Source organism: Pseudomonas sp. AC083, from assembly GCF_979253165.1.
The window spans coordinates 232,030-347,372 of the sequence record NZ_CEEDDH010000002.1; the positions used below are offsets into that span (position 1 = coordinate 232,030).

Consider the following 115,343-nt stretch of genomic DNA (forward strand, 5'->3'; position numbering starts at 1 on the left):
CACGGGATTGTGACTCCCGTTGTCGTGGGTTCGATCCCCATCGTCCACCCCATATTTCGAAAGGCGCCAGATTTAACGGTCTGGCGCCTTTGCTTTAAAAGCTTCATCCGCGGATGTGGTGGAATTGGTAGACACACTGGATTTAGGTTCCAGCGCCGCGAGGCGTAAGAGTTCGAGTCTCTTCATCCGCACCAAATAAAGCTTTATCTGCGCCTCGGGCCTGATGAAGTTTCGACAAAGAAGTTGTTTGGCTTTTTTGTTACGCAATATGGTGGGCGTAGCTCAGTTGGTAGAGCACGGGATTGTGACTCCCGTTGTCGTGGGTTCGATCCCCATCGTCCACCCCATATTTCGAAAGGCGCCAGATTTAACAGTCTGGCGCCTTTTTTGTTTTAGCGGTTTCGAAATCCGGCCATGGCCGATTTCGAAGCGCAGGGCAGGGCACTTCATCGCTTTCAAAGGATCGGATGACGCTGAACTGCTCGTCGTTCCGGTTTTGCCGGAACGTCTGTCGGGGCGGATTTGATAGTTGCTTCTATATATAGAAGCGTTGCTGCAGAGCCCTGACGTGATCGCTTGTATTCGCCAGTGGAGTGCACGGCATTCGTGCGGCGCTCCCTATAAATTGCCTGCTGTTTTTTTACCCGTTTCCAGTAGGGTGACTTCTTGAGTTTGACCCACTAGAATGCATGCCCTTGATTCTGGGGTCGGAAACGGCCGGCTAACGTCTGTGCAACGAGGAATATCCATGCAAGTTTCTGTTGAAAATACTACTGCTCTCGAGCGCCGCATGAGCGTCACCGTGCCGGCAGAGCGCATCGAGACTCAGGTCAACAAGCGTCTGCAGCAGACTGCCCAAAAGGCCAAAATTGCTGGCTTCCGTCCAGGCAAAGTGCCAATGAGCGAAATCAAGCGCCGTTTCGGTGCTGATGCGCGTCAGGAAGCGGTAGGCGACGTCATCCAGTCTTCCTTCTACGAAGCTGTGGTCGAGCAGAAGCTCAACCCTGCCGGTTCGCCTTCGATCGAGCCAAAGTCGCTCGAAGCGGGCAAGGATCTGGAATACGTTGCTGTATTCGAAGTCTTCCCTGAGTTCACCGTTGCTGGCTTCGAAGGCATCACCGTTGAGCGTCTGAGCGCTGAAGTGGCTGACGCTGACCTGGACAAGATGCTCGACATCCTGCGCAAGCAGAACACCCGTTTCGAAGTGGCCGACCGTTCTGCGCAGAACGAAGACCAGCTGAACATCGATTTCGTTGGCAAGGTTGACGGCGAAGTGTTCGCTGGCGGCTCCGCCAAGGGCACTCAGCTGGTACTGGGTTCCGGCCGTATGATCCCGGGCTTCGAAGAAGGCCTGGTTGGCGCTAAGGCTGGCGAAGAGCGCGTTCTGAACCTGACCTTCCCTGAGGACTATCAGAACCTGGACCTGGCTGGCAAAACCGCCGAGTTCACCGTGACCGTCAACACTGTGTCCGAGCCTAAGCTGCCTGAGCTGAACGAAGAGTTCTTCGCTCAATTCGGCATCAAGGAAAGCGGTATCGACGGTTTCCGCACCGAAGTTCGCAAGAACATGGAGCGTGAACTGCGTCAGGCGATCAAATCCAAGGTCAAGAATCAGGTAATGGACGGTCTGCTGGCCACCAACCCGATCGAAGTGCCAAAGGCTCTGCTGTCCAACGAAGTTGACCGTCTGCGCGTGCAGGCTGTTCAGCAGTTCGGCGGCAACATCAAGCCAGACCAACTGCCGGCCGAGCTGTTCGAAGAGCAAGCCAAGCGCCGCGTCGTGCTGGGCCTGATCGTTGCTGAAGTGGTCAAGCAGTTCGACCTCAAGCCTGACGAAGCTCGTGTTCGCGAAATGATTCAGGAAATGGCTTCCGCTTACCAGGAGCCAGAGCAGGTCGTGTCGTGGTACTACAAAAACGAGCAGCAGCTGAACGAAGTGCGTTCGGTTGTGCTGGAAGAACAAGTTGTGGATACTGTTCTGCAGAAAGCTAGTGTGACCGACAAATCGGTCTCCTACGAAGAAGCAGTCAAGCCGGTAGAAGCTCCAGCAGCCGACTGATTGATTTTGCGTTAGAAGTGCACACCATAAGCCAGCTCTCGAGCTGGCTTATGCGTATTCAAGACATAACTATTTGGGAGCGACTGCAGAGCATGTTCCGTAATTCTTATATTCAGCAGAACTCTGATATCCAGGCCGCCGGCGGCCTGGTCCCGATGGTTGTCGAGCAGTCCGCTCGTGGCGAACGCGCCTACGACATCTACTCGCGCCTGCTCAAGGAGCGAGTGATCTTTCTGGTGGGCCCGGTAGAGGACTACATGGCCAACCTGATCTGTGCGCAACTGCTGTTCCTTGAAGCGGAAAACCCGGACAAGGACATCCATCTGTACATCAACTCGCCGGGCGGTTCGGTGACTGCCGGCATGTCAATCTACGACACCATGCAGTTCATCAAGCCGAACGTATCTACCACCTGCATCGGTCAGGCCTGCAGCATGGGCGCATTCCTGCTCACCGCAGGTGCACCGGGCAAGCGTTTCTGCCTGCCGAACTCGCGCGTGATGATTCACCAGCCACTGGGCGGTTTCCAGGGCCAGGCGTCGGACATCGAAATCCACGCCAAGGAAATCCTCTTCATCCGCGAGCGTCTGAACATGCTGATGGCCAAGCACAGCGGCCGTACTCTGGAAGAAATCGAGCGCGATACCAATCGCGACAACTTCATGAGTGCCGAAGCTGCGAAGGAATACGGCCTGATCGACGAAGTGATCAACCAGCGTCCAGCTTAATATAAGCAGCGCAAAACAGGCCTGATCGGCATGTCCGATCAGCGGCGGGCTTGAAAAAGCCCGCAATAGCCTTCATCTTGTGTTGCAAGCCTATCGGATTTGGATCGAACGAATGACTGACACCCGCAACGGCGAGGACAACGGCAAGCTGCTCTATTGCTCCTTCTGTGGCAAAAGCCAGCATGAAGTGCGCAAATTGATTGCCGGCCCCTCGGTCTTTATCTGCGACGAGTGCGTCGACCTGTGCAATGACATCATCCGCGAGGAGGTGCAGGAAGCACAGGCCGAAAGCAGCGCGCATAAATTGCCTTCGCCTAAAGAAATCAGCGGCATCCTTGACCAGTACGTCATTGGTCAGGAGCGTGCGAAAAAGGTTTTGGCCGTAGCGGTGTACAACCACTACAAGCGCCTGAATCAGCGTGACAAAAAGGCTGACGACGTCGAACTCGGCAAGAGCAACATCCTGCTGATCGGCCCGACAGGCTCCGGTAAAACCCTGCTGGCCGAAACACTGGCCCGCTTGCTGAACGTTCCGTTCACCATCGCTGACGCGACTACCCTCACCGAGGCAGGTTACGTGGGTGAAGATGTCGAGAACATCATTCAGAAGCTGCTGCAGAAGTGCGATTACGACGTAGAGAAAGCCCAGATGGGCATTGTCTACATCGACGAAATCGACAAGATTTCCCGCAAGTCCGACAACCCGTCGATCACCCGTGATGTTTCCGGTGAAGGCGTGCAGCAGGCCTTGCTCAAGTTGATCGAAGGCACGGTCGCTTCGGTACCGCCGCAAGGTGGCCGCAAGCATCCGCAGCAGGAGTTCCTGCAGGTCGACACCCGTAACATCCTGTTCATCTGCGGTGGTGCGTTCTCCGGCCTGGAAAAGGTCATTCAGAACCGTTCCACCAAAGGCGGCATCGGCTTCAACGCCGAAGTGCGCAGCAAGGAAGAGGGCAAGAAGGTCGGTGAATCCCTGCGTGAAGTCGAGCCTGACGATCTGGTCAAGTTCGGTCTGATCCCGGAATTCGTCGGTCGTCTGCCGGTCCTGGCGACACTGGATGAGCTCGACGAGGCTGCGCTGATGCAAATCCTCACCGAGCCGAAAAATGCTCTGACCAAACAGTATGCCAAGCTGTTCGAGATGGAAGGCGTGGATCTGGAATTCCGTTCCGACGCGCTGAAATCGGTCGCCAAGCGTGCTCTGGAACGTAAAACCGGTGCCCGTGGCCTGCGTTCGATTCTCGAAGGTGTATTGCTCGACACGATGTATGAGATCCCCTCGCAGTCCGAGGTGAGCAAAGTCGTGATCGATGAAAGCGTGATCGAAGGCAAGTCCAAGCCACTGTATATCTACGAAAACAGTGAGCCGACGGCCAAGGCAGCGCCGGACGCGTAAGCGTTCACAGCGCCGCAACAAAGAAGGGGCCTTCGGGCCTCTTTTTTTTTAAGTCGTTTTTTACCTCCGCTTTGCGCTTGTTTTTTTTCGAGGCAGCCCCCATCTTGGTTTCAAGCTTAATTCCATCTGATTACGGCCATACGGCCGCCGTAGAGGCGAAATCATGAAGACAACCATCGAATTGCCTCTCCTGCCATTGCGTGATGTCGTGGTTTATCCGCACATGGTTATCCCGCTGTTCGTGGGGCGCGAGAAATCCATCGAAGCCCTCGAGGCAGCGATGACGGGTGACAAGCAGATTCTGCTGCTGGCCCAGCGAAACCCGGCTGACGATGATCCCGGTGAAGACGCTCTCTATCGCGTAGGTACGATTGCCACGGTTCTGCAACTGCTGAAGCTGCCTGACGGCACCGTCAAGGTTCTGGTCGAAGGCGAGCAGCGTGGCACTGTCGAGCGCTTCAGCGAAGTCGATGGCCATTGCCGCGCCGAAGTGTCTCTGATCGAAGAAGTCGACGCCGCCGAGCGTGAGTCGGAAGTCTTCGTGCGCACGCTGCTTTCGCAGTTCGAACAATACGTTCAGCTGGGCAAGAAGGTTCCGGCTGAAGTCCTGTCGTCGCTCAACAGCATCGATGAGCCGGGTCGTCTGGTCGACACCATGGCCGCGCACATGGCGCTGAAAATCGAGCAGAAGCAGGAAATCCTCGAGATCATCGATCTGTCGGCCCGTGTCGAACACGTGCTGGCGCTGCTGGATGCCGAAATCGACCTGCTCCAGGTTGAAAAACGCATTCGCGGTCGCGTCAAAAAGCAAATGGAGCGCAGTCAGCGCGAGTACTACCTGAATGAGCAGATGAAGGCCATTCAGAAAGAACTCGGTGACGGCGACGAAGGCCACAACGAAATCGAAGAGCTGAAAAAGCGCATCGATGCTGCCGGCCTGCCGAAAGACGCGCTGGCCAAGGCGACTGCCGAGCTGAACAAGCTCAAGCAGATGTCGCCGATGTCGGCTGAAGCCACCGTGGTGCGCTCCTACATTGACTGGCTGGTGCAGGTGCCGTGGAAGGCGCAAAGCAAAGTGCGTCTCGACCTGGCTCGTGCAGAAGACATTCTCGACGCCGATCACTACGGCCTCGAAGAGGTCAAGGAGCGCATCCTTGAATACCTCGCCGTGCAGAAGCGTGTGAAGAAAATCCGTGGCCCGGTGTTGTGCCTGGTCGGTCCTCCAGGCGTGGGTAAAACCTCGCTGGCGGAATCGATTGCCCATGCCACCAACCGTAAATTCGTACGTATGGCCTTGGGCGGCGTGCGTGACGAAGCGGAAATTCGTGGTCACCGCCGGACTTACATCGGTTCGATGCCGGGTAGATTGATTCAAAAGATGACAAAAGTGGGCGTACGCAACCCGCTGTTCCTGCTCGATGAAATCGACAAGATGGGCAGCGATATGCGTGGCGATCCGGCTTCGGCGTTGCTGGAAGTGCTTGATCCTGAGCAAAACCACAACTTCAACGATCACTATCTGGAAGTCGATTACGACCTTTCCGATGTGATGTTCCTGTGCACCTCGAACTCGATGAACATCCCGCCAGCGCTGCTGGACCGGATGGAAGTGATTCGTCTGCCGGGTTACACCGAAGACGAGAAGATCAACATCGCCGTGAAATACCTCTCGCCGAAACAGATCGCCGCCAATGGTCTGAAGAAGGGCGAGCTGGAGTTCGACGAGGAAGCGATCCGCGACATCATCCGTTATTACACCCGTGAAGCGGGTGTGCGGGGCCTCGAGCGGCAAATCGCCAAGGTCTGCCGCAAGGCAGTCAAAGAGCATGCGCTGGAAAAACGCTTCTCGGTAAAAGTGACAGCTGAGTTGCTTGAGCATTTCCTTGGCGTGCGCAAGTTCCGCTACGGCCTGGCCGAGCAGCAGGATCAGGTGGGGCAGGTGACTGGCCTGGCGTGGACTCAGGTTGGCGGCGAATTGCTGACCATCGAAGCCGCAGTGATTCCGGGTAAAGGGCAACTGATCAAGACCGGTTCGCTCGGTGATGTGATGGTCGAATCGATCACTGCCGCACAGACCGTTGTTCGCAGCCGCGCCAAGAGCCTGGGCATCCCGCTGGACTTCCACGAGAAGCGCGACACCCATATTCACATGCCGGAAGGTGCTACGCCGAAAGACGGCCCTAGCGCTGGCGTGGGCATGTGCACCGCGTTGGTCTCGGCATTGACCGGCATTCCGGTGCGCGCCGATGTCGCCATGACCGGTGAGATCACTTTGCGTGGTCAGGTGTTGGCAATTGGCGGTTTGAAAGAAAAACTGCTGGCGGCCCATCGCGGCGGAATCAAGATTGTGATTATTCCGGAAGAAAACGTCCGCGATCTGAAGGAGATTCCTGACAATATCAAGCAGGATCTGCAGATCAAACCGGTTAAATGGATTGACGAGGTCCTGCAAATTGCGCTGCAATACGCGCCGGAGCCCTTGCCGGATGTGGCTCCGGAGATAGTTGCCAAGGACGAAAAACGCGAGTCTGATGCCAAGGAAAGAATTAGCACGCATTAATACGTTTTAGCCTGGGGGGCTTTCCTTGACAGCATTTTAGAGCCCTTGTTATAAAGCGGCTCTTAAGTGTCTGTAGGCCATTCAGCACTCGTTTTTGCTTTCACCAAAAAACTTAGAAACATCTCAAAATAGATATAAGGGGACTTAGAGTGAACAAGTCGGAACTGATTGATGCTATCGCTGCATCCGCTGATATCCCGAAAGCTGCTGCTGGCCGTGCGCTGGACGCTGTAATCGAATCCGTCACTGGCGCTCTGAAGGCTGGCGACTCCGTTGTTCTGGTTGGTTTCGGTACTTTCTCCGTGACTGACCGTCCGGCTCGTACCGGTCGCAACCCGCAAACCGGCAAGTCTCTGGAAATCCCGGCTGCCAAGAAGCCAGGTTTCAAAGCCGGTAAAGCGCTGAAAGAAGCTGTTAACTGAGTTTCCAGGTTTTTACCCATCCGGGTCGGGGTCAAGCCTGACTTGGCAGCGGAGCGGTAGAGCAGGCGGCTGAAAGAGCCACCTGTAACGCCGGGATCGAGGGTTCGAGCCCTGTCCGCTCCGCCAGTTACGAGAAGGCGCATCCTCGGATGCGCCTTTCTTCTATCCGGATTCTACCCACGCTCCACGGTTGCCTAAATTGAAGTTCAACCGTTTCTGGGGGACGCATGCTGCAGAATATCAGGGACAATTCACAAGGCTGGATTGCCAAGACCATTATCGGGGTCATCGTTGCATTGATGGCCCTGACCGGTTTCGATGCCATTTTCCAGGCCACGACTCACAAGAACGAGGCGGCCAAGGTCAACGGTGACGAAATCAGCCAGAACGAGCTGAGCCAGGCCGTTGATATGCAACGCCGTCAGCTGATGCAACAGTTGGGCAAGGACTTCGATGCTTCCTTGCTCGACGAAAAAATGCTGCGCGAATCGGCGCTCAAAGGCCTGATCGACCGCAAGTTGCTGCTGCAAGGCGCCGAACAGGCGAAGTTCTCATTCTCCGAAGCCGCGCTGGATCAAGTGATCCTGCAGACGCCTGAATTCCAGGTCGACGGCAAGTTCAGCTCGGAGCGTTTCGACCAGGTGATCCGTCAACTGGGCTACAGCCGCATGCAGTTCCGCCAGATGCTGGCTCAGGAAATGCTCATCGGCCAATTGCGCGCTGGCGTTGCCGGCAGCGGTTTCGTCACCGACGCCGAAGTGCTGGCATTCGCCCGTCTGGAAAAACAGACCCGTGATTTCGCCACTCTGAACGTGAAGGCCGACCCGGCTGCGGTCAAGCTGACCGATGACGAGGTCAAGGCTTACTACGACGAGCACGCCAAGGAATTCATGACGCCGGACCAGGTGATCATTGATTACGTCGAGCTGAAGAAGTCGTCGTTCTTTGATCAGGTCGCAGTCAAGGATGAAGATCTTGAGGCGGCGTATCAGAAAGAGATCGCCAACCTGTCGGAACAGCGTCGTGCCGCGCACATCCTTATCGAAGTGAACGACAAGACCACCGAAGCGCAGGCCAAGGCGAAGATCGACGAAGTCCAGGCGCGTCTGGCCAAGGGCGAGAAATTCGAAGCGCTGGCCAAGGAGTTCTCGCAGGATCCGGGTTCCGCCAACAATGGCGGTGACCTCGGTTACGCCGGTCCTGGCGTTTACGACCCGGCCTTCGAAAAGGCTCTGTACTCGCTGTCGAAAGACCAGGTGTCCGAGCCGATTCGTACCGACTTCGGTTATCACCTGATCAAGCTGTTGGGCGTGGAAGCGCCTGAAGTGCCGACCCTGGCCAGCCTGAAAGACAAGCTGACCCGTGAGCTGAAAGCCGCTCAGGTCGAGCAGCGTTTTGTTGAGGCGACCAAGCAACTGGAAGACTCGGCGTTCGAAGCCTCTGACCTGGCGCAGCCAGCAGCGGATCTGAAACTGACCGTGCACACTTCCAAACCGTTCGGCCGTGAAGGTGGCGAAGGTGTTGCCGCCAACCGTGCCGTGGTCACTGCCGCGTTCAGCCCGGAAGTGATTGACGAAGGTGCCAACAGCACCGCCATCGAGCTGGACCCGGAAACCGTGATCGTGCTGCGTTCCAAGGAGCACCTGAAGCCTGCGCAACTGCCGCTGGAAAGTGTGAGCGCGGCAATCCGTACTCAACTGACCAAGGAGCACGCCAGTGCCGAGGCCAAGACCCGTGCCGAGAAGCTGATCGCTGATCTGCGCGATGGCAAGGCGCCGCTGGACAAGGCCATTGACGGTCAGAACTGGAAGATCACCGAAGCGGCCACCCGTGGTCAGGAAGGGGTTGATCCGGCTCTGCTGCAGGCACTGTTCCGTATGCCGAAGCCGGCTGCCAAGGACAAGCCGACGTTCTCCAGCGTTACGTTGCCGGATGGCAGCCTGATGGTTGTGCGACTCAACGGTGTTAACGAAGCTGCCGCGCCTACTGATGAAGAGAAGGCGCAATATCGTCGCTTCCTGGCTTCCCGTGAAGGGCAGCAGGACTTTGCGGCGTATCGCAAGCAGTTGGAAGCTGAGGCGAAGATCGAGCGGTTCTGATCTTTTGACTGACGTTTGAAGGAGCCCCGGCCTGGTTGGTCGGGGCTTTTTTGTTTTTTGGGCGTGGCGGCCTTTGGGCCGGCCATGCTGTTGGGTTTTGGGTGAATATCCGTTTTTTGCGGTGTTGCGGCTGGCGGTTTCGCCCTTACGGCGACTCACTTTTTTTACAAACGCCTAAAAAAAGTAAGCAAAAAAACGCTTGCTCCTACGTTCGGCCCTCGCAGGCTCGGGTTCCTTCGCTGCGGGATCGATCCGGGAGCAGCGGCTCCGGTTTGCTTCGCTGCACCTCCTTCCGCTGTGTCTGGCTGCGCCAGACGGTCGCTACGCTCCCACACCCGGATCAATCCCTCCGCTCAGCCTTCCGACGTCGCCGATGGATCAAAAGCAAGATCAGAAGCACTCGAGCTTGCGCTCATTGTTGAGTGGGGCGGCTTTGCCGCGGGCAGCTGCGCTGCTTTGCTTTTCTGTGGGAGCGAGCCTGCTCGCGAAGGCGGCCTGACAGCCGACCTGATCTTGAATTTTTACCTTTCTTTTGCATTTAGAACACGCCGGTCAGTTCTGGGGCGTTATGGCCGTCGAGCCGACAAGCCACGGCGAAATTGCGCGCGTTGATCGATCATTTGTCCACGCGGCTTTTTCCTGATGGCCATGACCGGTAAAGTTGTAATCGATTCTTGACACTATTCCATACGCCATGGGGCAACGATCTGTTGCACAATACGCCCCGGACTGTTTTCCCTCAGGATGTTCAATGTTGATTTCCACTCCCATGCGTGTTGTCGGGCTGGCGCTGTTGTTGACTGCGGTGGCCGGTTGTTCGAAGGACAAGCCGATCTATGAGCATGAGAACTTCGATGACTCCGGCACCTTTTCGCGCAATTACCCGGTGACCGACACCGCCAGTTGCGAAGCGGCCCGGCGCGCGTTGCTTAGTCAGGGCTACATCATTACCAGCAGTGATCCGAAACTGGTCAGCGGGCACAAGAGCTTCCAGCAGACCGGCGAGACCCATCTCGAGATCAGCTTCAACGTGGTCTGCGCCGAAGACGGCAGCGCCGGGCATCATGCGACGGTGTTCGCCAACGCCTTGCAGGATCGTTATGCGTTGAAGAAGACCAACAATTCCGCCAGCCTCGGTGTGGGTGTGTTGGGCTCGGTGTCGATGCCGATCGGCTCTTCGGACGATTCGATGGTCAAGGTCGCCAGCGAGACGGTTACTGCGCAGAAGTTCTACGAGCGCTTCTTCACGCTGGTGGAGCAGTTTTTGCCCGCCGATGCGAAGAAAGCGGCGCATATCGAAGAAAAACCGAAAACCGACCTCGGCGTGCCTGAGCCGAAGGTGACGCCCGCTCCGGCGCCTGCGCCACTGGTGCCGACACCGGCAGCGGAAACGGCCCCAGCGCCGGCTGCAGAACCTGCACCGGCCCCGGTTGAAGCCGCGCCGGTGAATTCCGAGCCGGTGGTACCGCCAGCGGAGTCGACGCCGATTACGCCTGCGCCAGCGCCCGTGGAAGAGCCCGCGCCGGCCAGCGAAACCATCACGCCACCGACCAACCCGGATATTCCTCCACCGTCCGAGCCGATTCCGGCGATGCCTGCGTCGGGCCAATAAGAGACCAAGCGAAACCCTGTGGGAGCGAGCCTGCTCGCGAATGCGGAGTGTCAGTCGACAGATGATCAGACTGACACACCGCCTTCGCGAGCAGGCTCGCTCCCACAGTGGTTTTCGGGTTGGCTTAAGATCTGGTTACACACCTGCGACACCATCGCCGCGATAAATCCCCAGCCACCTGCTACGTTTTATTCATGAAGGTCGCGTTTCACTTTTCCTTCATACGGGCACTTTATGCTCGGGGCACAGGTCGATTGATCAGGCCATTTTCATTGCGAGCAGTTGGGGGATTTATACGATGGATGAGTATCAGGAAGAACTGCTCGAATACCAGGCCTTTGAACTGGATCAACCAGAGCCGGCTGACGACGCAACCGAACTATAAGCTTCAAGCTTCAAGCGTTCGGCTGTGCTTGGCTCTCGCTTGCAGCTTGCAGCTTGCAGCTTGCAGCTTGCAGCTTGCAACTTGCAACTCACGCTCCCGAACGATGACTGCGCCGGAACTCGCCGGGCGTCTGCCCGCTCCAGCGCTTGAATGCACGCTGGAAGGCTTCAGCTGAGGCAAAGCCCAGCAGGTAAGCGATTTCGCCGAACGCCAGTTCGGTGTCGCGGATGTAGGTCATTGCCAGGTCGCGGCGTGTGTCATTGAGGATCGCGCGAAATTGCGTGCCTTCCTCTGCTAGTTTGCGCCGCAGGGTCCAGGTCGGCAATTTCAGGCGTGCCGCGACTTCCTCGAGATCCGGCTCGCGGCCGCCGTTGAGCAGCGGGCCGAGCAACTGAGTGATGCGCTCGCGCAGGCTGCGGGTGCGGGTCAGTTGTTCCAGCTCCCGCTCGCACAATTGCAGCAGATGTCGCCAGGTGCTCGGGCAATGTTCAGGGTTGCGCAGGGCAAGGCTGTTCAGGCTCAGGCGCAGCTGATTGCGTTCGGCGCTGAACTGGATCGGGCAGTCGCCGAGCATTGTGTAGGCGTCGCGGTAATCCGGCGCTTCGAATTCGATTTCGATTCGCTCGGCGCGCAACGTTTCGCCGCACAGGCTCGACAACTGATGCAGCCAGCCGGCGAGGATCGAGTCGACCACGAAGCGGTTATAGGCGTTGTACGGGCTGATCGAGTAGAAGCGCAGCCACGCACCGTTGGCGTCTTCGTGGAAACTGGACTGCCCGCGATAGTTGGAACCGTACAGCGGCTCGAAGCGCGTCAGGCAACGGGCCGCCTCGCGCACGGTCGGCGCTTGCGCGGCGGTGATGCCGGCCAGCCCAGCCTGATTCAAGCGGATCATCCGGCCCATGCGTAGGCCCAGGGCCGGATCGCCGGTGAGTTGAATCGCCGCATGACCCAGGCGCATGTAACGCGGGATCGACAAGCGTGCCCCGGCCTCGGCCAGTCGCGCGGCATCGAGGCCGTATTGCTCGAGCAGAGGCAGCGGGTCGGTGCCGTGGCTGCGCACGGCATCGGCCAGACTGTGGACGAAGCCCACCGACAGATCCCCGAGGCGCATCGGCTGCGGCTTCATGGTTTACAGCCAGACGTTCAGCAAACGCGCACCACGGGCCTCGCCATCGGCGAACTGCTGGCCGTTGCTGCTGAGGAAGCTTGTGCCGGTACTCGGCTTGTCCCAGAACTGCCCGCGCATGAATACACTGACGCCGGCAATCGCGTGGCTGCTTGGCGGTTGCGCGGTGAGGGTCAGTCGATGCCAGGCTTGGCCTTCACTGAGGTCGCCGGGCTTGAGGCTGACCGAGCCCGGCGTGCTCGAACCCTTGTAGCCACGCCATGGCTTGTCCCATGCGCCTTGGCCGATAACCTGCGCCGGCACGGCCACCAGTTGCGCGCCTTGTTCATCGAGGGTGCGGTAGTTGCCGGGATACCAGCTGTCACTGCCGATCAGGATGCCCAAGCGTCCGGCCGGTGTGTCGACGACCTGGATGGCATGTTTGTCTTCGGCCTGAATCACACCTTGCTGATCAAAGATCGGATGCATCTGCCGCTGCGGCTGGCCCAACGGTACGCCGTCGCGACCAAACACCACGCTGCTGTTGAACAGGGCGCCGCTGCCGGGCTTGAGCCGGCCGTCGCGGATGCTTGGCTCCGGCAGCACGATGGAGCCGGCTACAAGGGTGACCTGAAACTCCTTGGCCAGACCGCCGAACAGCGCCTGGTAATCCTTGGCCATGGCCTTCGCTTTCATCCGCAGATAAGCATCGTTCAGCCGTTGCTCGCCCTTGGCCCGCAGCCACGCTCGGGCAAACAACAGCGGATTGCTCGCCGCCAGCCAGTTCAGTGCCTCCGCCAGGGTCGGCGCCTGATAAAGCTCGTCTTTCTCGCCGCTGATCATCAGCCAGGTGCCGACGTGCTCGGGCAACACCACCACGGTTTTTTCGTTGAGCAAGCCTTGATCGCGGGCCTGCTGAAGGTACGCCGCGAGCTTGCGGTGCAGGCGTGCGGAGCTTTGGTAATCGGTGGGGAACAGTTCGGGCTGAATGCCGAGCAGATTGCCACGGTCGGCGGGCGTGCCCTGATTGACGGCGAGCTTGATGCGCAGGTCCGACAGGTAATGTCCCGCCGGCCGGTCTGCCGCCCACATGGCGTAGGTGGTCAGGGCGGCAACGAGGGCCATGGAGAAAAACAGATACAGAAGTTTGCGCATGAAAACCAACAACAGCCGGGTACAGGATGTGCCGACTAGGGTAGGGCCCATGGCTCGGGTTGCCAAGGGGCGCTGCGCATTTGGATCAATAACTTGTCAGTTACGGTCATTGAGTGACAGCGGTGCGACTCTTAGTCTGTCGAACATGACTGACGGGGGACGCAGAGCTCCCGCAACTTTCCGTGATCGCTCGTTGTGGAGTTACTGATGACCACCGCCCAATACCCGCACCTGCTGGCCCCGCTGGACCTGGGATTCACCACGCTGCGCAACCGTACCCTGATGGGCTCGATGCACACCGGCCTGGAAGAAAAGCCGGGTGGGTTCGAGCGCATGGCGGCGTACTTCGCCGAACGTGCCCGTGGCGGTGTCGGCCTGATGGTCACCGGCGGCATCGGCCCGAATGACGAGGGCGGCGTGTATTCCGGCGCGGCCAAGCTCACTACCGAGGAAGAGGCGCTCAAGCACCGCATCGTCACTCGCGCGGTGCACGAGGCGGGCGGCAAGATCTGCATGCAGATTCTCCACGCCGGCCGCTATGCCTACAGCCCGAAACAGGTAGCACCGAGCGCGATTCAAGCGCCGATCAACCCGTTCAAGCCCAAAGAGCTGGACGAAGAGGGCATCGAAAAGCAGATCAGCGATTTCGTCACCTGCTCGGTATTGGCGCAAACCGCCGAATACGACGGCGTCGAAATCATGGGCTCGGAAGGTTACTTCATTAACCAGTTCCTCGCCGCGCACACCAACCACCGCACCGACCGCTGGGGTGGCAGCTACGAAAACCGCATGCGCCTGCCGGTAGAAATTGTCCGTCGTGTGCGCGAAGCGGTCGGGCCGAATTTCATCATCATCTTCCGCCTGTCGATGCTCGATCTGGTCGAAGGTGGCAGCACCTGGGATGAAATCGTCATGCTGGCCAAAGCCATCGAACAGGCGGGCGCGACCATCATCAACACCGGTATCGGCTGGCACGAAGCGCGGATTCCGACCATCGCCACCAAGGTTCCGCGTGCAGCGTTCAGCAAGGTCACGGCCAAGTTGCGCGGCTCTGTGAGTATTCCGCTGATCACCACCAACCGCATCAATACCCCGGAAATTGCCGAGCAGATTCTTGCTGAAGGCGATGCCGACATGGTCTCCATGGCCCGACCATTCCTCGCCGATCCGGACTTCGTCAACAAGGCCGCCGCAGGCCGTGCCGACGAAATCAACACCTGCATCGGCTGCAACCAGGCGTGCCTCGACCACACCTTTGGCGGCAAGCTCACCAGTTGCCTGGTCAACCCGCGTGCCTGCCACGAGACCGAACTCAATTACCTGCCGGTGCAGCAGATCAAGAAAATCGCCGTGGTCGGTGCCGGCCCTGCCGGTTTGTCCGCCGCCACCGTGGCCGCCGAGCGCGGTCATCAGGTGACGCTGTTCGATTCGGCCAGCGAGATCGGTGGCCAGTTCAACATCGCCAAGCGCGTACCGGGCAAGGAAGAGTTTTTCGAAACCCTGCGCTACTTCAACCGCAAGCTGCAAACGACGAATGTCGAGGTGTGCCTGAACACCCGTGTCGACGTGGCCAAGTTGGTTGAGGGCGGTTACGACGAGATCATCCTAGCCACCGGTATCGCCCCGCGCGTGCCGGCGATTCCGGGCGTCGAGAATGCCAAGGTCCTGAGTTATCTGGATGTGATCCTCGAGCGCAAGCCGGTCGGCAAGCGTGTCGCGGTGATCGGTGCGGGCGGGATCGGTTTCGATGTCTCGGAATTTCTCGTTCATCAAGGCGTGGCCACCAGTCTGGATCGCGCGGCGTTCTGGAAGGAATGGGGCATCGACACGCAACTGGAGGCCCGTGGTGGTGTGGCGGGAATCAAATCGGCGCCGCATGCGCCGGCCCGCGAGGTGTTCCTGTTGCAGCGCAAGAAAACCAAGGTCGGCGACGGTCTGGGCAAAACCACCGGCTGGATTCATCGCACCGGTCTGAAGAACAAGCAGGTGCAGATGCTCAACAGCGTCGAATACCTGAGCATCGATGACCAAGGCTTGCACATTCGCATCGGCGAAAGCGGTGAGCCGCAACTGCTGGCGGTGGACAACATCGTGATCTGCGCGGGGCAGGATCCGTTGCGTGAGTTGCACGATGGTCTGGTTGAAGCCGGGCAGAACGTGCACTTGATCGGCGGCGCGGATGTCGCGGCGGAGCTGGACGCCAAGCGCGCGATCAATCAGGGTTCGCGGCTGGCGGCTGAGTTGTAAACACATTCTGTAGGAGCTGCCGAAGGCTGCGATCTGTTGATCCTGATTTCAAAAGCAAGATCAAAAGATCGCAGCCTGCGGCAGCTCCTACTAGTATGTGGTCTTTTCCAGATTGTGCATGTCCATGCTTTTGCCTCCCCCCGACTGGCTAGCCCAAGCCCCCCTCGAACCGCTCCGTCTAGGCTGGCTGGCAGACGCCGGCATCGAGGTCGCGATCCTGCGCCTGGACCGCATCGACCCGCTGATCAGCGGCAACAAGTGGTTCAAACTCGTTGAACATCTCAAAGCCGCCGAGCGTGCCGGCGCCGAGGGCATCATCAGCCTTGGCGGTGCGCATTCCAATCACCTGCACGCGCTGGCGGCGGCGGGCAAGCGGTTGGGATTCAAAACCGTGGGGCTGCTGCGCGGGCACCCGCAGGACACGCCGACAGTGCTGGATCTGCAAACGTTCGGCATGCAGTTGCATTGGCTCGGTTACGCCGGCTACCGCGCGCGGCACGAAGCGGGATTCTGGGTGCCATGGCAAGCGCAATTTCCGACGCTGCATGCGGTGCCCGAGGGCGGTGGTGGACTGGCCGGCGCCTTGGGTTGCGCAGCGATCAGGCAGCAGGCCGAAGAGCAATTAGCCAAGCTGGGCTGGAATGATTTCGACGCCTGGTGGCTGGCCTGTGGCACCGGCACGACACTGGCCGGACTGGCGCTCGCCGAGCAAGGCAAGCGCGTGGTGTACGGTGCTCTGGCAGTGCCGGATGATCACGGCGTAGCGCCGAACATCGAGTCGATCCTCGCGCACGCCACCGAGCCTGCGGCGGACTATCAACTGATCGATGCCAGCCGTGGTGGTTTCGCCAAAGTTGACCAGGCGTTGCTGACCTTCATCGATCAGACCGAGCAAACCAGCGGCATCCCTTTGGAACCGCTGTACACCGGCAAGGCCTTGCTGGCGCTCAAGCAGCATGTCGAGTCAGGCGAATTCGCGGTCGGCACGCGTCTGGTCTTTGCCCACACGGGTGGCCTGCAGGGACGGCGCGGATTTGCAGCGATGTAGCCGATGGTCGCGATCAATACATGCCAACCTTCGGCGTGATGATATTTGCAATCAATCGAAGTGCAAGTTTTACGGTTTATGACTTATATTTATTGAAAGTTATTGTTGTACGTTGGTCTGCGCAGCGTAACTCTATGTTGTTTATATCTTGTGGTTTCTTTTGGTTTGAATAGTTTGTTGTGCGTGATTATTGTCGGCTCGGCTCTTTAGTTTGTTATTAAAGATCAAAACTATATTTATCAATTTGAGTGTGAATATGAAAAGTCCGATCTCGAAGCCTCGCCCTATTACCACTACGTCAAAGCCGGTAACAACAACAAAGCCAGTTGCGCCAACCAAACCAGTTGCGCCAACCAAACCAGTTGCGCCAACCAAGCAACTAATTCCAACCAAACCAGTGGCGCCGACCAAGCCGGTAGCGCCGACCAAGCCAGTTGCGCCAACCAAGCCAGTGGCCCCGACCAAGCCGGTAGCGCCGACCAAGCCAGTGGCGCCAACCAAGCCGGTAGCGCCGACCAAGCCAGTGGCGCCGACCAAGCCGGTAGCGCCGACCAAACCAGTGGCGCCGACCAAGCCGGTAGCGCCAACCAAGCCAGTAGCGCCAACCAAACCAGTGGCGCCGGTTGACACCAAGCGTCCGCCAATGCCATGGCCGACCCTTAACATCAACATCGATCCTGTGGCCTTGATAACGCTGATTCAAACAATTGGTGCGAAAGTCAATGTCGATGGCTCCACCACACTGCCTGACGGCAGCGTAGTTGCTGTAGATAAAACTTCGATCAAGCGTCCCGACGGCATCATTCAATATGAAGACGGCCGGGTAGAGTATCCGGACGGGCGAATCGTCTGGCCGGATAATACCGTTGAATATCCGGATGGCCGTATTGTCTGGGAAGATGGAACTGAACAATTGCCGGACGGAAGTGTTAAACATCCCGATGGTCTTGCGTACGATGCGCAAGGTAACCTTATTTCCGAATAAGTCATAACAAGCGATGTCTTTACTCAAGACAGTGCAAAAAAACACCGCTGATTGCCATCAGCGGTGTTTTAGTTTTCCAGCCTCAAGCGTTTTGCGGCATCTCCCCGTTGGCCAGACGCTTGTTGATGTCGGCGATCACTTCCGGCAGATCGCTGATGGTGTCGATCATGTAATGCGGCCGCGAATCTGCGAACAGCGCGTGGATGCGCTTGCGCTCGCTGGCCAGTTCATCGCTGCCCAGCGCGCGGAAACCCTCATAATCCAGACCCAGCGCGTTGCCCGAGCAAATCAGCGCAACCGTCCACATGCCGGCCCGGCGACCTTCGAGAATGCCCGGCACGGTGTCGTCGATCTTCACGCACGCTGCAACATCGTCGATGCCCAGAGCGATCACGTTGGCCAACGCTTGCGCCGGCCATGGACGACCGTTTGGCACTTCATCGGTGGCGACCACGTGGTCGGCGACGTAGCCGTTGCTGGCGGCGAGTTCGACAACTTTGTCCATCACCGCTTTCGGGTAGCCGGAGCAGGAACCGATCTTGATGCCTTGTGTGCGCAGTTGGGCGATGGCGTCCAGCGCGCCGGGAATCAGTGCCGAGTGCTCGGCGATTTTCTCGATCTGCAACGGCATGAAGCGGTTGTAGATAGCGGTGACGTCATCGTCGGTCGGCGTGCGACCGAACACCTTGCGATAACGCTCGGCCACTTGCGGCTGATCACAGAGGGTGCGGATGTGATCCCACTTGCCCATGCCCATCGGCCCACGGGCTTCTTCGATCGATACCTGAACATCGAATTCGGCGAAGGCTTCGACGAAGATCTGCGTCGGCGCGAACGAGCCGAAATCGACCACGGTACCGGCCCAGTCGAGGATCGCGGCTTGCAGCTTGCTTGGATTGGTGTAGTTCATGGCAATTAGTTCCTGATTTGAAAATGAGATCAAAATGTGGGAGCGAGCCTGCTCGCGAAAGCGGTCTGACATCAGCTTATGTGTCGCCTGGGACGACGCTTTCGCGAGCAGGCTCGCTCCCACAGGGGATTTGAGGTGAGGCTCAAATGTCGAGCACTTCCATTTCGCGCAGCACTTCACCCACTGCTGCTACGGCCTGGCGCATTTCGTCCGGGGTGACGTGGCCGATGCAGCCGACGCGGAAGGTTTCGACCTGGGTCAGCTTGCCGGGGTAGAGGATGTAACCCTTGGCCTTGACCCGCTCATAGAATTCCTTGAACTGGTAACGCGGATCATGCGGGGCATGGAACGTGGCGATGATCGGCGCCTGAATCGCCGCCGGCAGGAAGCTGCGCAAACCGAGCTTGTTCATCTCTTCCATCAGCGTCTGACAGTTGGCGGCATAACGCGCGTGCCGCGCCGGCAGGCCGCCTTCTTCGCTGTATTGCAGCAGCGCTTCGTGCAGCGCCGCGACCACATGGGTGGGCGGGGTGAAGCGCCATTGCCCGGTTTTCATCATGTAGGCGTGCTGGTCGTACAGGTCCATCGCCAGCGAGTGCGAGTTGCCAGCCGCGGCGGCCAGCGACTCCTTGCGGGCGAAGACAAAACCCATCCCCGGTACACCCTCCAGGCATTTGCCGGAGGCGGCAATGAGCGCGTCGAACGGTACTTTCTGCGCATCCACGGGCAATGCGCCGAATGAGCTCATTGCGTCGATGATCAGACGTTTGCCATGTTGCGCAACGACCTCGGCGATCTCGGCCAGCGGATTGAGAATGCCGGTGCTGGTTTCGCAGTGGATCAGCGCCACGTGGGTGATGTCAGCGTCGGCGCGCAGCAAGCGGTCGACGTCGGCGGCGGTGGTCGGTTCGTCTTCGGCGGTTTCGAAGGTGCTGAACGAGCGGCCGAGCACTTCGCAGATCTTCGCCAGACGCTTGCCGTACGCGCCGTTGATCAGCACGAGGATTTTGCCGTCGCGCGGTACCAGCGTGCCGATCGCCGCTTCGACGGCGAAGGTGCCGCTGCCCTGTAACGGTACGCAATGGTGGCTGGCGGCGCCGTTGAGGATGGCCAGCAATTGCTCGCACAGGCTGGCGGTCAGCTGGTTGAAGCGGTCATCCCACGAACCCCAGTCGACCATCATGGCCTGACGGGTGCGGGCCGAAGTGGTCAACGGGCCGGGAGTGAGCAGAATCGGTGCGGCGGTACTCATTCGTGTGTCCTCGCGAAAACGCTGTGGGATGAAGCTACGGGGCCTACGTTGCAATTCGCCGTTGCATCAATCAAATTGTTTGTTGTTATGCCAGCCATCAGTGAGGGTTATCCATGAATCTGTTTCAGCTGCGCGCCTTCGATGCCGTGGCCCGCGAAGGCAGCTTCACCCGCGCGGCTGCGCGGTTGTTCATCAGCCAGCCGGCAGTCACCGGACACATCAAGGCACTGGAAGAGCATTACCAGATCACTTTGCTGCGGCGTACCGCGCGACGGGTGGAACTGACCGAGGAGGGCACCAAACTGGCGGCGATCACTCGCGCCATGTTCGGCCTGGCGGAAGAAGCGCAGACGCTGCTCGAGGCCAATCGGCAGTTACTGACCGGGCGTCTGGAGGTGGCGGCGGACGGGCCGCACATGGTCATGCCGATGCTGGCAAGCCTGCGCGCACGCTATCCGGGGATCACCGTGAACCTGCGTCTGGGCAACGCGCAGGAAACTTTGGCGGCGCTGTTGTCGGAACACGCCGATGTCGCGGTGCTGACCGAGGTCGAGCCGCGCAAGGGCCTGCATCTGCAAGCGCTGAGCGAATCGCGGATCTGCGCGCTGGTGCCGGCGGGGCATCGCTGGGCGAATCGCTCCGGGGAAATGAAACTCAAGGAGCTGGACCAAGTGATCATGGTCCTGCGCGAGCCGACTTCGATCACCCGGCGCACGTTTGACCAGGCGTGTGCGCAGGCCTCGATTCAGCCGCGGGTGTTGCTGGAGCTGGACAGTCGCGAGGCGGTGACCGAAGCGGTCGCGGCCGAGTTGGGGGTCGGTGTGGTGTCATCGGTGGAGGTCAGTCATGACCCGCGCGTGGTGGCGATCCCGATTGCCGGGGAAGGGCTGGTGAACCGGCACATGATTGGCTGTATGGAGCGCCGGCGCGAGTTGCGCTTGATTCAGGCGTTTTTTGATCTGGCGCCAGACTGAAAACCGAGGCGACTCCTTCGCGAGCAGGCTCGCTCCCACACTACTGAGCGCGGTCCCATGTGGGAGCGAGCCTGCTCGCGAAGGGGCCAGTGCTGCTTACACAAGGCTCTCGCGAACCATATCGAGAAACGTCGCCACCACCCGCCGCGAACTCTGTTCGCGCAAGCACACCAGGGTTTCGGTCAGGCGCCTCGTGCAGTCGGTGATCGGCAACGCGCAGACCCGTGAGTCGGCGCCGAACTCCGCCGCTGAAACCACACCAACCCCGATCCCCACCACCACGGCTTCGCGCGCCGCTTCCCGACCTTCAACCTGAATTGCCGGGCGAATGCGCAAGCCCGCTCGGGCCATTTCCTCTTCCAGGGTCTGCCGGGTTACTGAACCGATCTCACGCAGCACCAGTGGCGTGTCATCCAGATCGGCCAGACAGATCGATTCGCGTTCGGCCCACGGATGATTGCGCGAAACGAACGCCACCATCGGATCGTTGCGCAACGGCACGCACAGCAAGCGTTCATCGGTTACGTCGCGGCCGAGCAGCGCCAGATCGGCCTGATAGTTGAACAGGCGAAACAGCGATTCATCGGTATTGCCGGTTTCGATTTTCACGCTGATCCCCGGGTAGCGCTCGCAGAACCGCGCGATCTGCGGCAACACGTGGATCGGCGCGTCCACGGCGAGAATCAGGCTGCCGGTCTGCAGGGCCTGGGATTCCTGCAGCAATTCCTGCGCTTCGGCTTCGATCACGAACAGGCGCTGGGTGATCGCCAGCAGGCGCTCGCCCAGGTCGGTCAGGCGCACGGAACGTTTATTGCGGTGAAACAGCAGCACGCCGAAGCGTTCTTCGAGTTTGCGTACCTGGTCGGAAATCGCCGGTTGCGTCAGATAAAGCCGCTCGGCGGCGCGGGTGAAGCTGCCATGGACGGCCACCGCATGGAACGCTTTGAGTTGGGCATGAGAGACGGACATGGTGGCTCCAGTAACAAGCTCAGCTTATGTGTGAAATACGATAAATCGATTTTATTTATTAAACAGTAATTGCTTTGATCGGCTCACGCCATCGCTGACTGTTCGGTCGAACAGCAGCGCCGGCCCATGAGCCTGTGCGTGCAACAGCAGACTCATCTGACCGTTATCGCCGAAGGGAAGGGGCGGTAACGCAGTGCTCAACAATAAAAAACACAGGCGTTTTTCTTAATCGATTCTGCCGGCACACTCACACCCTGAGGTCAGAACCACCATGAACAAGCACATCGGCACCCTGGCGCGTTGGCGCGTGCAGATCTTCGCTATTACCTGGCTCGCGTACGCCGCGTTCTACTTCACCCGCAAAGCATTTTCGGTGGCCAAACTGGGCATCGCCGAAGACCCTGATTTCACCCTCGACAAAATGGCCATGGCCAACCTCGACGCAATCTATCTGGCGGCGTATGCCCTCGGACAGTTCACTTGGGGCATGCTCGCCGATCGCTTCGGTCCACGAGTGGTGGTGCTTGGCGGTTTGCTGATATCCGCCGCTGCGGCGCTGGTGATGGGCAGTTTCGCTACATTGCCGATCTTCGCCACGTGCATGTTGATTCAAGGTTTGGCGCAGTCCACTGGCTGGTCGGGGCTGTGTAAAAACCTTGGCAGCTTCTTCCCGTCAGAGCAGCGCGGGCGCGTGCTCGGTTTGTGGAGTTCCTGTTACGCGTTTGGTGGTCTGGTCGCCTCACCGTTCGCCGGCTGGTGGGCCTACACGCTGGTCGGCACCTGGCACGCGGCATTCATTTCCAGCGCGGCGGTGGTCGCGGTGGTCGCCGTGCTGTTCTTTATCTTCCAGCGCAACAAACCGGAAGACGTCGGCTTGCCGGCGGTGGAGCCCGAGCCGGAACTGACCGCCGAAGAAACCGCAGCCAACAGCAAACTCAGCGTCTGGGAGCCACTGAAGGAAATCCTGCGCAACCGCACGGTGCTGGTGCTGGGCCTGGCGTATTTCCTGCTGAAACCGGCGCGCTACGCGATTCTGTTGTGGGGCCCTGTGATTGTTTTCGAACAGATGCCCAGTGTCGGCAAGGTCGGCGCGGCGATCATTCCCACCGCGTTTGAACTGGCCGGATTGCTCGGGCCGATCATGATCGGCCTGGCCTCGGACAAACTCTTCGGCGCCCGACGCATGCCGGCCTGCGTGCTGAGTCTGCTGGCGCTGACCGTGACGCTGGCGTTGTTCATGGCTGCGCTGAACACCGGCAGCGTGTTGTTGGTCGTCGCGTTGCTGTTCGTCATGGGCCTGACGTTGTATGGCCCGGACTCGATGATCAGCGGTGCGGCCGCCATCGATTTCGGCAAGGCCAAGGCCGGCGCCACCGCCGCCGGTTTCGTCAACGGCTGCGGCTCCGTTGGCGCGGTGCTCGGCGGTTTGCTGCCGGGCTACTTCGACTCGGTGACGGTGTTTATCGTCTTCGCCGGATGCGCGCTGTTCTCGGCGCTGGTGCTGTTTCCGCACTGGAACAGTCGGCCGGTCGGCGTGATGGAGCCGCGCGCGGCGATCCCCAACTGCCCGCTGAGCGTCAAACCGCTGCGTTCCTGAAACCCTTCGCCCCGTGGCCTGCTGCGCGGTGCGCGGCAGGCTGCGTCGTGGCTATCTGACTGGAGATTTCCCATGCGACCGTTCTGGCTCGAGCAAGCCTTGCAGGCCGACCCATCCGAGCAGTGTCCACCGCTGCAAGGCGAGGTGCGCACGGATGTGTGCATTGTTGGCGGTGGTTACACCGGATTGTGGACGGCGATCATGCTCAAGCAGCAAAACCCGGAGCTGGATGTGCTGCTGATCGAAGCAGACATCTGCGGTGCCGGCGCCAGTGGCCGTAACGGTGGTTGCGCACTGTCATGGTCGGCCAAGTATTTCACCCTGGAGCGCTTGTTCGGCGTCGAAGAAGCAGTGCGTCTGGTCAGGGAATCGGAGCGCAGCATCCATGCGATCGGCGAGTTCTGCGAGCAGTACGGCGTCGATGCCGACTACCGCCTCGACGGCACGCTGTACACCGCGACCAATCGCGCCCAGGTCGGCGCAACTGATGCGGTGATCGCGGCGCTGGAGCGGAACGGCATCAACTCGTTCAGCCAGCGCCCGCTCGCCGATGTGCAGCGCATGGCTGGCTCAGCGAAACACCTGGAAGGCTGGTTTTCCCCGGCGGCCGCCAGCGTGCAACCGGGCAAACTGGTGCGCGGTCTGCGCCGGGTGGCGCTGCAATTGGGCGTGAAGATCCATGAGGGTACGGCGATGATCGGACTGGAAGAGGGCCGCCCGGCACGTGTTCACACGCCCGGCGGCAAGGTCATCGCCGACCGCGTGGTGCTGGCGATGAACGCGTGGATGGCCCGCGCGTTTCCTCAGTTCGAGCGCAGTGTGGCGATCGTTTCCAGTGACATGCTGATCACCGAACCGCGTCCGGAACTGCTGCAGCAAATCGGTTTGACCAGCGGCGTCAGCGTCCTCGATTCGCGGATTTTCGTGCATTACTACCACAACACCCCGGACGGCCGGATCATGCTCGGCAAGGGCGGCAACACCTTCGCCTATGGCGGGCGGATGCTGCCGGTGTTCGATCAGCCGTCGCCTTACGCCGGATTGCTCAAGCGCAGTCTCGCGGATTTTTTCCCGGCGTTCGCCGAGGTCAAAATCGACGCGACGTGGAACGGCCCGTCGGATCGTTCGGTGACCGGTTTGCCGTTTTTCGGCCAGATGAGCTCGGCGGGCAATGTGTTTTACGGCTTCGGTTATTCCGGCAGCGGCGTCGGCCCGTGTCACATGGGCGGGCAGATTCTCGCCGCGCTGGTGCAGGGCCTGGATAACCCGTGGACCCGTTCGCCGCTGGTCAACGGGCCGCTGGGTTATTTCCCGCCGGAACCGATTCGCTACCTCGGCTCGCTGATGGTGCGCAACGCCATCCGCCGCAAGGAGCGCGCCGAAGATCACGGGCGCCGGCCTCGGCATCTGGACGTGCGCTTGGCCAAGTTCGCGGCGGCGGCGGGCAAGGCGGACAAAGGCTGAGGCGCCAATCAATGCTCGGCGCGGTGGCTCAGCCAGTCGAGCAACAGGCTGTCGCGCGCGGGTTCTGATTCGCGCTCCGGCGGCTTGCGTGCGTGGCTGAGGCACAGGATCGGTCGGTCCGGATCACTGTCGAGGAAACTCACCCACACTTCACTGCCGGCACGCGGTAATTGATCGATGGCGACGGGGCCGCTGAGCCGACTCATGGCGATCGGCAGCCACAGGGCGTCGCTGGCGGATTTATCCTCAGCCGGCCAGAGGCTTACAGCGAGGCAGCCGTTTTCGTCCACTTGCGCAGGTTGCCCTGGCGCACCCGCCACTTTCGCCAAGTGATAACCGGCAATATTCGGGCGAGCTTGTTTGAGCGGCGGACGGAAGTCGGTCGACCAGGGCTGCGCAGTGAAGTCGTTGTGATAACGCTGAACGCTTGGCGCCGGATCAAGGATCGAAGGGTGCTGCCCTTGGTGGCGCACGGCGCATATCAGCCATTGTTCGTTGAAATGATGGATCGGGTGGTCGGCCACAAGCAGCAGTCGGCCACTGAGCAAATCGCTGCAATCACTGCGCCCGTGAATGGAACGCAACTGGCAGCGCTGGCGTTGCAGATGACGGCGGCTGCGCTGTTCGGCGTGCAGACGTTCCGGCGATCGCGCGGGCATCGGCAACTCGGTGGAGACTTCGTTGGCGGCTTCGGCGTTGCCGGTTGGCTGACCGCGATTGCGCACTGCATGCAGCATCGGCACGGGCGCCGCGCGATGCTGTTGATAGAGTGCGCTAACGCAGGGCGATGGTGGTTGCTCATCAGCATTGAAAGGGATTTCGACCGGTTGCTGGGGCAGGCTCAGGCTGTCGTCGGCGAACACCACGACGTGTCCGTCCGGCCCATGTTCGAAGTGATAGTGGATGCCTTCTTCTTCGCATAGCCGCTGCAGCAGGGCCAGATCGCTTTCTTCGTACTGAATGCAAAACGCCCTTGCCGGGTAGTGACCGACGCTCATTTCAATGCGGTAGCTGTGCGCTGGCAGGGCATGTTCTTCGAGCAGTTGTTGAATGATCTGCGGCACACTCAGGTGAGTAAACACGCGGCGCTTATGCGTTTGCGCCAGTTGTTGCAGATGCGGCACCAGAATCAGTCGATAGCCGACCCGATGGGTCCCGCGATGTTCGCAGCTGGCGCTGGAAATGACGCCGTGGAACCCGTGCTGCTCACTGAGCCGCAGAAAGGCCGGCCGGTGCAGGAAGGATCCCGGAACGATGGCCGGGGCCAGTCCGAGCAGTTCGATGTCGAAACGGTAAGGCTGGTTCAGCGCTTCCTCGCCGCGAAAACGCACCACCGGCAGGCGCAATCCGCTGTCGGTCAGCGTAAGGGTGAAGGGACTTTCCTTGTCATTGAGCATTCGAGCAGGCCCTGTCAGGCGATACGGGGTTTCAAGGGTACGAAACCGTCGGGCTGAATAGTCATGTCGAAGGCGCTTTTCAGAATCCCCCTACATGCTTTGGTGAAGATGTCGATTCCGTCGGCTGTTTTTTTGGTCGATTGCCGACTTTAGGCCGTATAAACTTGCCGCCACGCGTCGGCCAATAGATGTCTCGGCGCCACAGATCAAGAGAGTGAGTAATGGGCGCACAGTGGAAGGTTAAACACAAAGAAGCGGCAGCCAACGCCAAAGGGAAGATCTTCGGCAAACTGGTGAAGGAAATCACCATTGCTGCACGCAACGGTGCCGATACCGCCACCAACGCACACCTGCGTCTGGTGGTCGAACAGGCGAAGAAAGCCTCGATGCCAAAAGAAACCCTCGATCGCGCGATCAAGAAAGGCGCCGGTCTGCTGGGTGAAACCGTGCAATACCATCGCGTGACCTACGAAGGCTTCGCGCCGCATCAGGTGCCGCTGATCGTCGAATGCGTCACCGACAACATCAACCGCACCGTCGCGGAAATCCGCGTGGCGTTCCGTAAGGGCCAGTTGGGCGCTTCCGGTTCGGTGGCGTGGATGTTCAACCACGTCGGCATGATCGAAGCCGCGCCCGACAGCCCGGATGCCGATCCGGAAATGGCTGCGATCGAAGCCGGTGCCCAGGATTTCGAGCCGGGTGAAGAGGGCGCGACGCTGTTCCTCACCGACCCGACCGACCTCGACGCCGTGCAGAAAGCCCTGCCGGAACAAGGCTTCACCGTGCTCTCGGCCAAGCTCGGCTACCAGCCGAAGAACCCGGTCAGCGGCCTGAGCGACGAGCAGATGGCTGAAGTCGAAGCGTTCCTCGAAGGCCTCGACAACCATGATGACGTGCAGGACATGTTCGTCGGTCTGGCTGGCTGATCTGTCGCGCCAGTAATGACCTCTTCGCGAGCAGGCTGGCTCCCACACTGGAATGTATTGCGACTGTGGGATTGAGCCTGCTGGCGATTGACCGTGCAGCGGTCACAGATTCTTCAGCACCTCAATGACTTCGCTGAACCCCGGCCGCCCCAGCACATCGGCCTGACAGCAACGTCGTTCCAGCGCCTGCAGTTGCGCGCGCCGCTCCGTACTCAATCCTGAGTCGACACGCTCCAGCAATTCCCCCAACAACACACCGAACGCACGGACTTCCAGGCGCTGCAATGCGCGCGTCTGCACATCATCGCCGGTGGCATGAAACGACGCCGCGCCGAAATCCCCCAGCAGACAATCGCCGCGATCGTTCAACAGAATGTTGTGGCCATACAGATCGCCGTGGGTAATGCCTTGGCGGTGCAGGTGCTCGGCCGCTGAGGCGATGCCTTGGGCGACGCGCAGGGCGACCTCGGCGGGGAACCGGCAACCTTCGGCATAAACATCCCGCGAGCACGAGTCCAGGCTGGGCAAACCGGCGAGATTGCCGAAGCTCGGATCAATCAGTTGCATCACCAGCCCCTGCTGTTGATCGGGATGGCCGCTGATGCGCCCTTCGACGCGGATCAGGTTCGGGTGCAGGCCTGCGGTGATGCAGGCGTTCATCTCATGCAACGGCGAGCCGTCGCTGGTCATCTCGCCTTTGTAGAGCTTCACCGCAACCGCCTGCGCCGTGCCGTCGTCGCGCTGCCAGACTGCCTTGGAAATCACCCCGGAAGCGCCTTCGCCCAGTTGCTGCTCCAGGCGCAGCGCCGACCAGTCGATCAGCGGCGTGGCCTCAAGGGCAGCGGCATCGGCTTCGGTCTCCAGCGGATTGCCGGCGTAGGCCAGCCAGGTCAGGCTCGGCAAGGTCAGCAACCACTGCGGCAGTTCGCTGAGTTGGTTGGCAGCGATGCGCAGCAATTCCAGCCGATGGCAGTGGCGCAGGGAGTCTGGCAGCGTTTGCAGCCGATTGCCGGCGAGCATGAGCTTCTGCAGAGCGGGGCGTTCACCGAGTTCGCTGGGCAGGCTTTCGATGCGGTTATCGGTGAGGATCAGCCAGCGCAGCTGCGGCGGCAGGGCGGCACCGGGCACATTGACGATGCGGTTGGCCTTGAAGCCGACCATGGTCAGCGCGGGGCACTGGCCGAGGCAGGCCGGCAGTTCGCTGAACTGGTTGTCGGAGCAGAACAGCACGCGCAGGCGGGTCAGGCGATGCAGGTCCTCCGGCAGGCTGCTCAGCGCGTTGCCGCTGAGGTTGAGCACTTCCAGCGTGTCGGCCAGTTGGAAAATTTCGTTGGGGAATTCGGTCAGCCCGCAAGACAGGTCGAGGCGGGTAATGCCGGACAGCTCGCCGGCGCGCAGTTGAGCAAGGGTGTGCATGTCTGGTTTCGCTATTGATCGGTGGAGCGACGCGTGGGCGCTGGAATGGGCGACATGATAGCGGTAAAGCGGATGCTGAACGGATTTTGAGTTGTCCCGGGACCTTGTGGGAGCGAGCCTGCTCGCGAAAGCGGTGTATCAGTTAAATGAACTCTGACTGACATACCGCTTTCGCGAGCAGGCTCGCTCTCACAGGGTAGGGTGTCAGTTGGGTTCGTGGATTTCCTGCAACTGCCCCAACCGGCTGCGCGTGCGCGCCAGGTCAATGGCGTGACCTTCCAGGCTCTGGCCCAGCGGCAGTTGGCCGAGCAGGGTCAGGTGTTTGTCCTGATCGTAAAGCACGTCGATCAGATTGATGAAGCGCTGCTGCACGGCGATCGGACACTCGCCGAGCTGCGGCAGGTCATCGATGATCCACTGGTCGAAACGCTGGCACAGTTGCAGATAATCCATCACTGCCGTTGGCTGTTCACACAGATCGTTGAAGGTGAACGCGACTCGCCGGCCTTGGCAAAAACGGGCCTGAAGCTGGCGCTTGCCAACTTCGAGGGCAAGGGCAGGCGCGTCGGCTGGTGGCAGGTCCAGAGTCTGACGTTGAGCTGCCGTCGCCGGCCAAACGTAATGTCCTTGGGTAAACACTTGATGCGTGTGTTGGCGGTTGAGCGTGCGGTAGTCGTGGGCGCCGCCGACTTCCATCACCTGCATGCGCGTGTTGATCAGCTCGATCACCGGTTTGAAGCGCGCGTGATACAGCGGATTGGGCAGCAAGCCCTCGGGTGCATAGTTGGAGGTCACCAGCAGCATGATCTGCCGTTTGAACAGCGCCTTAAACAGCCGCGTGATCAGCATCGCATCGCCGATGTCATGCACGTGAAACTCGTCGAAACACAGCACCTGGCAATCTTCCAGCAACTCATCCAAGGTGATTTCCAGCGCGTCTTCCTCCAAGCGATGACGGAACATGCCGTCGTGCAACCGAGCGAAGAACTGATGGAAATGCAGGCGGCGTTTGCGCGTGATCGGCAGTGCCTGGAAAAAACCGTCGAGCAACCAGCTTTTACCGCGCCCGACGGCGCCGTACAGGTACAGACTCGGCGGTGTGTGGCCGCTGTCGCCGAGCAGCACGCTGGCTTGCTGCGCCATGCAGTCGATGACTTGCTGCTGACTGCGGCTGAGGGTGTAGCCCCGGCTTTTGGCCTTGTCGCGGAAATAATCGCGGATGGTCGCGGCATGAGCATCGTGCCCGGCGCTGGCGGGCAGGCTTTTGCCGAACAGGCGGCGCAGCAACGGCCAGCGTTGGCTCAGTCGTGATCGTTTCGGCGTTCGGGCGGGCACGCGGGACAGGCTCCTGGTTTCTCAGACCGGCTCCACAGCGAGCGCGGTGGCCCCAGTGTAACCAGAGCCCGGGCGTCGGCTCCATGAAATATCACCATCAGAACGGTGGCGATTGCTTGAGCAACTCTGCCGCCGGCGAGTCGGTCGGGCTGACCACCGCATAGTTGTAGCCCGGCCCTGACCAGTAATCGGCCTGCAGATCGCCATCGCTGCGCGAGCCACGCGGCAGCAGGGTGTTTTTCGGCCCCGGTGGACGCAGGTAAAAGCTCACTTTGTGACCGCTGCCATCCTCATACATCACCATCGCCGCCGCGCCTTCATCGGTGCTGAGCAAGCGCCCGCTGACCGGCTCGAATCCGGCAGCTTTCAAGTCCGGCAAGCGCCCGGCACCGCTGAAGTAGCGGTCGAGCCAACGCTGCATGTCGCCGTCGCTGTCGACCTTGTAATCGGCGGGCAGTACGCCTTGCTGGGCGATCAGGCGATAGGCTTGCAACGCGTCAGTCATCGGCAATGGCGCAGGGCGCGCCAGGGTCATTTCTCGCGCCTGCCAGCCACTGAAACCGCCGATGCTCACGGCAATCAGCAACACCGCCGCGCTGGCCAGGTGGCGACGGGACTGCTGGCGGCGGCGCTGGCGAATCATCATCGGGTCGAGCGCCGGATTGGCCGGTTGCTGCAAGGCGCCACTCAGCGCTGCGCGCAACTGCTGGGCGTCGCGTTGCCAGGCGCGCACCTGCGCCGCTTCTTCAGGGTGGCTGGCCAGCCAGGTCTCGAGCACGCGCCGATCGGCGTCGCTGAGCTGGTGGTCGACGTAGGCGTGCAAATCACGTTCGCTGGGAGGCAGGCTGATCATTTGAGTATCCGCAAGGAAGGGCTGCTGATTTCGCCGTCGCTGAGTTGGCGCAAGGCCTGCCGGGCGCGGGACAGGCGCGACATCACGGTGCCGATCGGGGCGCCGAGGATCTCGGCGACCTCTTTATAGGACAGGCCTTCCACCGAGACCATCAGCAGCAAAGCGCGCTGTTCGGTGGGCAGGCGTTCGAAGGCTTGCAGGGTCGACTGGGCGATTACCGTGCGTTCCACTGAGGGTTCGGCGTCGTCACGACCGGTGAAAAATTCCAGCATCCGCGCATAGCGCCGCGAACGGCGGTGCGCATCGAGAAACTGCCGATAGAGGATCGCAAACAGCCAGGCGCGCAAGTCGCCCTCGGCGCGTTTCTCGCCCCAGGCCGACAGCGCCCGCTCGAGGCTGGCCTGGACCAGATCGTCAGCGCTGCTGCTGTTGCGCGTCAACGACACGGCGAAGCGGCGCAATCTGGGAATGATTTCTCTCAACTGTTCGTCGAATTCGCTCATGAATGTCTGCTGGTCGCTACGCTGTGGACTAGGAAGACGCCCGTCAGCGCAGGTTATTCCCCGTGCGCAAAAATAAATACGGTGCCGTGGAATAAACCCGGATGGGGTGCGTCTTGCTGACTCTTTCCACTTGTGGCCGATGGCCTGGAGATATTCATGGTTGATCGCTCGTCCCCCAACGCTGCACCGCCCGGCAGGCCGCCGCGCGAGCCATTGAGCGCCGCGAGCCTGGTTTTACGTCTGGGCGGCATTGCCGTGATTGTCGCCGCCGTGGCCGGGGCGTTTGCCTACGTGCATGGCAACCTTGACCCACAACGATTGACGCCAAAAGCGTTGGTCGATGTGCTGGAAAAGAACAACGGCGTGCATCCCGGCTTTCGTCGCAATCACGCCAAGGGCGTGTGCGTGATAGGCCATTTCGAAAGCAGCGGCGAGGCGCGCGCGTTCTCCACGGCACAGGTGTTCAACCTGCCGCAGACACCGGTGGTGGGGCGTTTTGCCTTGCCGGCGGGCAATCCCTATGCGCCGGACAGCGCCGTACCGATCCGCAGTCTGGCGCTGCGCTTCACCCAGGCGAACGGTCAGCAATGGCGCACCGGCATGAACAGCATGCCGGTGTTTCCGGTGGGCACGCCTGAAGCGTTCTACCAATTGCAGCAGGCGCAGTCGCCGGATCCAGCCACTGGCAAGCCCGACCCGACGAAGGTGCCGGCGTTCTTCGCTGCACACCCGGAAGCCGTGCCGTTCTTGACGTGGGTAAAGACCGCCAAGCCTTCGGCCAGCTACGCGACCGAAACCTATAACAGCATCAATGCGTTCTATCTGGTCGATGGCAACGGCAAGAAACAGGCCGTACGCTGGAGCATGACCCCGTTGGCGCAGGACGCGGCAGGTGCCATAGCCCCTGAAGGCGCCGATTTTCTCGAGAAGGATCTAGTGCAACGCCTGGCCGCCGCACCCTTGCGCTTCCAGTTGAACATCACGTTGGCCAACGCCGACGACCCGGTCAACGATGCCAGCAAGACCTGGCCCGCTAATCGCAAAGTGCTGAACGCCGGGACTTTGGTGCTGGAGAAAACCCAGCCGCAGCTCAGCGGTGAATGCCGCGACATCAACTACGACCCGCTGGTGCTGCCGGCCGGCATTCAAAGCTCGGAAGATCCACTGCTGGCCGCGCGTTCTGCCGGCTACGCCGATTCCTACCTGCGTCGCACCAGCGAAGTCAGCCAGTTGCCCGCCGCCAAACAGGAGGCTCGTCCATGAGCAAGCAACCGACGCATTTCGTTTTGCTGGCGCGCCTGCTGCACTGGCTAATGGCGCTGATGATCATCGCCATGCTGTTTATCGGCGCGGGCATGGTCACTTCGGTGTCGTCTCGCCATGAATGGCTGATACATCTGCACAAGCCACTGGGCATCGCGATCCTGGCGCTGGTGATCGTGCGCCTGCTGGTGCGCTTTACCACCCGCCAACCGCCGCTGCCGGATGATCTCCCGGGCTGGCAGGTGCTGGCAGCCAAGGCTTCCCACGTCTTGTTGTATGCGTTGATGCTGGTGTTGCCGCTGCTCGGCTGGGCGATGATCAGTGCCTCGGGCGAGCCGGTGATGCTCACGGCGTCGCTGCATCTGCCGTCGATTGTGCCGGCTGACGCGCAACTGTTTGCGGTGCTGCGCAAGTCCCATGGCTATCTGGCGTATCTGCTGTTTCTGACGGTGCTGCTGCATCTGGCGGCGGCGCTGTTCCATGGCTGGGTGCGTCGTGACGAAGTGCTCGACAGCATGTTGCGCGGGCGTGATCGCGGCTGACCCTATACCGCAAAAGATCGCAGGCCGGCTGCGATCTTTTGTTGTTGCAGGGAAAGGGATCAGCGCAGGGTGTCGACCATGTCGGCGAGGGTGGTCAGCACATCCTTGCCCAATTGCTTGGAACGTTTGCCCGACCAGCCGGTGATCTTGTCCGGGTGGTCGTCGTGGTCCTTGAAGGGCATCTCCAGGGTCAGCGACAGGCAGTCATATTTTTGCCCGACGCTGTTGCAGGCCAGGGTCATGTTGGCCTGACCCGGTTCATCGCGGGTGTAGCCGTAGGTGGTCTGGAAGTCTTTGGTGGTGTGCTTCAGATGGCTGCGGAAATGCTCTTCAAGCTTTTCGACGCGCGGTGTAAAGCCAGGATTGCCTTCACAGCCGGCGGTAAAGACGTGGGGAATTTCCTCGTCGCCGTGCACGTCGATAAACGCATCGACGCCATATTTTTCCATCTGCTGCTGGACGAAAAGCACTTCCGGACTGATGTCCTGGCTGGCGTTCTGCCAGGCCCGGTTCAAGTCCTGACCCATGGCATTGGTGCGCAGATGGCCATGGAAGGCGCCGTCCGGGTTCATGTTCGGTACCAGATACAGATCGGCGCTGGCCAGCAGTTTGTTCAGTACCGGATCGTCCTGGCGCTCCAGACGCTCAATCACGCCTTCCATGAACCATTCCGCCATGTGCTCGCCCGGATGCTGCTGGGCAATGATCCAGATCTTGCGCTGGCCTTCGGCACCGGTGCCCTTGCGCAGTAGCTGAATGTCGCGGCCCTCGACACTTTTGCCGGTCGCCAGCAATTCGGTGCCAGCCTTGCTCAGCGCCTGTTCGATCAACCAGTCGTGGCGGCCGCGGCTGTAGGGCTCGAAGTAGGCGAACCAGGCGTGGGTCTGTTCGGCTTCGAGGCAGAAGCGCAGGCTGTCGCCTTCGAAGCTGGTGGGGATGCGGAACCAGTTGACGTGGTCGTAGGAAGCGACTGCCTGATAGCCGGTCCAAGCCTTGTTATAGGAGGACTGGCTGGCGTTGACCAGACGAAACCAGTGTTCCTGATGCACATGCAGGCCGCTGGCCTTGAAATGGAACCACTGAAAATGAGCGCTGCGGGTGTCCGGGCGGATGGCCAGAACCGGATTGAGCGGGTTGCTGATGTCGATGACTTGGATATTGCCGCTGTCGAAATTGGCGCTGATGTCGAACGAAGATTTGGCCACGGTCATAATCGCTTCCAGAGCAGGATTTTTATGACCGGTACTTTACACGCAGGCAGGGCTGAAACCGAGGGGAATTGCGGGTGTAGCGGGGGGCGTCTTCCGTGACGCGCCAGCAGCTTAGAGGCTATGCGATTGATTCTCAAGTGCTGATTGCCATTAGTTTTGCCCAATGTGGCCGGGCTCGGCTTGCCAATCAATATTCTTTTGCTATTATCCGCGCCATCGAATTTGCAGCACCCAAAGACTTCATTAGCCTGAAGACACAAGCCCGAAAAACGGGCAAAAAAAGACCCGGCAAAAAGCCGGGTCAAAAACCGTGATTAGCCTGATGAGGAGATAGTCCAGAAGACCGACCTAAGGTCTCTGGTCCATCGACTGATCTCGCGACCAGCTGCTTGCAATAATAATCATTATCATTTGCAAGTCAAATGTTTTTATCTGCGCGATGGGAAAATTCTTTCCTGTCCGCCCGTACCTTGTCCGCCGTGACTTCGTCGTTGTCGATCGAATGGTCGACCATCGCCCGCGCCATATCCACCATGTGCACCACCGAAAAGGCCAGATCGCGATTGGTGCCTTGAAGGTTTTCTGCGGCCTTGAACGCGGTGGCGGCTGCACATCGCAACAGATCCGAGGCATGCACCAGCGCTTCCTCGCCGCTGAGATGGCCTTTGACATTGAAAAAACGTTCGTCCGTCTCGGGTTCTGAAACAGCCGGTTTCAAGTAGTAGTCCAGCGCGCGCTGTGCGGCGGCATTGCCTTGAGGGGAAGTGAAGCTGGTGTCGATTTGCAGATCGGGCAGGTCTTTGCTGCTGATGTTCATCATGAAACGTCACTCCATGTTCGATTGAAAGTCCGTTTCCTTAGGATAGTACCGCCTGTATTTGTGACGATAATTTAAATACTACAATATGTGTTTTGCCGGTCGAAGACGTCCGCGTAAGGTGCGGCACATGGATAAATGGATTGAGTTGGTCAAGGCCAAGATGAGTGAACTCAAAGTCACTCAAACAGAGCTCGGAGAGCGCGTCGGCATGTCCCAGGGCGGGATCGGTCATTGGCTGAACAAGCGTCGCGAACCCGGTGTTACCGAAATGAACCGCGTGCTCAAGGCGCTGGGAATGGACTTCCTGGAAGTCGTTCTGGTGATTCGCGAGCCGCAGCCGACGCCGGAAGACGAAATGCCGCTGGCGCAGAAGTACAACCCGTACTTCCGGTATCCGGTCTGCGATTGGCGTGCACCGTGCGAAGTGCGTGACACTGCGGCGAGCTATCCCGGAGCATCAGCGAAGCAGCGCTTCGAACTGACGGATTACCACGCTCGTGGCGGTGCCGCGTTCTGGCTGACGGTGACGGGGGATTCGATGACCGCGCCGAGCGGCCAGAGCATTGCCGAGGGCATGCTGATTCTGGTTGACCCAGAGTTGGAGGCAGTGCCTGGCAAACTGGTGATCGCCCAGTGGCCGGACAGCGAAGAAGCGATTTTCCGCAAACTCGACGAACAGGCCGGCCAGCGCTACCTGGTGCCGCTCAACCCGACCTGGCCGAAAACCCTGCTCACCGATGAATGCCGGATCATCGGCGTGGTGGTTCAGGCGACGGCGCGTTACTGAACGGATCGATCCTCGCTCAAGGCCAGGATCGATCCTTTTATTTCATCCCTCTTCCAGTTCAACCAGAGCGCTGCCTTCACTGACCATATCGCCTTCCTGGCAATACAGCGCTTTGATCACACCGGCGTGCGGCGCGCGGATGCTGTGTTCCATCTTCATGGCTTCAAGCACCACCAGTTGCGCCCCGGCCTCAACCGACTGTCCCGTTTCGACCAGCACGCGCACGATGCTGCCGTTCATTGGCGCGGTCAGACCGCCCTGATGGCTGTGGCTGGCTTCAACGGCACTGATCGGATCGAACGCTTCGATGCGCCGCAACTCGCCGTCCCATTCCAGATACAACGCGCCACCCTGACGAATCGCCCGCAATGTGCGGCGCACGCCGTCATGCTCGATGGTCAGCGCCTCGCCCAGCAGTTTTGCATGGGCCGCAGTTCTCAAGGTCAACGCGCGATCCTGTCCCTCGCAGCTCAAGTGCAAGGTGATTTGCGCCGGCAAACCTGCGCGCAAACCACTGCTGCAAGACCAGGGGGAGGCGGGATCATCCGCCCGCGCACGCTTCGGCAAACTCTGCGCAAACGCCTGCGCCGCCGCTTGCCAGAACTCATCGCTCAACGCGGCTGGTGCTGGCAGCAATTGCTCCTGATAGCGCGGAATAAACCCGGTATCCAGCTCTGCCGCCGCAAACGCTGGATGCGCGATGATCCGGCGCAGGAAATTGATGTTGGTCTTCAGCCCGCCAATCGCAAACTCGTCGAGCATGCTCAACAGACGCAAGCGTGCCTGCTCGCGATCTTCACCCCAGGCAATCAGCTTGCCGAGCATCGGATCGTAGAAGGGCGATATCGCGTCACCTTCCTCAACGCCGCTGTCTACCCGCCGCCCCGGTCCCTGTGCCGATTCGCGGTACAGATCCAGACGCCCGGTGGCCGGCAAAAAATCATTCGCCGGATCTTCGGCATACAAACGCACTTCGATCGCGTGACCATTGAGCGGTACCTGCGCCTGGGTGATCGGCAGCGCTTCCCCACGGGCGACGCGAATCTGCCAGGCGACCAGATCCAGCCCGGTGATTGCTTCGGTCACCGGGTGCTCGACTTGCAGCCGCGTGTTCATCTCCATGAAGAAAAACTCGCCGCGCGCATCCAGCAAAAACTCCACGGTACCGGCGCCGACATAACCGATCGCCTGCGCCGAACGCACGGCCGCTTCGCCCATTGCCCGGCGCAACTCGGGCGTCAGACCCGGCGCCGGGGCTTCTTCGACGACTTTCTGGTGACGGCGCTGGATCGAGCAATCGCGCTCGTTGAGGTACAGGCAGTTGCCGTGCTGATCGGCGAACACCTGAATCTCCACATGACGTGGCTTGAGCAAATACTTTTCCACCAACATCCGCGAGTCGCCAAACGACGATTGCGCTTCGCGCTGCGCCGAGGCGAGGGCTTCAGCGAGTTGGCTGACATCCTCGACCACTTTCATGCCTTTGCCGCCACCCCCCGCAGTGGCCTTGAGCAGCACCGGATAACCGATGCGTTCGCAGGCTTCGCGGAAGGTGTCGAGGTCCTGCGCCTCGCCGTGATAGCCCGGCACCAGTGGCACGCCGGCCTTTTCCATCAGCGCCTTAGCGGCGGATTTGCTGCCCATCGCATCGATGGCCGAGGCGGGCGGGCCGAGGAAGATCAGCCCGGCGCCTTCGATGGCGCGGGCGAATCCAGCATTCTCCGAGAGAAAACCGTAGCCGGGATGAATCGCCTGGGCACCGCTGGCCTTGGCGGCGGCGATCAATTTATCGATTTGCAGATAACTCTCGGCAGCCTTGCTGCCGCCCAGATCCACACGGATACCGGCTTCACGGCTGTGCCGCGCATCGCGGTCGGTGGCGCTGTGCACGGCGACAGTGGTCAGGCCCAAAGCCTTGGCGGTGCGCATCACGCGGCAGGCAATTTCGCCGCGGTTGGCCACCAGCAGGGTGGTAATCACAGGTGCGCTCATCAACGCGACTCCTTGGTGGATGCGGCTTGCCAGTTCGGTGGGCGTTTTTGCAGAAAGGCGCGCAAGCCTTCCTGGCCTTCAGGGCTGACGCGAATCCGCGCGATGGCATTTTCGGTGTAGCGGCGCAGGGCCGGGGTCAGCGCGCCGTTGCCGACTTCGCGCAGCAAGTCCTTGCTGGCGCGCATCGCGGCCGGGCTGTTGAGCAAAAGGTTGTCGATCCACTGTTCGACCTGTTGCTCCAGTTCCGCCGCAGGATAGCTTTCGGCGAGCAAGCCGATCTCCCGCGCCCACTGCCCGCTGAAGCGCTCGGCGGTCAGCGCATAACGCCGCGCCGCCCGCTCACCGATCGCCTGCACCACGAACGGGCTGATCACGGCCGGTGCCAGACCGATGCGTACTTCCGACAGGCAGAACTGCGCGTCATCGGCGCCGATCGCCATGTCACAGCAACTGATCAAGCCCAGCGCGCCACCAAACGCCGCGCCCTGAACCACGGCCAGCGTGGGGATTTTCAGTTTGGCGAGGTTGTACATCAGCTCGGCCAGCTCGCGGGCGTCGTCGAGGTTGGTGTGGTAATCGAGTTCCGCTGATTGCTGCATCCACGCCAGGTCGGCACCGGCACTGAAATGCTTGCCGCGCCCGCGCAGCAGCAGGAAGCGCAGGCTCGAATCGCTGGCCACCTTGTCGAGGGCGAGGATCAGTTCGCGGATCATCTCGGCGTTGAAGGCGTTGTTTTTCTCCGCGCGATTGAGCCATAGCGTCGCGAAACCGCGTGGGTCGTTTTGCAGTTCGAGGGTATTGAAGTCGTTCATCAGATTCTCCCCATCACATCCGGAACACGCCGAAGCGGCTCGGTTCGATTGGCGCGTTCAGCGACGCGGACAGGGCCAGGGCCAGTACGTCGCGGGTCTGCGCCGGGTCGATGACGCCGTCGTCCCACAGCCGCGCGCTGGAATAGTAGGGGTGACCCTGTTCTTCGTACTGGTCGAGAATCGGCTGCTTGATCTCGGTCTCCTGCTCAGCGGTAAACGCCTGACCGCTGCGTTCGGCTTGTTCGCGTTTGACCTGCACCAGAACGCCTGCGGCCTGTTCGGCGCCCATCACGCCGATCCGCGCGTTCGGCCACATCCACAAGAAACGCGGATCGTAAGCGCGCCCGCACATGCCGTAGTTGCCGGCACCGAAGCTGCCGCCGATGATCACGGTGAATTTCGGCACTTTGGCGCAGGCCACCGCGGTCACCAGTTTCGCGCCGTGCTTGGCGATGCCGCCGGCCTCGTATTTCTGGCCGACCATGAAACCGGTGATGTTCTGCAGAAACAGCAGCGGGATGCCGCGCTGGCAGGCCAGTTCGATGAAGTGCGCGCCTTTCTGCGCGGCTTCGGCGAAGAGGATGCCGTTGTTCGCCAGAATCGCGATCGGGTAGCCGTGCAAGTGCGCGAAACCGCAGACCAGCGTGGTGCCGAACAGCGCTTTGAATTCATCGAACACCGAACCGTCGACCAGCCGCGCGATCACTTCGCGCACATCGAATGGCTGCTTGGCGTCGGCCGGAACCACGCCGTACAGCTCGTCGCTGGGGTACAGCGGCGCAATCGGCGTGCGCTGCTGCACCTCGCCGAGCTTGCGCCAGTTGAGGTTGGCGACGCTGCGGCGGGCGAGGGCGAGGGCGTGTTCATCGTTCTCGGCGTAATGGTCGGCCACACCAGAAGTCTTGCAATGCACATCGGCGCCGCCGAGGTCTTCGGCGCTGACCACTTCACCGGTCGCGGCTTTCACCAGCGGCGGGCCGGCGAGGAAAATCGTCGCCTGGTTGCGCACCATGATCGCTTCGTCTGCCATCGCCGGCACATACGCGCCGCCAGCGGTGCACGAGCCCATGACCACAGCGATCTGCGGGATGCCCATGGCGCTCATGTTGGCCTGATTGAAAAAGATCCGCCCGAAGTGCTCGCGATCCGGAAACACTTCGTCCTGACGCGGCAGGTTGGCACCACCGGAATCCACCAGATAAATGCACGGCAGGCGATTCTGCTGGGCGATGGTCTGCGCACGCAGGTGCTTCTTCACGGTGAGCGGGTAATACGAGCCACCTTTCACCGTCGCATCGTTGGCGACGATCATGCATTCAACGCCTTCCACGCGGCCGATCCCGGCGATCACCCCGGCAGCCGGCACGTCTTCGCCGTAAACCGCATGGGCGGCGAGTTGGCTGATTTCGAGAAACGGCGAGCCGGGGTCGAGCAAGCGATTGATGCGCTCGCGCGGCAGCAATTTACCCCGCGAGGTGTGGCGTTCCTGAGCTTTGACACCGCCACCCTGCGCCACTTGAGCGAGCAGGGTGTGCAGCGCGTCGACCTGTTTGAGCATCGCCGCGCTGTTGGCGGCGAATTCCGCCGAGCGCGGGTTGAGCTGAGTGTGCAGAATCATGAGGCTTACTCCGTAAGCAGCTTCTAGCTACAAGCGGCAAGCTGCAAGTTGGGGCGAGAGCGTGGTTCTCTTGCAGCGTGTAGCTTGCGGCTTGCAGCTGACGAAATTCATTTCGTCTCGTTGAACAGTTCGCGGCCGATCAGCATGCGGCGGATCTCGCTGGTGCCGGCGCCGATTTCGTAGAGCTTGGCGTCGCGCAGCAGGCGGCCGGCGGGGAATTCGTTGATGTAGCCGTTGCCGCCGAGAATCTGGATCGCGTCGAGGGCCATTTGCGTGGCGCGTTCGGCGGTGTAGAGGATCACCCCGGCCGCGTCCTTGCGCGTGGTTTCGCCGCGCTCGCAGGCCTGGGCCACCGCGTACAGATAAGCGCGGCTGGCGTTGAGCTGGGTGTACATGTCGGCGACTTTGCCCTGGATCAGCTGGAATTCGCCGATGCTCTGGCCGAACTGCTTGCGGTCGTGGATGTACGGCACGATCAGGTCCATGCACGACTGCATGATTCCGGTCGGGCCGCCGGAGAGCACCACGCGTTCGTAATCGAGGCCGCTCATCAGCACTTTCACGCCACCGTTGAGCACGCCGAGGATGTTCTCTTCGGGTACTTCGACGTCATCGAAAAACAGCTCGCAGGTGTTGGAGCCGCGCATGCCGAGCTTGTCGAACTTGTTGCTGCGGCTGAAGCCTTTCCAGTCCCGCTCGACGATGAACGCGGTGATGCCGTGCGGGCCTTTTTCCAGGTCGGTCTTGGCGTAGATCACGTAGGTATTGGCGTCCGGACCGTTGGTGATCCAGGTTTTGCTGCCGTTGAGGACGAAGCGGTCGCCGCGTTTGTCGGCGCGCAGTTTCATCGAGACCACGTCGGAACCGGCGTTGGGCTCGCTCATCGCCAGGGCGCCGACGTGCTCGCCGCTGATCAGTTTTGGCAGGTATTTGCTTTTCTGTTCGTGGTTGCCGTTGCGGTTGATCTGGTTGACACAAAGGTTGGAGTGCGCGCCATAGGACAACGCCACCGACGCCGAGCCACGGCTGATTTCTTCCATCGCCACCACATGCGCCAGATAACCCAGACCCGCGCCGCCGTACTCTTCCGGCACGGTGATGCCGAGCAGGCCCATGTCACCGAATTTGCGCCACATGTCGGCGGGGAACAGGTTGTCGTGATCGATCTGCGCGGCACGCGGGGCGATCTGATCGGCGACGAAGGACTGCACCTGATCGCGCAGCATGTCGATGGTTTCACCGAGGGCGAAATTCAGGGATGGATAGCTCATGTGGCACCTTTTGGCTTTTTTATCGGGTGGAGCGCACGACGAATCGGCGTTCAGCTTTACGTTAACGTAAAGCTTCCAGAGATCGACTGTCAATCGGCTTTACGTAAGCGTCAACTTGGGCGAGAGTAAGGGCAGTTCAGGATCAGATATCGGTTTGTTTCTGGTGGGAGCGAGCCTGCTCGCGAAAGCGCTGTCTCAGTCGCCCTAAAGGGTGAATGACGCAGCGTATTCGCGAGCAGGCTCGCTCCCACAGGGATTCAAAACCGGGAAAACCCACTAATAAAGACAATAGGGGTCATCATGGATCAACCCAGTGCAAACCCGCAGCGCAGCTACACCCGTGGCTCTCAGGACAAAGCCCTGCTGGCGATGACCATCGGTCAGCGTTTCGATCAGACTGTCGCACAACATCCGGACGGTGAGGCTTTGGTGGTACGCCATCAGCAGTTGCGTTACTCCTGGCGGCAACTGGCCGACGCGGTGGATGAGCAGGCCAGGGCCTTGCTCGCACTGGGCTTGCAGACCGGCGATCGCCTCGGCATCTGGGCGCCGAATTGCGCGCAGTGGTGCATTACCCAGTTCGCCACGGCGAAGATCGGCGTGATCCTGGTCAACATCAATCCGGCCTACCGCAGCTCCGAACTCGAGTACGTGCTCAAGCAATCCGGCTGCCAGTGGCTGGTCTGCGCCGGAGCGTTCAAAACCTCGAATTACCACGAAATGCTCCAGAGCCTGGCGCCAGAATTGGCTGAGCACGCCATCGGTCAGCTGCGCAGCGAACGCCTGCCGGAGCTGCGCGGCGTGATCAGCCTCGATGCCAATCCGCCGCCCGGTTTTCTGCCGTGGTCGCAGCTCAGCGATCTGGCGGTCAGCGTCTCGCCCGATCAATTGCGTGAACGCAGCACCAGTCTGCATTTCGATCAACCGGTGAACATCCAGTACACCTCCGGCACTACCGGTTTCCCCAAGGGCGCGACCCTCAGTCACTACAACATTCTCAACAACGGCTACATGGTCGGCGAAAGCCTCGGCCTGACGGCTGCCGATCGTCTGGTGATTCCGGTGCCGCTGTATCACTGCTTCGGCATGGTCATGGGCAACCTCGGTTGCGTCACCCATGGCAGCACGATGATTTACCCCAACGACGCCTTCGATCCGGCGCTGACCCTGCAAGCGGTGGCCGAGGAAAAAGCCACGGCGCTGTACGGTGTGCCGACCATGTTTATCGCCATGCTCGATCAGCCGCAGCGGCAGACTTTCGACCTGTCGAGCCTGCGCACCGGGATCATGGCTGGCGCCACCTGTCCGATCGAGGTCATGCGCCGGGTCATCAACGAGATGCACATGAGCGAAGTGCAGATCGCCTACGGCATGACCGAAACCAGCCCGGTGTCGCTGCAGACCGGGCCGGAGGATGAGCTGGAATTGCGCGTCACCACCGTCGGGCGCACCCAGCCGCAACTGGAAAGCAAGATCATCGACACTGCCGGCAACGTCGTGCCGCGCGGCACTATTGGCGAACTGTGCACGCGCGGCTACAGCGTGATGCTCGGCTACTGGAACAATCCGCAGGCTACCGCCGAAGCCATCGATGAGGCGGGGTGGATGCACACCGGCGATCTGGCGAGCATGAATGAAGATGGCTACGTCAACATCGCCGGGCGTAACAAGGACATGATCATCCGTGGCGGCGAGAACGTTTATCCCCGTGAGCTGGAGGAGTTCTTCTTCACCCATCCGGCGGTGGCCGACGTGCAGGTGATCGGTATTCCGTGCTCGCGCTACGGTGAAGAAATCGTCGCCTGGATCAAATTCCACCCCGGCCATAGTGCCTCCGAACTGGAGCTGCAAACCTGGTGCAAGGAACGCATCGCCCATTTCAAGACACCGCGTTACTTCAAATTCGTCGACGCGTTTCCGATGACGGTGACGGGCAAGATCCAGAAATTCAGGATGCGCGAGATCAGTATCGAGGAGCTGAAAACAATCGAGGGATAATCAAAAAACTTCTGTGGGAGCGAGCCTGCTCGCGAATGCGGTGTGTCATTCAGCGTAAATGTGTCTGATACACCGTTTTCGCGAGCAGGCTCGCTCCCACAGGGATGCAGTGATAGAGAGACGAATCACAGAAAGCACAAAGGGGAGCCGAAGCTCCCCTTTAATTTGTCGTTGCGTGCTCTTTTTATTATTGAGGGTCGGTCTGTTGTTGTTTTTGGCAACCGTGGCCCTGTACAGCTTTTTGGCGACCCCCATCCGGGGTCAAGAGCAAACGTATTTTTTTGAGCGCTGATCTGCTTTCTCGTTTAACGATCCAACCGATTCGGGAGCTACCTGAGGGTAGTTTTATTGTTCTCTGCCCGGTTGCGGGTCCTTAGAGCACCCTGAAAAGCACACCTTCTCCAAAAAAATCTGTTAGCTGCGTCTCTGCCGTGTTGTTCTTGTTATGTCAGAGTCGTTTCGTCTTGTTTTTATTGGTTTGCGGCTTTTTATTCTTGTTATGCGATAGAGATAGCAGGTGTCGTGCCAACTTTTAAAAGCCTTTATAAATCAACGGTTTAACTTTTAAGGCTTTTTCGACTCCAGGCAAAGCCAGACAATTTGTTTCCGTGTTACTCGCTTTTGCCCACATCGCTGACGCAGCGGTAACACCTCACTGCGCGCTGCGCGCCTTGGCCACCCGCGAACCGCTCGGGCGGCCGAGCACTGCGCTGATCTGCTGGCCCGCGGCAATCAAGGCGTCCAGGTCGATACCAGTCTCGATGCCCAGGCCGTTGAGCAGGTACACCACGTCTTCGGTGGCGACGTTACCGCTTGCGCCTTTGGCGTACGGGCAGCCGCCGAGGCCGGCGATAGAGCTGTCGAACACCGCAATGCCTTCGAGCAGGCTGGCGTAGATGTTGGCCATGGCCTGGCCATAGGTGTCGTGGAAATGCCCGGCGAGTCTGTCCCGTGGCACCTGCGCCGAGACCACCTCGAACAGGCGCCGGGTCGCGCCCGCCGTGCCGGTGCCGATGGTGTCGCCCAGCGACACTTCATAGCAGCCCATCGCGTACAGTTCACGCGCGACCATCGCCACTTGCTCCGGCGCAACCGTGCCTTCATACGGGCAGCCCAGCACACAGGAAACGTAACCGCGCACGGTAACGCCGTGTTGTTTGGCGGCCTCCATGATCGGCGCAAACCGCGCCAGGCTTTCGCTGATCGAGCAATTGATGTTGCGCTGCGAGAACGCCTCGGAGGCGGCGGCGAACACCGCGACTTCCTTGACCCCGGCGGCGAGCGCGTCTTCAAAACCGCGCAGGTTCGGCGCCAGTGCACCGTAGGTCACGCCGGGTTTGCGCTGGATCTGCGCGAACACTTCGGCGGATCCGGCCATCTGCGGCACCCATTTCGGCGAGACGAAACTGCCGACTTCGATGTAGCCAAGCCCGGCGGCGCTCAGCGCATCGACCAGTTGCACCTTGTCAGCGACGCTGATCGGCTGGGCTTCGTTCTGCAGGCCATCGCGCGGGCCGACTTCGATCAGGCGTACTTGGGAGGGGAGGGACATGGGTGGGACCTGCCTGTTTTTTCAGTTCACGAAGATCCCTGTGGGAGCGAGCTTGCTCGCGAAAGCGGTGGATCAGTCACCGTTAATGGTGGATGACAGAATGCATTCGCGAGCAGGCTCGCTCCCACAGGGGCGCCAGTGTTTGCTAGACCGCCTGCTGGCTCTTGAGCGTCTGCTCCAGCGCCTGTACGCAGCGCTCTTCGGCAGTGTCCAGCTCGAGCTTCATCTGCTCGATATCCAGCAACTGCTGTTCGAGCTGTTCGCGGCGTTCGCTGATTTTCGCCAGCATGCTGTTGAGCTGTTTGGTGTTACCGCCGGACGGGTCGTAGAGTTCGATCAGCTCGCGGCATTCGGCCAGGGAAAAACCGATGCGCTTGCCGCGCAGGATCAGCTTCAGGGTGACCTTGTCGCGCGGCGAATAGATACGTTCCTGGCCACGACGCTCGGGGCTGAGCAGGCCTTGCTCTTCATAAAAGCGGATCGCCCGGGTGGTGATGTCCAGCTCGCGGGCGAGGTCGGAAATGCTGTAGGTCTGACTGCTCATGAAAGCGCTCGGAAAAGGGGCATGGCGCTAAGCTAATCGGTGGTTTACGTTTACGTCAAGGCTCAAGATCCTCGCTGCGTTTGCCGGCCTATTCGCGAGCAGGCTCGCTCCCACACTGAATTGCATTTCACCGGAAGGAATGCAGTCGAATGTGGGAGCGAGCCTGCTCGCGAAGAACGGTGACACGGTGTCGTGTCTTAAACCTTCTCCAGCTTCTTCTCCTGCGCCGTCACCTGTTGGCACAACTCGATCATCTGCTCGCGCATCCAGCGGTTGGCCGGGTCCTGGTCGGTGCTTTCGTGCCAGTACAAATGCGTTTCCACCGACGGCACATCATTCACCGGCAAATTGAACGACTGCAAATCATGGCGGCGGGCGAAGCGTTCCGGCACGGTCATGACCATGTCGGTCTGCTGCATCACTTGCGAAGCCATCAAATAGTGCTGCGAGCGCAGGGCGATCTTGCGCTGGATGCCCATTTTGCCCAGCGCCAGATCGACATAACCCAGACCGCTGCGGCGGCTGGAGATATGGATGTGAGTCAGCGACAGGTAGTCGTCGAGGCTGAGTTTTTCCTTGCCCGCCATCGGATGGCCCTTGCGCATGGCGCAGACGTAACGGTCGTCCATCAGCTTGACGTGGCGCACCTGCGGGTCGGTGTTGAGCGGCGCATCCACGGCGAAATCCAGACGCCCGGCCGCGAGTTCCTTGGTGGTTTCCCGGCGCTTGGACAGAAAGCTTTCGATGATCACCGTTGGCGCCAGGCGGCGCAGGCGCTGGAACAGTGGCGGCAGAATGATTGCTTCCGTCAGGTCGGTCATGCTGATGCGGTAGGTCTTGACCGCCTGCGCCGGGTTGAAGATGCGACTTTCCTGCACCGACACGCGCAGCAGCGACAGGGCGTTGCGCACCGGGCCGATGATGTTCTGCGCCATCGGCGTCGGCACCATGCCCTGAGCGGTACGCACGAAGAGCGGGTCGTTGAAGGTTTCGCGCAACCGCGCCAGCGCGTTGGACACCGCCGGCTGGGTGATGCCGACAATCTGCCCGGCGCGGGTCAGGTTGGCTTCGGTGTAGATCGCGTCGAAGACGATGAAAAGGTTCAGGTCGACCTTGCTCAGATTCATAACGCGGCTTCTCTTGTTATTAAGTGCAAGTGTTTTGGGCTGACGATCAGCGGATCATATATTGGTGATGAATGTTTATACACGCCGAGAATAGGCTAGGTAAATGATCAGCGCTGTTCTAGCATCGATTGCATGACTTGAACAACCTCTGCCCGAGAAGGTAACTACCCATGGATTTCGCTTATTCGCCCAAGGTTCAGGAACTGCGTGAGCGCGTGACTGCGTTCATGGACACTTACGTTTACCCGGCCGAAGCGGTGTTCGAACGCCAGGTCGCCGAGGGCGATCGCTGGCAGCCGACCGCGATCATGGAAGAGCTCAAGGCCAAGGCCAAGGCTGAGGGTCTGTGGAATTTGTTTCTGCCTGAGTCCGAGCTGGGCGCCGGCCTGAGCAACCTCGAATACGCGCCATTGGCGGAAATCATGGGCCGTTCCCTGCTGGGGCCGGAGCCGTTCAACTGCTCGGCGCCGGACACCGGCAACATGGAAGTGTTGGTGCGCTACGCCAACGAAGAACAGAAACAGCGCTGGCTCGAGCCGCTGCTGCGCGGCGAGATCCGTTCGGCGTTCGCCATGACCGAGCCTGATGTGGCATCTTCCGACGCAACCAACATGGCCGCCCGAGCCGTGCGCGATGGCGATCAATGGGTGATCAATGGTAAGAAGTGGTGGACCTCCGGCGCCTGCGATCCGCGCTGCAAGATTCTGATCTTCATGGGCCTGAGCAACCCCGACGCGCCGCGTCACGCCCAGCACTCGATGATCCTCGTGCCGGTCGATACCCCCGGGGTGAAGATCGTCCGGCCGCTGCCGGTGTTCGGTTACGACGACGCACCGCACGGTCACGCCGAAGTGCTGTTCGATAACGTTCGGGTGCCGTACGAAAACGTCCTGCTCGGTGAAGGACGCGGCTTTGAAATCGCTCAGGGTCGCCTTGGCCCAGGCCGCATTCACCACTGCATGCGTTCGATCGGCATGGCCGAGCGTGCACTGGAACTGATGTGCAAACGCTCGGTCAGCCGTACCGCATTCGGCAAACCGCTGGCGCGTCTGGGCGGCAACATCGACAAGATCGCCGACTCACGGATGGAAATCGACATGGCGCGTCTGCTGACGTTGAAAGCGGCGTACATGATGGACACCGTCGGCAACAAAGTGGCGAAAAGCGAGATTGCGCAGATTAAAGTCGTCGCGCCGAACGTGGCCTTGCGGGTGATCGACCGGGCGATTCAGATGCACGGCGGGGCAGGGGTGTCGAACGATTTCCCGCTGGCCTATATGTATGCGATGCAGCGCACCCTGCGTCTGGCCGACGGCCCGGACGAAGTGCACCGCGCGGCGATTGGCAAGTTCGAGATCGGCAAGTATGTGCCGAAGGAGATGATGCGTAGCGGCCAGTAACACCGCGTCACCTCCCCCAGTCTGATCGTTCCCACGCTCTGCGTGGGAATGCCGCCACGGACGCTCTGCGTCCACTGTGACGCGGAGCGTCACGGGATGCGTTCCCACGCGGAGCGTGGGAACGATCAGGCGTCAGGATCAATACACCCAAACCTCAACCCGCCGATTCTTGATCCGCCCTTCATCCGCGCTGTTGGCCGCCACCGGCATCAGCGCACCAAAGCCGCGGACTTCGCGCATGACCACACCGTTTCTGACCAGCTCGCGCCGCACCGCCATCGCCCGTAGCTTCGACAGCAGATCGGCCCGCGCCGGGTCATCCTTCAAATCACCAAACCCCACCAGCGTCACCGCCCGTTCGGTCTTGCCATGGCGCTTTATATAGTCGAGCACCCGCGCCAGATCCTGCCGCGCCTTGTTGTCCAGACTGGCGCTGCCCTCGGCAAAACGGAAATTCACTGTCAGACGCTGGGCATGCCGGCTGAGGGATTGGTAACCCTCGGGCATCAGCGCATTCGGCGCCACGCTCATGGCTTGCACGGTCTGGCTGACAAAACCGCTAGTCGCGACGATCGCCTGTCCCTGTGGACTTTGCGCAAACGTTGCCAACGCCTGCGCCCACGGATTCTGGCTGTCCGGCGGTAGATAAAAGAACAAGCGCCGCGACAGCGGATAATCTTCGGTGGCGATCAGACTGTTCAGCGGCAGCATCGCTTGCGAGGCGCCATCGGCAATCGCCACGGCTTTGGCCTGACGCACGTAAGGCAAGCCGATGAAGCCGATACCTTGCGGATCGGCGCTGACGGCGTCGGACAATTGCTCGCTGGATTCGAAGCGTTTCGCCGCGCTGCTGAGACTTTTCCCACGCCGGCTCAGGACCAGTTCCTTGAACGTGTCGTACGTCCCGGACTGATCATCCCGCGCATACAAATGAATGGCGCCGCCACGGCTACCGAGTTCTTCCCAGGTTTTCACTTCGCCGGCAAAAATCCGCGCCAGTTGCTCGGTGTTCAACTGCTCAAGCGGGTTGGCCGGGTTGAGGATGATCGCCAGGCCGTCGATGGCAATGACTTGCTCGGCCGCCGGGCTCTTCAGATCGCCGAGGGCTTGCAGGGCAAGCAGTTCGCTGTCCTTGATCTCACGGGAAGAGGCGGCCAGATCGGCGCTGGCGTTTTTCAACGCGGCGAAACCGGTGCTGGAACCGTGGGCGGCGACTTCGATGATTACGCGTTGCCCTTGCGCGGTCTGGCCGACGATGCGTTGTTCGTTGGCGGTGTCCGGGGTTTCGCGGTGGATTTTCAGCAGGCCTTGTTCCTGCAACAGGCCTTCGACCAGCGCCGGGCCGAGTTCGGCGCCGATGGTGTTGGAGCCCTGAATGCGTAATGCCGGGCCGTTTTCGGGGATCGGCAGGGCGGCGGCGGACACCGACAGCCAGCCACTCAACAGGAAAACGCAAAGAACACGCAGGGTCATGCCGGCACCGAATCAAGCCAAGGGGATTGCCGGGGAGATTAAGTCAGGCGCGTGACCGAAATATGACAGGGGATTATCTGTGGGAGCGAGCCTGCTCGCGAAGGCGGCGTGTCAGTCGAAAAATTCGTCGCTGATCCACCGCATTCGCGAGCAGGCTCGCTCCCACAATGAAAATTCCCTCAGGCTGGATCAGCTCAGCTCAAGCCAGATCGGCGCATGATCCGACGGTTTTTCCATGCCGCGCAGTTCGTAGTCCACGCCGGCATCCTTGACCCGTGACAGCAGGCCATGGGAAGCCAGAATTACATCGATGCGCAGGCCACGCTTCGGTTCATCTTCGAAACCACGGCTGCGATAATCGAACCAGCTGAACATGTCGCTCACGTCGGGGTTGAGGTGCCGATAGCTGTCGGTCAGGCCCCAGTTTTTCAGGCGCGCCATCCACTCGCGCTCCTCCGGCAGGAAGCTGCATTTGCCGGTTTTCAGCCAGCGCTTCATGTTGTCCGGGCCGATGCCGATGTCGCAGTCTTCCGGGGAAATGTTCACATCACCCATCACCACCAGTGGCTGTTCATTGTGGAACTGGCTTTCCAGCAGCGCTTGCAGATCGCTGTAGAAACGCTCCTTGGCGGGGAATTTGGTTGGATGGTCACGGCTTTCACCTTGTGGGAAATAGCCGTTCATGATCGTCACCGGCACGCCGTTGGCATCGGCAAAAGTGCCCCAGATGAAGCGCCGCTGCGCGTCTTCTTCATCGGTGGCGAAGCCTTTATGGATGGCGATCGGTTCGTTGCGCGAGAGCAGGGCGACACCGTAATGGCCCTTCTGGCCATGAAAGTGCACGTGATAGCCAAGGGCGCGGATGTCTTCGTGGGGGAACTGGTCGTCGTGAACCTTGGTTTCCTGCAGGCCGATCACGTCGGGCTGATGTTTTTCGATCAGCGCTGCCAGCTGATGCGGACGGGCACGCAGTCCGTTGATGTTGAAGGAAACAATCTTCATGGTCGGCAGTCCTGGCAAAAGGGCGATGCTAGCTGACATGGGGGAGATGGGCCAGTGTGGGACAAATCATTTTGGCCTGTGGGATTTGTGATGCCCTATGCAGCGCCTGTGTGGGAGCGAGCCTGCTCGCGAAGAGGCCGGCAAGATCGATGAAGATCCCGACTTGGTCTATACCTGTGAGGGGAACCACATCACCCGCCCAAGGTTCGTACCAACAAGCGCGCCAGCCTCCGAGCGCGCCCCCGGGGAGAATCACTGCAATGCCTGAAACCCAGTCCGCCGTTGCCGACATCCACATGCTCGACCGCGGCTATTCACGCGAAGCCCGCTCGTTGCTGTATCAGGCCTATCGCCACGAGCCGACCTTCGGCTATCTGTTCGAAGCCGAGCGACCCGGCTACGAACAACGCGTGCGCGCCACGGTGCGCGAGCTGGTCAAACAGCATTTTCTCCAGGACCTGCCGGCGATCGGCTTGTTGGTCAACGATCGCTTGATCGGCATCGCCCTGATCGCACCGCCGCAACGGCGCCTGGGCGTTACTGAAAGTTGGGCGTGGCGCTTGCGCATGGTGCTCAGCACCGGTTTTCGCTGCACCCGGCGTTATCTGGAATACCACGATGCCGTCGCCGCATGCGTGCCGGGTGACTCGGTGCACATGCTGCCGCTGCTCGGTGTGCATCCGCAGTTCCAGGGCAAGCATTACGGCGAACAATTGCTCACCGCCGTGCACAACTGGTGCGCCGTCGATGAAACCTCGCAAGGCGTGGTGCTCGACACCGGCAACCCACGCTACCTGGAATTCTATAAAAGGCAGGGTTATCAGGAGATCGGCGAGGTTGCCGTCGGGCCGGTGCGCGAACACGTATTTTTCCACGCCAATCCGCAGGTGTTACAAACAGCAACGGGATAATGATCGAACTTCTTCACAAATTACCTGTTCTATCAGGCTCCCGAGCCCGTGATAGCATCCGCGCCTATGAAGTTTCCACGAAGATTTACCAGCGGCGTGCTGATGCTGTTATCCAGCTGCGCGGCGCTGGCGCAAAGTGAATTGGATGTACGGATCAAGCCGTCCAACGATGAACTCAAGGCCAATATAGAAGGCTATATCGGCAGCCTCGGCGATCGCGACGAAGAAGCCTTGCTGCGTTTCAGTCGCGGCGCCGAAGAGCAGGCGCGCAAAGCGGCGCAGGCTCTGGGCTACTATCAGCCGCAGATCGACAGTGACGTCAAGGGCGGGGAAAAACCGCGTCTGGTGCTGAACATCGATCCCGGCGAGCCGATTCGCCTGCGCAACGTCACCGTGCGCGTCGACGGCCCGGCGGCCTCGCTGAAATCCTTTCGCGTACCGAAAAGCGACCTGCTCAAGTCCGGCGCCGTGCTCAACCATGGCCGTTACGAAGACGCCAAACGGGTGATCCAGAATCAGGCCTCGCGCTTCGGTTACTTCAGCGGTCATTTCACCAGCCAGAAACTCATGGTCGATCCCCGCGCGGGCGTGGCCGACATCGAATTGATCTACGACAGCGGCCCGCGTTATGCGCTGGGCAAAGTCAGTTTCGAGGGCGACACGCCGTTCGACGAAGACCTGCTGCAACGCATGGTGCCGTTCAAGGCAGGCGAGCCTTATGATTCGGAACTGATCGCCGAACTCAACCGCGACCTGCAATCGAGCGGCTATTTCGAAGGCGTGCGCGTCGATGCAGCACCGACGGCAGCGCAGAACGATGTGATTCCGGTCGCCGTCAAACTCGACACGCGCAAGCCGCGCACCATGGGTCTGGGACTCGGTTATTCGACCGACGTCGGGCCACGGATCAAGGCCAACTGGACGCGTCACTGGGTCAACCCGCAGGGCGACAGCTATGGCTGGGAGGCCGAGCTCTCGGCGCCCCGGCAGAACGTCGGGCTGTTCTACGACATCCCGCTCGACCCGCCATTGACCGACAAACTGCGCTGGGCCGGCGGCTATCAGTTCGAAGACATCGAAGGCTCCGACACCCTGAGCAAACTGCTGACTTTCGGCCCGGAATGGCACAGCAAGTTGCCCAGCGGCTGGCAGCGGGTGATCTCGCTGAAATGGCAACGTGAAGAATACGAACTCGGCGACGACTCCGGCCTGAGCACGTTGCTGATGCCCGGCATCAGTTATTCGTACCTCAAGAGCGACAACCGCATCGACCCGCGCAACGGCTATCGCCTGAGCTTCGAAAGCAAAGTGGCCAAGGAAGGCCTCGGTTCGGACAACAACCTTTTATATGGCACCGCGCTGGTCAAAGGCCTGACCACGGTGTTCGACAAGCACCGCTTGCTCGGCCGCGTGCAGGTCGGCGGCAGCGCCACCAACGGCTACAACTCGATTCCGCCGTCGCTGCGCTTTTTTGCCGGTGGCGATCAGAGCGTGCGCGGTTACGACTATCAGAGCCTGTCGCCGAAAAATTCCGATGGCAAACGGATTGGCGGTCGCTACATGGTGGCTGGCAGCGTCGAGTATCAATACTCGATCGCCGAAAAATGGCGGGTCGCGACGTTCGTCGACCAAGGCAACTCTTTCAACAAACTCGAACTGCCCGACCTCAAGACCGGGGTCGGTGTGGGTGTGCGCTGGGTCTCGCCGGTCGGGCCGATCCGCCTTGACCTGGCCCACGCGCTGGACGACGACGGCGGCATCCGGCTGCACTTTTCCATGGGGCCTGAGCTGTGAAGCGTGGTGTGAAAATTACGGCGCTGACGCTGTTGGCGCTGGTCGTGTTGATCGTCTTGAGTATCTCCGCACTGCTTGGCACGCAGGCCGGCAGTCGTTGGGCGCTGGGCCTGGTGCCGGGCCTGAGCGTGGAGAATTTCCACGGTCGCCTCGCTGGGCAATGGAGCGCCGATCACCTGGTGTGGCAGCAGGACACCAGCCGAGTCGAGCTGAACAAGGCGATCTTCGCCTGGTCGCCACTGTGCCTGACGCGCATGACCTTGTGCATCGATCAGCTCAAGGCCGAGCAGGTAATCCTGCAATTCCCGCCGAGCGAAGAAACCACCGAGAGCGGCCCGATCACACTGCCGGACCTGCAATTGCCGTTGGCCATCAAATTGGGCGACGTCGAGGTGGGCAGCCTGTTGTTCAACGGCAGCGAACAACTCAAGGGCTTGCAACTGGCGGCGCACTGGACCGCTCAGGGCCTGCAGATCGACAGCGTGAAATTGCAGCGCGACGAGCTCAGCCTGAACCTGTCCGGCCTGCTGCAACCGAGCGGCAACTGGCCGCTGACGATTCAGGGCGATTTGACTTTGCCGTCTCCCGGCAGCGAGCCGTGGACGCTGGCGTTGAAAGTTGAAGGTGATCTGCTGAAAACCCTCAACCTGCACGCCGACAGCCGTGGCTACCTCGACGGCCAGTTGAACGGTGAACTGCAAGCGCTGGCGGAAAACCTGCCGGCCAAGCTGCGCATCACCAGCGACGCGTTCAAACCCAGCGCCGATCTGCCGGACACCCTGCAATTCAATCAGCTTGTGCTCACGGGCGAAGGCGACCTGAAAAACGGTTATCAACTCCTCGGCAACGCCACGCTGCCCGCCGAAAAATCGCCAGTGGCGCTGCTGCTCAAGGGCAAGGTTGACGCCAATGGCGCGCAGATCGCCGGCCTCGACCTCAATGCCAACGACACGCAAAGCCTCAAGCTCACCGGCAACGTCGACTGGAGCAAGGGCCTCAGCGCTCAGGCCAGTATCAACTGGCAAGGCTTCCCGTGGCACCGGCTCTATCCGGAAATCGACGAGCCGCAAGTGACGTTGCGCACCTTTACCGGCGAAGTGTCCTACACCGACGGTCAGTACCTCGGTAATTTCGACGCGGCGCTGGATGGCCCGGCCGGCGCGTTCACCTTGAGCAGTCCGTTCAGCGGCAGTCTGGAACAGATCGCCTTGCCGCAACTGGTCATGCAGGCCGGGCAGGGCAAGGCCGAAGGGCACGTCAATGTGCGCTTCGCCGACGGCATCGCCTGGGATACCGCGCTGGATCTGTCGGCGCTCAACCCGGCGTACTGGGTCGCGGAGCTGCCGGGCACGCTGGCCGGGCCGTTGCAGAGCAAAGGCGAGATGAAGAATAATCAGCTCAGCCTCAGCGCCGACCTCGACCTCAAAGGCAAATTGCGCGGTCAGCCGGCGATTTTGCAGGCCAAGGCTGACGGTGCGGGCGAGCGGTGGAACCTTAATGCCCTGCAAATCCGCCTCGGCGATAACAGCATCAACGGCAAGGGCAGCCTGCAGGACAAACTCGGCGGACAGATCGACGTCAAGCTGCCGCGTCTGGCCCAGCTGTGGCCGCAATTGCGCGGGCAGGTCAACGGGCAGGTCAACGTCGCCGGTACGCTGAAGGCGCCGCAGGGCAAGCTCGATTTGCAGGGCTCGCAACTGGCCTTTCAGGACAACCGTCTGCAAAGCCTCAACCTCGACGCCACGCTCGACAGTGCGCAGCGGGCGAAGATCAATCTCAAAGGCAGCGGCATTCAGGCCGGCGACACCTCGCTGGGCACCCTGACCGCCAGTGCTCAGGGCGATATCAAAAGCCAGAAACTCAACCTCGACCTGATCGGACCGAAGCTGAAACTGGCGCTGGGTCTGGACGGCAACTTCGACAAGGGCAACTGGCGCGGACGTCTGGCCAGTGGCGACATTCAGGCCGGTGGCCAGGACTGGAAGCTGCAAGGCCCCGCAAAACTGGAGCGCCTGGCGGACGGCCAGATCAATTTCGGCGCGCATTGCTGGCTGTCCGGCAACGCCAGCCTGTGTGGCGAAGACCAACGCCTGATGCCCGAGCCGAAGCTGCGTTATCACCTCAAGCAATTCCCGATCGAAAGCCTTGCGCAGTGGCTGCCCAAAGACTTCGCCTGGCAGGGCCGACTCAACGCCGATCTGCAACTCGACTTGCCGGCGAGCGGCCCGAACGGCGTGGTCAGTGTCGATGCCAGCGGCGGCACCCTGCGCGTGCGCGACAAGGATCGCTGGCTGGATTTCCCCTACCAGACCCTCAAACTCAGCAGCAAGCTCACGCCCAAGCGCGTCGACACCGAGCTCAATTTTGTCGGCGGCAAACTCGGCGAATTGCTGGTCCAGGCGCAGCTCAATCCGCTGCCGAAAAACAAACCGCTGAGCGGTTCGTTCCGCCTTTCCGGCCTCGATCTGTCGGTGGCGCGGCCGTTCGTGCCGATGGTGGAAAAAATCACTGGCCGGCTCAACGGCAGCGGCACTATTTCCGGTGGCCTGCTCGCGCCATTGGTCAACGGCACTGTGCAGCTCAGCGATGGCGAAGTGTCCGGCGCCGAACTGCCGATGGAGCTGCAGAACCTGCAACTGACTGCGGCGATTGCCGGCGAATCGGTGCGCCTGGACGGTGGCTGGGACAGCGGCAAGACTGGCAAAGGCAGTCTCAACGGCAACGTCGCCTGGGGGCAGGCACTGGTGGTCGATCTGGCGCTCAAGGGCACGCAACTGCCAGTCAGCGTCGAACCCTACGCCAAACTGGAAATGGCCCCGGACCTGAAGATTTCCATGGCCGGCGATGAGCTGAAAGTTGCCGGCAAGGTGCTGGTGCCGAAGGGCGAAATCACCGTGCGTGAATTGCCGCCATCGACCGTGAAAGTCTCCGACGACACGATCATCGTCGGTGCGCAGACCGAAGAGGGCAAACCACCGATCGCGATGAAAATGGACATCGACGTGATCGTCGGCCAGGACAAGCTGAGTTTTGCCGGTTTCGGCCTGACCGCCAACCTGCAAGGTCAGGTGCACATCGGCGACAACATGGATACCCGTGGCGAACTCTGGCTCAACGACGGCCGCTATCGCGCCTACGGCCAGCGCCTGACGGTGCGTCGCGCGCGTCTGTTGTTCGCCGGTCCCATCGACCAGCCGTATCTGGACATCGAAGCGATCCGTCAGACCGACGACGTCATCGCCGGTATTCGCCTGAGCGGCAGCGCCGAACAACCGACCACGCAGATCTTCTCCGAACCGGCGATGAGTCAGGAACAGGCGCTGTCGTACCTGGTGCTGGGCCGTCCGCTGAGTACCAGCGGCGAAGATAACAATATGCTCGCGCAAGCCGCGCTGGGCCTGGGCCTGATGGGCAGCGCTGGGGTCACCAGTGGTCTGGCCAAGGATCTGGGTATTCAGGACTTCCAACTCGACACCCAAGGCAGCGGCAACGACACCAGCGTCGTCGCCAGCGGCAACATCTCGGAAAAACTCAGCCTCCGCTATGGAGTGGGTGTATTCGAACCGGCCAGCACCATCGCCCTGCGCTACAAGCTGAGCAAGAAGGTCTACGTCGAAGCGGCGAGCGGCGTGGCGAGCTCGCTGGATATTTTCTACAAGCGGGATTTCTAGAGCGCACCTGCTTATTTCAATCGAGTCGCACCCTTCGCGAGCAGGCTCGCTCCCACATTGGAACGTGTTTTCCCTGTGGGAGCGAGCCTGCTCGCGAATGCGGTTGCGCACGCGATAAAACCCAGTTCACTTGTCAACAAATTACCAAGCCCCCTAACTATTGCGTTGACATTCGCTGCCTAAGCAGTAACATCTCGACATACATTCACTGCCTAGGCAGTTATCAGGTCGAGCCATGAAGCATTTCACCCCGGAAGAATTCAAACATTGCCACCTCGGCCTGTTGCTCGGCCGTGCCGCGTTGCTCAAGGACCGGATCATCGATACCCACATGGAACCCCACGGCATCACCGCCGCGCAGTTCAAAGTGTTGATCATCATGGCCCAGTTCGGCGTCGACACCCCGGCCGAGCTGTGCCGGCATCTTTCGCTGGACAGCGGGTCGATGACGCGCATGCTCGATCGTCTCGAGCAGAAAGCGTTCCTGATTCGTCAGCGCAGCGAAGGCGATCGCCGTCAGGTGGAGTTGAAACTGACCGAGCAGGGCCAGCAACTGGCTGATCGTCTGCCGCACATCGGTGCCGATGCGATGAATGAACTGGCCGGCGCGATCTCCCGCGAAGAGCTGAAAACCCTGGAATACATCCTCAAGAAAATCCTGCTGGCCGCCGGTGACCCGATCACCATCCAGCGTCTAGGTGATCACAATGAGCGCTAACACTTTGCGCAGCAGTCTGATGCTGCTGTTGTCGGCGATGATCCTCGCCGGTTGCGCCAACTACAGCGGCCTCGACACTGAAGGCCAACGCCTCGACGCGAAGAGCCTGAAGACAGCGCAGTCTCTGGACGGCGTCACCCTGTCGCCAGCGGCGTGGCCGAAGAGCGATTGGTGGAGCAGCCTCGGCGATCCGCAGCTCGACGGCCTGATCCGCGAAGCCCTGCACGACAGCCCGGACATGCAGATCGCCGCAGCCCGCGCCCATCAGGCCAGTGCCGCCGCCTATGCCGCCGATGCCGAGCGCTATCCGACCCTCGACGCCAGCGCCGGCATCAGCCGTTCGCGGCTGGCTCGTGATCAGGATCCGCTGGGGCAGGGCGGTGCCTATGCGACGGTGCGCAATGTCAGCGCCGGTTTCAATTACAACTTCGACTTGTGGGGCGGTCAGCGCGATGCCTGGGAAGCCGCACTCGGCGAGGCCCGCGCTGCCGAAGTCGACCGTCAGGCCGCGCAGCTGACACTTGCCGCTGACGTCGCCCGCGCTTACAGCGATCTCGGTCAGGCGCACATCGTTTATGACCTCGCCAGCGAAGACCTCAAGCGCACCCGGCAAATGCTCGACCTCAGTCAGCGCCGCTTGAGTTCGGGGATCGACAGCCAGTACCAGTTCCAGCAAACCCAGAGTCTGGAAGCCAGTTCTCAGGCCAGCCTGATCGACGCGGAAAAACGCCTGAACAGCGCGAAAATCGCCTTGGCGGTATTGCTCGGCAAAGGCCCGGATCGTGGCAACGAAATCGCTCGACCGAAAGTCCTGCAAGCCAGCGCCGTGGCGGTGCCGTCGGTGTTGCCGGTGGAACTGCTCGGACGCCGCCCGGATCTGGTCGCGGCACGCTGGCGTGTCGAAGCGGCGAGCAAAGACATCAATGCGGCGAAAACCCGTTTCTATCCCAACCTCAATCTGTCGGCCTCGGCCGGCGCCGAGTCGTTGCTGGGTGACGCGATGTTCGGTTCGGCCAGCCGCTTCTTCAACATCGCGCCGACCGTGTCGCTGCCGATTTTCGATGGCGGACGCCTGCGCGCCAACCTCGATGCGCGCGACGCTGATTACGATCTGGCGGTGGCGCAGTACAACAAAAGTCTGGTGAAAGCCCTCGGCGATGTCGGCGATACCATCAATCAGCTGCGCGATATCGGCCGGCAGATCGGCGCGCAGCAACACGCCACCGACATTGCTCAGGATTCTTACAACACCGTCGTCCAGCGTTACGGTTCCGGCATCGGCAACTACCTGGACGTGCTCAGCATCGAGCAGCAATTGCTCCAGGCCCAGCGTCAACTGGCGACCCTCAATGCCGAGCAGATCGACCTGTCGATTCAACTGATGCAAGCGCTGGGCGGCGGCTTTCAGGGTGAAAACCTGAACGCAGCCAACGCCAGCCCCGCGTCGTCGCACCCATAATTCAAGGTATTTGTCATGGCCACTGCCGAAAACACCCAAGCTCAAGACAACACCCCGGACACCGGCAACCCGCGCAAACGCAAGGTGATGCTGCTGGCCCTCGCTGTGGTGGTCCTGCTCGCCATTGCCGGCGTCTGGGCCTATCACGAGTTCATCGGGCGCTTTAACGAAAGCACCGACGATGCCTACGTCAACGGCAACGTCGTGGAGATCACGCCGCTGGTCACCGGCACCGTGGTCAGCATCGGTGCCGACGACGGGGATCTGGTCCAGGAAGGCCAGGTGCTGGTCAACTTCGACCCCAACGATGCCGAAGTCGGCCTGCAAAGTGCCAAGGCGAAACTGGCGCGCACCGTGCGTCAGGTGCGCGGCCTGTATAGCAACGTCGACGGCATGAAAGCCCAGGTCAATGCGCAGCAGGCCGAAGTGCAGAAGGCCCAGGACAACTACAACCGGCGGAAAAACCTGGCTCAGGGCGGGGCGATTTCCCAGGAAGAGCTGTCCCACGCCCGCGACGACCTGACCTCGGCGCAGAACGCTCTGGCCAACGCCAAACAGCAACTGAAAACCACCAGCGCACTGGTCGACGACACCGTGGTCTCGTCGCATCCGGACGTAATGTCGGCGGCTGCCGATCTGCGTCAGGCCTATCTGACCAATGCCCGCAGCACCTTGATCGCGCCGGTCACCGGTTACGTCGCCAAGCGCACTGTGCAACTCGGTCAGCGCGTGCAGCCGGGCACCGCGTTGATGGCGGTGATTCCGCTGGATCAGCTGTGGATCGACGCCAACTTCAAGGAAACCCAACTGCGTGACATGCGCATCGGCCAGCCAGTGGATATCGAGGCCGATATTTATGGCAGCGATGTGAAATACAGCGGCACCGTCGACAGCCTCGGCGCCGGTACCGGCAGCGCATTTGCCTTGCTGCCGGCACAGAACGCCACCGGTAACTGGATCAAGATCGTCCAGCGTGTGCCGGTGCGTATCCACATCAACGCCGAAGAGCTGGCCAAGCACCCGCTGCGTGTCGGTCTGTCGACCAATGTCGAGGTCAATCTGCACGACCAGAGCGGCCCGGTGCTGGCCCAGCAACCGCCGCAAAAGGCTTCGTTCAGCACCAATGTGTATGACCGCCAACTGGCCGAAGCGGACGCGATGATTGCCCAATTGATTCACGACAACAGCGCAGCAGCAGGCAAGACCGCACAGCGCTGAGAGCACACCGGATCAGAAGCAGGCTCTGTGGTGAGGGGTTATCTGTGGCGAGGGGATTTATCCCCGCTGGCCTGCGCAGCAGGCCCGTTTTTCCTGAGCCAAAAGAGGGGCCGCTTCGCGACCCAGCGGGGATAAATCCCCTCGCCACAAGGGCCTGCTACCACAGGGCCGCCTGTGTTCATCAGGCCGCAGCGACCATCAGGTTTCATAGGATTCACAATGAGCAATAACGCTTCTTTCACGCCGCCCAGCCTGTTGCTCAGCACCATCGGCCTGTCGCTGGCGACATTCATGCAAGTGCTCGACACGACCATCGCCAACGTGGCGTTGCCGACGATTTCCGGCAACCTCGGCGTGAGTTCGGAGCAGGGCACCTGGGTCATCACTTCGTTTGCCGTGAGCAACGCAATTGCGCTGCCGCTGACCGGTTGGCTCAGCCGCCGCTTCGGCGAGGTGAAGCTGTTTCTGTGGGCGACGATGCTGTTCGTACTGGCATCGTTTCTCTGCGGTATCTCCACTTCGATGCCTGAGCTGATCGGCTTTCGCGTGCTGCAAGGCTTGGTCGCCGGGCCGCTGTACCCGATGACGCAGACGCTGTTGATCGCGGTGTATCCGCCGGCGAAACGCGGGATGGCCCTGGCGCTGCTGGCGATGGTCACGGTGGTCGCGCCCATTGCCGGGCCGATTCTCGGCGGCTGGATTACCGACAGTTACAGCTGGCCGTGGATCTTCTTTATCAACGTGCCGATCGGCATCTTTGCGGTGATGGTGGTGCGTTCGCAACTGGCGAAACGGCCGGTGGTGACCAGTCGCCAGCCAATGGATTACGTCGGCCTGATCACGCTGATCATCGGTGTTGGCGCGTTGCAGGTGATCCTCGACAAGGGCAATGACCTGGACTGGTTCGAGTCGAATTTCATCATCGTCGGCGCGGCGATTTCCGTGGTCGCGCTGGCGGTGTTCGTGATCTGGGAAATGACCGACCGCCATCCGGTGGTCAACCTGCGCCTGTTCGCCCATCGCAACTTCCGCATCGGCACGCTGGTGCTGGTCTTGGGTTACGCAGGCTTCTTCGGCATCAACCTGATCCTGCCGCAGTGGTTGCAGACGCAAATGGGTTACACCGCGACCTGGGCGGGACTTGCCGTGGCGCCGATCGGGATTCTGCCGGTGCTGCTGTCGCCGTTTGTCGGCAAATACGCGCACAAGTTCGACTTGCGTCTGCTCGCCGGCATTGCGTTTCTGGCGATTGGCCTGAGCTGCTTCATGCGTGCCGAGTTCACCAACGAAGTCGACTTCCAGCACATCGCGCTGGTGCAGTTGTTCATGGGCATCGGTGTGGCGCTGTTCTTCATGCCGACCCTGAGCATTCTGATGTCGGACTTGCCGCCGAGCCAGATTGCCGACGGCGCCGGTCTGGCGACTTTCCTGCGGACACTGGGCGGCAGCTTCGCGGCCTCGCTGACCACGTGGATCTGGATTCGCCGGGCCGATCAGCATCATGCGTATATGAGCGAAAGCATCAGCACGTTCGAGCCAGCTACCCGCGAGACCTTAAATCAATTGGGCGGGGCGAGCCAGTCGGCGTATGCGCAGATGGATCAGATCCTCACGAGCCAGGCGTACATGCTCTCCACCGTGGATTACTTCACGTTGCTGGGCTGGGGGTTTATGGGGTTGATTCTGATCGTGTGGCTGGCTAAGCCGCCGTTTGCCGCCAAGGCCGGGCCTGCTGCATCCGGTCATTGATTTTGCAGTGACTGCTAAAAGATCGCAGCCTTCGGCAGCTCCTACAGGAGAACGCATTCCAAAGTAGGAGCTGCCGAAGGCTGCGATCTTTTGATCTTCGCTTTAAATCGTTGGGGCGGGGAGGGCTGGCGGCGGGGCGAAATCGAACGGCGCCAAGGCATACCCACTCTCATCCACCTGCAACGCCCAACCCTGACGATCCCAATCCCCCAGCACAATCCGCTTCGCCGCCTGCTCACCAAGCTGCAACTTGTGAATTGCCGGGCGGTGGGTGTGGCCGTGGATCAGAGTCTTCACGCCGAATGCCTGCATCACTCGCGGAATCTCTTCCGGGGTGACATCGACGATGTCATTGGCCTTCATCCGCGTCTGTGCACGGCTTTCGCTGCGTAGCTTGCGCGCCAGTTTGTGGCGGCTGCTCAGCGGCAGATGACGGAGGATGAACAGGGTGATCGGGTTGCGCAGGTAGCGGCGCAGCTTCATGTAGCCAACGTCGCGGGTGCACAGGCTGTCGCCGTGCATCAGCAGCACTGGCTCGCCGTAGAACTGCACGACACTCGGATCCTTCAGCAAGGTGCAGCCGGCCTGTTTGCAGAAAGCCTTGCCGAGCATGAAGTCGCGATTGCCGTGCATCAGGAATATGGCCGTGCCGCTGTCGCTCAAATCGCGCAGGGCCTGGCAGATGGAACGCTGAAAGGGCGTCATGGCGTCGTCGCCAATCCATGCCTCGAAGAAGTCGCCGAGGATGTACAACGCACTCGCCGAGCGGGCGCGTCCGGCGAGCAAATCCAGAAACGCCCGGGTAATGTCCGGGCGCTCCTCTTCCAGATGCAAGTCTGAAATCAGCAATATCACGCTGCGATGATCTCGGCTTTCTCGATGATCACGTCGTCTGCTGGTACGTCCTGGTGGCCGGCCTTGGAAGTGGTCGACACGCCTTTGATCTTGTCGACAACGTCGGTGCCGGCGGTCACTTTACCGAATACCGCGTAGCCCCAGCCCTGGACGTTCTTGCCGCTGTGGTTGAGGAAGGTGTTGTCGGCGACGTTGATGAAGAACTGCGCCGATGCCGAATGCGGCTCCATGGTGCGGGCCATGGCGACGGTGTATTTGTCGTTGGAGAGACCGTTGTCCGCTTCGTTCTGGATGCTTGGACGCTTGTCTTTCTTCTCTTTCATGCCTGGCTCGAAACCGCCGCCCTGGATCATGAAGTTGCCGATGACGCGGTGGAATACGGTGTTGGTGTAGTGACCGGCGTTGACGTACTCGATGAAGTTGGCAACGGTGATCGGCGCCTTTTCAGCGTTCAGTTCGATGACGATGTCGCCATGGTTGGTGGTCAGTTTGACTTGAGTCATGGTCATTACTCTTCATAGGGAATTCGTGGTTCTGGGACATTGAGCCCCACAACCGGTTCAGCCTGCTTCGGCCAAGGTGCGCAGTTTAGCGTGACAGGCGCGAATTTCGAGGCGGTTTTTCATTTCCCGGCGATTAAATGCGTGCCTTTATAAGAGCTGCTCTGTCAGGCCCTTGACAGCATCGGCTATGATAGCGGCTTTGTTTTGTCTGGCCCCTCTTTGCGGCCGCGCACCTGTACGTCAAGGATCCTATGAGCAAGCCCACTGTCGACCCTACCTCGAATGCCAAGTCCGGCCCTGCCGTGCCGGTCAACTTCCTGCGGCCGATCATCCAGGCAGATCTGGACTCGGGCAAGCACACCCAGATCGTGACTCGCTTCCCGCCGGAGCCCAACGGCTACCTGCACATCGGCCACGCCAAGTCGATCTGCGTCAACTTCGGCCTGGCCCAGGAGTTCGGTGGCGTCACGCACCTGCGTTTCGACGACACCAACCCGGCCAAGGAAGATCAGGAATACATCGACGCCATCGAAAGCGACGTCAAATGGCTGGGCTTCGAATGGTCCGGTGAAGTGCGCTACGCCTCGCAGTATTTCGATCAATTGCACGACTGGGCCGTCGAGCTGATCAAGGCCGGCAAGGCCTACGTCGACGACCTGACCCCGGAACAGGCCAAGGAATACCGTGGCAGCCTGACCGAGCCGGGCAAGAACAGCCCGTTCCGTGACCGTTCGGTTGAGGAAAACCTCGACCTGTTCGCGCGGATGAAGGCCGGTGAATTCCCGGACGGCGCGCGCGTGCTGCGGGCGAAGATCGACATGGCTTCGCCGAACATGAACCTGCGCGACCCGATCATGTATCGCATCCGCCACGCGCATCACCACCAGACCGGCGACAAGTGGTGCATCTATCCGAACTACGACTTCACCCACGGTCAGTCGGATGCCATCGAAGGCATCACCCATTCGATCTGCACCCTCGAGTTCGAAAGCCATCGCCCGCTGTACGAATGGTTCCTGGAGAACCTGCCGGTGCCGGCGAACCCGCGCCAGTACGAATTCAGCCGCCTGAACCTGAACTACACGATCACCAGCAAGCGCAAGCTCAAGCAGTTGGTGGACGAGAAGCACGTCAATGGCTGGGACGATCCGCGCATGTCCACGCTGTCGGGCTTCCGCCGCCGTGGCTACACGCCGAAATCGATCCGCAACTTCTGCGAAATGATCGGCACCAACCGTTCCGACGGCGTGGTCGATTTCGGCATGCTCGAATTCAGCATCCGTGACGACCTCGACCACAGCGCCCCGCGCGCCATGTGCGTGCTGCGTCCGCTGAAAGTGGTCATCACCAACTACCCGGAAGGCCAGGTCGAAAACCTCGAACTGCCACGCCACCCGAAAGAAGACATGGGCGTGCGCGCGCTGCCGTTTGCCCGGGAAATCTACATCGATCGTGAAGACTTCATGGAAGAGCCGCCGAAGGGCTACAAGCGCCTGGAACCGGCCGGTGAAGTGCGTCTGCGCGGCAGCTACGTGATCCGCGCCGACGAAGCGGTCAAGGACGCCGACGGCAACATCGTCGAACTGCGTTGCTCGTACGACCCGGACACCCTCGGCAAGAACCCGGAAGGGCGCAAGGTCAAAGGCGTGATCCACTGGGTGCCGGCCGCCGCCAGCGTCGAGTGCGAAGTGCGTCTGTACGATCGCCTGTTCCGTTCGCCGAACCCGGAAAAGGCCGAAGACAGCGCCAGCTTCCTCGACAACATCAACCCTGACTCGCTGCAAGTGCTGACCGGTTGTCGCGCTGAGCCATCTCTCGGCAACGCACAGCCGGAAGACCGTTTCCAGTTCGAGCGCGAAGGCTACTTCGTCGCAGACCTGAAGGACTCGAAACCCGGTCAGCCGGTATTCAACCGTACCGTGACCCTGCGTGATTCGTGGGGCCAGTGAGTGAGTCAAGGAACTAACGTGCTAACGATCTACAACACGCTCAGCAAGAGCAAAGAAGTCTTCAAGCCGCTGGATGGCAACAAGGTGCGCATGTACGCCTGCGGGATGACCGTGTACGACTACTGCCACCTCGGCCACGGCCGCAGCATGGTCGCGTTCGACCTGGTGACGCGCTGGCTGCGCTTCAGCGGTTATGACCTGACCTACGTGCGCAACATCACCGACATCGACGACAAGATCATCAATCGCGCCCGCGAGAACGGTGAGTCGTTCGAAGCGCTGACCGAGCGCATGATCGCCGCGATGCACGAAGACGAAGCGCGCCTGAACATCCAGAAGCCGGACATGGAACCGCGCGCCACCGATCACATCGCTGGCATGCACGCGATGATCCAGACCCTGATCGACAAGGGCTACGCCTACGCACCGGGCAATGGCGACGTGTACTACCGCGTCGCCAAGTTCATGGGCTACGGCAAGCTGTCGCGCAAGAAGATCGAAGATTTGCGCATTGGCGCGCGCATCGAAGTCGATGAGTCGAAACAAGACCCGCTCGACTTCGTCCTGTGGAAAGCCGCCAAGCCGGGCGAGCCGAGCTGGGAATCGCCATGGGGCGCCGGACGTCCGGGCTGGCACATCGAGTGCTCGGTGATGTCGACCTGCTGCCTCGGCGAGACCTTCGACATTCATGGCGGCGGCAGCGATCTGGAGTTCCCGCACCACGAAAATGAAATCGCCCAGAGCGAAGCGGCCACCGGCAAGACCTACGCCAACGCGTGGATGCATTGCGGCATGATTCGCATCAATGGCGAGAAGATGTCCAAGTCCTTGAACAACTTCTTCACCATCCGCGACGTGCTCGACAAGTACCACCCGGAAGTCGTGCGTTACCTGCTGGTATCGAGCCACTACCGCAGCGCGATCAACTATTCGGAAGACAACCTCAAGGACGCCAAGGGCGCACTGGAGCGTTTCTACCATGCGCTGAAAGGCCTGCCGAGCGTGGCGCCGGCGGGCGGCGAAGCGTTTGTCGAGCGTTTCACCACGGTGATGAACGATGACTTCGGCACCCCTGAAGCCTGCGCCGTGCTGTTCGAGATGGTGCGCGAGATCAACCGTCTGCGTGAGAGCGATCTCGATGCAGCGGCGGGGCTGGCGGCACGTCTGAAAGAACTGGCGAGTGTGCTCGGTGTGTTGCAGTTGGAGGCGGATGACTTCCTGCAGGCCGGCGCTGAAGGGCGGGTCGATGCGGCTGAAGTCGATGCACTGATTGCGGCGCGCCTGGCAGCTCGGGCGGGCAAGGATTGGGCTGAGTCCGATCGTATCCGTGATCAGCTGACGGCGATGGGCGTGGTGCTGGAAGATGGCAAGGGTGGGACTACCTGGCGTCTGGCGGACTGAGGCCCAAAGCCCCTACCATGATCGTTCCCACGCTCTGCGTGGGAATGCCTCAACGGACGCTCCGCGTTCGGCTCTGTAGGGACGCGGAGCGTCCCGGGCTGCATTCCCACGCGGAGCGTGGGAACGATCGATGGAAACGCGATCCCTGTAGGAGCTGCCGAAGGCTGCGATCTTTTGATCTGGCTTTTAATTGCCAATCTGCCGCAACCGCTTGTAAAGCGTATTGCGGCTAACCCCCAGCCGCCGCGCCAGATGCGAAATATTCCCCCCGGCCGCCTTCAACTCCCTGTTCAACGCCTCAACATCATTCAAATCCAGCCCCAGCGGCGCCGCCGTCTCAACCGGCTCCATCTCCAGGTCGACAAAAAAATCATCCGGCAGATGCTCAGCCCGCACCGGTTGTTCCTCGGCCATGGCCAGCGCTACCTGCATCACGCTGCTGACCTGACGCAGATTCCCCGGCCACGGATGCTTTTCAAACAGCTCCAATACCTCCTGGCTCAGCCCCGCCCATTGCGTCGGCTCGCGATGTTGCTCCCACAGCCGTTTGAACAGCGCCTGCTTGTCACTGCGCTCGCGTAACGGCGGCAGCTCCAGGGTCAGGCCGCCGATGCGGTAGTACAAGTCTTCGCGAAAGCGGCCCAGTTGTACCTGCTCGCGCAACGATCGGTTGGTCGCGGAAATGATCCGCAAGTCCACCGGAAACAACTCGCTGCTGCCCACCGGCTGCACGCAACGCTCCTGCAACACGCGCAACAAACGCGCCTGAGTTGGCAGCGGCATGTCACCGATCTCGTCGAGAAACAGCGTGCCTTTGTCGGCCTTGCGGATCAGGCCGATGCTGCCTTTCTGGTTGGCCCCGGTGAACGCGCCTTTCTCGTAACCGAACAACTCGGACTCGACCAGTTCAGCGGGGATCGCCGCGCAGTTCACTGCGATGAATGCCTGTTTTTGTCGAGAGCTGGCTTGGTGCAAGGCTTTGACGAAGACTTCCTTGCCGACCCCGGTTTCGCCGTGGATCAGCAACGGAATGTCTTTCTCCAGCAAGCGCTCGGCCTGGCGTACGGCTTTTTCCACGCGACTGTCGCCGAAATGCAGGGTATTGAGGCTGATCGCGCTGGCTGGCGCAGGCTTGTCCTCGGCGACAAATACCCGCGCCTGCACCGGCGCCTGTTTCGGCCGTTTCAGCAAGCACTGGAAACGGTTGCGTCCGGAGGTCTGCAAGGCAAACGGCAGACCCTCGGGCTGGTTGATCAGCTCCAGCAGCGACACCTTGAACAGGCTTTCAACGCTGACGCGGGATAAACGCACACCGAGCAGATTGTCGGCGCGGCGATTGGCCGACAGCACCTGTCCGCTCTCATCGAAAATCAACAGCCCGGCCCACTGGCTGTCGAGGTTGTTCAACCCGGTGTTGAAGGTCAGTTGAAAATGCTGGCCGTGGAACAGGTTGAGGATCAGCCGGTTTTCCACGGTCTGGCTCATCATCTTGACCATGCCCAAGGTGTGCGAGGGCGGTAGGTAGCTGTCACTGGAGACATCGAGCACGGCGATGACCTTGCGCTCGGCGTCGAAAATCGGCGCGGCGGAGCCGGTCATGAAGCGGTTGGCCTTGAGAAAGTGTTCGTCGTGTTCGATGTGCACCGCCTGCTCACAGGCCAGTGCGGTGCCGATTGCATTGGTGCCGCTGCTGCGCTCCATCCAGCTCGCCCCGGCCTGAAAGCCCCGTGCCAGATTCGGTTCGATAAAGCGCTGTGTGCCCCATGAGGTCAGCACCTGACCCTGATTGTCGGCGAGCATGATCAGGCAGTTGGAATTGCTGAGGATGTTTTCGTAGTAGGGCAGGACTTCCTGATGCGTGGTCTGCACCAGCGAGTGATGGCTGTCGAGCAGCCGCGCAATGCCGGCGGCGGGCAATTGATCGAAGGCCGGGGCGCTCTGGTGGTCGAGGCCGAACGCGCGGCAACGTTGCCAGGAAGTCTGGACGATCGCGTCGTGGGACAGCGGCGAAGCAGGTGCGGCCATGGGGGCGAGCCTCTGAGTGCAGCGATTTTATTATTGTTATGAACCCGATCTTCAAAACTCCACAAACCCCCTGTGGGAGCGAGCCTGCTCGCGAAAGCGTCGGTTCAGTCAATGGATTCATTGAATGACACACCGCTTTCGCGAGCAGGCTCGCTCCCACAGGGGATCCATTTGCATTGAGGATTGGGCAAAAGCGTGCATAGAGTGTTGTTCACTATTGTTCATTGTCAATCACCCCGACTGTTCAAAAGTGTTCAGCTGTGAACGCCACCTCCCTGCCTAATCAACGATTTTCACGGCAAATCAACCACTTGCCATTTCTGGCACGAATGTCGCTCTGTTGCTCCGGTCGCTTGACTCCAAAAATAACAAAGGCCGAGCCATGTCACTCACCCTGGAGCACGTCAGCCGTACCGTCGAGGGCCAGATCTGGATCGACGATGCGTGCCTGAAATTCGAACCCGGATCCTTCAACGTTCTGCTCGGGCGCACGCTGTCCGGCAAGACCAGTCTCATGCGCCTGATGGCCGGCCTCGACAAGCCCGACAGCGGCCGCGTGCTGATGAACGGCGTCGATGTCACCCAGCGCCCGGTGCGGCTGCGCAACGTGTCGATGGTCTATCAGCAGTTCATCAATTACCCGACCATGACCGTGTTCGAGAACATCGCCTCGCCACTGCGCCAGGCCGGTATTTCGAAAGAGATCATCCACAGCAAGGTGCAGGAAACCGCACGCATGCTGCGCATCGAGAAGTTCTTGCAGCGCTATCCGCTGGAGCTCTCCGGTGGGCAGCAGCAGCGCACGGCCATGGCCCGCGCGCTGGTCAAGGATGCTGAACTGATCCTCTTCGACGAGCCGCTGGTCAACCTCGACTACAAGCTGCGCGAAGAGCTGCGTCAGGAAATGCGCGAGCTGTTCAAGGCCCGTCACACCATCGCCATCTACGCCACCACCGAGCCCAACGAAGCGCTGGCCCTCGGCGGCACCACCACCATCCTGCACGAAGGCCGGGTGATCCAGAGCGGGCCGTCGACCGAGGTGTATCACCAGCCGCAATCGGTGCTCGCCGCTGAACTGTTCTCCGAACCGCCGATCAACCTGATGCCGGGACGCATTGCCGGCAACGAAGTCAGCTTCGCCAACTTCGTCCACTTCCCGTTGAACGTCGATCTGCGCCCGGTGGGCGAGGGCGAGTTCCGCTTCGGCGTGCGCCCTAGCCATATCTCGCTGGTGCCGAGCAACGATGATGATCTCGAACTGGCCGTGACCGTCGAGGTCGCCGAAATCAGCGGTTCGGAAACCTTCCTGCACGTGCGCAACGAGCACTTTCTGCTGGTGCTGCACTTGCCCGGGGTTCACGAATACGACGTCGATGCGCCGATCCGCATCTATATCCCGACCCACAAACTGTTCGTTTTCGATGCGCAGGGCCGTCTGGTGCAAGCACCGGGCCGGCGTGTCGCGAGGGTTGCCTGATGGCCGAAATCCGTTTGCAGCACCTCGCCCACAGCTACAGCAAAACCCCGAGCGGCGCCGAGGATTACGCGATCCGCGAGATGGATCACGTCTGGGAGCAGGGCGGCGCCTACGCCTTGCTCGGCCCGTCCGGTTGCGGCAAGTCGACCTTGCTCAACATCATTTCCGGCCTGCTCAGCCCGTCCCAGGGCCACGTGTTGTTTGACGGCAAAGCGGTCAACGACCTGACCCCGGAGAAGCGCAACATCGCCCAGGTTTTCCAGTTTCCGGTGGTCTACGACACCATGACGGTGTTCGACAACCTCGCTTTCCCGCTGCGAAATCAGGGCATGGCCGAGGCGAAAGTGCACAGCAAGGTGCAGGAAATCGCCGAGGTGCTCGACCTGCAAAATCTGTTAAGCAAAAAGGCGCGCAACCTTACCGCCGACGAAAAGCAGAAAGTCTCGATGGGCCGTGGGCTGGTGCGCGATGACGTCTCGGCGATCCTCTTCGATGAGCCGCTGACGGTGATCGACCCGCACTTGAAGTGGAAACTGCGGCGCAAGCTCAAGCAGATCCATGAGCAGTTCAACATCACCATGGTCTACGTCACCCACGATCAGCTCGAAGCCTCGACCTTCGCCGACAAGATCGCGGTGATGTACGGCGGCCAGATCGTCCAGTTCGGTACGCCACGGGAATTGTTCGAACGGCCGAGCCACACCTTTGTCGGCTATTTCATCGGCAGCCCGGGGATGAATCTGATCGAGGTGCAGCCGCAGCCCGGTGGCGTCGGTTTCGCCTCGACGCACCTGCCGCTGTCCGACGCCTTGCAGCGCCATATCGAGCACGGCCAGTGGAAAAATCTCAAGGTCGGCATCCGCCCCGAGTTCATTCATGTGTGGGACGAGCCGTTTGACGACGCGATGCAGGCAAAAGTCGTACACGTCGAAGACCTCGGCACCTACAAGATCATGACCCTCAACCTCGACGGCGCACCGTTGAAAGTGCGCCTGGCTGAAGACAAACCAGTGCCGCAGGGCACGGCTTACATCAGTTTCCCGGCGCAATGGCTGATGGTCTATGCCGACGAATTTCTCCTGGAAGTCAGCGACGAGGAGGCGCAGCCATGAACAAAGTGCAGAACAACAAGGCCTGGTGGCTGGTGTTGCCGGTGTTCCTGCTGGTGGCGTTCAGTGCGGTGATCCCGATGATGACCGTGGTCAACTATTCGGTGCAGGACATCTTCGACCAGTCCAGCCGCTACTTCGTCGGTGCCGATTGGTACAAGCAAGTGCTGCTTGATCCGCGTCTGCACGACTCGCTGCTGCGCCAGTTCATCTATTCAGCCTGCGTGCTGCTGATCGAAATCCCGCTGGGCATCGCCGTCGCGTTGACCATGCCGACCAAGGGCCGCTGGTCTTCGGTGGTGCTGATCATTCTGGCGATTCCGCTGCTGATTCCGTGGAACGTGGTCGGCACCATCTGGCAGATCTTCGGCCGCGCCGACATCGGCCTGCTCGGTTCCAGCCTCAACGCGATGGGCATCAGCTACAACTACGCGGCCAACACCATGGACGCCTGGGTGACGGTGCTGGTGATGGACGTCTGGCACTGGACTTCGCTGGTCGCGCTGTTGTGTTTCTCCGGCCTGCGGGCGATTCCCGACGTCTATTACCAGGCCGCGCGGATCGACCGCGCCTCGGCCTGGGCGGTGTTCCGCCACATTCAGTTGCCCAAGCTGAAAAGCGTGCTGCTGATCGCGGTGATGCTGCGCTTCATGGACAGTTTCATGATCTACACCGAGCCTTTCGTGCTCACCGGCGGCGGGCCGGGCAATGCCACGACCTTCTTGAGTCAGACGTTGACGCAGATGGCTGTAGGGCAATTCGACCTCGGTCCGGCAGCGGCGTTTTCGCTGGTGTACTTCCTGATCATCCTGTTGGTGTCCTGGCTGTTCTATACCGCCATGACGCACTCCGACGCCAACCGCTGAGGCCCGGCCATGAGCAAGAAAAAGCTTATTCCGTTGCTGGTCTACATCCTGTTCCTGCTGGTGCCGATCTACTGGCTGCTGAACATGTCGTTCAAGAGCAACACCGAAATCCTCGGCGGCCTGACGCTTTTCCCACAGGAATTCACGCTGGCGAACTACAAGGTGATCTTCACTGATCCGAGCTGGTACACCGGCTACTTGAACTCGCTGTATTACGTCAGCCTCAACACGGTGATTTCCCTGAGCGTGGCGTTACCGGCGGCTTACGCGTTTTCACGCTATCGTTTCCTCGGCGACAAGCATCTGTTCTTCTGGCTGCTGACCAACCGCATGGCGCCGCCGGCGGTGTTCTTGCTGCCGTTCTTTCAGTTGTATTCGTCGATCGGCCTTTTCGACACGCATATCGCCGTGGCTTTGGCGCACTGCCTGTTCAACGTGCCGCTGGCGGTGTGGATTCTCGAAGGTTTCATGTCCGGCGTGCCCAAGGAGATCGACGAAACGGCCTACATCGACGGCTACAGTTTCCCCAAGTTTTTCGTGAAGATTTTCATCCCGTTGATCGGTTCCGGTATCGGCGTCACGGCGTTTTTCTGCTTCATGTTTTCCTGGGTCGAACTGCTGCTGGCGCGCACGCTGACCTCGGTCAACGCCAAGCCGATTGCGGCGGTGATGACGCGCACGGTGTCGGCATCGGGGATCGATTGGGGCGTGCTGGCAGCAGCGGGGGTGTTGACCATCCTGCCGGGCATGCTGGTGATCTGGTTTGTACGCAACCACGTGGCCAAGGGCTTTGCCCTCGGTCGAGTCTGAGGAGCTGATGATGGAATGGATGAGCTGGACGACACCGACCGCCGCGTTCTTCATCGGCATCGGTCTGATCCTGGTGGGCATGACCACCTGGGAATTGCGCTCGCCGAGCATCTTGCGGCGCGGGTTTCTGCCGATTGCCACCACCCGTGGCGATCGCTTGTTTATCGGTCTTCTCGGCAGCGCCTACCTGCATTTGCTGGTAATCGGCGTCACCGACTGGAGCATCTGGGTGGCGTCCGCGTTGTCCCTGGTGTGGCTGTTGGCTGTGATGCGTTGGGGCTAGTCGAATCGTTCGGCAACGCGGCTCCACAACTTAAACAGGAGGTCTCTATGTTCGATAAAAACAATAAGCTGCGACATAGCATTTCATTGGCAGCCGTGCTGGCACTCAGCGGTCTGAGCGCATCTGCCTGGGCCGACGCCTACGAAGATGCTGCAAAAAAATGGATCGGCAGCGAGTTCAAGCCCTCGACCCTGACGGCCGAACAGCAGCTCGAAGAATTGAAGTGGTTCATCAAGGCCGCCGAGCCGTTTCGCGGCATGGACATCAAGGTCGTTTCCGAAACCCTGACCACTCACGAATACGAGTCCAAGGTGCTGGCCAAGGCCTTCAGCGAAATCACCGGGATCAAACTCACCCACGACCTGCTGCAGGAAGGCGACGTGGTCGAGAAAATGCAGACGGTGATGCAGTCGGACAAGAACATCTATGACGGCTGGGTCAACGACTCCGACCTGATCGGCACGCACTTTCGCTACGGCAAGACCGAATCGATCACTGATCTGATGGCCAACGAGGGCAAGAACTTCACTTCGCCGACCCTAGACATCAAGGACTTCATCGGCATCTCCTTCACCACCGCGCCGGACGGCAAGATCTATCAACTGCCCGACCAGCAATTCGCCAACCTGTACTGGTTCCGCGCCGACTGGTTCGAACGCGCCGATCTGAAAGCCAAGTTCAAGGAAAAATACGGCTACGAATTAGGCGTGCCGGTGAACTGGTCGGCCTATGAAGACATTGCCAAATTCTTCAGCGAAGACGTCAAGGGAATCGACGGCAAACGCGTCTACGGCCACATGGATTACGGCAAGAAAGACCCGTCGCTGGGCTGGCGTTTCACCGATGCCTGGTTCTCCATGGCCGGTGGCGGCGACAAGGGACTGCCCAACGGCTTGCCGGTGGACGAGTGGGGCATCCGCGTCGAAGACTGTCATCCGGTCGGCTCCAGCGTGACCCGCGGCGGCGACACCAACGGCCCGGCGGCGGTGTTTGCCACCACCAAATACGTCGACTGGCTGAAGAAATATGCGCCACCGGAAGCGGCCGGCATGACTTTCTCCGAGTCCGGCCCGGTGCCGTCGCAGGGCAACATCGCCCAGCAGATCTTCTGGTACACCGCGTTCACCGCCGACATGACCAAACCCGGCCTACCGGTGGTCAACGCCGACGGCACGCCGAAATGGCGCATGGCGCCGTCGCCTAAAGGCCCGTATTGGGAAGAGGGCATGAAGCTCGGCTATCAGGATGTGGGATCGTGGACGTTCATGAAATCCACGCCTGAGAAACAGAAACTCGCGGCGTGGCTGTACGCGCAGTTCGTGACGTCGAAAACTGTTTCGCTGAAGAAAACCATCGTCGGTCTGACACCTATTCGCGAGTCGGACATCAACTCGCAGGCGATGACCGATCTGGCGCCGAAACTCGGTGGTCTGGTCGAGTTCTATCGCAGCCCGGCCCGCGTGCAATGGTCGCCGACCGGTACCAACGTGCCCGACTATCCACGTCTCGCTCAGCTGTGGTGGAGCCATATCGCCGAAGCCGCCAGCGGCGAGAAAACACCGCAACAGGCGCTCGATGGCCTGGCCAAGGATCAGGACCGCATCATGGAACGCCTCGAACGCTCCAAGGCCCAGGCCACTTGCGCACCGAAAATGAACCCGGAACGCGATGCGCAATACTGGTTCGATCAACCGGGCGCACCGAAACCGAAACTGGCCAACGAGAAGCCGAAGGGCGAAACTGTGAGCTATAGCGAACTGCTGAAATCCTGGGCGGATGCGCGCAAGTGATGTTGGAAATGTGAGAAGCGAACGGCACCGGAAGGTGCCGTTTTTTTTTGCTGCCTGATCTGCCGCTTTCGCGAGCAGGCTCGCTCTCACATTGGAGCGGTGCTACTCAAAATTGGTGGCACCCGAGATCCCTGTGGGAGCGAGCCTGCTCGCGAAAGTGGTGGGTCAGCCGACGCATTTTTAACTGACATGACGTCATTGCGGGCAGGTTCATCTCCAAACGGGATATCTGTAGAAATGACGGATTAAGAAACCACCGGTAGCTTTAGCTTTCGAAGGAGTCCAGCAAGACGTCAGGGAGTGGTGCATCAAAGTCATCGGGAGTTGTGTATCTGCCCTTCATTAAACCAGTACGTTTTACCGGCGGTTTCTCCTCGGTTATTTCGCTTTGGCGTTGCTCAGTCAATGTGCCTGAATCATCCAACAACTCTGAAAAGGTATTGCGCTTCATGGTTCGTGGATCTCCATTTGATAGGTGATCCGCAGATTTAACCGCAATTACCTTCTGCAGAATGTCAGCCATCGCTCACCGCTTTGCAGGCAAATTCCTAGAAAGGGGAGAGCGTTATAAGTCAAAAGATCGCAGCCTTCGGCAGCTCCTACAGACCGCATACCATTCCAATGTAGGAGCTGCGGAAGGCTGCGATCTTTTGATGTTGAATCCTGCAAAAACAAAAACGGCACCCGAAGGTGCCGTTTCCATTTCCAGCCAGATCAGCCGAGCAATCAGCCCGCCAGACCCGCCTGCTGTACCAGCACCAGCAATGGCTGCGGGTACACGCCCAGGAAGAATGCGACCAGGGCGATGGCCAGCAGCATCACGCCGCCTGCCTTCTGTTCCCAGTGCAGCTGGGCGTCGTGGCGACGCAGGTTAGGCTCGATCAGGTACAGGGTGACCATCACGCGCAGGTAGTAGAAAACGCCGATGGCGCTGCCCAGTACCAGTGCGCCGACCAGCCACCACTGACGCGTTTCGACGCCGCTGGCGATGATGTAGAACTTGCCGATGAAGCCGGCGGTCAGCGGGATGCCGGCCAGGGACAGCATCATCACGGTCAGCACGGCGGTCAGGTACGGACGGCGCCAGAACAGGCCGCGGTATTCGTACAGGGCATCCGCGTCACGGCCGTTGTACGGCGAGGACATCAGGGTGATCACGCCGAAGGCGCCGAGGCTGGTGATTACATAAGTCACCAGATAGACGCCGATGGCTTCCACCGCCAGACCCTTGCTTGCCACCAGCGCGATCAGCAGATAGCCGAAGTGCGCAATCGACGAGTAACCGAGCAGACGCTTGAGGTTGCTCTGGGTCAGGGCCAGCAGGTTACCGAACAGGATCGAGGCGACCGCGATCACGCTCAGCACATCGCTCAGCACGCCACTGCTGGCGGCAGGGGAGAGCTGGAACAGGCGCACCATCACCGCAAACACTGCGACCTTCGAAGCGGTGGCGAGGAACGCCGCCACCGGTGCCGGAGCACCTTCGTAGACGTCCGGCGTCCACAGGTGAAACGGTACCAGCGACAGCTTGAACGCCAGACCGATCAGCATCATGCCCAGGCCCAGTTGCGCCAGCGGGCTCGGCAGGCCGGTCGCGGCCAGGGCCTGACCGATGCCAACGAAGCTCAGCGAACCGGCGTCGGCGTAGAGCAGCGCCATACCGAACAGCAGGAACGCGGAACCGGCGGCCGACAGCACCATGTACTTGATGCCGGCTTCCAGCGAACGCTTGTTGAAGAAGGCGTAAGCCACCAGACCGTAGACCGGTACCGAGAGCAGTTCCAGACCGATGAACAACCCGGCCAGGTGCTGCGCGCTGACCAGCACCAGACCACCGGCGGCGGCCATCAGGATCAGCAGATACAGTTCTTCGCGGTTGCCCGGGTAACCCGAACCGCCATCACCGAGATAGGCGTGGGCGAGGGTGACGCAGGCGAGCGTGGCGACCAGGATCATCGCCATGTACAGGCAGGCGAAGGCATCGATTTGCAGCAATGGGGTCACGGCCAGAGGCGCGACTTTCAACGCAGGCAGGATCGACAGCAGGGCCAGGTTCAGACCCGCCACCGAAATCAGGAAGGTCTGCGAGTGGTTGCGGCGCCAGGCGATTGCCAACATCACCACGATAATGGTGAGGCTGGTGATCAACAGTGGCGCAAGCGCAATAAAGTGTTGAATCGTGAATTCCATAGCGCTCTTACCGGGCCGAAGCGAGTTGAGAGAAGGCGGTGCCGAGCCACTGCTGCACGCCATGCATGGTGGCGGCAGAGGTGTCGAGGAACGGTTGCGGGTAGACGCCGAGGTAAATCAGCAACACCGCCAGACCGAGCACCATGATCAGTTCGCGCGCATCCATGCCGTGCAGCACCGCGTCGGATTTCGACGGGCCGAAGTAGGCACGGTGGATCATGATCAGCGAGTAGACCGAACCGAACACCAGACCGGACGTGGCAATCGCCGTGACCCATGGAGCGCTGGCGAAGGAGCCGATCAGGATCAGGAATTCGCCGACAAAGTTACCGGTGCCCGGCAAGCCCAGCGACGCCGCCGCGAAGAACAGGCTGATCGCCGGCAGGTAAGCGATACGCGACCACAGACCGCCCATCTCACGCATGTCACGAGTGTGCAGACGCTCGTACAACTGACCGCTGAGGATAAACAGCGCCGCTGCCGACAGGCCGTGCGCCAGCATCTGGATCACTGCGCCTTGCAGCGCCAGTTGGCTGCCGGAGTAGATGCCGATCAACACGAAGCCCATGTGGGAAACGGAAGAGAAGGCAATCAGACGCTTGATGTCGGTTTGTGCGAACGCCAGGAACGCGCCGTAGAAGATCCCGATCAGACCCAGGGTCATGGCGATCGGCGCGAACTCGGCCGAAGCGTTCGGGAACAGCGGCAGGGCGAAACGCAGCAGACCGTAGGCCGCGGTTTTCAGCAGGATACCGGCGAGGTCGACGGAACCGGCAGTCGGTGCCTGGGCGTGAGCATCAGGCAGCCAGGAGTGGAACGGTACGACGGGCAGCTTGACCGCGAAGGCGATGAAGAAGCCGAGCATCAGAATGTACTCGGTGGTCATCGACATCTTGGTTTTCAACAGGTCGGCGTAGTTGAAGGTGATCACGCCGGTGTTGTTGAAGTTGACCAGCACCAGACCGAGGATCGCCACCAGCATGATCAGGCCGGACGCCTGAGTGAAGATGAAGAACTTGGTCGCTGCGTAGATCCGGGTTTTCTTGCCGTCCGAAGAACTGTGACCCCAGAGCGCGATGAGGAAGTACATCGGCACCAGCATCATTTCCCAGAAGAAGAAGAACATGAACAGGTCGAGAGCGAGGAACACGCCGACGACGCCGCCCAGGATCCACATCAGGTTCAGGTGGAAGAAGCCAACGTGACGTTGGATTTCTTTCCACGAGCAGAGTACCGAGAGGATACCCAGCAGGCCGGTCAGCAGGATCATCAACAGCGACAGGCCGTCGAGGGCCAGGTGCACGTTGATGCCGAAACGCTGGATCCAGACATGCTTGAACTCAAGCGCCCAGGTCGGATCGGCGCCCGGCGCCGGTGCGAATGAATAGTCACCGTGGGCCCACAGCCAGAGGCCGAGCGCGAGTTCCAGGGTCATGGTCAACAGCGCAATCCAGCGCGGGAGGGTAGCGCCGAAGCGCTCACCCATCCAGCACAGCAGGCCGCCGATGAAGGGGATCAGGATTAGCCAAGGCAGAATCATGACGGGCTCGTTTCCTTTCGCAAATTCGCAAGGTTCATATCAGACCGCTACCAGCACGATGGCGCCGATCACCAGCACGGCACCAGCAGCCATCGAGGCGGCGTACCAACGCAGTTGACCGGTCTCGGTGCGGCTCAGGGCGGTGTGACCACCCTTGGCCATACGCGGGATCAGACCGATGGTCTGGTCGAGCGGGTCTTTGCGCAGTACATGGCTGATCGCAAGGTACGGCTTGACGAACAGTTTGTCGTAGATCCAGTCGAAGCCCCAGGCAGCGAACCACCAGGCCGAAAGGAAACGGCCGATGCCGCTGTTGGCGATTGCCGTGACGAAGCGACGCTTGCCGAGGAACAGCAGCGCTGCCAGCAGGATACCGGCCAGGGCGATGGCGCCCGAGGCGATTTCCAGACTGTGCTTGGCTTCGCCACCGGCATGCCCGACGCTTTGCGGCAGTACGCCGTGCAGCGGCGGCACGATCATCGCGCCGACGAAAGTCGATAGCACGATCAGTACCGACAGAGGCAGCCAGTGGGCAATGCCGTGGCCGGCGTGGGCTTCGGTCTTGGCTTCACCGTGGAACGCGATGAAGATCAGGCGGAAGGTGTACAGCGACGTCATGAACGCACCGACCAGACCTGCGTAAAGCAGACCCTGGTTGCCGCTGGCAAACGCTTCCCAGAGGATTTCGTCCTTGGAGTAGAAGCCTGCGGTAACCAGTGGCAGAGCGGCCAGCGCGGCACCACCGACGATGAAGCTGGCGTAGGCCAGTGGCAATTTCTTCCACAGACCGCCCATCTTGAAGATGTTCTGCTCGTGGTGGCAGGCAACAATCACCGCACCGGACGCAAGGAACAGCAGGGCCTTGAAGAAGGCGTGGGTCATCAGGTGGAAGATCGCGCCTTCCCAGGCGCCAACGCCCAGCGCCAGGAACATGTAGCCGATCTGGCTCATGGTCGAGTAGGCGAGGATACGTTTGATGTCGGTCTGCACCAGCGCGGCGAAACCGGCCAGTACCAGGGTCACGCCACCGACGATGCCGACGAGGTGCAGGATGTCCGGCGCCAGCGCAAACAGACCGTGGGTACGGGCAATCAGGTAGACACCGGCGGTTACCATGGTCGCGGCGTGGATCAGTGCCGAAACCGGGGTAGGGCCGGCCATTGCGTCAGCGAGCCAGGTTTGCAGTGGCAACTGCGCCGATTTACCGACAGCACCGCCGAGCAGCATCAGGGTTGCCAGAACGATCCAGAAGTCGCCGACCTTGAAGTGCTCCGGCGCACGTACCAGCAGTTCCTGGACGTTCAGCGTGCCCAGTTGCTGGAACAGGATGAACAGGCCGATGGCCATGAACACGTCGCCGATACGGGTGACGATGAATGCCTTGAGTGCAGCGTTACCGTTGTTGCGGTTGCTGTAGTAGAAACCGATCAACAGGTACGAGCACAGGCCCACGCCTTCCCAGCCGAAGTAGATGAACAGCAGGTTATCGCCGAGGATCAGGAACAGCATGCTGGCGATGAACAGGTTGGTGTACGAGAAGAAGCGCGAGTAACCGTCTTCGCCACGCATGTACCAGGACGCGAACAGGTGGATCAGGAAGCCGACGCCGACGACCACGCCGAGCATGGTCACCGACAGGCCATCCAGGTACAGCGCGAAGTTCGGCTGGAAACCTTCCACCGACATCCAGCGCCACAGCACCTGGGTGTACACGCCACCTTCCGGCGGCGCGACGTTGAATTGCCAGATCACGTAAGCGGTGACGATGGCCGACAGGCCGATCGAACCGACACCGATCAGCGCCGAGAGGTTTTCCGAGAAGCGGCCGCGCGAGAACGACAGCAACAGGAACCCGATCAGAGGGAATACGAAAGTCAGAAAGAGTAGGTTCATCCGCGCATCTCACTGGCAGCGTCGATATCGAGCGTGTGGAAGCGGCGATACAGTTGCAGCAGAATCGCCAGGCCAATACTGGCCTCGGCCGCTGCAAGGCTGATCACCAGGATGAACATGATCTGTCCATCCGGCTGCGCCCAGCGGGCGCCCGCAACGATGAAGGCCAGGGCAGAGGCGTTCATCATCACTTCCAGACTCATCAACACGAACAAAATGTTGCGGCGGACCATCAGGCCGACCAGACCAAGGCAGAACAGGATGCCGGCGACGGCTAAACCATGTTCGAGAGGGATAGCAGGCATGTCTTACTCCTTCGCCTCGTTACGGCCCAAATGGAACGCCGTGACGGCTGCAGCGAGCAGCAGCATCGAGGCGAGTTCGACCACCAGCAGGTACGGGCCGAACAGGCTGATGCCCACGGCTTTCGCGTCTACGGTGGTGTGGCCGATGGCCTGGCCGCTCTGGTGAGCGAACAGCACATACAGCAGTTCGGCCAGCAGCAGCGCGGCAAGAATCACCGGTCCTGCCCAGATGCCGGGCTTGAGCCAGGTGCGTTCCTGCTGCACCGAGGCCGGGCCGAGGTTGAGCATCATCACCACGAACACGAACAGCACCATGATGGCGCCGGCGTAGGCGATCACTTCCAGCACACCGGCAAACGGCGCGCCGAGGGCGAAGAAGGTCATGGCCACGGCGATCAACGAGATGATCAGGTAGAGCAGGGCGTGCACAGGGTTGGTGTTGGTGACCACACGCAGCGTGGACACCACAGCAATACCCGATGCGAAATAGAAAGCGAATTCCATCGTTCTTCCTTAAGGCAGCAAGCTCTTCACGTTGATCGGTTCGGCTTCGTTCTGCGCAGCGCCTTTCGGCTTGCCAGCGATTGCCATACCTGCAACACGATAGAAGTTGTAATCAGGGTTTTTGCCGGGGCCGGAGATCAAAAGATCTTCTTTCTCGTACACCAGGTCCTGACGTTTGAACTCGGCCATCTCGAAATCCGGGGTCAGCTGGATCGCGGTGGTCGGGCAGGCTTCCTCGCAGAGACCGCAGAAAATGCAGCGCGAGAAGTTGATCCGGAAGAAGTCCGGGTACCAGCGACCGTCTTCGGTTTCAGCTTTCTGCAGCGAGATGCAACCCACCGGGCAGGCCACGGCGCACAGGTTGCAGGCTACGCAGCGTTCTTCGCCATCGGGGTCGCGGGTCAGGACGATGCGGCCACGGTAACGCGGCGGCAGGTAGACCTGCTCCTCGGGGTATTGCAGGGTGTCGCGCTTGCGAAAGCCATGGCCGAAGACCATGACCAGGCTGCGCAACTGGGTACCGGTACCCTTAACGATGTCGCCAATATATTTGAACATGGGTCAAATCCTCACTGAACCGCAACCGCAGGCGTGTTCATCAACACAACCGCAGCGGTCACCAGCAAATTGATCAGGGTCAGTGGCAGGCAGAATTTCCAGCTGAAATCCATCACCTGGTCATAACGCGGACGCGGGATGGAAGCGCGCAGCAGGATGAACAGCATGATGAAGAACGCGGTCTTCAGTGCGAACCAGACGAAGGACAGTTGCGGCAGGATGCCGAACGGACCATGCCAGCCACCGAAGAACAGGGTGACCAGCAGCGCCGAGATCAGGATGATGCCGATGTATTCACCGACGAAGAACATGCCCCATTTCATACCGGCGTATTCAATGTGGTAACCGTCGGCCAGTTCCTGTTCCGCTTCCGGCTGGTCGAACGGGTGACGGTGAGTCACGGCGACGCCAGCGATGAAGAAGGTACAGAAGCCGAAGAACTGCGGAATGATGAACCACAGGTTCTGCGCCTGGTATTCGACGATGTCGCGCATGTTGAACGAGCCGACCTGGACCACGATGCCCATCAGGGCCAGGCCCATGAACACTTCGTAGGACACGGTCTGCGCCGAGGCACGCAAGCTGCCAAGCAGGGCGAACTTGTTGTTGCTCGACCAGCCGGCGAACAGCACCGCGTAGACCGACAGACCGGCCATGGCGAAGAAGAACAGCAGGCCGATGTTCAGATCCGCCACGCCCCAGGTCGGGGTGATCGGGATGATCGCAAAGGCGATCAGCAGGGCGGACATGGCCACTACCGGCGCCAGGGTGAAAATCACCTTGTCGGCAAACGGCGGCGTCCAGTCTTCCTTGAAGAACATCTTCAGCATGTCGGCGGCGATCTGGAACATGCCGAACGGGCCAACGCGGTTCGGGCCGTAACGGTCCTGCCACCAGCCCAGCAGGCGACGTTCGACAAAGCTGAGCAAGGCGCCTGCGACCACCACGGCCAGCAGGATCACGATGGCTTTGATGACCGTCAGGATCACATCGATCACTTCAGGGGTGAACCAGGTCATTGCGCTGCCTCCTGCAGACCGTCGACGGACACGCCGGCGAATGCCGGTGGAATGCCGGCGATGCCCGCAGGCAATGCCACCAGACCGGCGCCCAGTTCTTCATTGATGCGCAGCGGCAGACGCAATGTCTGCCCGGCAACGTTCAGGCTCAGCAGGGCACCGTCGTTGACGCCGAGGCGATCCGCTTCGGATTTCGCCAGCGCGACGTAAGGTGCCGGGATGCGTTCCTGTACCGGGGCGGCTTTCGAAGAGTTTTCTTCGCTGCCGAACAGGTGGAAGAACGGCACGGCTTGCCAGGTACCCGGCGCCGGGTTGAACGCACGCGGCGCAGCAGCGAACCAGTTCAGCGAATCACCGGTGCTTTCGATCAGGCGGGTGCCCGGGTCGCCAGCACGCAGATGACCACCGACTTCGTCCTGGAACTTGTTCCACGCTTGTGGCGAGTTCCAGCCCGGCGACCATGCGAATGGCACCTGCTGACGCGGTTCGGCGGAGCCCGAGTAACCTTCCATGGAGAAGGCGAACGCGGTGTCCTGGTCTTGCGGGGTGCGCGGTTCGTGAACGCTGATGTCGGCGCGCATGGCGGTGCGACCGGAATAACGCAGCGGCTCACGGGCCAGTTTCAGACCCTTGATGCGGAACGCCGCCGACGGTGCAGCATCGACGATGCGCGCCAGTTGCGCGGTGCTCGAAGCAACGGCAGCGGTGACGTGGTCGAGTTGCGTCCAGTCGATCGGCTGGTTCAGCAGGGTCGCGCGCAGGGCATGCAGCCAGCGCCAGCCTTCGTGCACCAGAATGCTCGCGTCCATGTATTGCGGATCGAAAACCTGGAAGAAGCGCTGAGCGCGGCCTTCCTGGCTGACCAGCGTACCGTCGCCCTCGGCGAAGCTCGCCGCTGGCAGAACCAGGTGCGCGCGATCGGTGGTAGCGGTTTTCTGATGGTCAGCGACGATCACCACTTTAGCGGCGTTCAGTGCAGCATCGACCTTGGCGTTGGCAGTGCGGGTGTACAGATCGTTTTCCAGCACGACGATAGCGTCGGCCTTGCCATCGATGACCGCTTGCAGCGCGGCGTCGACCGACTCGCCACCGAGCATGGCCAGGCCGAGGCTGTTGGCCTCCGGCACGATCAGGCTGATCGAACCGTTCTTCTCGCGCAGCTTCAGGGCTTTGGCGATGTTCGCGGCAGCTTCGATCAAGGCTTTGGAGCCCAGCGAAGTACCGGCGATGATCAGCGGACGCTTGGCGGCGAGCAGGGCATCGGCGATGCGCTGCGCCAGTTCAAGGGCTTCGGCGTCCAGGCCTTCGACGGCTGGTGCGCTGGCATCCAGAGCATGCGCAACGGCGAAACCGATGCGCGCCAGATCGTCGGGAGCGGCGTGTACGCACTCTTCGGCAACGTCGTCGAGCTTGGTTTCGGCGAGGCTGGCGATGAACAGCGGGTTCAGCGCGTGCTGGCCGATGTTCTTCACCGCCGCGTCGAGCCAAGGCTGGACGCGCATGGCTTCGGCCATGTCTTCAGCCTTGCCCTTGACCGACTGACGCAGAGCCAGCGCCATACGCGCGGCGGTCTGGGTCAGGTCTTCGCCGAGGACGAAAATCGCGTCGTGGTCTTCGATGTCGCGCATGTTCGGCACTGGCAGCGGGCTGTCGTTCAGCACCTGCAGGACCAGACGGATGCGCTCCAGCTCGGAGGCTTCGATACCCGAATAGAAGTGCTCGGCACCAACCAGTTCGCGCAACGCGTAGTTGCTTTCGAGGCTGGCACGCGGCGAACCGATGCCGACGATGTTGCGCCCGCGCAGCAGGTCAGCGGCTTTGTCCAGCGCAGCGTCGAGGCCGAGCTTGGTGCCATCGGCCAGCAGCGGCTGACGTGGACGGTCGGTGCGGTTGACGTAGCCATAACCGAAGCGGCCACGGTCGCAGAGGAAGTACTGGTTCACCGAACCGTTGAAACGGTTTTCGATGCGACGCAGCTCACCGTAACGCTCGCCCGGGGAGATGTTGCAACCGCTCGAGCAGCCGTGGCAGATGCTTGGTGCGAACTGCATGTCCCACTTGCGGTTGTAGCGCTCGGAGTGAGTCTTGTCGGTGAACACACCGGTCGGGCAGACCTCGGTGAGGTTGCCGGAGAACTCGCTTTCGAGGGTGCCGTCTTCAACGCGACCGAAGTACACGTTGTCGTGGGCGCCAAACACACCGAGGTCGGTGCCGCCGGCGTAGTCCTTGTAGAAACGCACGCAGCGGTAGCAAGCGATGCAGCGGTTCATTTCGTGGGAAATGAACGGGCCCAGTTGCTGGTTCTGATGGGTGCGTTTGCTGAAGCGATAACGGCGCTCGTTGTGGCCGGTCATCACTGTCATGTCTTGCAAGTGGCAGTGACCGCCTTCCTCGCACACCGGGCAGTCGTGCGGGTGGTTGGTCATCAGCCATTCGACAACACTGGCGCGGAACGCCTTGGATTCTTCATCGTCGATGGAGATCCAGGTGTTGTCGGTGGCCGGGGTCATGCAGGACATGACGATGCGACCACGGGTGTCGTTCTCGTCGGTGTACTGCTTGACCGCGCACTGGCGGCAGGCCCCGACGCTACCAAGCGCGGGGTGCCAGCAGAAATATGGAATGTCGAGGCCCAGCGACAGACATGCCTGTAACAGGTTGTCTGCCCCGTCGACTTCGAGCGCTTTGCCGTCTACGTGGATAGTGGCCATGGTTCAAAGGTCTTCGTTGGCCCGGTGTCAGCGGGCGTGGCTAATGGAATCTTGTTATGCGTCCGAATCCAAACAGCCCCGAAGGGCGTCATCGGACGAAAGGCGAAGGGCACGGACCCTTCGCCTTTTTAAGCGTTTACGCGCCGACTACGATCGGCCTTGCCAGAGGCGGGACGGCGGCGCTGACAGGCGCGATACCGGCTTCGAACTCTGGACGGAAGTATTTGATGGCGCTGCCCAGCGGCTCCACGGCACCCGGTGCGTGAGCACAGAAGGTCTTGCCCGGGCCGAGGAAACCGACCAGACCCAGCAGGGTCTCGATGTCGCCCGGCTGGCCCTTGCCCTGTTCGATGGCCATCAGGAGCTTGACGCTCCATGGCAGACCATCGCGGCACGGGGTGCAGAAACCGCAGGATTCGCGTGCGAAGAACTGCTCCATGTTGCGCAGCAGCGAGACCATGTTGACGCTGTCATCCACCGCCATCGCCAGACCGGTACCCATCCGGGTGCCGACCTTGGCGATGCCGCCGGCATACATTTGTGCGTCGAGGTGCTCGGGCAGGAGGAAACCGGTACCGGCACCGCCTGGCTGCCAGGCCTTGAGCTTGAAGCCGTCGCGCATGCCGCCGGCGTAGTCTTCGAACAGTTCACGACCGGTGACGCCGAACGGCAGTTCCCACAGGCCCGGGTTCTTGACCTTGCCGGAGAAGCCCATGAGCTTGGTGCCCATGTCTTCGGAACCTTCGCGGGCCAACGATTTGTACCAGTCAACGCCGTCGGCAATGATCGCCGGCACGTTGCACAGGGTTTCGACGTTGTTCACGCAGGTCGGCTTGCCCCACACGCCGACGGCGGCAGGGAAGGGCGGCTTGGAGCGCGGGTTGGCGCGGCGGCCTTCGAGGGAGTTGATCAGTGCGGTTTCTTCACCGCAGATGTAACGCCCGGCGCCGGTGTGGACGAACAGCTCGAAATCGAAACCCGAACCGAGAATGTTCTTGCCCAGCAGGCCGGCCGCCTTGGCTTCTTCCACGGCACGGTTGAGGTGCTTGGCGGCGGTGGTGTATTCGCCGCGCAGGAAGATGTAGCCACGGTAGGTTTTCAGCGCGCGGGCACTGATCAACATGCCTTCGATCAGCAGATGGGGCAGTTGCTCCATCAGCATGCGGTCTTTCCAGGTGTTCGGCTCCATTTCATCCGCGTTGCACAGCAGGTAGCGGATGTTGATGGATTCGTCCTTGGGCATCAGGCCCCACTTCACGCCAGTGGGGAAGCCGGCGCCGCCGCGACCCTTGAGGCCAGCGTCTTTGACGGTCTGGACGATCGCGTCCTGATCCATCTCGGCGAAGGCTTTGCGTGCAGCAGCGTAACCGTTCTTGGCCTGGTATTCGTCGAGCCACACGGCTTCGCCGTCATCACGCAGACGCCAGGTCAGCGGGTGTGTCTCGGCCGAACGCTGGATGCGGTTGGCTGGACCAAAAGATGTCAGGGTCATACGTAGCCCTCGAGCAGTTTGGCCACGCCAGCAGGCTGCACGTCGCCAAAGGTGTCGTCGTCGATCATCAGCGCCGGTGCCTTGTCGCAGTTGCCGAGGCAGCAGACGGGAAGCAGGGTGAAACGACCGTCGGCGGTGGTCTGACCCAGGCCGATGCCCAGATTGTTCTGGATTTCGTTGACCACCGACTCGTGGCCGCCGATGTAGCAGACCATGCTGTCGCAGACGCGAATGATGTGGCGGCCGACCGGTTGACGGAAGATCTGGCTGTAGAACGTCGCCACGCCTTCAACGTCGCTGGCCGGGATGCCGAGGATCTCGCCGATCGCGTACAGGGCGCCATCCGGCACCCAGCCGCGTTCCTTCTGCACGATCTTCAGGGCTTCGATCGACGCCGCGCGCGGGTCTTCGTAGTGATGCAGCTCGTGCTCGATGGCCGAGCGCTCGGTTTCACTCAAGGTGAAACGGTCTGTCTGGATAAGCGTGCTGTTCATGCTTAGCGGTCCACGTCGGCCATAACGAAGTCGATACTACCCAGGTACGCAATCAAGTCCGCGACCATGCTGCCTTTGATCACCGAAGGGATCTGTTGCAGATGCGGGAAGCTTGGAGTACGGATCCGGGTACGGTAGCTCATGGTGCCGCCGTCGCTCGTCAGGTAATAACTGTTGATGCCCTTGGTCGCTTCGATCATCTGGAAGGATTCGTTGGCCGGCATGACCGGGCCCCACGAAACCTGCAGGAAGTGCGTGATCAGGGTTTCGATGTGCTGCAGCGTGCGCTCTTTCGGCGGCGGCGTGGTCAGCGGGTGATCCGCCTTGTACGGGCCTTCCGGCATGTTGCGCATGCATTGATCGATGATCTTGATGCTCTGGCGCATCTCTTCGACGCGGACCATGCAGCGGTCATAGGCATCGCCGTTGACGGCCAGCGGCACTTCGAATTCGAAGTTCTCGTAGCCCGAATACGGACGCGCTTTACGCAGGTCGAAATCGCAACCGGTAGAACGCAGGCCGGCACCGGTGACGCCCCATTCCAGGGCTTCTTTGGTGTTGTAGGCGGCAACGCCGATGGTCCGACCCTTGAGGATGCTGTTCTGCAGGGCGGCCTTGGTGTATTCGTCCAGACGCTTGGGCATCCACTCGACGAAATCCTTGACCAGTTTTTCCCAGCCGCGCGGCAGGTCGTGGGCGACGCCGCCGATGCGGTACCAGGCCGGGTGCAGACGGAAACCGGTGATGGCTTCGATCACCGTGTAAGCCTTCTGGCGGTCGGTGAAGGTGAAGAACACCGGGGTCATGGCGCCGACGTCCTGGATGTAGGTACCCAGGAACAGCAGGTGACTGGTGATCCGGAAGAACTCGGCCATCATGATGCGGATGACGTCGACCTTCTGCGGCACCTTGATGCCGGCCAGCTTCTCGACCGAGAGCACGTACGGCAGGTTGTTCATCACGCCGCCGAGGTAGTCGATGCGGTCGGTGTACGGAATGTAGCTGTGCCAGGACTGACGCTCGCCCATCTTCTCGGCGCCACGGTGGTGGTAACCGATGTCCGGGACGCAATCGACGATCTCTTCGCCGTCCAGCTGCAGGATGATGCGGAACGCACCGTGCGCCGAAGGGTGGTTCGGGCCGAGGTTGAGGAACATGTAGTCCTCGTTGGCACCGGAACGCTTCATGCCCCAGTCTTCCGGACGGAAGCGCGCGGCTTCCTCTTCCAGCTGCTGCTTGGCTAGGTTGAGGCTGTACGGATCGAATTCGGTGGCGCGCGCCGGGAAGTCCTTGCGCAGCGGGTGACCTTCCCAGGTCGGCGGCATCATGATGCGCGACAGGTGCGGGTGGCCTTTGAAGTCGATGCCGAACATGTCCCAGACTTCGCGCTCGTACCAGTTGGCGTTCGGCCAGATGCTGGTGACGGAAGGCATGCTGAGGTCGCCTTCGGACAAGGCCACCTTGATCATCACGTCACTATTACGCTCCAGCGACATGAGGTGATAGAACACGGTGAAATCGGCGCCGGTCGGCAGCCCTTGACGCTTGGTGCGCAGACGCTCGTCCACGCCGTGCAGGTCATAGAGCATGACGTACGGCTTGGGCAGGTTGCGCAGGAAAGTCAGGACTTCAACCAGTTTGGCACGGGCCACCCACAGCACCGGCATGCCGGTGCGGGTTGCCTGCGCGGTGAACGCTTCGGCGCCAAAACGGTTGTTCAGTTCGACGACCACATCCTGGTCGTCTGCCTTGTAAGGCGGGATGTACAGAGCACTGCCTGTAGTCATGGTTATTTTTTCGCTTTCGGTCAACGTAAAGAATGAAGCCAGCTTCTCGTTACTTGGAACAGAACTGGATCAGACTTCGTCAGGGCTGCGCAGATTGGTGACTGCGATTCGCTGTTCGCGGCGCTGTTCCTTCTGCGAAGGCATGTCGGCGCGATACACGCCTTGATCACCAACGACCCAGGAAAGCGGACGACGCTCCTGTCCAATCGATTCCTGCAACAGCATCAAGCCTTGCAGAAATGCTTCCGGACGGGGCGGGCAGCCAGGTACGTAGACGTCCACGGGCAGGAACTTGTCCACCCCTTGAACCACGGAGTAGATGTCGTACATGCCGCCGGAGTTGGCGCACGAACCCATGGAAATAACCCATTTCGGTTCGAGCATTTGCTCGTAGAGACGCTGAATGATCGGCGCCATCTTGATGAAGCAGGTACCGGCGATAACCATGAAGTCGGCCTGACGCGGCGAGGCCCGGATCACTTCGGCGCCAAAGCGCGCGATGTCGTGGGGCGCCGTGAAGGCGGTGGTCATTTCCACGTAGCAGCACGACAGGCCGAAGTTGTACGGCCACAGGGAGTTCTTACGTCCCCAGTTGACCGCGCCACTCAGCACGTCTTCCAGCTTGCCCATGAAAATGTTTTTGTGGACTTGATCTTCTAACGGATCGGCAACGGTTTCCCGCTGGCCAATCGGATACTGCTCGTTAGGAGCATCGGGGTCGATCCTGGTGAGATTGTATTGCATTGCCAAAGCCTCATTGTTTCAGCTTCGCCTGCCGCTTGCGACGAGCTTCCGGAGCCCAGTCAAGGGCGCCCACTCGGAACAGGTAGACAAGACCTGCCAACAGAATTGCTATGAAAACGAGAGCTTCGACGAATCCGGTCCAGCCGCTTTCGCGGACGGACACAGACCATGCAAAGAGAAAGAGGGCTTCGATATCGAAGATCACGAAGAGCATCGCGACCAGATAGAATTTGGCTGAGAGCCGCAAGCGGGCGCCACCGGTAGGTAGCATGCCCGACTCGAACGGTTCGTTTTTGCTGCGACCCCAGGCTTTTGACCCGAGGAGGCTGGAGACGCCAAGCATGAAGGCACACAGGCCGACGACACCCAGAAGGAAAATGGCAAAGCCCCAGTTGTGGGCCATGAGTCCTGTCGCTTCGGGCATGCTGGTAATCCTTAACAGAGAGCAAAGGTCTCTGAGCTTGATAAAGAAATAAGGCAGTGACGATATGTCGCAGCAATCAATCGGGCTGATTTTATGGCTAAACACCCGGCAAGTAAAATTCCAAAGGCGAAATTATTTACCGGATTAAGGACATAGCGCCTCCTGAAGGCGCTGCGGCCCATGCGTTGCGGGCATTAGCCGGGTTTCCATCAATTATGTTTTGTAGAGTTTGCAACGAACATAGTTGCGGCTAAATGATAATTAATATCGTTTGGCGTGGTTTTGTAACTGTTTAACGAGTGAGTGGCTGGGAAGTTGTCTTACTTGCGCGTTACTGCAAGTAGCGAAGCCTACCGTTTTAACGGAAATTTCTGACGCTTGTAGCGCTTCAGATCAATGTTTCTTCTCGCGGCTGACGGTAGCCCTGTGGGAGCGAGCCTGCTCGCGAAAGCGAAGGATCAGCCTCCAGATGTGCAAGCTGACTTATCGCCTTCGCGAGCAGGCTCGCTCCCACAGGGGATTTGTAGTGTCTTTGAGATTCCAACAGGCAAAAAAACGCCCCGATCCAGTCGGGGCGTCAGTCTTGCGGCTCTGCGGTTAGCTTTTTATTCGATCCGCAAAGGCCGTTTGCTCAGGTGAGGCCGAATCAGTGGAACTGTTCTTCTTCGGTCGAACCGGTCAGCGCGGTCACCGAGGACGAGCCGCCCTGGATCACGGTGGTCATGTCGTCGAAGTAGCCAGTGCCCACTTCCTGCTGGTGCGCAACGAAGGTGTAGCCCTTGGCGGCGTCAGCGAATTCCTGCTCTTGCAGCTTCACGTAGGCAGTCATGTCGTTGCGGGCGTAGTCGTGCGCCAGGTTGAACATGCTGTGCCACATGTTGTGAATGCCGGCCAGGGTGATGAACTGATGCTTGTAGCCCATGGCGGACAGTTCGCGCTGGAACTTGGCGATGGTTGCGTCGTCCAGGTTCTTCTTCCAGTTGAAGGAAGGCGAGCAGTTGTACGACAGCAGCTGGTCCGGGTATTCCTTCTTGATCGCTTCAGCGAAGCGACGTGCTTCTTCCAGATCCGGCTTGGCGGTTTCGCACCAGATCAGGTCGGCGTACGGTGCGTAAGCCAGGCCACGGGCGATCGCTTGATCCAGGCCGGCACGTACCTTGTAGAAACCTTCCTGAGTACGCTCGCCGGTCACGAATGGCTGATCGTACGGGTCGCAGTCGGAGGTCAGCAGGTCAGCCGCGTTGGCGTCGGTGCGGGCCAGAATGATGGTCGGCGTGCCGGCAACGTCAGCGGCCAGACGCGCAGCGGTCAGCTTCTGTACGGCTTCCTGGGTCGGCACCAGAACCTTGCCGCCCATGTGGCCGCATTTCTTCACCGAAGCCAGTTGGTCTTCGAAGTGAACGCCGGCGGCGCCTGCTTCGATCATGCTCTTCATCAGCTCGTAGGCGTTGAGTACGCCGCCGAAACCGGCTTCAGCGTCGGCGACGATTGGTGCGAAGTAATCGATGTAGCCGTCGTCGCCCGGGTTTTTGCCGGCTTTCCACTGGATCTGGTCAGCACGACGGAACGAGTTGTTGATGCGCTTGACCACGGTTGGCACCGAGTCCACCGGGTACAGCGACTGGTCCGGGTACATCGATTCTGCGGAGTTGTTGTCCGCAGCCACCTGCCAGCCGGACAGGTAGATCGCCTGGATACCGGCCTTGACCTGCTGAACAGCCTGGCCGCCGGTCAGGGCGCCCATGCAGTTGACGAAATCTTTCTCTGGACGGAAGGACGGCTTGGCACCCTGGGTGACCAGGTTCCACAGCTTCTCGGCGCCCATCTTCGCGAAGGTGTGCTCTGGCTGAACCGAGCCACGCAGGCGGACCACGTCGGCAGCGGAGTAAGTGCGAGTCACGCCTTTCCAGCGCGGGTTCTCGGCCCAGTCTTTTTCGAGGGCTGCAATTTGCTGTTCGCGTGTCAGTGCCATGGAGATAAACCTCGTCGCGTCTTTTATGAAAAGTTGTTCTGCGGTGGAAAATTCCTGCGCTCGCTGACCAGAAGCTTAGGTGGTCAAGTCGGATTCGGCGGGGTAGGCGACGGGATGAACGATGGGCTCGAGGGGAAGTGAGCAGGTAGTGGCGGACTGCGGGGCGCATGCGGGCGTCGTGGGCCTTTATACGGACAACAGCGTGAAGCCGGGTTACCTAAATACGCTTCCGTCCCTCGGGACAACTTCGTTCCAGTCGGCAACCTCGTCAAACACACCTTTTGGGCGGTACAGACACGAAACGGCTCGCGGGGTAGGTGCGAGCGGCGCTTCGAAGGCCCTTGCCAGGGCCTCTGGTTAGCGGGAGCGAGGCCATCATGCCTTCGCTTTTTTTTCGCGTCAAACGTTTTGTAGTGCTTTTTTCCAAGCACTACATCTTTCGTCTAATACGACTAATCAGTCAGTTTTCGGTGCTTTAGTCCAGCGTGTCGACTTTCACCCGCAAGGTTATGTCATCCCGGCCTTGAGTCGAGTAGCTGCGGGTCAGGCCCTGTTTATCGGCCTGAGTCTGGCTATTGACGCCTGCCAGAGTGATCCATTCACCGAGGCGCCCGGTGACGGTTGTGTCGGTGCTTTGCACGTTCACTACATCGGGACGTTCCTGGCTCATGCGGTCACGGTTGGTACTGATCGCCAGATGAACGGTCTCGCCGGTGACGCTGGCGGTGACGTAGAAACCCTGGGTGACGTTGCGGTATTGGGTCTCGCTGCTGTAACCGCCGTAGGAATCGCTCTGGGTGTTGGTGATCGGCACGCTCTGGCCGACCTGGATCAGCGCCGGAGTGCCTTCGCTGGTCTGCACTTGCTGAACGCCGCCGTTGCGGCTGGTGGTGCTGCGGCTGATGATCCGGGTCTGGCTCGGCTGGGCGCCATTGACCGCATAACCTTCGTCGCCGCGGCCATTGTTTTCGTTGGTGTCGACGGTGATCAGCAAGCGCTTCGGCGCGGTATCGAGTTGCGCCAGCAGATCCTTCAACTCCTGAATCTTGCCCGGCTCGGCCTTGACGATCAGCTGATTGCCGTAAGCGCTGACCTGACCGTCCTGGCCGATGAAATCCTGCGCCACTGGCAACATGTCAGCGCTGGTGTGGTATTTGAGGGGGACGATTTCTGTGGCTGCCAGCACCGAAAAACTGCAGCCGAGCAGCAGGGTGGTGAGCAGGGTGCGTAGGGACATGTCCGTTATCTCCGCGTTCGAAAGGCTTGATATTGCCAGTTTGTCGGCCTGGGGTGGGGCAAGTTGAATCGTAGACAGCAAAACGCCCCGGCATTGGTGGATGGCGGGGCGTTTAATGGTGTTCTTGCGGTCTTTTGTGGTGAGGGGATTTATCCCCGCTCGGCTGCGCAGCAGTCGCCGACCCAGCGCGCTCGATTTAACTGACTCACCGAGTTTGCTGGATTTGGGGCTGCTTCGCACCCCAGCGGGGATAAATCCCCTCGCCACAGGGATCTAGAGGTCTCGGAATCAGGCCGAATGCCGAACCATGTCGACATGCGGAATCCCGGCTTCGAGGAATTCCTCGCTGACCAGGCTGAAACCCAGGCGCTCGTAGAACGCCGTGGCTTGCACCTGAGCGCTGAGCTTCTGCTGTTTCAGCCCGCGCGCTTCAGCTTCGGCGATGACCGCTTGCATCAGCGCATCACCGACCTTCATTCCGCGCCAGTCTTTGAGTACTGAAACGCGGCCGATGTGCCCGTCGGGCAACAGCCGCGCCGTGCCGATCGGGAAGTCGCCTTCGAACGCCAGAAAATGCACGGCGGTCGCGTCATCGGCGTCCCACTCAAGCTCGGGTGGCACCGATTGTTCGGCGATGAACACCGTTTCACGAATGCGCCGGATCTCGGCGATATCCTTCTGCCAGTCTGCGACACGAACGCGAATTTTATTCATCGGCGAACCCCAGGCTTCCTTGCTTGACCAGTTCGCAGAGCAGGCTGCGGCCGTCTTCGTCGCTCAGCCACTCGCCGAGGTTATCGGCGTGCAGGGCGTCAGCGGCGCAGATCAGCTTCAACAGTTCGCGCAGCTTGCCCGGCAGGTAACGGCTCTGGCCACTGGCGAACAGCAGCAGATCGTCGTCGACTTCCGACCAGGCCAGGCGCGCGCTCGGGTTGCGGATCAGCACGGCGCCATCCTGCAGGGCGGCGAGGAAGTCTTCTTCTTCGACGTCTTCCGGGCCGACCACCAGTTCCGGGTAGCGCGGCTCGGTCATGTACTGGCCGAACCAGGTCAGCAGCAGACGCTCGTCGCTCATGTGCTCGGCGAGCAGGCTTTTCAGGCGATCCAGCGCATCGTGTTGAATCTGGTGCGGATCGACCGCCGGCTTGGCGTCGGCATCGGTGTAGCGCTCTTCGTCGGTCAGGAACTGGCTGAGGAAGTCGGTGAAGTGGGTCAGCACTTCAGCGGCGCTTGGCGCGCGGAAGCCGACCGAGTAGGTCATGCAGTTGTCGACCGCGACACCGCAATGGGCCAGGCGCGGCGGCAGGTAGAGCATGTCGCCCGGTTCCAGCACCCATTCTTCGGTTTCGTGGAATTCAGCGAGGATGCGCAGGTCGGCGTGTTGCAGCAGCGGGCTCTCGGAATCGCACATCTGGCCGATTTTCCAGTTGCGCTTGCCGTGGCCCTGCAGCAGGAAAACATCGTAATTGTCGAAATGCGGGCCGACGCTGCCACCCGGTGCGGCAAAGCTGATCATCACGTCGTCGACGCGCCAGCTCGGCAGGAAGCGGAAGTTTTCCAGCAGTTCGCTGACTTCCGGCACGAACTGGTCAACCGCCTGCACCAGCAGGGTCCACTCTTTCTCTGGCAATTTGCTGAACTCGTCTTCGGCAAACGGGCCGCGACGCAGTTCCCATGGGCGCTCGCCGTGCTCGATGACCAGGCGCGATTCGACTTCTTCTTCCAGGGCCAGGCCGGCCAGTTCGTCGGCGTCGATCGGGCTTTCGAAGTCAGGAATCGCCTGACGGATCAGCAGCGGTTTTTTCTGCCAGTAGTCACGCAGGAATTCGCGTGCTGTGAGGCCGCCCAGAAGTTGAAGAGGAATATCGGAATTCATATGTAACCTATTGAAAAAAAGCACTTTTCAGACGGGAATAAAAACGCCCGGCGCGGCCGGGCGTCTCAAGCGGGGCAAACGGTCGATCAGATGCGTTTGGCTTGTGCCACAGCGTTGCCGATGTAGTTGGCCGGAGTCAGTTGCTTGAGCTCGGCTTTGGCTTCGGCTGGCATGTCCAGGCCATCGATGAAAGTCTGCAGCGCTTCAGGGCTGATGCCCTTGCCACGGGTCAGTTCTTTCAGCTTTTCGTACGGGTTTTCGATGTTGTAGCGACGCATCACGGTCTGGATCGGCTCGGCCAATACTTCCCAGCAAACGTCGAGGTCAGCGGCAATCTTCTGCTCGTTGAGCTCGAGTTTGCTGATGCCTTTGAGGCTGGCTTCGTATGCGATCACGCTGTGGGCGAAGCCGACACCGAGGTTGCGCAGGACGGTGGAGTCGGTCAGGTCGCGCTGCCAGCGGGAAATCGGTAGCTTGCTCGCCAGGTGCTGGAACAGTGCGTTGGCGATACCCAGGTTGCCTTCGGAGTTTTCGAAGTCGATCGGGTTGACCTTGTGCGGCATCGTCGACGAACCGATTTCGCCAGCGATGGTGCGCTGCTTGAAATAACCCAGGGAAATGTAGCCCCAGATGTCGCGGTCGAAGTCGATCAGGATGGTGTTGAAACGCGCAATGGCATCGAACAGCTCGGCGATGTAGTCGTGCGGTTCGATCTGCGTGGTGTACGGGTTGAAGCCCAGACCCAACTCGTCTTCGATGAAGGCGCGGGCGTTGGCTTCCCAGTCGATCTGCGGGTAGGCCGACAGGTGCGCGTTGTAGTTGCCGACGGCGCCGTTGATCTTGCCCAGCAGCGGCACGGCAGCGACCTGAGCGATCTGGCGCTCGAGACGGTAAACCACGTTGGCCAGTTCTTTACCCAGAGTGGTCGGCGAAGCCGGCTGGCCGTGGGTGCGCGACAGCATCGGCACGTCGGCGAAACGGATGGCCAGTTCGCGGATGGCGTTGGCGGTCTGGCGCATCAGCGGCAGCATCACGTCGTCACGGCCTTCACGCAGCATCAGGGCGTGGGACAGGTTGTTGATGTCTTCGCTGGTGCAGGCAAAGTGGATGAATTCGCTGACCTTGGCCAGCTCCGGCAGCTTGGCCGCCTGCTCCTTGAGCAGGTATTCGATCGCTTTGACGTCGTGGTTGGTGGTGCGCTCGATCTCTTTGACGCGCTCGGCGTGCTCCAGCGAGAAGTTTTCAGCCAGTTCGTTGAGAACGGCGTTGGCCTCGGCGGAGAAGGCTGGCACTTCAGGGATGCCAGCGTGGGCGGCCAGGCGCTGGAGCCAGCGCACTTCAACCAGAACGCGGGCACGGATCAGGCCGTACTCGCTGAAAATCGGGCGCAGGGCCTGGGTTTTGCCGGCGTAGCGGCCGTCAACAGGGGAAACCGCAGTGAGCGAAGAGAGCTGCATGGGGTGTTCTCGGACAGTCGGGCAACGAAATGGGGCGCGTATCATACATGAAAAAATCCGCCGGTCCGTCGCCAACTGACCGGCGTATTACGCGTTACAGACTACAAAGCCTTCATGACGCGGCGTTTACTCGCTGCGCATCAACGGATAAAGCTCTTTAAGCAACTTGCGGCGGCTGATCACCAACTGCCAGCGATGACCACCGAGCTGACGCCACAGGCGCGCCGAACGGATACCCGCGAGGAGCAGGGCGCGGATCTTCGAAGCATTGCTCGGTTGCTGCAGGTTGCGCATGTCGCCGTGCACCTGAATACGCTGGCGCAGGGTGCTCAACGTGTCCTGGTACAACGCACCGCAAGCGGCGACGACGTTTTCGTGCGCAGGGCCAAAATGCTCCACCTGCGACTGAATCTGCGGCAGGCGTTTGGCAATCGTCTCGAGCATGTCGTCACGCTTGGCCAGTTGCCGCTCCAGACCGAGCATCGACAGCGCGTAGCGCAACGGCTCGCGCTGCAAGGTGCTCGGATCGCGCTCCAGCGCGCCGATCAATGCGCGGTAACCCTCGCGCAGATTGATGTCGTCGCCGCCATATACATCCAGCGTATCTTTTGGGTCGCGGACCAGCAGGCTGCCGAGCATGCAACTCAGGCCGGCCTCGTTGGTCTGGCCAGTCTTGGCGATGCGATCGACCAGCACGGCGGCGAGAAACACACCGCCCAGCGCTGTCAGTTGTTCCTGAGTCGGGCTCATGCCTGGCCGCTCCACGGCTCGGCCACTTCGATCACGCCGCCGCCGAGGCAGATTTCACCGTCATAGAAAACCACCGACTGGCCCGGCGTCACCGCGCGTTGCGGTTCGTCAAACACGGCGCGATAGCCGCTGGCGGTCTTTTCCAGGGTGCAGGCCTGATCGCTCTGGCGATAGCGCACTTTCGCCGTCAGGCGCAGCGGCTGGCTCAGATCGATCGGGTTGACCCAGTAGATTTCCGAAGCAAGCAGGGCGCTGGAGAACAGCCACGGATGGTTGTTGCCCTGGCCGACGATCAGTTCGTTGGTCTGCAGATCCTTGCGCAGCACATACCACGGCTCATCGCCGGCATCCTTCAAGCCGCCGATGCCGAGGCCCTGACGCTGGCCGATGGTGTGGTACATCAAGCCGTGGTGACGGCCGATGACTTCGCCTTCGGTGGTCTTGATCTCACCCGGTTGTGCCGGCAGGTACTGCTTGAGGAAATCGCTGAAACGGCGCTCGCCGATGAAGCAGATCCCGGTGGAATCCTTCTTCTTGGCGGTGGCCAGTTCGTATTTCTCGGCAATCGCGCGGACTTCAGGCTTTTCCAGTTCGCCGACCGGGAACAGGGTCTTGGCGATCTGTTCGCCACCAACGGCGTGCAGGAAGTAGCTCTGATCCTTGTTCGGATCGAGGCCCTTGAGCAGTTCGGTGCGGCCGTCGATATCGCGGCGGCGCACGTAGTGACCGGTGGCGATCAGGTCGGCGCCGAGCACCATCGCGTAGTCGAGAAACGCTTTGAACTTGATCTCGCGGTTGCACAGGATGTCCGGGTTCGGCGTGCGCCCCGCCTTGTATTCGGCGAGGAAGTGCTCGAACACGTTGTCCCAGTACTCGGCGGCAAAGTTGGCGGTGTGCAGCTTGATGCCGATCTTGTCGCAGACAGCCTGAGCATCCGCCAGGTCGTCCATGGCGGTGCAGTATTCCGTTCCGTCGTCTTCTTCCCAGTTCTTCATGAACAGGCCTTCCACTTCATAACCCTGCTCGATCAGCAGAAGGGCAGAAACGGAAGAGTCCACGCCGCCGGACATGCCGACAATGACGCGCTTCTTGGATGTGTCAGAAGGGGCTGGATCACGCATAGGGATTCAATGAGTGTCTTGGAAAAGGGCGCGATTCTATCAGGCTCACGGCCGCAAGGCTAAAGAGAAGGGCGGATCAGTTCGAGGCTGAAGTGATGACCGGCCAGATAATCGTCGATGCAACGGATGATCAGTTCACTGCGCCAGTTGTCGCGCTGGGCGATTAATTCGTCGCGGGTCAGCCACTTGGCGCCGACAATGCCGTCGTCGAGTTGGTAATCCGGGTGATGCTGCACGGCTTTGGCGCTGAAGCATATGCGCTGGTAAGTCACGCCGTTGCTCGGTGCGGTATACAGATAAATGCCGATCACGCCGGTGGGTTCGACGTCCCAGCCGGTTTCTTCGAGGGTTTCGCGAATCGCCGCGTCGATCAGGGTTTCATCCGGGTCGAGATGACCGGCGGGCTGGTTGAGCACATTGCGCCCGCCCTTGTGCTCTTCGACCATCAGGAAGCGGCCGTTGTCCTCGACGATGGTGGCGACGGTGATGTGGGGGAGCCATTCCATAAAACCTTCTTCAATATCCAGGTTAAAACCCGACCCCCTGTGGGAGCGAGCCTGCTCGCGAAAGCGGTGGGTCAGTCAACGAAGGTGCTGAATGATAAACCGCATTCGCGAACAGGCTCGCTCCCACAAGGGATTTATGTTGTCAGTAAAAACACAAACCCCGGCACAAGGCCGGGGTTTGTGATGTTCCCATTACAACCTTAAACCAGCGCAGCAATCGCCGCGTTGAAGGTTGCGCTTGGGCGCATGGCCTTGCTGATCAGCTCGGCGTCGGCGTGGTAGTAACCGCCGATGTCGACTGGCTTGCCCTGCACGGCGTTGAGCTCGGCAACGATGGTCGCTTCGTTCTCGGTCAGGGTTTTGGCCAGAGTCGCGAACTGCGCTTGCAGTGCAGCGTCTTCAGTCTGGGCGGCCAGGGCCTGAGCCCAGTACATCGCCAGGTAGAAGTGGCTGCCGCGGTTGTCGATGTTGCCGACTTTGCGCGATGGCGACTTGTTGTTGTCGAGGAACTGACCGGTGGCCTGATCCAGGGTTTTCGACAGCACCAGTGCTTTCGGGTTGTTGTAGTTCACACCCAGGTGCTCAAGGGAAGCGGCGAGGGCAAGGAACTCACCCAGCGAATCCCAGCGCAGGAAGTTTTCTTCAACCAGTTGCTGCACGTGCTTCGGCGCCGAACCGCCGGCGCCGGTTTCGAACAGACCACCGCCATTCATCAGCGGTACGATCGACAGCATCTTGGCGCTGGTGCCCAGTTCCATGATCGGGAACAGGTCGGTCAGGTAGTCGCGCAGTACGTTGCCGGTCACCGAAATGGTGTCCTTGCCTTCGCGGGTGCGCTGCAGGGTGTACTTCATCGCGTCGACCGGCGCCATGATCTGGATGTCCAGACCGCTGGTGTCGTGATCCTTCAGGTAGGCCTGAACCTTCTCGATCACTACGCCATCATGAGCGCGCATCGGGTCGAGCCAGAAGATCGCCGGCGTGCTGCTTGCGCGAGCACGGTTGACGGCCAGTTTGACCCAGTCCTGGATCGGCGCGTCTTTGGTCTGGCACATGCGGAAGATGTCGCCGGCTTCGACAGCCTGTTCCATCAGCAGCTTGCCTTTGCTGTCGGTGACCCGAACAACGCCGTCAGCCTTGATCTGGAAGGTCTTGTCGTGGGAGCCGTACTCTTCGGCTTTCTTCGCCATCAAACCGACGTTCGGCACGCTGCCCATGGTGGTCGGATCGAAAGCGCCGTTGGCTTTGCAATCTTCGATCACGGCCTGGTAGATGGTCGCGTAGCAACGATCCGGGATCACAGCCTTGGTGTCGTGCAGCTGACCGTCGGTGCCCCACATCTTGCCGGAGTCACGGATCATCGCTGGCATCGAGGCGTCGACGATGACGTCGCTCGGCACGTGCAGGTTGGTGATGCCTTTGTCGGAGTTGACCATCGCCAGCGAAGGACGAACGGCGTAGACCGCTGCGATATCGGCTTCGATCTGCGCTTGCTGCTCGGCCGGCAGGGCCTTGATGCGCGCGTACAGATCGCCGATGCCGTTGTTCAGATTGAAGCCGATCTGGTTCAACACGTCAGCGTGCTTGGTCAGTGCGTCTTTATAGAACTCGGCAACGATCTGGCCGAACATGATCGGGTCGGAGACCTTCATCATGGTCGCTTTCAAGTGAACCGAGAGCAGCACGCCCTGGGCCTTGGCGCTTTCGATCTCGGCAGCGATGAACGCACGCAGGGCGTTTTTGCTCATCACGGCGCAGTCGAGGATCTCGCCAGCCTGAACGGTGGTTTTTTCTTTCAGAACGGTGGCAGCACCGTCCTTGGCGATCAGTTCGATCTTCACAGCGTCAGCGGCGTCGATCAGGACAGCTTTTTCGCTGCCGTAGAAATCGCCGGTGCTCATGTGCGCGACGTGAGACTTGGAGTCCTTGGCCCAGGCGCCCATTTTGTGCGGGTGCTTGCGCGCGTAGTTCTTCACCGACAGCGGAGCGCGGCGGTCGGAGTTGCCTTCACGCAGAACCGGGTTCACAGCGCTGCCCTTGACCTTGTCGTAACGCGCCTTGGCGTCTTTGTCGGCGTCGCTGGTTACGGTTTCCGGGTAGTCAGGCAGGTTGTAGCCCTGCGCCTGCAGCTCTTTGATCGCGGCTTGCAGCTGTGGCACCGAAGCACTGATGTTCGGCAGCTTGATGATGTTGGCTTCAGGCGTAACGGCCAGGTCGCCCAGTTCGGCGAGGTGGTCGGCTACGGCTTTGTCGCCCAGTTGCTCGGGGAAGCTTGCCAGGATGCGTGCTGCAAGAGAGATATCGCGGGTTTCCACGGCGATATCGGCCGAGGCGGTGTAAGCCTCGATGATCGGCAGCAGGGAATAGGTGGCGAGGGCAGGAGCTTCGTCGGTGAAGGTATAGATGATCTTCGAGCGGGTGGGCATATTCGGATTAACTCTCTCTTCTTTGCTAAAGCGTGCGCAGAAACTCGAGGGGCGCCGGGTAAGCGCGTTCGTTCAAAGTCATCCATGAACCGAATGTCGAGATTCTTCGCGGTGATGTTGGGTGCATCAGTAGAGCGTCAAGCAGTCAGGCTGCGGTAACAACCCGACCAATCAGGCGGAAAGTCTCGTGCTAGAGAGGCCAGCCGTCGTGACCCTGTGGTCAGCGGGCGGCATTATACATAGGTAGCTGGCAATCTGCCGATGGTTCATATGCAACGATTCTCGTCCATTGGTCTAAAGGTCGCAGGGCGCGACCGGGCAAAGACTCGTTACGAATGCTGGAGTTTGGCGCTTTTCCCTTTGCTTTCAGGCTTGTACGAAACGAGATGTGCGCGGCGCAGGAACATAGGGTTTGCGTGTTGATTCAACTGGGTTACGCTCGAAGCAAGCCAGGTGTTCAATCCAAACAATGGAGTTCAGCATGGGTTACAAGAAGATTCAGGTTCCAGCCGTCGGTGACAAAATCACTGTCAATGCAGACCATTCTCTCAATGTTCCTGATAACCCGATCATCCCCTTCATCGAAGGTGACGGTATTGGTGTCGACATCAGTCCGGTGATGATCAAGGTTGTCGATGCTGCTGTTGAAAAGGCCTACGGCGGCAAGCGCAAGATTTCCTGGATGGAAGTCTACGCCGGCGAAAAGGCCACTCAGGTTTATGACCAGGACACCTGGCTGCCGCAGGAAACCCTCGACGCGGTCAAGGATTACGTGGTCTCCATCAAAGGCCCGCTGACCACTCCGGTCGGTGGCGGCATCCGCTCGCTGAACGTGGCCCTGCGTCAGCAACTCGACCTGTACGTCTGCCTGCGCCCGGTGCGCTGGTTCGAAGGCGTGCCGAGCCCGGTGAAAAAGCCCGGCGATGTCGACATGACCATCTTCCGCGAAAACTCCGAAGATATTTACGCCGGTATCGAATGGAAGGCCGGTTCGCCGGAAGCCACCAAGGTCATCAAATTCCTTAAAGAAGAAATGGGCGTTACCAAGATCCGTTTCGACGAAAACTGCGGCATCGGCGTCAAGCCGGTCTCCCGCGAAGGCACCAAGCGTCTGGCGCGCAAGGCTCTGCAATATGTGGTCGACAATGACCGCGACTCGCTGACCATCGTGCACAAAGGCAACATCATGAAGTTCACCGAAGGTGCCTTCAAGGAATGGGCCTACGAAGTGGCCGCCGAAGAGTTCGGCGCGACACTGCTGGACGGCGGTCCGTGGATGCAGTTCAAGAATCCGAAAACCGGCAAGAACGTTGTGGTCAAGGACGCCATCGCCGACGCCATGCTCCAGCAGATCCTGCTGCGCCCGGCCGAATACGATGTCATCGCCACCCTCAACCTCAACGGTGACTACCTGTCCGACGCGCTGGCGGCGGAGGTGGGCGGTATCGGCATCGCGCCGGGCGCCAACCTGTCCGACACCGTGGCGATGTTCGAAGCGACCCACGGTACCGCGCCGAAATATGCCGGCAAGGACCAGGTCAACCCGGGCTCGCTGATTCTCTCGGCCGAGATGATGTTGCGTCATATGGGCTGGACCGAAGCGGCGGACCTGATCATCAAGGGCACCAACGGTGCGATCGGCGCCAAGACTGTTACTTATGATTTCGAGCGCTTGATGGATGGCGCGAAGCTGGTGTCGTCTTCCGGGTTCGGGGATGCGTTGATTTCGCATATGTAAAAGTTGCAGCCACGCAAAAACCGCCTGACTCGATGGGTTGAGTCAGGCGGTTTTTTATGACCGAATGTTTTGAGGCTTCAACTGGTTGCCGTTTGTTTTTCCTTGGCAATCGAGCTTGGCGTGGGCGCTGCTTCGACCGAAGTTATCTTCACGGCATGCAAGCCTTTAGGGCCTTGAACGATCTCGAAGTTCACCGCCTGACCCGCTTTCAGGGTCTTGTACCCTTCCATTTCAATGGCCGAGTAGTGGGCAAAGAAATCAATGTCCTTGCCATCCTCATCGCGACCTTCCCGGGCGTCGGTATTGATAAAGCCGAATCCCTTGGCATTGTTGAACCATTTCACCTTGCCGACAGCCATGCTCAAATCCCTCTGCAACAGACTCCATCGCTGGAGTATCATCCACGACATCCGCAATCGAATTCGATAAAAGAATTGACTCCGCGGATCTTTTTTACCCACTGTGGGCTCTATTGGTTGTAACACCGTTTTCCCGATAGTCAAGGTGACCGGGCAGTCGTAGTTGAAAACGTGTGCAACCGCCCCCACCACTGTATTCGCACAACTGACGAACCTTTTTTTCCATGCATGCAATCAGCCAGATTCGACTAACATTCAATCAGGATCGCCCGCTTCTCCAAAAGGATCTTCCACAGGAGCACGACGACGATTCGGCAGGCGTTGCTGTTCAGGAAGCAAAGCCCGCGTTACAGGCGCCGCCGATGTACAAGGTGGTTTTGTTCAACGATGACTACACACCGATGGATTTCGTCGTCGAAGTGCTCGAGGTGTTTTTTAACCTGAATCGCGAGCTGGCGACCAAGGTCATGCTGGCCGTCCATACAGAAGGACGGGCAGTATGTGGAGTGTTTACCCGCGACATCGCCGAGACAAAGGCCATGCAGGTCAACCAGTACGCCAGGGAAAGCCAGCATCCGCTACTCTGTGAAATCGAGAAGGACGGTTAATCGCCGACCACTTGGGTATGAGGTGAAGCTATGTTAAACCGCGAGCTCGAAGTCACCCTCAATCTTGCCTTCAAGGAGGCTCGTTCGAAGCGTCATGAGTTCATGACCGTCGAACATCTCTTGCTGGCCCTATTGGATAATGAGGCTGCCGCCACCGTTTTGCGTGCCTGCGGCGCAAACCTCGACAAACTCAAGCATGATCTGCAGGAGTTCATCGACTCCACCACGCCATTGATCCCCGTGCATGACGAGGATCGCGAAACCCAGCCAACCCTGGGCTTCCAGCGTGTCCTGCAGCGTGCTGTTTTTCACGTACAGAGCTCGGGCAAACGCGAAGTGACCGGCGCCAACGTGCTGGTCGCCATCTTCAGTGAGCAAGAGAGTCAGGCAGTGTTCCTGCTGAAACAGCAGAGCGTTGCGCGCATCGATGTCGTCAACTACATCGCCCACGGCATTTCGAAAGTACCGGGGCACGGCGATCACTCTGAAGGTGAACAAGATATGCAGGACGACGAGGGCGGTGAGTCTTCTTCTTCAGGCAATCCTCTGGATGCTTATGCCAGCAACCTCAACGAACTCGCGCGCCAGGGTCGCATCGATCCGCTGGTCGGCCGTGAATCGGAGGTCGAGCGTGTCGCGCAGATCCTCGCGCGCCGGCGCAAGAACAATCCGCTGCTGGTGGGTGAGGCAGGCGTGGGTAAGACCGCGATTGCCGAAGGCCTGGCCAAGCGCATCGTCGACAATCAGGTGCCGGACCTGCTGGCCAATGCGGTGGTTTATTCGCTCGATCTTGGCGCTCTGCTCGCGGGTACCAAGTATCGCGGTGATTTCGAGAAGCGCTTCAAGGCGCTGCTCAATGAGCTGAAAAAGCGTCCGCAGGCGATTCTGTTCATCGACGAGATCCACACCATCATTGGTGCTGGCGCTGCGTCCGGTGGCGTGATGGATGCGTCCAACCTCCTCAAGCCGCTGCTGTCGTCTGGCGACATTCGTTGCATCGGTTCGACCACATTCCAGGAATTTCGCGGCATCTTCGAGAAGGATCGTGCCTTGGCGCGTCGCTTCCAGAAGGTCGATGTCGTCGAGCCGTCGGTGGAAGACACCATCGGTATCCTGCGCGGTCTGAAAGGGCGTTTCGAGCAGCACCACAATATCGAATACAGCGATGAGTCGTTGCGTGCCGCTGCCGAATTGGCGTCGCGCTACATCAATGACCGGCACATGCCGGACAAGGCCATCGACGTGATTGACGAGGCGGGCGCCTACCAGCGTCTGCAACCAGTGGAGATGCGCGTCAAGCGTATCGAAGTGCCACAGGTCGAGGACATCGTCGCTAAAATCGCGCGGATTCCGCCAAAGCACGTCACCAGTTCCGACAAGGAGCTGCTGCGTAATCTGGAGCGTGACCTGAAGCTGACGGTGTTTGGTCAGGACGCAGCGATCGATTCGCTGTCGACCGCGATCAAGCTGTCCCGTGCCGGGCTCAAATCGCCGGACAAGCCGGTCGGTTCGTTCCTGTTCGCCGGGCCTACCGGTGTCGGTAAAACCGAGGCCGCGCGACAGCTGGCCAAAGCGCTGGGGATCGAGTTGGTGCGCTTCGATATGTCCGAGTACATGGAGCGTCACACCGTATCGCGCCTGATCGGTGCGCCTCCTGGCTATGTCGGTTTCGATCAGGGCGGTCTGTTGACCGAAGCGATCACCAAGCAGCCACATTGCGTATTGCTGCTCGATGAAATCGAGAAGGCGCATCCGGAAGTCTTCAACCTGCTGTTGCAGGTCATGGACCACGGCACGCTGACCGACAACAACGGGCGCAAGGCGGATTTCCGCAACGTGATCGTGATCATGACCACCAACGCCGGTGCCGAGACGGCCGCGCGGGCTTCGATCGGTTTCACCCATCAGGACCACTCGTCCGATGCGATGGAAGTGATCAAGAAGAGCTTCACGCCGGAATTCCGTAACCGTCTGGACACCATTATCCAGTTTGGTCGCCTCAGCCATGAGGTCATCAAGAGCGTGGTGGACAAGTTCCTCACCGAGCTTCAGGCGCAGTTGGAAGACAAGCGTGTGTTGCTTGAGGTTACCGATGCGGCGCGCAGCTGGCTGGCAGCGGGTGGTTACGACTCGGCGATGGGCGCACGTCCGATGGCGCGTCTGATCCAGGACAAGATCAAGCGTCCGCTGGCGGAGGAGATTCTGTTTGGCGAACTGGCCGAGCATGGCGGTGTGGTGCACATCGACATCAAGGACGGGGAGTTGACGTTCGACTTCGAAACGACTGCAGAAATGGCCTGACGGCTGTGGGTCAAGAGGGCGCCTTCGGGCGCCTTTTTGTTGCTCGTTGTTTGATGGTTTTGGGTGTATATCCGTTGCTGCGGTTACGGCTGCTTAGGGTTTCGCCCTTACGGCGACTCACTTTTTTTACAAACGCCTAAAAAAAGTAAGCAAAAAAACGCTTGCTCCTACGTTCGGCCCTCGCAGGCTCGGGTTCCTTCGCTCCGGGACTGATCCGGGCGCAGCGGCTACGGTTTGCTTCGCTGCACCTCCTTCCGCTGTGTCTGGCTGCGCCAGACGGTCGCTGCGCTCCCACGCCCGGATCAATCCCTCCACTCAGCCTTCCGACGTCGCCGGTGGATCAAGATCAAAAGCACTCGAGCTTGCGCTCATTGTTGAGTGGGGCGGCTTCGCCGCGGGCGGCTGCGCTGCTTGCTTTTCTGTGGGAGCGAGCCTGCTCGCGAAGGCGGCCCGCAGGTCAACCCGTTTCTGTCTAATACGCGCGATCCAATCTTAGGGGCTGCCGAAGGCTGCGATCTTTTGATTTGCATGCTGTAAGCGCGAAACCGCCAGCCCCAAAACCTCAAAACGCAGACACAAAAACGCCCGGCATTACCCGGGCGTTCTGTATTGACTTGATTAACGAGCGCGGTAAGTGATCCGCCCTTTGCTCAAGTCATAGGGCGTCAGCTCGACGCGCACTTTGTCACCGGTAAGAATACGAATGTAGTTCTTGCGCATCTTGCCGGAAATATGCGCGGTTACGACGTGCCCATTTTCCAACTCCACACGAAACATGGTGTTGGGCAGGGTGTCGACGACAGTGCCTTCCATTTCGAAGCTGTCTTCTTTCGACATGCAGTAAAGCCCTCGGTATCCAATGAATGGCCCGGTGCAACTGCGCCAGGCAAAAGCGGCGTGCATTGTGCCCGAAAAATGGTGTTTACGCCAAGGGGTTTAGGCCGCAGGTTCAGTTCAGGATGACCCAGCGCTGATTGATCAGCAATTCGATGGGCCGATATTGCGTCTTGTAGTTCATCTTTTTGCAGTTCTTGATCCAGTAACCCAGGTACACAGCCTCAAGGCCCAGGCGCTGGCTCTCGGCGATTTGCCAGAGGATTGCGTAACGGCCGAGGCTGCGGCGTTCTTCGTTCGGTTCGTAGAAGGTGTATACCGCCGACAAACCGTTAGGCAGCAGATCGGTGACTGCTACTGCGAGCAACCGTCCGTCGAGTCGAAATTCGTAGAAGCGCGAGAAGGGCAGGTCACGCACCAGGAACGTCGAGAACTGATCACGGCTTGGCGGGTACATGTCGCCGTCGGCATGGCGCTGTTCGATATAGCGCTGGTACAGGTCGAAATACTCTTCGCTGAAGTGCGGTTTGACCGGCTGCACTTGCAGGTCGGCGTTGCGTTTGTAGATACGCTTCTGCTGGCGATTGGCGATGAACTGGGCGGAGGGAATGCGCGCAGGCACGCACGCATTGCAATTCTGGCAATGCGGCCGGTACAGATGATCGCCGCTGCGACGAAAGCCCATTTCCGACAGGTCTGCGTAGACATGCACATCCATGGGCTGACTCGGGTCGAGAAACAGCGTCGTGGCCTGCTCCTCGGGCAGATAACTGCAAGAGTGGGGCTGAGTGGCATAAAACTTCAAACGCGCCAACTCGGTCATGAATCAACCCTCGGGATAAGCTGGTGGATTAAGTGTAAGCCACCTGCGCAAAAGTCGCTCAGCAAACCCAGGTCGCCGAATTCGGTTGGTCGAGATGGCGTTGCAGATAGTCGGCGAATTCGCCGCGCGGAATGGATCGTGCACCGAGGCTGTGCAGGTGATCGGTCGGCATCTGGCAGTCGATCAGCACAAACCCGGCTGCTTTCAAATGCTGGACCAGCGTGGCAAAGCCGTATTTGGACGCGTTGTCTGCACGGCTGAACATCGACTCGCCAAAAAACAGTTGGCCCATTGCCAGGCCATACAGGCCGCCTACCAGTTGCCCATCGTCCCAGACCTCAACCGAATGAGCGAAACCGCGCCGATGCAGTTCTACGTAAGCATCCTGCATGGCCTCGGTGATCCAGGTGCCGTCGGCGTAATCACGCGGTGCAGCGCAGGCGCGGATGACGGCGTCGAAATCCTGATCGAAAGTCACTTGATAGCGTTGCTTGCGCAGAAGCTTGCCGAGACTGCGCGAGACGTGCAGTTCGTCGGGAAACAGCACGGTGCGAGGGTCTGGCGACCACCAGAGAATGGGTTGGCCTTCGGAGAACCAGGGAAAGCAGCCATGGCGATAGGCCTGGATCAGTCGGTCGGCGGACAGATCGCCGCCGGCGGCGAGCAATCCGTTCGGCTCGCGCATGGCTTTTTCCAGTGGCGGAAAGGTCAGGGAATTACGTTGTAACCAAGTCAGCATGGCATCCAGGCTTGCAGAAGGGGAGGGCGGTCAGGGGGCGTGCAGGCCCCGCGAAAGAGTTTGCCGCGAAACGGCGCCGCTGTCCTGCACAGTTGTCTGGTGCAGCGAGCATTGAGCTGCAACTTGATGTGTCGCCCGTGGTCGTAAGCGTCGCCGTGTCGATGCTGTTGAGCATTCCTGTGAGCCCGATCCGGCCAGGTTCGCTAGGTTCATCAAATACAGCTCATAAGCCTTTGTCACAAAAGGCAATGCATGCTCCAATTGCAAGGCACTGCGTGTGCGATTGGCTATGCTCAAAGCTGGGGTCTGAAACATGGCATCGGGCGCACAAACCCGTACAATGCCGGGTTGTGACGGGCTTTTCGCTGCGCGCAGTGTTTATAGCTGTGTTTATAAAACCAGTGGCACAGTGTTAAAAGTAGTCCGAGTTGAGCTTTTCACCTTTTTTACCTGCCTGGATTGGGCAGTTTTTTATCGTCATTCAATAGATGGACGCGCCTCGGGCGCAGGAAAAGAAGCGTTTTGAAGAAGACCACCGAAGCACCCAAAACAGTCGTTCCGCTCTGGCGCCAGCAACTGCACTACCGGCTCAAGGAAGGTGCATTGATCGCCATCGGCGCCTTGTGCCTGTTCCTGATGATGGCTTTGCTGACTTACGGCAAGGACGACCCGGGCTGGAGCCATAACAGCAAGATCGACGATGTGCAGAACTTCGGCGGCCCGGCCGGCTCGTACAGCGCCGATATCCTGTTCATGGTGCTCGGCTACTTCGCCTATATTTTTCCGTTGCTGCTGGCGGTCAAGGCGTACCAGATCTTTCGTCAACGCCACGAACCATGGCAGTGGAGCGGCTGGCTGTTTTCCTGGCGCCTGATCGGTCTGGTGTTCCTCGTGCTCTCCGGTGCTGCGCTGGCGCACATTCATTTCCATGCCGCGACCGGTCTGCCGGCCGGCGCTGGCGGTGCCCTGGGCGAAAGCCTTGGCGATCTGGCGAAGAATGCGCTGAACATTCAAGGCAGCACGCTGCTGTTCATCGCGCTGTTCCTGTTCGGCCTGACCGTATTCACCGACCTGTCGTGGTTCAAGGTGATGGACGTCACCGGCAAGATCACCCTCGATCTGTTCGAGCTGTTCCAGGGCGCGCTCAACCGCTGGTGGTCGGCGCGCACTGAACGCAAGCAACTGGTCGCGCAACTGCGTGAGGTCGATGACCGCGTCCACGATGTAGTCGCGCCGACTGTCACCGACAAACGCGAACAGGCCAAGGTCAAGGAACGCCTGATCGAGCGCGAGCAAGCGCTGAGCAAGCACATGTCCGACCGCGAGAAGCAGGTGCCGCCGGTGATCGCGCCGGCACCAGCCAAGGCGCCGGAGCCGAGCAAGCGCGTGCAGAAAGAGAAGCAGGCGCCGTTGTTCGTCGACAGCGCGGTCGAAGGCACCTTGCCGCCGATCTCCATTCTTGATCCAGCGGAAAAGAAACAGCTCAACTATTCTCCTGAGTCCTTGGCAGCGGTCGGCCACTTGCTGGAAATCAAGCTCAAGGAGTTCGGCGTCGAAGTCACCGTTGACTCGATCCACCCGGGCCCGGTGATTACCCGTTACGAAATCCAGCCTGCCGCCGGGGTAAAAGTCAGCCGCATCGCCAACCTGGCCAAGGACCTGGCACGTTCGCTGGCGGTGACCAGTGTGCGGGTCGTCGAGGTTATTCCGGGCAAGACCACCGTCGGTATCGAGATTCCCAACGAAGACCGCCAGATCGTGCGTTTCTCCGAGGTGCTGTCGACCCCCGAGTACGACAACTTCAAATCGCCGGTCACCCTGGCGCTCGGTCATGACATCGGCGGCAAGCCGGTCATCACCGACCTGGCGAAGATGCCGCACTTGCTGGTGGCCGGTACCACCGGTTCCGGTAAGTCCGTGGGTGTGAACGCGATGATCCTGTCGATCCTGTTCAAGTCCGGCCCGGACGACGCCAAACTGATCATGATCGACCCGAAAATGCTTGAACTGTCGATCTACGAAGGCATTCCGCACCTGCTCTGCCCGGTGGTGACCGACATGAAGGACGCCGCCAACGCCTTGCGCTGGAGCGTTGCCGAGATGGAACGTCGCTACAAGCTGATGGCGAAAATGGGCGTGCGTAACCTGTCCGGCTTCAACGCCAAGGTCAAGGAAGCCCAGGATGCCGGCGAGCCGTTGAGCGATCCGCTGTACAAGCGCGAAAGCATTCACGACGAAGCGCCGCTGCTGCAGAAACTGCCGACCATCGTCGTAGTGGTGGACGAATTCGCCGACATGATGATGATCGTCGGCAAGAAGGTTGAAGAACTGATCGCCCGTATTGCGCAAAAGGCGCGTGCGGCAGGGATTCACTTGATTCTCGCGACCCAGCGCCCGTCGGTGGACGTGATCACCGGTCTGATCAAGGCCAACATCCCGACCCGTATGGCGTTTCAGGTCTCGAGCAAGATCGACTCGCGGACCATCATCGATCAGGGTGGCGCCGAGCAACTGCTCGGTCACGGTGACATGCTCTACATGCCGCCGGGCACCAGTCTGCCGATCCGCGTCCACGGCGCATTCGTCTCCGACGATGAGGTTCACCGCGTGGTCGAAGCGTGGAAGCTGCGCGGCGCGCCGGAATACAACGACGATATCCTCAACGGTGTCGAAGAGGCAGGCAGCGGCTTTGAAGGCAGCAGCGGTGGTGGTGACGGTGATGATCCGGAAGCCGACGCGCTGTATGACGAAGCGGTGCAGTTCGTCCTCGAAAGCCGTCGCGCGTCGATTTCCGCTGTGCAGCGCAAGCTGAAGATCGGCTACAACCGCGCCGCGCGGATGATCGAGGCGATGGAGATGGCCGGCGTTGTTACCTCAATGAACACTAACGGTTCGCGTGAAGTCCTGGCCCCGGGCCCGGTACGCGACTGAAACGCAACGACGCGGGTGGCGCAATGACGCGTCACTCGCTCTCCCACGATTATTCAAGAGGACTCTCATGCGCCTTATCCGCATGCTGTTGCCAGTACTGGCGCTGACCACACTCACGGCCCACGCCGATGAAAAGGACGTGGCGCGTCTGACCCAATTGCTCGAAACATCGAAAACCCTGTCGGCGAACTTTTCGCAGTTGACCCTCGACGGCACCGGCACCCAGTTGCAGGAAACCACCGGCAACATGACCCTGCAGCGTCCGGGCCTGTTCTACTGGCACACCAACGCGCCGGCCGAGCAGACCATGGTCTCCGACGGCAAGAAAGTCACCCTGTGGGACCCGGATCTGGAGCAGGCAACCATCAAGAAGCTCGACGAGCGCCTGACCCAGACGCCAGCGCTGTTGCTGTCCGGTGATGTCTCGAAGATCAGCCAGAGCTTCGATATCAGCGCGAAAGAGGCGGGCGGCGTGATCGACTTCACTCTCAAGCCGAAAACCAAGGACACCCTGTTCGACAACCTGCGCCTGTCGTTCCGCAACGGCCTGCTCAATGACATGCAACTGATCGACAGTGTCGGCCAGCGCACCAATATCCTGTTTACCGGGGTCAAGGCCAACGAAGCGGTGCCAGCGTCGAAATTCAAATTCGACATTCCCAAGGGTGCCGACGTTATCCAGGAATAAACACCAGCCTTTTGTGTCAGGGCCTTTGTGGTGAGGGCCTGCTATTGAGGGGCTATTGTGGCGAGAGGATTTATACCAGTCCGGCTGCGCAGCAGTCGTCGCTTTTGGGGCCGCTTCGCAGCCCAACGTGGATAAATCCCCTCACCACAGGTTCTTCAGCAGATTTCAGAAAATCAGAGGTTTCAACGCTACGTGATGGATCTGTTTCGCAGTGCACCGATTGCCCAACCCTTGGCCGCGCGTTTGCGTGCGGCCAATCTGGATGAGTACGTCGGTCAGGAACACGTGCTCGCTCGCGGCAAGCCTCTGCGTGAGGCGCTGGAGCAGGGCGCGCTGCATTCGATGATTTTCTGGGGGCCGCCGGGCGTGGGCAAGACCACCCTGGCGCGCTTGCTCGCAGAAGTCTCCGATGCGCACTTCGAAACGGTTTCGGCGGTGCTCGCCGGGGTCAAGGAAATCCGCCAGGCCGTTGAAATCGCCAAGCAGCAGGCCGGCCAGTACGGCAAGCGCACGATCCTGTTTGTCGACGAAGTCCATCGCTTCAACAAGTCGCAGCAGGACGCGTTTCTGCCGTACGTTGAAGATGGCACGCTGATCTTCATCGGCGCCACCACCGAAAACCCTTCGTTCGAACTCAACAACGCCTTGTTGTCGCGGGCCCGCGTCTACGTGCTGAAAAGCCTCGACGAAGCGGCGCTGCGCAAACTGGTGCATCGGGCTTTGACCGAAGAGCGCGGGCTGGGCAAGCGCAACCTGACGCTGAGCGATGAAGGCTTCCAGATGCTGCTGTCCGCCGCTGATGGTGATGGCCGGCGCCTGCTCAATCTGCTGGAAAACGCTTCTGATCTGGCCGAAGACAACAGCGAAATCGGCACTGATTTGCTGCAAAGCCTGCTGGGCGATACGCGCCGACGTTTCGACAAGGGCGGTGAAGCGTTCTACGACCAGATCTCGGCCCTGCACAAATCCGTGCGCGGCTCCAATCCGGACGGCGCGCTGTACTGGTTTGCGCGGATGATCGACGGCGGTTGCGATCCGCTGTACCTGGCGCGGCGCGTGGTGCGCATGGCCAGCGAAGACATCGGCAACGCCGATCCGCGTGCGCTGAGCCTGTGCCTGGCCGCGTGGGAAGTGCAGGAGCGTCTCGGCAGCCCCGAGGGCGAATTGGCAGTCGCCCAGGCCATTACTTATCTGGCCTGCGCACCGAAAAGCAATGCGGTGTACATGGGCTTCAAAACCGCGCTGCGCGCTGCGGCTGAGAACGGCTCGCTGGAAGTGCCGCTGCATTTGCGCAATGCCCCGACCAAGCTGATGAAGCAATTGGGTTATGGCGACGAATACCGCTACGCCCACGACGAGCCGGACGCCTATGCCGCCGGCGAAGACTATTTTCCGGAAGAACTCGATCCGATTCCGTTCTATCAGCCAGTGCCCCGTGGCCTGGAGTTGAAGATCGGCGAGAAGCTCAATCACCTCGCTCAGCTCGATCGTCTGAGCCCTCGGCAGCGGAGAAAATAGTGGTTCCATTGATACTCGCAGTGTCGGTCGGCGGTGTTGCCGGGACATTGTTGCGCTTCGCCACCGGTAATTGGGTCAGCGCCAATTGGCCGCGGCACTTCTATACCGCGACGCTGGCCGTTAATATCGTGGGCTGCCTGCTGATTGGCGTGTTGTACGGCCTGTTTCTGATACGCCCGGAGGTGCCGATCGAGGTGCGCGCCGGGTTGATGGTCGGCTTCCTCGGGGGGCTGACGACTTTTTCATCCTTTTCACTGGATACGGTGCGCCTGCTGGAAAGCGGGCAAGTGTTGCTGGCCCTGGGCTACGCCGCACTCAGCGTATTCGGCGGGCTGCTCGCGACGTGGGCCGGCCTGTCCCTGACCAAACTTTGATAACGAGAAACCGACATGCTCGAT

Annotated in this window: 94 protein-coding genes and 3 tRNA genes (2 of these 97 only partly in view); 46 read left to right on the plus strand and 51 right to left on the minus strand. The window is 60.3% G+C overall.

Annotated features, from left to right (window positions below; translation table 11 throughout):
- The 10 genes from AC0IXA_RS04175 to AC0IXA_RS04220 form a co-directional block, all read left to right on the plus strand.
- Window positions 1–52, plus strand: a tRNA-His gene (locus tag AC0IXA_RS04175) (it extends 124 nt beyond the left edge of the window).
- Window positions 53–109: 57 nt separating this feature from the next.
- Window positions 110–194: transfer RNA gene (locus AC0IXA_RS04180), tRNA-Leu, on the plus strand.
- Window positions 195–271: 77 nt separating this feature from the next.
- Window positions 272–347 (plus strand) — tRNA-His (locus AC0IXA_RS04185).
- Between the two features lie 401 nt (window positions 348–748).
- Window positions 749–2,059, plus strand: a complete 1,311-nt coding sequence (gene tig / locus AC0IXA_RS04190; protein ID WP_341637121.1) for a trigger factor — start codon at window positions 749–751, stop codon at window positions 2,057–2,059.
- Window positions 2,060–2,151: 92 nt separating this feature from the next.
- Window positions 2,152–2,787 (plus strand): ATP-dependent Clp endopeptidase proteolytic subunit ClpP, encoded by a 636-nt coding sequence (gene clpP, locus AC0IXA_RS04195; protein ID WP_016775336.1) that lies wholly within the window; start codon window positions 2,152–2,154, stop codon window positions 2,785–2,787.
- Window positions 2,788–2,899: 112 nt separating this feature from the next.
- Entirely contained in the window at window positions 2,900–4,183 is a 1,284-nt protein-coding gene (gene clpX, locus AC0IXA_RS04200) for an ATP-dependent Clp protease ATP-binding subunit ClpX (RefSeq protein ID WP_016775335.1), read from the plus strand.
- 163 nt (window positions 4,184–4,346) lie between these two features.
- Window positions 4,347–6,743, plus strand: a complete 2,397-nt coding sequence (gene lon, locus AC0IXA_RS04205) for an endopeptidase La (protein WP_471811881.1) — start codon at window positions 4,347–4,349, stop codon at window positions 6,741–6,743.
- Between the two features lie 149 nt (window positions 6,744–6,892).
- On the plus strand, window positions 6,893–7,165 hold the full coding sequence (locus AC0IXA_RS04210; RefSeq protein ID WP_016775333.1) for an HU family DNA-binding protein: 273 nt from the start codon (window positions 6,893–6,895) through the stop codon (window positions 7,163–7,165).
- A 227-nt stretch (window positions 7,166–7,392) separates the two neighbouring features.
- Window positions 7,393–9,264, plus strand: coding sequence for a SurA N-terminal domain-containing protein (locus AC0IXA_RS04215; RefSeq protein WP_471811883.1), 1,872 nt, complete (start codon window positions 7,393–7,395; stop codon window positions 9,262–9,264).
- Between the two features lie 751 nt (window positions 9,265–10,015).
- Window positions 10,016–10,876, plus strand: coding sequence for a DUF2242 domain-containing protein (locus AC0IXA_RS04220; protein WP_341637123.1), 861 nt, complete (start codon window positions 10,016–10,018; stop codon window positions 10,874–10,876).
- A gap of 473 nt (window positions 10,877–11,349) precedes the next feature.
- On the opposite strand, the gene AC0IXA_RS04225 is transcribed toward AC0IXA_RS04220, so the two are convergent.
- On the minus strand, window positions 11,350–12,390 hold the full coding sequence (locus tag AC0IXA_RS04225) for an AraC family transcriptional regulator (RefSeq protein ID WP_471811885.1): 1,041 nt from the start codon (window positions 12,388–12,390) through the stop codon (window positions 11,350–11,352).
- Window positions 12,391–12,393: 3 nt separating this feature from the next.
- The gene (locus tag AC0IXA_RS04230; RefSeq protein ID WP_471811887.1) at window positions 12,394–13,524 is read right to left on the minus strand and encodes a nitrilase-related carbon-nitrogen hydrolase; all 1,131 of its coding nucleotides are present in this window, start codon (window positions 13,522–13,524) and stop codon (window positions 12,394–12,396) included.
- 207 nt (window positions 13,525–13,731) lie between these two features.
- On the opposite strand from AC0IXA_RS04230, the gene AC0IXA_RS04235 reads away from it, so the two are divergent.
- From AC0IXA_RS04235 to AC0IXA_RS04245, 3 genes are all read left to right on the plus strand, one after another.
- Window positions 13,732–15,771: a 2,4-dienoyl-CoA reductase FMN-binding domain-containing protein gene (locus tag AC0IXA_RS04235; protein ID WP_471811889.1), complete on the plus strand. Its 2,040-nt coding sequence runs from the start codon at window positions 13,732–13,734 to the stop codon at window positions 15,769–15,771.
- A gap of 124 nt (window positions 15,772–15,895) precedes the next feature.
- Window positions 15,896–16,819, plus strand: coding sequence for a 1-aminocyclopropane-1-carboxylate deaminase/D-cysteine desulfhydrase (locus AC0IXA_RS04240; RefSeq protein WP_336342307.1), 924 nt, complete (start codon window positions 15,896–15,898; stop codon window positions 16,817–16,819).
- Window positions 16,820–17,075: 256 nt separating this feature from the next.
- On the plus strand, window positions 17,076–17,804 hold the full coding sequence (locus tag AC0IXA_RS04245) for a hypothetical protein (protein ID WP_471811891.1): 729 nt from the start codon (window positions 17,076–17,078) through the stop codon (window positions 17,802–17,804).
- 82 nt (window positions 17,805–17,886) lie between these two features.
- Here the strand turns inward: AC0IXA_RS04245 and phnX are convergent, their stop codons facing one another.
- Together phnX and AC0IXA_RS04255 are read right to left on the minus strand one after the other, a co-directional pair.
- Complete coding sequence (gene phnX, locus AC0IXA_RS04250; RefSeq protein ID WP_341637129.1) at window positions 17,887–18,714, minus strand: phosphonoacetaldehyde hydrolase; 828 nt, start codon at window positions 18,712–18,714, stop codon at window positions 17,887–17,889.
- A 142-nt stretch (window positions 18,715–18,856) separates the two neighbouring features.
- Complete coding sequence (locus AC0IXA_RS04255) at window positions 18,857–19,966, minus strand: 2-aminoethylphosphonate--pyruvate transaminase (protein WP_471811893.1); 1,110 nt, start codon at window positions 19,964–19,966, stop codon at window positions 18,857–18,859.
- Window positions 19,967–20,079: 113 nt separating this feature from the next.
- On the opposite strand from AC0IXA_RS04255, the gene AC0IXA_RS04260 reads away from it, so the two are divergent.
- Window positions 20,080–20,940 (plus strand): LysR substrate-binding domain-containing protein, encoded by an 861-nt coding sequence (locus AC0IXA_RS04260; RefSeq protein WP_217863002.1) that lies wholly within the window; start codon window positions 20,080–20,082, stop codon window positions 20,938–20,940.
- 96 nt (window positions 20,941–21,036) lie between these two features.
- Here the strand turns inward: AC0IXA_RS04260 and AC0IXA_RS04265 are convergent, their stop codons facing one another.
- Entirely contained in the window at window positions 21,037–21,909 is an 873-nt protein-coding gene (locus tag AC0IXA_RS04265) for a LysR family transcriptional regulator (RefSeq protein WP_122612111.1), read from the minus strand.
- A gap of 271 nt (window positions 21,910–22,180) precedes the next feature.
- Here AC0IXA_RS04265 and AC0IXA_RS04270 point away from each other — a divergent pair, with 271 nt between their 5' ends.
- Together AC0IXA_RS04270 and AC0IXA_RS04275 are read left to right on the plus strand one after the other, a co-directional pair.
- Window positions 22,181–23,506 (plus strand): MFS transporter, encoded by a 1,326-nt coding sequence (locus AC0IXA_RS04270; protein WP_341637131.1) that lies wholly within the window; start codon window positions 22,181–22,183, stop codon window positions 23,504–23,506.
- A gap of 72 nt (window positions 23,507–23,578) precedes the next feature.
- Window positions 23,579–24,970: an FAD-dependent oxidoreductase gene (locus tag AC0IXA_RS04275; protein ID WP_471811896.1), complete on the plus strand. Its 1,392-nt coding sequence runs from the start codon at window positions 23,579–23,581 to the stop codon at window positions 24,968–24,970.
- Window positions 24,971–24,978: 8 nt separating this feature from the next.
- Here AC0IXA_RS04275 and AC0IXA_RS04280 read toward each other — a convergent pair whose 3' ends face one another.
- Complete coding sequence (locus AC0IXA_RS04280) at window positions 24,979–26,367, minus strand: type VI secretion system Vgr family protein (RefSeq protein WP_471811898.1); 1,389 nt, start codon at window positions 26,365–26,367, stop codon at window positions 24,979–24,981.
- Window positions 26,368–26,588: 221 nt separating this feature from the next.
- Here AC0IXA_RS04280 and AC0IXA_RS04285 point away from each other — a divergent pair, with 221 nt between their 5' ends.
- Window positions 26,589–27,293, plus strand: coding sequence for a YebC/PmpR family DNA-binding transcriptional regulator (locus tag AC0IXA_RS04285; RefSeq protein WP_016775324.1), 705 nt, complete (start codon window positions 26,589–26,591; stop codon window positions 27,291–27,293).
- Window positions 27,294–27,395: 102 nt separating this feature from the next.
- On the opposite strand, the gene AC0IXA_RS04290 is transcribed toward AC0IXA_RS04285, so the two are convergent.
- The 4 genes from AC0IXA_RS04290 to AC0IXA_RS04305 form a co-directional block, all read right to left on the minus strand.
- Entirely contained in the window at window positions 27,396–28,709 is a 1,314-nt protein-coding gene (locus AC0IXA_RS04290; protein ID WP_471811900.1) for a protein kinase, read from the minus strand.
- Window positions 28,710–28,913: 204 nt separating this feature from the next.
- Entirely contained in the window at window positions 28,914–30,044 is a 1,131-nt protein-coding gene (zapE, locus tag AC0IXA_RS04295) for a cell division protein ZapE (RefSeq protein ID WP_471811902.1), read from the minus strand.
- A gap of 97 nt (window positions 30,045–30,141) precedes the next feature.
- The gene (locus AC0IXA_RS04300; protein ID WP_024013445.1) at window positions 30,142–30,897 is read right to left on the minus strand and encodes an anti-sigma factor family protein; all 756 of its coding nucleotides are present in this window, start codon (window positions 30,895–30,897) and stop codon (window positions 30,142–30,144) included.
- Window positions 30,894–31,400, minus strand: coding sequence for an RNA polymerase sigma factor (locus AC0IXA_RS04305; protein WP_016775320.1), 507 nt, complete (start codon window positions 31,398–31,400; stop codon window positions 30,894–30,896). The genes AC0IXA_RS04300 and AC0IXA_RS04305 overlap by 4 nt, the downstream gene beginning before the upstream one ends.
- Window positions 31,401–31,556: 156 nt before the next feature.
- Between AC0IXA_RS04305 and AC0IXA_RS04310 the strand changes: the two genes are divergently transcribed.
- Entirely contained in the window at window positions 31,557–32,663 is a 1,107-nt protein-coding gene (locus tag AC0IXA_RS04310) for a catalase family peroxidase (protein ID WP_471811904.1), read from the plus strand.
- The gene (locus AC0IXA_RS04315; protein ID WP_024013443.1) at window positions 32,660–33,205 is read left to right on the plus strand and encodes a cytochrome b; all 546 of its coding nucleotides are present in this window, start codon (window positions 32,660–32,662) and stop codon (window positions 33,203–33,205) included. Before AC0IXA_RS04310 ends, AC0IXA_RS04315 begins: the two co-directional genes overlap by 4 nt.
- Before the next feature lie 59 nt (window positions 33,206–33,264).
- Here AC0IXA_RS04315 and AC0IXA_RS04320 read toward each other — a convergent pair whose 3' ends face one another.
- Window positions 33,265–34,416 (minus strand): M14 family metallopeptidase, encoded by a 1,152-nt coding sequence (locus AC0IXA_RS04320; protein ID WP_471811906.1) that lies wholly within the window; start codon window positions 34,414–34,416, stop codon window positions 33,265–33,267.
- Window positions 34,417–34,511: 95 nt separating this feature from the next.
- Here AC0IXA_RS04320 and AC0IXA_RS04325 point away from each other — a divergent pair, with 95 nt between their 5' ends.
- Window positions 34,512–34,730 carry a hypothetical protein gene (locus tag AC0IXA_RS04325; RefSeq protein ID WP_341637138.1) on the plus strand — a complete coding sequence of 73 codons (219 nt, stop codon included), beginning with the start codon at window positions 34,512–34,514 and terminating at the stop codon, window positions 34,728–34,730.
- Between the two features lie 104 nt (window positions 34,731–34,834).
- Here the strand turns inward: AC0IXA_RS04325 and AC0IXA_RS04330 are convergent, their stop codons facing one another.
- Window positions 34,835–35,233, minus strand: coding sequence for a DUF6124 family protein (locus tag AC0IXA_RS04330; RefSeq protein ID WP_071172941.1), 399 nt, complete (start codon window positions 35,231–35,233; stop codon window positions 34,835–34,837).
- 130 nt (window positions 35,234–35,363) lie between these two features.
- On the opposite strand from AC0IXA_RS04330, the gene AC0IXA_RS04335 reads away from it, so the two are divergent.
- Window positions 35,364–36,023 (plus strand): LexA family protein, encoded by a 660-nt coding sequence (locus AC0IXA_RS04335; RefSeq protein ID WP_038861876.1) that lies wholly within the window; start codon window positions 35,364–35,366, stop codon window positions 36,021–36,023.
- 42 nt (window positions 36,024–36,065) lie between these two features.
- On the opposite strand, the gene AC0IXA_RS04340 is transcribed toward AC0IXA_RS04335, so the two are convergent.
- The 4 genes from AC0IXA_RS04340 to AC0IXA_RS04355 form a co-directional block, all read right to left on the minus strand.
- The gene (locus AC0IXA_RS04340; protein ID WP_471811908.1) at window positions 36,066–38,015 is read right to left on the minus strand and encodes an acetyl/propionyl/methylcrotonyl-CoA carboxylase subunit alpha; all 1,950 of its coding nucleotides are present in this window, start codon (window positions 38,013–38,015) and stop codon (window positions 36,066–36,068) included.
- Complete coding sequence (locus AC0IXA_RS04345; protein WP_460154441.1) at window positions 38,015–38,827, minus strand: gamma-carboxygeranoyl-CoA hydratase; 813 nt, start codon at window positions 38,825–38,827, stop codon at window positions 38,015–38,017. The genes AC0IXA_RS04340 and AC0IXA_RS04345 overlap by 1 nt, the downstream gene beginning before the upstream one ends.
- Before the next feature lie 13 nt (window positions 38,828–38,840).
- Window positions 38,841–40,445: a carboxyl transferase domain-containing protein gene (locus AC0IXA_RS04350; protein ID WP_471811910.1), complete on the minus strand. Its 1,605-nt coding sequence runs from the start codon at window positions 40,443–40,445 to the stop codon at window positions 38,841–38,843.
- 107 nt (window positions 40,446–40,552) lie between these two features.
- The gene (locus AC0IXA_RS04355; protein WP_016775311.1) at window positions 40,553–41,716 is read right to left on the minus strand and encodes an isovaleryl-CoA dehydrogenase; all 1,164 of its coding nucleotides are present in this window, start codon (window positions 41,714–41,716) and stop codon (window positions 40,553–40,555) included.
- Window positions 41,717–42,016: 300 nt separating this feature from the next.
- Here AC0IXA_RS04355 and AC0IXA_RS04360 point away from each other — a divergent pair, with 300 nt between their 5' ends.
- Window positions 42,017–43,714: an AMP-binding protein gene (locus tag AC0IXA_RS04360; RefSeq protein ID WP_471811912.1), complete on the plus strand. Its 1,698-nt coding sequence runs from the start codon at window positions 42,017–42,019 to the stop codon at window positions 43,712–43,714.
- Window positions 43,715–44,366: 652 nt separating this feature from the next.
- On the opposite strand, the gene AC0IXA_RS04365 is transcribed toward AC0IXA_RS04360, so the two are convergent.
- From AC0IXA_RS04365 to AC0IXA_RS04375, 3 genes are all read right to left on the minus strand, one after another.
- Entirely contained in the window at window positions 44,367–45,266 is a 900-nt protein-coding gene (locus AC0IXA_RS04365; RefSeq protein ID WP_041477111.1) for a hydroxymethylglutaryl-CoA lyase, read from the minus strand.
- A gap of 145 nt (window positions 45,267–45,411) precedes the next feature.
- The gene (locus AC0IXA_RS04370; RefSeq protein WP_039763349.1) at window positions 45,412–45,810 is read right to left on the minus strand and encodes a MerR family transcriptional regulator; all 399 of its coding nucleotides are present in this window, start codon (window positions 45,808–45,810) and stop codon (window positions 45,412–45,414) included.
- A gap of 197 nt (window positions 45,811–46,007) precedes the next feature.
- Window positions 46,008–46,937, minus strand: coding sequence for a LysR family transcriptional regulator (locus AC0IXA_RS04375; protein ID WP_016775308.1), 930 nt, complete (start codon window positions 46,935–46,937; stop codon window positions 46,008–46,010).
- Between the two features lie 170 nt (window positions 46,938–47,107).
- On the opposite strand from AC0IXA_RS04375, the gene AC0IXA_RS04380 reads away from it, so the two are divergent.
- Complete coding sequence (locus AC0IXA_RS04380) at window positions 47,108–48,337, plus strand: acyl-CoA dehydrogenase (RefSeq protein WP_024013435.1); 1,230 nt, start codon at window positions 47,108–47,110, stop codon at window positions 48,335–48,337.
- A gap of 138 nt (window positions 48,338–48,475) precedes the next feature.
- Here AC0IXA_RS04380 and AC0IXA_RS04385 read toward each other — a convergent pair whose 3' ends face one another.
- Window positions 48,476–49,810: a substrate-binding domain-containing protein gene (locus AC0IXA_RS04385; RefSeq protein WP_471811915.1), complete on the minus strand. Its 1,335-nt coding sequence runs from the start codon at window positions 49,808–49,810 to the stop codon at window positions 48,476–48,478.
- A gap of 189 nt (window positions 49,811–49,999) precedes the next feature.
- A complete protein-coding gene (gene xthA, locus AC0IXA_RS04390) occupies window positions 50,000–50,812 on the minus strand; it encodes an exodeoxyribonuclease III (protein WP_471811917.1) in 813 nt (270 codons plus the stop codon).
- Window positions 50,813–51,072: 260 nt separating this feature from the next.
- Between xthA and AC0IXA_RS04395 the strand changes: the two genes are divergently transcribed.
- The 7 genes from AC0IXA_RS04395 to AC0IXA_RS04425 all read left to right on the plus strand — a co-directional run bounded on the left by AC0IXA_RS04395 (window position 51,073) and on the right by AC0IXA_RS04425 (window position 62,332).
- The gene (locus AC0IXA_RS04395; protein WP_016775303.1) at window positions 51,073–51,723 is read left to right on the plus strand and encodes a GNAT family N-acetyltransferase; all 651 of its coding nucleotides are present in this window, start codon (window positions 51,073–51,075) and stop codon (window positions 51,721–51,723) included.
- Window positions 51,724–51,789: 66 nt separating this feature from the next.
- Window positions 51,790–53,517, plus strand: coding sequence for an autotransporter assembly complex protein TamA (locus tag AC0IXA_RS04400; RefSeq protein ID WP_016775302.1), 1,728 nt, complete (start codon window positions 51,790–51,792; stop codon window positions 53,515–53,517).
- On the plus strand, window positions 53,514–57,188 hold the full coding sequence (locus AC0IXA_RS04405) for a translocation/assembly module TamB domain-containing protein (RefSeq protein ID WP_471811919.1): 3,675 nt from the start codon (window positions 53,514–53,516) through the stop codon (window positions 57,186–57,188). The genes AC0IXA_RS04400 and AC0IXA_RS04405 overlap by 4 nt, the downstream gene beginning before the upstream one ends.
- Window positions 57,189–57,423: 235 nt before the next feature.
- On the plus strand, window positions 57,424–57,906 hold the full coding sequence (locus AC0IXA_RS04410) for a MarR family winged helix-turn-helix transcriptional regulator (RefSeq protein WP_341637145.1): 483 nt from the start codon (window positions 57,424–57,426) through the stop codon (window positions 57,904–57,906).
- Window positions 57,896–59,365 (plus strand): efflux transporter outer membrane subunit, encoded by a 1,470-nt coding sequence (locus AC0IXA_RS04415; RefSeq protein WP_471811921.1) that lies wholly within the window; start codon window positions 57,896–57,898, stop codon window positions 59,363–59,365. Before AC0IXA_RS04410 ends, AC0IXA_RS04415 begins: the two co-directional genes overlap by 11 nt.
- A 15-nt stretch (window positions 59,366–59,380) precedes the next feature.
- Window positions 59,381–60,583, plus strand: coding sequence for an HlyD/EmrA/EmrK family protein (locus tag AC0IXA_RS04420; RefSeq protein ID WP_024013427.1), 1,203 nt, complete (start codon window positions 59,381–59,383; stop codon window positions 60,581–60,583).
- A 219-nt stretch (window positions 60,584–60,802) separates the two neighbouring features.
- Window positions 60,803–62,332 (plus strand): DHA2 family efflux MFS transporter permease subunit, encoded by a 1,530-nt coding sequence (locus AC0IXA_RS04425; protein ID WP_024013426.1) that lies wholly within the window; start codon window positions 60,803–60,805, stop codon window positions 62,330–62,332.
- Window positions 62,333–62,434: 102 nt separating this feature from the next.
- Here AC0IXA_RS04425 and lpxH read toward each other — a convergent pair whose 3' ends face one another.
- On the minus strand, window positions 62,435–63,187 hold the full coding sequence (gene lpxH, locus AC0IXA_RS04430; RefSeq protein WP_122612127.1) for a UDP-2,3-diacylglucosamine diphosphatase: 753 nt from the start codon (window positions 63,185–63,187) through the stop codon (window positions 62,435–62,437).
- Window positions 63,184–63,690, minus strand: a complete 507-nt coding sequence (locus AC0IXA_RS04435) for a peptidylprolyl isomerase (protein WP_076567676.1) — start codon at window positions 63,688–63,690, stop codon at window positions 63,184–63,186. The genes lpxH and AC0IXA_RS04435 overlap by 4 nt, the downstream gene beginning before the upstream one ends.
- A gap of 251 nt (window positions 63,691–63,941) precedes the next feature.
- Here AC0IXA_RS04435 and AC0IXA_RS04440 point away from each other — a divergent pair, with 251 nt between their 5' ends.
- Together AC0IXA_RS04440 and cysS are read left to right on the plus strand one after the other, a co-directional pair.
- Window positions 63,942–65,639 carry a glutamine--tRNA ligase/YqeY domain fusion protein gene (locus tag AC0IXA_RS04440; protein ID WP_471811924.1) on the plus strand — a complete coding sequence of 566 codons (1,698 nt, stop codon included), beginning with the start codon at window positions 63,942–63,944 and terminating at the stop codon, window positions 65,637–65,639.
- 18 nt (window positions 65,640–65,657) lie between these two features.
- Window positions 65,658–67,040 (plus strand): cysteine--tRNA ligase, encoded by a 1,383-nt coding sequence (cysS, locus tag AC0IXA_RS04445; protein WP_471811926.1) that lies wholly within the window; start codon window positions 65,658–65,660, stop codon window positions 67,038–67,040.
- Between the two features lie 186 nt (window positions 67,041–67,226).
- Here the strand turns inward: cysS and AC0IXA_RS04450 are convergent, their stop codons facing one another.
- Window positions 67,227–69,065 (minus strand): sigma-54-dependent Fis family transcriptional regulator, encoded by a 1,839-nt coding sequence (locus tag AC0IXA_RS04450; RefSeq protein ID WP_471811928.1) that lies wholly within the window; start codon window positions 69,063–69,065, stop codon window positions 67,227–67,229.
- 382 nt (window positions 69,066–69,447) lie between these two features.
- Here AC0IXA_RS04450 and AC0IXA_RS04455 point away from each other — a divergent pair, with 382 nt between their 5' ends.
- Genes AC0IXA_RS04455 through AC0IXA_RS04480 form a run of 6 tightly spaced genes read left to right on the plus strand, consistent with a single transcriptional unit; the run spans window position 69,448 to window position 75,400 of the window.
- A complete protein-coding gene (locus AC0IXA_RS04455; RefSeq protein ID WP_016775291.1) occupies window positions 69,448–70,542 on the plus strand; it encodes an ABC transporter ATP-binding protein in 1,095 nt (364 codons plus the stop codon).
- Window positions 70,542–71,654 (plus strand): ABC transporter ATP-binding protein, encoded by a 1,113-nt coding sequence (locus AC0IXA_RS04460; RefSeq protein WP_016775290.1) that lies wholly within the window; start codon window positions 70,542–70,544, stop codon window positions 71,652–71,654. The genes AC0IXA_RS04455 and AC0IXA_RS04460 overlap by 1 nt, the downstream gene beginning before the upstream one ends.
- Window positions 71,651–72,517 (plus strand): carbohydrate ABC transporter permease, encoded by an 867-nt coding sequence (locus tag AC0IXA_RS04465; protein WP_007912484.1) that lies wholly within the window; start codon window positions 71,651–71,653, stop codon window positions 72,515–72,517. Before AC0IXA_RS04460 ends, AC0IXA_RS04465 begins: the two co-directional genes overlap by 4 nt.
- 9 nt (window positions 72,518–72,526) lie before the next feature.
- Complete coding sequence (locus AC0IXA_RS04470; RefSeq protein ID WP_073471306.1) at window positions 72,527–73,327, plus strand: carbohydrate ABC transporter permease; 801 nt, start codon at window positions 72,527–72,529, stop codon at window positions 73,325–73,327.
- A gap of 10 nt (window positions 73,328–73,337) precedes the next feature.
- Window positions 73,338–73,610, plus strand: a complete 273-nt coding sequence (locus AC0IXA_RS04475; protein WP_038861868.1) for a DUF2160 domain-containing protein — start codon at window positions 73,338–73,340, stop codon at window positions 73,608–73,610.
- Between the two features lie 47 nt (window positions 73,611–73,657).
- Window positions 73,658–75,400 (plus strand): ABC transporter substrate-binding protein, encoded by a 1,743-nt coding sequence (locus tag AC0IXA_RS04480; RefSeq protein WP_341637151.1) that lies wholly within the window; start codon window positions 73,658–73,660, stop codon window positions 75,398–75,400.
- Window positions 75,401–75,665: 265 nt separating this feature from the next.
- Here AC0IXA_RS04480 and AC0IXA_RS04485 read toward each other — a convergent pair whose 3' ends face one another.
- The 23 genes from AC0IXA_RS04485 to AC0IXA_RS04595 form a co-directional block, all read right to left on the minus strand.
- Window positions 75,666–75,851: a type II toxin-antitoxin system prevent-host-death family antitoxin gene (locus AC0IXA_RS04485; protein ID WP_471811931.1), complete on the minus strand. Its 186-nt coding sequence runs from the start codon at window positions 75,849–75,851 to the stop codon at window positions 75,666–75,668.
- 275 nt (window positions 75,852–76,126) lie between these two features.
- On the minus strand, window positions 76,127–77,590 hold the full coding sequence (nuoN, locus tag AC0IXA_RS04490) for an NADH-quinone oxidoreductase subunit NuoN (RefSeq protein ID WP_024013420.1): 1,464 nt from the start codon (window positions 77,588–77,590) through the stop codon (window positions 76,127–76,129).
- Between the two features lie 7 nt (window positions 77,591–77,597).
- Window positions 77,598–79,130: an NADH-quinone oxidoreductase subunit M gene (gene nuoM, locus AC0IXA_RS04495; RefSeq protein ID WP_016775285.1), complete on the minus strand. Its 1,533-nt coding sequence runs from the start codon at window positions 79,128–79,130 to the stop codon at window positions 77,598–77,600.
- A 39-nt stretch (window positions 79,131–79,169) separates the two neighbouring features.
- Window positions 79,170–81,023, minus strand: coding sequence for an NADH-quinone oxidoreductase subunit L (nuoL, locus tag AC0IXA_RS04500; protein ID WP_024013419.1), 1,854 nt, complete (start codon window positions 81,021–81,023; stop codon window positions 79,170–79,172).
- Entirely contained in the window at window positions 81,020–81,328 is a 309-nt protein-coding gene (nuoK, locus tag AC0IXA_RS04505) for an NADH-quinone oxidoreductase subunit NuoK (protein ID WP_003180046.1), read from the minus strand. Before nuoK ends, nuoL begins: the two co-directional genes overlap by 4 nt.
- A gap of 3 nt (window positions 81,329–81,331) precedes the next feature.
- On the minus strand, window positions 81,332–81,832 hold the full coding sequence (gene nuoJ / locus AC0IXA_RS04510; protein ID WP_007951462.1) for an NADH-quinone oxidoreductase subunit J: 501 nt from the start codon (window positions 81,830–81,832) through the stop codon (window positions 81,332–81,334).
- A 9-nt stretch (window positions 81,833–81,841) separates the two neighbouring features.
- Window positions 81,842–82,390: an NADH-quinone oxidoreductase subunit NuoI gene (gene nuoI, locus AC0IXA_RS04515; protein ID WP_016775283.1), complete on the minus strand. Its 549-nt coding sequence runs from the start codon at window positions 82,388–82,390 to the stop codon at window positions 81,842–81,844.
- Between the two features lie 11 nt (window positions 82,391–82,401).
- Complete coding sequence (gene nuoH / locus AC0IXA_RS04520; protein ID WP_016775282.1) at window positions 82,402–83,409, minus strand: NADH-quinone oxidoreductase subunit NuoH; 1,008 nt, start codon at window positions 83,407–83,409, stop codon at window positions 82,402–82,404.
- Complete coding sequence (gene nuoG, locus AC0IXA_RS04525) at window positions 83,406–86,120, minus strand: NADH-quinone oxidoreductase subunit NuoG (RefSeq protein WP_471811935.1); 2,715 nt, start codon at window positions 86,118–86,120, stop codon at window positions 83,406–83,408. The genes nuoH and nuoG overlap by 4 nt, the downstream gene beginning before the upstream one ends.
- 136 nt (window positions 86,121–86,256) lie before the next feature.
- A complete protein-coding gene (nuoF, locus tag AC0IXA_RS04530) occupies window positions 86,257–87,612 on the minus strand; it encodes an NADH-quinone oxidoreductase subunit NuoF (protein WP_024013417.1) in 1,356 nt (451 codons plus the stop codon).
- Window positions 87,609–88,106 carry an NADH-quinone oxidoreductase subunit NuoE gene (gene nuoE / locus AC0IXA_RS04535; protein WP_341637154.1) on the minus strand — a complete coding sequence of 166 codons (498 nt, stop codon included), beginning with the start codon at window positions 88,104–88,106 and terminating at the stop codon, window positions 87,609–87,611. The genes nuoF and nuoE overlap by 4 nt, the downstream gene beginning before the upstream one ends.
- A gap of 2 nt (window positions 88,107–88,108) precedes the next feature.
- Window positions 88,109–89,893: an NADH-quinone oxidoreductase subunit C/D gene (gene nuoC, locus AC0IXA_RS04540; RefSeq protein WP_122612132.1), complete on the minus strand. Its 1,785-nt coding sequence runs from the start codon at window positions 89,891–89,893 to the stop codon at window positions 88,109–88,111.
- A gap of 69 nt (window positions 89,894–89,962) precedes the next feature.
- The gene (locus AC0IXA_RS04545) at window positions 89,963–90,637 is read right to left on the minus strand and encodes a NuoB/complex I 20 kDa subunit family protein (protein ID WP_016775278.1); all 675 of its coding nucleotides are present in this window, start codon (window positions 90,635–90,637) and stop codon (window positions 89,963–89,965) included.
- Window positions 90,638–90,647: 10 nt separating this feature from the next.
- The gene (locus AC0IXA_RS04550; protein WP_003223812.1) at window positions 90,648–91,061 is read right to left on the minus strand and encodes an NADH-quinone oxidoreductase subunit A; all 414 of its coding nucleotides are present in this window, start codon (window positions 91,059–91,061) and stop codon (window positions 90,648–90,650) included.
- A 646-nt stretch (window positions 91,062–91,707) separates the two neighbouring features.
- Window positions 91,708–93,033 (minus strand): isocitrate lyase, encoded by a 1,326-nt coding sequence (aceA, locus tag AC0IXA_RS04555; protein ID WP_016775277.1) that lies wholly within the window; start codon window positions 93,031–93,033, stop codon window positions 91,708–91,710.
- Between the two features lie 475 nt (window positions 93,034–93,508).
- Window positions 93,509–94,270 (minus strand): secretin N-terminal domain-containing protein, encoded by a 762-nt coding sequence (locus AC0IXA_RS04560; RefSeq protein ID WP_471811939.1) that lies wholly within the window; start codon window positions 94,268–94,270, stop codon window positions 93,509–93,511.
- A 288-nt stretch (window positions 94,271–94,558) separates the two neighbouring features.
- The gene (locus AC0IXA_RS04565) at window positions 94,559–94,984 is read right to left on the minus strand and encodes a GNAT family N-acetyltransferase (protein ID WP_016775275.1); all 426 of its coding nucleotides are present in this window, start codon (window positions 94,982–94,984) and stop codon (window positions 94,559–94,561) included.
- Complete coding sequence (locus AC0IXA_RS04570; protein WP_016775274.1) at window positions 94,977–96,146, minus strand: ribosomal protein uL16 3-hydroxylase; 1,170 nt, start codon at window positions 96,144–96,146, stop codon at window positions 94,977–94,979. The genes AC0IXA_RS04565 and AC0IXA_RS04570 overlap by 8 nt, the downstream gene beginning before the upstream one ends.
- An 86-nt stretch (window positions 96,147–96,232) precedes the next feature.
- Window positions 96,233–97,603: an adenylosuccinate lyase gene (gene purB / locus AC0IXA_RS04575; RefSeq protein WP_471811941.1), complete on the minus strand. Its 1,371-nt coding sequence runs from the start codon at window positions 97,601–97,603 to the stop codon at window positions 96,233–96,235.
- A gap of 126 nt (window positions 97,604–97,729) precedes the next feature.
- On the minus strand, window positions 97,730–98,353 hold the full coding sequence (hflD, locus tag AC0IXA_RS04580) for a high frequency lysogenization protein HflD (protein ID WP_039763308.1): 624 nt from the start codon (window positions 98,351–98,353) through the stop codon (window positions 97,730–97,732).
- Window positions 98,350–99,474 (minus strand): tRNA 2-thiouridine(34) synthase MnmA, encoded by a 1,125-nt coding sequence (mnmA, locus tag AC0IXA_RS04585; protein WP_122612133.1) that lies wholly within the window; start codon window positions 99,472–99,474, stop codon window positions 98,350–98,352. The genes hflD and mnmA overlap by 4 nt, the downstream gene beginning before the upstream one ends.
- A 59-nt stretch (window positions 99,475–99,533) precedes the next feature.
- Window positions 99,534–99,980, minus strand: a complete 447-nt coding sequence (locus AC0IXA_RS04590; RefSeq protein WP_016775271.1) for an NUDIX hydrolase — start codon at window positions 99,978–99,980, stop codon at window positions 99,534–99,536.
- 200 nt (window positions 99,981–100,180) lie between these two features.
- The gene (locus AC0IXA_RS04595) at window positions 100,181–102,406 is read right to left on the minus strand and encodes an NADP-dependent isocitrate dehydrogenase (protein WP_071172899.1); all 2,226 of its coding nucleotides are present in this window, start codon (window positions 102,404–102,406) and stop codon (window positions 100,181–100,183) included.
- Window positions 102,407–102,887: 481 nt separating this feature from the next.
- Between AC0IXA_RS04595 and icd the strand changes: the two genes are divergently transcribed.
- Window positions 102,888–104,144, plus strand: a complete 1,257-nt coding sequence (gene icd / locus AC0IXA_RS04600) for an NADP-dependent isocitrate dehydrogenase (RefSeq protein ID WP_024013414.1) — start codon at window positions 102,888–102,890, stop codon at window positions 104,142–104,144.
- A gap of 77 nt (window positions 104,145–104,221) precedes the next feature.
- Here the strand turns inward: icd and AC0IXA_RS04605 are convergent, their stop codons facing one another.
- Window positions 104,222–104,503 carry a cold shock domain-containing protein gene (locus AC0IXA_RS04605; protein WP_071172897.1) on the minus strand — a complete coding sequence of 94 codons (282 nt, stop codon included), beginning with the start codon at window positions 104,501–104,503 and terminating at the stop codon, window positions 104,222–104,224.
- Window positions 104,504–104,727: 224 nt separating this feature from the next.
- Between AC0IXA_RS04605 and clpS the strand changes: the two genes are divergently transcribed.
- Both clpS and clpA read left to right on the plus strand, forming a co-directional pair.
- Window positions 104,728–105,111, plus strand: a complete 384-nt coding sequence (clpS, locus tag AC0IXA_RS04610) for an ATP-dependent Clp protease adapter ClpS (RefSeq protein ID WP_011334948.1) — start codon at window positions 104,728–104,730, stop codon at window positions 105,109–105,111.
- A 30-nt stretch (window positions 105,112–105,141) separates the two neighbouring features.
- On the plus strand, window positions 105,142–107,412 hold the full coding sequence (gene clpA, locus AC0IXA_RS04615) for an ATP-dependent Clp protease ATP-binding subunit ClpA (RefSeq protein WP_016775266.1): 2,271 nt from the start codon (window positions 105,142–105,144) through the stop codon (window positions 107,410–107,412).
- A gap of 618 nt (window positions 107,413–108,030) precedes the next feature.
- Here the strand turns inward: clpA and infA are convergent.
- From infA to aat, 3 genes are all read right to left on the minus strand, one after another.
- Window positions 108,031–108,249 carry a translation initiation factor IF-1 gene (gene infA / locus AC0IXA_RS04620; protein ID WP_002553999.1) on the minus strand — a complete coding sequence of 73 codons (219 nt, stop codon included), beginning with the start codon at window positions 108,247–108,249 and terminating at the stop codon, window positions 108,031–108,033.
- Window positions 108,250–108,361: 112 nt separating this feature from the next.
- Window positions 108,362–109,069 (minus strand): arginyltransferase, encoded by a 708-nt coding sequence (locus AC0IXA_RS04625; RefSeq protein ID WP_016775265.1) that lies wholly within the window; start codon window positions 109,067–109,069, stop codon window positions 108,362–108,364.
- A 58-nt stretch (window positions 109,070–109,127) separates the two neighbouring features.
- A complete protein-coding gene (gene aat / locus AC0IXA_RS04630) occupies window positions 109,128–109,808 on the minus strand; it encodes a leucyl/phenylalanyl-tRNA--protein transferase (RefSeq protein ID WP_341637157.1) in 681 nt (226 codons plus the stop codon).
- 522 nt (window positions 109,809–110,330) lie between these two features.
- Here aat and ftsK point away from each other — a divergent pair.
- The 5 genes from ftsK to serS form a co-directional block, all read left to right on the plus strand.
- The gene (gene ftsK / locus AC0IXA_RS04635) at window positions 110,331–112,739 is read left to right on the plus strand and encodes a DNA translocase FtsK (protein ID WP_041477069.1); all 2,409 of its coding nucleotides are present in this window, start codon (window positions 110,331–110,333) and stop codon (window positions 112,737–112,739) included.
- 67 nt (window positions 112,740–112,806) lie between these two features.
- Window positions 112,807–113,427, plus strand: a complete 621-nt coding sequence (lolA, locus tag AC0IXA_RS04640) for an outer membrane lipoprotein periplasmic chaperone LolA (protein ID WP_016775262.1) — start codon at window positions 112,807–112,809, stop codon at window positions 113,425–113,427.
- 195 nt (window positions 113,428–113,622) lie between these two features.
- A complete protein-coding gene (locus tag AC0IXA_RS04645) occupies window positions 113,623–114,945 on the plus strand; it encodes a replication-associated recombination protein A (RefSeq protein WP_122603057.1) in 1,323 nt (440 codons plus the stop codon).
- Entirely contained in the window at window positions 114,945–115,319 is a 375-nt protein-coding gene (crcB, locus tag AC0IXA_RS04650; RefSeq protein ID WP_016775261.1) for a fluoride efflux transporter CrcB, read from the plus strand. The genes AC0IXA_RS04645 and crcB overlap by 1 nt, the downstream gene beginning before the upstream one ends.
- A 15-nt stretch (window positions 115,320–115,334) precedes the next feature.
- On the plus strand, window positions 115,335–115,343 hold the 5' end (the start) of the coding sequence (gene serS / locus AC0IXA_RS04655; RefSeq protein ID WP_024013408.1) for a serine--tRNA ligase. 1,272 nt of this gene lie beyond the right edge of the window; only the first 9 of its 1,281 coding nucleotides appear in the window; the start codon lies at window positions 115,335–115,337; its stop codon lies beyond the right edge, outside the window.

What these genes read in the sequence shown, in the direction of transcription:
- tig (WP_341637121.1), top strand. Translation starts at nt 749, where the DNA reads ATGCAAGTTTCTGTTGAAAATACTACTGCTCTCGAGCGCCGCATGAGC.
- clpP (WP_016775336.1), top strand. Translation starts at nt 2,152, where the DNA reads ATGTTCCGTAATTCTTATATTCAGCAGAACTCTGATATCCAGGCCGCC.
- clpX (WP_016775335.1), top strand. Translation starts at nt 2,900, where the DNA reads ATGACTGACACCCGCAACGGCGAGGACAACGGCAAGCTGCTCTATTGC.
- lon (WP_471811881.1), top strand. Translation starts at nt 4,347, where the DNA reads ATGAAGACAACCATCGAATTGCCTCTCCTGCCATTGCGTGATGTCGTG.
- AC0IXA_RS04215 (WP_471811883.1), top strand. Translation starts at nt 7,393, where the DNA reads ATGCTGCAGAATATCAGGGACAATTCACAAGGCTGGATTGCCAAGACC.
- AC0IXA_RS04220 (WP_341637123.1), top strand. Translation starts at nt 10,016, where the DNA reads ATGTTGATTTCCACTCCCATGCGTGTTGTCGGGCTGGCGCTGTTGTTG.
- AC0IXA_RS04225 (WP_471811885.1), bottom strand. Translation starts at nt 12,390, where the DNA reads ATGAAGCCGCAGCCGATGCGCCTCGGGGATCTGTCGGTGGGCTTCGTC.
- AC0IXA_RS04230 (WP_471811887.1), bottom strand. Translation starts at nt 13,524, where the DNA reads ATGCGCAAACTTCTGTATCTGTTTTTCTCCATGGCCCTCGTTGCCGCC.
- AC0IXA_RS04235 (WP_471811889.1), top strand. Translation starts at nt 13,732, where the DNA reads ATGACCACCGCCCAATACCCGCACCTGCTGGCCCCGCTGGACCTGGGA.
- AC0IXA_RS04240 (WP_336342307.1), top strand. Translation starts at nt 15,896, where the DNA reads ATGCTTTTGCCTCCCCCCGACTGGCTAGCCCAAGCCCCCCTCGAACCG.
- AC0IXA_RS04245 (WP_471811891.1), top strand. Translation starts at nt 17,076, where the DNA reads ATGAAAAGTCCGATCTCGAAGCCTCGCCCTATTACCACTACGTCAAAG.
- phnX (WP_341637129.1), bottom strand. Translation starts at nt 18,714, where the DNA reads ATGAACTACACCAATCCAAGCAAGCTGCAAGCCGCGATCCTCGACTGG.
- AC0IXA_RS04255 (WP_471811893.1), bottom strand. Translation starts at nt 19,966, where the DNA reads ATGAGTACCGCCGCACCGATTCTGCTCACTCCCGGCCCGTTGACCACT.
- AC0IXA_RS04260 (WP_217863002.1), top strand. Translation starts at nt 20,080, where the DNA reads ATGAATCTGTTTCAGCTGCGCGCCTTCGATGCCGTGGCCCGCGAAGGC.
- AC0IXA_RS04265 (WP_122612111.1), bottom strand. Translation starts at nt 21,909, where the DNA reads ATGTCCGTCTCTCATGCCCAACTCAAAGCGTTCCATGCGGTGGCCGTC.
- AC0IXA_RS04270 (WP_341637131.1), top strand. Translation starts at nt 22,181, where the DNA reads ATGAACAAGCACATCGGCACCCTGGCGCGTTGGCGCGTGCAGATCTTC.
- AC0IXA_RS04275 (WP_471811896.1), top strand. Translation starts at nt 23,579, where the DNA reads ATGCGACCGTTCTGGCTCGAGCAAGCCTTGCAGGCCGACCCATCCGAG.
- AC0IXA_RS04280 (WP_471811898.1), bottom strand. Translation starts at nt 26,367, where the DNA reads ATGCTCAATGACAAGGAAAGTCCCTTCACCCTTACGCTGACCGACAGC.
- AC0IXA_RS04285 (WP_016775324.1), top strand. Translation starts at nt 26,589, where the DNA reads ATGGGCGCACAGTGGAAGGTTAAACACAAAGAAGCGGCAGCCAACGCC.
- AC0IXA_RS04290 (WP_471811900.1), bottom strand. Translation starts at nt 28,709, where the DNA reads ATGCACACCCTTGCTCAACTGCGCGCCGGCGAGCTGTCCGGCATTACC.
- AC0IXA_RS04300 (WP_024013445.1), bottom strand. Translation starts at nt 30,897, where the DNA reads ATGATCAGCCTGCCTCCCAGCGAACGTGATTTGCACGCCTACGTCGAC.
- AC0IXA_RS04305 (WP_016775320.1), bottom strand. Translation starts at nt 31,400, where the DNA reads ATGAGCGAATTCGACGAACAGTTGAGAGAAATCATTCCCAGATTGCGC.
- AC0IXA_RS04310 (WP_471811904.1), top strand. Translation starts at nt 31,557, where the DNA reads ATGGTTGATCGCTCGTCCCCCAACGCTGCACCGCCCGGCAGGCCGCCG.
- AC0IXA_RS04315 (WP_024013443.1), top strand. Translation starts at nt 32,660, where the DNA reads ATGAGCAAGCAACCGACGCATTTCGTTTTGCTGGCGCGCCTGCTGCAC.
- AC0IXA_RS04320 (WP_471811906.1), bottom strand. Translation starts at nt 34,416, where the DNA reads ATGACCGTGGCCAAATCTTCGTTCGACATCAGCGCCAATTTCGACAGC.
- AC0IXA_RS04330 (WP_071172941.1), bottom strand. Translation starts at nt 35,233, where the DNA reads ATGAACATCAGCAGCAAAGACCTGCCCGATCTGCAAATCGACACCAGC.
- AC0IXA_RS04335 (WP_038861876.1), top strand. Translation starts at nt 35,364, where the DNA reads ATGGATAAATGGATTGAGTTGGTCAAGGCCAAGATGAGTGAACTCAAA.
- AC0IXA_RS04340 (WP_471811908.1), bottom strand. Translation starts at nt 38,015, where the DNA reads ATGAGCGCACCTGTGATTACCACCCTGCTGGTGGCCAACCGCGGCGAA.
- AC0IXA_RS04345 (WP_460154441.1), bottom strand. Translation starts at nt 38,827, where the DNA reads ATGAACGACTTCAATACCCTCGAACTGCAAAACGACCCACGCGGTTTC.
- AC0IXA_RS04350 (WP_471811910.1), bottom strand. Translation starts at nt 40,445, where the DNA reads ATGATTCTGCACACTCAGCTCAACCCGCGCTCGGCGGAATTCGCCGCC.
- AC0IXA_RS04355 (WP_016775311.1), bottom strand. Translation starts at nt 41,716, where the DNA reads ATGAGCTATCCATCCCTGAATTTCGCCCTCGGTGAAACCATCGACATG.
- AC0IXA_RS04360 (WP_471811912.1), top strand. Translation starts at nt 42,017, where the DNA reads ATGGATCAACCCAGTGCAAACCCGCAGCGCAGCTACACCCGTGGCTCT.
- AC0IXA_RS04365 (WP_041477111.1), bottom strand. Translation starts at nt 45,266, where the DNA reads ATGTCCCTCCCCTCCCAAGTACGCCTGATCGAAGTCGGCCCGCGCGAT.
- AC0IXA_RS04370 (WP_039763349.1), bottom strand. Translation starts at nt 45,810, where the DNA reads ATGAGCAGTCAGACCTACAGCATTTCCGACCTCGCCCGCGAGCTGGAC.
- AC0IXA_RS04375 (WP_016775308.1), bottom strand. Translation starts at nt 46,937, where the DNA reads ATGAATCTGAGCAAGGTCGACCTGAACCTTTTCATCGTCTTCGACGCG.
- AC0IXA_RS04380 (WP_024013435.1), top strand. Translation starts at nt 47,108, where the DNA reads ATGGATTTCGCTTATTCGCCCAAGGTTCAGGAACTGCGTGAGCGCGTG.
- AC0IXA_RS04385 (WP_471811915.1), bottom strand. Translation starts at nt 49,810, where the DNA reads ATGACCCTGCGTGTTCTTTGCGTTTTCCTGTTGAGTGGCTGGCTGTCG.
- xthA (WP_471811917.1), bottom strand. Translation starts at nt 50,812, where the DNA reads ATGAAGATTGTTTCCTTCAACATCAACGGACTGCGTGCCCGTCCGCAT.
- AC0IXA_RS04395 (WP_016775303.1), top strand. Translation starts at nt 51,073, where the DNA reads ATGCCTGAAACCCAGTCCGCCGTTGCCGACATCCACATGCTCGACCGC.
- AC0IXA_RS04400 (WP_016775302.1), top strand. Translation starts at nt 51,790, where the DNA reads ATGAAGTTTCCACGAAGATTTACCAGCGGCGTGCTGATGCTGTTATCC.
- AC0IXA_RS04410 (WP_341637145.1), top strand. Translation starts at nt 57,424, where the DNA reads ATGAAGCATTTCACCCCGGAAGAATTCAAACATTGCCACCTCGGCCTG.
- AC0IXA_RS04415 (WP_471811921.1), top strand. Translation starts at nt 57,896, where the DNA reads ATGAGCGCTAACACTTTGCGCAGCAGTCTGATGCTGCTGTTGTCGGCG.
- AC0IXA_RS04420 (WP_024013427.1), top strand. Translation starts at nt 59,381, where the DNA reads ATGGCCACTGCCGAAAACACCCAAGCTCAAGACAACACCCCGGACACC.
- AC0IXA_RS04425 (WP_024013426.1), top strand. Translation starts at nt 60,803, where the DNA reads ATGAGCAATAACGCTTCTTTCACGCCGCCCAGCCTGTTGCTCAGCACC.
- AC0IXA_RS04435 (WP_076567676.1), bottom strand. Translation starts at nt 63,690, where the DNA reads ATGACTCAAGTCAAACTGACCACCAACCATGGCGACATCGTCATCGAA.
- AC0IXA_RS04440 (WP_471811924.1), top strand. Translation starts at nt 63,942, where the DNA reads ATGAGCAAGCCCACTGTCGACCCTACCTCGAATGCCAAGTCCGGCCCT.
- AC0IXA_RS04450 (WP_471811928.1), bottom strand. Translation starts at nt 69,065, where the DNA reads ATGGCCGCACCTGCTTCGCCGCTGTCCCACGACGCGATCGTCCAGACT.
- AC0IXA_RS04455 (WP_016775291.1), top strand. Translation starts at nt 69,448, where the DNA reads ATGTCACTCACCCTGGAGCACGTCAGCCGTACCGTCGAGGGCCAGATC.
- AC0IXA_RS04460 (WP_016775290.1), top strand. Translation starts at nt 70,542, where the DNA reads ATGGCCGAAATCCGTTTGCAGCACCTCGCCCACAGCTACAGCAAAACC.
- AC0IXA_RS04465 (WP_007912484.1), top strand. Translation starts at nt 71,651, where the DNA reads ATGAACAAAGTGCAGAACAACAAGGCCTGGTGGCTGGTGTTGCCGGTG.
- AC0IXA_RS04470 (WP_073471306.1), top strand. Translation starts at nt 72,527, where the DNA reads ATGAGCAAGAAAAAGCTTATTCCGTTGCTGGTCTACATCCTGTTCCTG.
- AC0IXA_RS04475 (WP_038861868.1), top strand. Translation starts at nt 73,338, where the DNA reads ATGGAATGGATGAGCTGGACGACACCGACCGCCGCGTTCTTCATCGGC.
- AC0IXA_RS04480 (WP_341637151.1), top strand. Translation starts at nt 73,658, where the DNA reads ATGTTCGATAAAAACAATAAGCTGCGACATAGCATTTCATTGGCAGCC.
- AC0IXA_RS04485 (WP_471811931.1), bottom strand. Translation starts at nt 75,851, where the DNA reads ATGAAGCGCAATACCTTTTCAGAGTTGTTGGATGATTCAGGCACATTG.
- nuoN (WP_024013420.1), bottom strand. Translation starts at nt 77,590, where the DNA reads ATGGAATTCACGATTCAACACTTTATTGCGCTTGCGCCACTGTTGATC.
- nuoM (WP_016775285.1), bottom strand. Translation starts at nt 79,130, where the DNA reads ATGATTCTGCCTTGGCTAATCCTGATCCCCTTCATCGGCGGCCTGCTG.
- nuoL (WP_024013419.1), bottom strand. Translation starts at nt 81,023, where the DNA reads ATGAACCTACTCTTTCTGACTTTCGTATTCCCTCTGATCGGGTTCCTG.
- nuoK (WP_003180046.1), bottom strand. Translation starts at nt 81,328, where the DNA reads ATGCCTGCTATCCCTCTCGAACATGGTTTAGCCGTCGCCGGCATCCTG.
- nuoJ (WP_007951462.1), bottom strand. Translation starts at nt 81,832, where the DNA reads ATGGAATTCGCTTTCTATTTCGCATCGGGTATTGCTGTGGTGTCCACG.
- nuoI (WP_016775283.1), bottom strand. Translation starts at nt 82,390, where the DNA reads ATGTTCAAATATATTGGCGACATCGTTAAGGGTACCGGTACCCAGTTG.
- nuoH (WP_016775282.1), bottom strand. Translation starts at nt 83,409, where the DNA reads ATGACCTGGTTCACCCCTGAAGTGATCGATGTGATCCTGACGGTCATC.
- nuoG (WP_471811935.1), bottom strand. Translation starts at nt 86,120, where the DNA reads ATGGCCACTATCCACGTAGACGGCAAAGCGCTCGAAGTCGACGGGGCA.
- nuoF (WP_024013417.1), bottom strand. Translation starts at nt 87,612, where the DNA reads ATGACCCTGACATCTTTTGGTCCAGCCAACCGCATCCAGCGTTCGGCC.
- nuoE (WP_341637154.1), bottom strand. Translation starts at nt 88,106, where the DNA reads ATGAACAGCACGCTTATCCAGACAGACCGTTTCACCTTGAGTGAAACC.
- nuoC (WP_122612132.1), bottom strand. Translation starts at nt 89,893, where the DNA reads ATGACTACAGGCAGTGCTCTGTACATCCCGCCTTACAAGGCAGACGAC.
- AC0IXA_RS04545 (WP_016775278.1), bottom strand. Translation starts at nt 90,637, where the DNA reads ATGCAATACAATCTCACCAGGATCGACCCCGATGCTCCTAACGAGCAG.
- AC0IXA_RS04550 (WP_003223812.1), bottom strand. Translation starts at nt 91,061, where the DNA reads ATGCCCGAAGCGACAGGACTCATGGCCCACAACTGGGGCTTTGCCATT.
- aceA (WP_016775277.1), bottom strand. Translation starts at nt 93,033, where the DNA reads ATGGCACTGACACGCGAACAGCAAATTGCAGCCCTCGAAAAAGACTGG.
- AC0IXA_RS04560 (WP_471811939.1), bottom strand. Translation starts at nt 94,270, where the DNA reads ATGTCCCTACGCACCCTGCTCACCACCCTGCTGCTCGGCTGCAGTTTT.
- AC0IXA_RS04565 (WP_016775275.1), bottom strand. Translation starts at nt 94,984, where the DNA reads ATGAATAAAATTCGCGTTCGTGTCGCAGACTGGCAGAAGGATATCGCC.
- AC0IXA_RS04570 (WP_016775274.1), bottom strand. Translation starts at nt 96,146, where the DNA reads ATGAATTCCGATATTCCTCTTCAACTTCTGGGCGGCCTCACAGCACGC.
- purB (WP_471811941.1), bottom strand. Translation starts at nt 97,603, where the DNA reads ATGCAGCTCTCTTCGCTCACTGCGGTTTCCCCTGTTGACGGCCGCTAC.
- hflD (WP_039763308.1), bottom strand. Translation starts at nt 98,353, where the DNA reads ATGAGCCCGACTCAGGAACAACTGACAGCGCTGGGCGGTGTGTTTCTC.
- mnmA (WP_122612133.1), bottom strand. Translation starts at nt 99,474, where the DNA reads ATGCGTGATCCAGCCCCTTCTGACACATCCAAGAAGCGCGTCATTGTC.
- AC0IXA_RS04590 (WP_016775271.1), bottom strand. Translation starts at nt 99,980, where the DNA reads ATGGAATGGCTCCCCCACATCACCGTCGCCACCATCGTCGAGGACAAC.
- AC0IXA_RS04595 (WP_071172899.1), bottom strand. Translation starts at nt 102,406, where the DNA reads ATGCCCACCCGCTCGAAGATCATCTATACCTTCACCGACGAAGCTCCT.
- icd (WP_024013414.1), top strand. Translation starts at nt 102,888, where the DNA reads ATGGGTTACAAGAAGATTCAGGTTCCAGCCGTCGGTGACAAAATCACT.
- AC0IXA_RS04605 (WP_071172897.1), bottom strand. Translation starts at nt 104,503, where the DNA reads ATGGCTGTCGGCAAGGTGAAATGGTTCAACAATGCCAAGGGATTCGGC.
- clpS (WP_011334948.1), top strand. Translation starts at nt 104,728, where the DNA reads ATGCATGCAATCAGCCAGATTCGACTAACATTCAATCAGGATCGCCCG.
- clpA (WP_016775266.1), top strand. Translation starts at nt 105,142, where the DNA reads ATGTTAAACCGCGAGCTCGAAGTCACCCTCAATCTTGCCTTCAAGGAG.
- infA (WP_002553999.1), bottom strand. Translation starts at nt 108,249, where the DNA reads ATGTCGAAAGAAGACAGCTTCGAAATGGAAGGCACTGTCGTCGACACC.
- AC0IXA_RS04625 (WP_016775265.1), bottom strand. Translation starts at nt 109,069, where the DNA reads ATGACCGAGTTGGCGCGTTTGAAGTTTTATGCCACTCAGCCCCACTCT.
- aat (WP_341637157.1), bottom strand. Translation starts at nt 109,808, where the DNA reads ATGCTGACTTGGTTACAACGTAATTCCCTGACCTTTCCGCCACTGGAA.
- lolA (WP_016775262.1), top strand. Translation starts at nt 112,807, where the DNA reads ATGCGCCTTATCCGCATGCTGTTGCCAGTACTGGCGCTGACCACACTC.
- AC0IXA_RS04645 (WP_122603057.1), top strand. Translation starts at nt 113,623, where the DNA reads ATGGATCTGTTTCGCAGTGCACCGATTGCCCAACCCTTGGCCGCGCGT.